A 111,424-nucleotide genomic window follows, 5' to 3' on the forward strand; every position below is an offset into this window, starting at 1 on the left:
GGGCGCGACACACCTCTAATGTGGGAGCTGTCGAGCCTTGGCGAGGCTGCGATGGGATCACCGCGGTGTGCCAGGGAGACTGAGTCGCCAGCATCGCGGGCAAGCCCGGCTCCCACAGAGGAGGCATTGCATCTCACAGGGAATGCATTTCAAATTCAGAGAGCCCTGAAGCTCACTCACTTCAAATAGCAAGCACTGATCCAGTCCGAAGGTTTGGGTGCGAGCTGTTCGGCCACCGGCAAATACCGCGCGTCCAGCTGCGCCGCCAGCCAGTACAGCGTATTGCTGCTTTTCGGGTTCCATTCGCCGCTGTAACCCGGTTCGCCGACGCGGGCGCGGTCCCTGTCGAACTGCACGTGGGTGTTCACGAATTCTTCGTGGCTGCGCTGGCCTTTGGCGTACGGGGCGAGCCAGTCCAGTGCTTCGCTCAGCGAGCCGCCGTGGGGCGCGGTGACGTCCAGCCAGTTGCCGCCAATGCCGTAGGGCTTGGCCGCCAGCGCCGCCTGAACCAGCGGCTCCAGGTCGTAGACTACGTAGTGCAGGGCGTCGCGGTCCTGGAAGTCGGTTACCGAGCCGTCGGGCAGCACGTTGTCGTTGATCTGTTGCCGGAACAGTTGGAAGGCCTGCTCCAGCATCTCGCGGTCGCCCAGCGCAGCGGCGGCCACCGTGACCAGTTTCACGCGATGGCTTTGCCAGTTATTGGTGTTGGTGGCTTTCTTCTCACCATGGAACTGCTTGACGCGCTCGATGTAGCCGTTGCCCAGGTTGGTCAGCAACGCACGGGTGGCGTCGCGGGTCTGGGGGCGCAGGTCATTGGCGGTGAGGGCATAGGCACTGATCAACATATCGAGGTTGGTTTCGTCGATCGGGTTGAAATCCGGCTGATAAGTGCTGGCCCAGGCGCTCAGGTAGTCGTCCACTTGCTTGAGGTAGCGCGTGTCACGGCTCAGGCGCCAGGCGAGGGCGGCCTGGCGCATCACGGGCCAATCTTTTTCGGCGGCGATGCTTTGTTCGCGGATGCCATGATTGGGCAGCGTGCCCTCGGTGTGCAGATGGGGCAGGGCGCCGGGCTGGTCGCCGAGGTGGCGTTGGGCGGCGGCCAGCAGCGACTTGGAAGTCGGGTTCGACGTAGCGGGCTGGCAGGCGCTCAGCATTTGGGGCGCGGCAAGGGCGGCTTGGGCGAACGAGGCGAGCAGCGCGGCCAGAACCACGGTTTTCAAAGGGCGTTGTAGCATGCGGTTTCTCAGGAATGGATTGACCGGATCGGAGCGCAACCACGCTACCATGGCCGTGATGAGTATTTGATGAAATACCCGCCGGCCCTCTATCCTGGCCGGCCTTGCCCGGTCGAGAACAGGACGCCCCATGACCTTGCAGTTCGTGAAGATGCACGCCCACGGCGATGACTTCATCGTGATCGACCGGCGCGGCCAGGCCGACCCGATCACCGCGCCAATCGCCCGCCGCCTGGGTGACCGCCATCGTGGCATCGGCTTCAATCAGCTGGCCGTGGTGCTCGATTGCGAGGATGCCGCCGCCCGCGTCAAATTCTGGAACCCCAATGGCACCCCGCTCAACACCTGCGGCAGCGCCACTCGCGGGGTGGCGGACATGTTGATGCGCGAAGCCGGCACCGCCTCTGTGCTGCTGCGCACCAACCGTGGCCTGCTGACCTGCGTGCGCGAATCGGGCCAGCGGGTTTCGGTGGACATGGGGCCGCCGTCATTGGGCTGGGATGCCATTCCGCTGGCGCAGGCCATCGACACCGAACGCTTGCCCCTGGAAGGCAACCCGGCGGCGTGCAGCATGGGCAACCCGCACTGCACGTTCTTCGTCGAGAATCTGGCGGCCATCGACATCGCAGCCATCGGCCCGGCGCTGGAAACCCACCCGCTGTTCCCCAGCAAGACCAACGTGCATTTTGTGCAGGTACTCGACCGCGGCCACATCCGCCTGCGCATCTGGGAACGTGGCGGCGGCATCCCCCAAGGCTCGGGTTCGTGCTGCTGTGGTGCGGTGGTCAACGGGATTCGTCGCGGGCTGCTGGATGACACGGTCGATGTGCAATGCGACGGCGGTACCGTAACGGTGCACTGGGACGGCAGTGGTGGTGTGGTGCTGACCGGCGCCGTGCAAACGATTCTTCATGGCACGATTGCCGATCATTTTTTCCAGGCGTGATGACAAACAGGGTGGTTATCAGGACATGCTGAAGTTTCCAAGACGACAATCGCTGGGCGCACTGCTGATCGTCCTGCTGGGATGGTTATGCCTCTCATCGGCCCATGCCGAAGACACCGCGCCCCCCGACCTGGTCAAGGTCCCCCTGGACCAGCGCGTGATCGACCTGACCAACACTCTCGACTCCGCCAGCAAGTCGCGCATCACCACGCAACTCGCCGGCCTGGAGCAACGCAAGGGCGCGCAAGTGGCGGTGATGCTGCTGCCAAGCACCGGCGGCGCGAGCATCGAGGAGTTCGCCAATCAACTGTTCCGGGCCTGGAAGCTGGGGCGCAAGGACGTCAACGACGGCATCCTGCTGCTGGTGGCCAAGGACGACCGCAAGGTGCGCATCGAAGTCGGCTACGGCCTGGAAGGTGTGGTCACCGACCTGCTGGCCCACCGCATCATTGAAGAACACATCACCCCGGCCTTTCGCCAGGGCGACTATGCGGGCGGCGTGCAGCAGGCGGTGGACGACCTGACGGTGCTTGTGGATGGCGGCGACTTGCCCGACGTCGCCGGCGCCGGGTTTCCCCCTGAAGCTTACGCCGTGCTCCTGGCGTTCATGTTTGGCGGGGTTGTGGGGGTGTTGATGGGGGCTGAAAAACTCCCTTGGCGCCGTGCGCTGCTGGCGGTGGTGGTTGTCACCGTGGTGCTGGTGGCGGTTGCGGGCGGAAAAAACTGGCCGGTGTATTTGCTGTTGCTGCCACTGTGCATGTTGATTGGCGGCGCCACGTTCGGCGCGTTGTGGCAGGCGAGGGCAGCGTTTTATGCCGTGCTGGGGCTGTTGAGTTATATCGCCGGAGTGCTGTTGGCGGACCACTTCTTGGTGCGCGACCTTTCCCTGATCCACTGGCTGGCGTATCCCATGGCCGGGTTGCTGGTCCTGGGCCTGTACGTCGGTTTGTTCCTGGTGATGAAGGGCATGTGGCAAGAGAGCCAGGGTGGATTTCTTGCGCGGCTGGTGGCGGTGCTGGTGGTGTATGGGGTCGCTGGGGCGTTGATCGACAACGGCACCACCGGATGGCTGCTGGCGTTTCCATTCGCTTCGTTCGCGGCGCTGTTCATCTTTGCCCACGGGATCAGCGACGGGTCGGGATCGGGGTCGGGCGGCTCGAGTTCCTCTGGTTCGAGTTCCAGTTCGAGTTCCAGCAGCAGCTCATCGGGTGGTGGCGGTTCCAGCGGCGGTGGTGGGGCGTCGGGGAGTTGGTAAGACTCCCTCGCAGGTTAAGCCGGCTTGTAAGCGATCCAGCCCTTGAAGCTGAAGCCCGCGTAGAACAGCTCCACACCTTCGAAGCCCGCCGCCCGCAGCAGTGCCTCATCGTCTTCGGGTGACAGCACCGGCAAGTGGCTGCTGATGGCTGTGATCGCCCGCTGGGCATCTTCAGCCGGTACGCCGGAATCCACCGCGTAGGCTGCATAGCGCTTCAACCAACGGGCTTTTTCCCCTGGCGAGGACTGCGGGAAGCTGTGATGCGCAGCAATCAGCGGTGCCCCGGGCAGTAATCGCCGCCACAGTTCTTTCAGGGTTTGCAGGCGTTCCTGCGCCGGGATGAAATGCAGGGTCAGCAGGCAAGTGGCGGCATCAAACGGGCCATCGGGTGCGGTATCGATATAGCCCTCATGCAACCGCACCCTTGCCATCAGCGGCCCGAGGGTGGCTTCAGCCAGCTTCAGCATCTCGGCAGACGGGTCCACGCCCACGAACTGCCACCCGGGCTGGCTGTCGGCAAACTTCTTCAACTCCAGCCCGCCGCCTGCGCCCAGCACCAGTACCTTGCCGGTCGCCGGGACGGATTCGCGCAGCAGCAGGGTGGTCATGCGTTGCAGCGACTCGAAACCCGGCACCAGCCTCACCGGGCCTTCGGCGTAACGGGCAACAGCGTTGGGGTCTGAAAACCAGGTCATGGTGGCTCCTGTTGGCGGGGGAAGCGATAACCCTACTGGGGCGAATTCAGGCTGGCAATTGCGCAGATGTGCAGTTGTGTTAAAACGTTGCCCATTCTGAATTCAAGAGCGCCTATCGAATGCTCCCCGACATCCTTATCCGCGAGGCACTGGCTGAAGATGCCCTATGTATTGGCGTGCTGGGCATGCAGGTGTTTCTCGACACCTACGCCACCGAAGGTATTCGCGACTCCATCGCCGCCGAGGCGTTGCAGGCGTTTTCGCCCCAGGCGATCTCCACGCTGATTGCCCAGCCGGGCACGGCCATTCTCGTGGCTGAATCCAACAGGCATCTGGTGGGGTTTGCCCAGGTGGCGATGGATGCCGGCCATGCGCTGATCTCCACGCCGAACGCCGCCGAGTTGCAGCGGCTCTACATCCAGGAACGGTTTACCGGATTGGGCCTCGGCTACCGTTTGCTGCAAGCGGCAGAGCAGTGCGCCGGGGAGTGCGGTGCGTCGTTATTGTGGGCGACGGTGTGGATTGGCAACGAGCGGGCGCTGGGGTTTTATCCGCGCCGTGGCTATGAGCTGTTGGGTGCGCCGACTTACACGTTTCAGAATGAAACCCATGAAAATCGCCTGTTTGGCAAAAAGCTTGGGGTTTAGCGGTCAGAGGGTCTTGCTCAGGAACACACGGCTGCTGCCTTGCGGGTCACAGGGGATTTCACCAAATCGCACCCAACCATTCTTCTCGTAAAACTCCGGGGCCTGGAAACTGATGGTGTACAGCACCGCCGAGCGGCAGCCTCGTTGACGGGCTTCGTCTTCGAACGCCTTCAGCAGCGTTGTACCCAGGCCTGAGCCACGCAGTGCGTCGGGCAGATGAAACAGGTCGAGGAACGCCATCCCTAGACTGGTTTTGCCGGTGATGCCGCCCAGCATTTCACCGGTGTCGGGATCCTTGATCAACACCGTCAGCGGGCGCCGATCATTGGAGCCGGTGATGTGTTCGTTGAAGGCGGCAAGGCCGCTGCCGAGCATGCGCTCAGCCTCGGCGTTCGGCTGGTCACCTACTTCAATCAGATGCGGTGTCATTAGGCTCTGTTTCCTATCACTTGGACATACCCGATTGACTCTGTCCCGGGGGGCAGACTTTATGCTTTTTCCTCAGCGAAGGAGGAGGGTTTTCTTCCCGTGAAAAGGAGAATCGGCATGTTATGCCTGGTGACTGGAGCGAATGGGCACCTTGGAAACAATCTGGTCAGGGCGCTGCTCGAACAAGGCCACACCGTGCGCGCCGGCGTGCGCGACACAAACAATCGCGCACCGTTCGCCGGTGGCGGTTGCCTGGTTTCAGGAACGCTGGGCGCAATGGACGGGAAGGCCGGCGCAGTTGCTGCTGAGCCAGGTTCGTAAGTTTTGGGGTATTCGCCAGGAGTACAGCATCCTCAAGGCAAAAGCCGAGTTGGGCTTCAACCCTCGGCCGGCTGAGGCAGCATTGCGGTCGGCGTTTGCTTACCTGCAACGTCGAGCGGATCAAACGCGAGGCGCCCGCTAGCGAATAACCTGTGGTGAGGGAGCTTGCTGTGGCAAAGGAGCTTGCTGTGATGAGGAGCTTGCTGTGGTGAGGGAGCTTGCTGTGATGGGGAGCTTGCTGTGGCGAGGGAGCTTGCTCCCGCTGGGCTGCGAAGCGGCCCCAATCACGACACCGCGGTTCTCCAGATGTAAACCGCCGCCAGGTTTTGGGGCCGCTACGCGACCCAGCGGGAGCAAGCTCCCTCGCCACTGCTACTGCGCGATCTTTTCCTGTCAGCTTGGCGAGTCGTCCGATGAACATCCTTGAAATCCTTTTGAAAAAGTGAGCGCTGGGCAAAGGCTCAAAGCCGTTCCCGCACCATCCGCATCAGCCGTTCACCTACCTGATCCACGCCTTTGTTTTGCGCAACCACCTGGGCACCTTCCATCAAAAACGTCAGCTCTTGGGCCAGCTCCTCGGGCTTGATCGCCTTGAGCTGCGTGCAAAGCAGCTTCACGCGCTCAAACTGACGTTTTTTATGCGCCTGGATCAACGCCCGCGCCGGGTGATCCACCTCGGGAATCTCGGCCAAGGTATTGGTAAATGGGCAACCGCGATAACCCGCGCGCTCCAGGTCTTCGACGATAAAACCGGTAAATCCCAACAGCTGTTCCCTGGGGGACTCGGGATATTGCTGCGCGAAGTCGTCCAGCACGTCGCTGTAGCTTTCCGTCAGCCGCTCCAGCCATTCCAGCACCAGCGCATCTTTATTCTCGAAATGCCGGTACACGGTCATCTTGGTCGATGCGGCCAGGGCAGCAATGGCATCCACGCTGACACGGGTGATGCCCTGTTCGACAAACAGCGTCTGCGCCGCATCGACAATCCGTTCGCGCGGCGGCAATTGAGGTGTCCGTTGCGCACGCATGCACATTCTCCACTTGACAGCGATACCTATTAGTATCGCATGATACTTATCGGTATCGTTCGATACCGGAGAGTATTCATCATACCCGTTTGGAGAGTTTCATGTACCTGTCTGAATACGCCGATCAGGACGCTACCGGCTTGGCACGCCTGATACACACCCACGCTGTCAGTGTCGACGAGGTGCGCGCGGTGGCCTTGCAAGCCATTGCAGCCATCAACCCGCAGATCAACGCCCTGGTGGAAACCTGGGATGACGAGCCGGTGGCGGCCCAAGGCCCGTTCCATGGGGTGCCGCTGCTGCTCAAGGATCTTGGCGTCAGCGCGGCAGGGCGCCGCAATGAACTGGGCAGCGCGCTCGCACAGGGCTGCACCGCGGATGCCGACTCAGAGCTGATGACCCGTTTGCGCCGCGCCGGCCTTATGCCGCTGGGCCGCACCACCACACCCGAGTTCGCCGCCAGCACCACCACCGAAAGCCGCGTGTCGGGCCCCACTCGCAACCCGTGGGACGTACAGCGCAGTGCCGGTGGCTCCAGCGGCGGCTCGGCAGCGGCGGTGGCGGCGGGGTTGGTGCCGGTGGCCCACGCGACGGATGGCGGCGGCTCAATCCGCGTGCCCGCGTCGATGTGTGGCCTGTTCGGGCTCAAGCCCAGCCGTGGTCGCGTGCCGATGGGTCCGGAGGTCGACGAGGTCTGGAGTGGTTTGGCGGTGCACGGTGTATTGACCCGTTCGGTACGCGACAGCGCCGCCATGCTCGACGCGATCCATGGCGCAGCACCCGGAGATCCGTTCCATATTGCACCGCCCGAAGGCAGCTTTTCGGCCCTTGCCCAGCGTGAGCCCGGCTCGTTGCGCATTGCGCTCCAGCGTCTGTCTTTAAACGGGCAAACGCTGCATCCGGCAGTGGAACAGGCGCTGTTCAATACCGCCAAACAGCTGGAAGCGCTGGGTCATCAGGTTGAGGAAGTCCAACCGGATATTGGCGTGAGCTGGGAGGCGTTTGTCGAACTCAATGCGCGCTTCTGGTCATCGAACACGGCGGCCTGGATAGAGGCGATTGCCGGCGCGACAGGCCGCTCGATCAGCGCGCAATACCTGGAACCAGCGACACTGGCGCTGTATCGCCTGGGCAAGTCATTGCAAGCGACAGACCTGTTGGGCGCCCTGTGGGAGCGCAACATCGTCGCACGCCATATGGGCAGCCTGTTCCAGCGTTATGACGTGCTGCTGTCCCCTACGTTGCCCGGGCTGGCACCGATGATCGGCGACTACAACCAGGGCCAGGCGCAATTGGACGGCCGAGGGTGGATGAATCGAGTGTTTGCGCATTCGCCGTTTACCGCGCTGGCCAACGTCATCGGCGCGCCCGCGATGTCGGTGCCGCTGGGTCATGATTCACAGAGCGGGCTGCCGATTGGCCTGCAGTTCATGGGCGCGTTTGGTCAGGAGGGAATGCTGCTTGGTCTGGCCACGCAACTGGAGCGGGCGACGCCCTGGGCGGCACGTCGCCCGGATGTGTGGGCCGGGGCCTGAGAGAACCGTTCTCCCTCGCCAACGCTAGGGCCTGTGCATCAGAAACGCTTGCCCGGTCACCTTGATCAGGGGGTGGGGCGTGACCTGGCACGTCTTCACGACGCTAAAACCCTGCCGTTCGTAAAACCGTCGAGCGCCGGTATTCGCCGCGTAATCAATCAAGCTCAGGCCGTTGAGCCCCAACTGATCGGCACGCGCCTGGGCATACGCGAGAAAACGCACCCCAAGCCCTTGGTTTCGCCGCTCTTCAATGAGCGCCAGGCTGGAAATATAGAGGGTGTCGGCAATCTCCATGTCCGCATAAGGTGCCAACACGGGGTCCGTCACCGGAGCGGCAGCAGGATCGTGGCGCATCACGTAGCTGTGCATCATGCCAACCACGCCTTCTTGCGCCTGCGCGATGAGACAGTTCTGGTAGGAGAAATCCACCCCGTCCCGGGCGTACCGGGCGGCGCCTACGTCGAGCGGGTCCTGTCCCGGTTCCGCTAATTGGCTCCAGATGTAATCGGATGCTCCCTCCGAGGTTATCTGAAAAAAACGGGCGATCTCGCGGGCATCCGAACGCTGGGCCGGGCGAAAGTCAACGGTCATGTCTGAACTCCAAAGCCAAGGGAAAAACCAAACGCGGCGGATTTTTCTGATCGACAAAGCCCGCCGCCTCAATCTCGCCCGCGACTTTTTCATTCAGGTCTTCAAAAAGATGCTGGATGAGTCCTGTTTTTATGTAAGAAGAATCTTGTTTTGTAGTCAGTCTTGAATGCGACGGCTAGATATCCATCACCATCTCATGCCACGCCATACCGCCATGGTCAGACGCTGACGGCTGCACATAGCGATAGCCCATGCGCGTGTACAACGCCACATGCTGGTCCTTGCACATCAGGTGAAGGGTCTTCTTGCCCATCGCCTGCATGCGCTGCACGAACTCCGTCATCAAACGCTTGGAGTAGCCCTTGCCTTGCTGGGCGGGGTCCACCACCACCGACATGATCACCCCATTCGGCGCGTCGGCTGAATGCCCCACCAACTCCTTGAAGGCCTCATCCGACATCACCACTTCATCGGCGCAACCGCAGTTGATGAAACCCACCACAACGCCATCCGCCTCCAGGATCAGAAAACCTTGCGGGTACAGCGCGATGCGCGTGGCGATCTTTTCCAGGGTGGCGGCTTCGTCGCCTTCGTAGGCCGAGATTTCGATCTCGTAGCAACGGTTGGCGTCTGCGGGGTTGGCGTTACGGAAGGTGAGGGCGGGCATTGGGTTACCATGGAAATTGAACGACAGCCCCCATGATAAAGAAAGAACACCCCGACAGCACCGCCGAACACAAACCCCACCAACCCCGCCGATCCCCTGTGGGAGCCGTCGAGCTTCAGCGAGGCCGCGATGGCGGCCGCATTAACAACACCAATACCCGCTACTCACCCACTTCGTAGCAGCTGTCGAGCCCCGGCGAGGCTGCGTCGGCCCCAACTTGGTCCGTCGTCCGGCTCGATAGTGGTGGTGCGCCCCACGTAGCCTCGCTGGCGCTCGACAACTGCTACGGCAGGCCTGTTTTCGTGCGGATACAAAAACCAGAAAACCCGCCAAGGCGGGTTTTCTCATAACCGGGCCAGGCTTTACTCAAACCCCACCCACCAACTTCCCCCCCTCCAACCGACGCTTATACGCACTGTCCCGACTCGCCAACCAGAAATACAACGGCGACGTCACCACCAACCCCACCAACCAGGACAAATCCGCCCCATTGATGTGTGCCGAAATCGGCCCGACATACAGCGGCGTATTCATAAACGGAATCTGCACCACAATCCCCACCGCGTACGCCAACAACGCCTGCGGGTTGTAGCGCCCGTAGATCCCGCCATCCACCCGAAAGATCGAACCAATGTCGTACTTGCCCTTATGGATCGCATAGAAGTCGATCAGGTTGATCGCCGTCCACGGCACCAGCACCACCAGCAGCACCAGCACCATGTCCACGAAGTGCCCGATAAAGTCTTTGGACGCAAACACCGCTGCAATCGAACACGCCGCCAACACCAGCACCGAGATCACCGCACGCGCCTTGGCGGTGGGGATCCAGCGGTAGGCAAACGTCTGTACCAAGGTGATCAACGACAGCACCGCGCCGTACAGGTTAAGTGCGTTGTGGCTGATCACGCTGAGCAGGAACAGCAACAGCATCAGCGGGCCAATGGAGCCGGTCGCGAGTTTGACGGCGTCCATGGTGTCCATGCCCACCGGCGTTGCGAGTACCGCCACCGCACCAAAGATGAACGACAGGCTGGAGCCCAGCACGGTGCCCAAATAGGTCGTCCAGAAGGTCGACGCCACCGGCACATCCGCCGGCAGGTAGCGCGAGTAGTCCGACACATACGGCGCAAACGCGATCTGCCACAGGGCTGCCAACGACACGGTCGCCAGCCAGCCGGAGATGTTGAAGTTGCCGCGGGTGAGGAAGTCAGCCGTCTGCACATGGGTAAAGATGTAGCCGAAGCCCAGCACGATGCCCGCGCCCAGCACCCAGGTGCCGATGCGGTTGAGCACGTGGATGAAGCGGTAGCCGATGATGCCGATGATCCCCGAGCCGATGGCGCCGATGACGATGCCCACCGGCACCGGGATCACGTCCACCACGCCGTGCAGGGATTTGCCCGCCAGCACGATGTTGGAGGCGAAGAAGCCGATGTACATCACGCCGGCGATCACCACCACCAGCAGCGCACCAAGGGAGCCGAACTGGGCGCGGCTCTGGATCATTTGCGGGATGCCCATTTGCGGGCCCTGGGCCGAGTGCAGCGCCATCAGCACGCCGCCGACAAGATGCCCGACGAGGATGGCGATGATGCCCCACACCAGGTTCAGGCCGAACAGTTGCACGGCCAGGGCGCCGGTGACGATGGGCAACGGCGCGATGTTGCCGCCGAACCACAGGGTGAACAGGTCTCTTACCTTTCCGTGGCGATCTTCCGGGGGCACGTATCCAATCGTGTGTTTTTCGATAAGCGGGGCGGAGGATGTTGCAGTGGTAACCATGACGAGCTCCAAGGCAAGGTGAGTACGTTGACGTACTTCGCTGGGCGGCGCGTGTGCGTCGCCTTTGTTGTTGGAGTGATCATGTGCAATGGTCACAGGGAGGTAAATTAGTAAGTTTGTTGCTATAGACCTTAAAAATAATATCTCGCGGTGGTTTTTGCTCCGGTATGTTGCATGTACTTGAATCAGTGTGAAAAAGCCGATTTCCACGCACTTGTTTGGGGCGAAGTCCCACGTTTCTGGAGGTCCCTATGGCTGCCTATAATCTGCGCCAGCTCAAATATTTTGTAACCACCGCCGAGTGCGGCAGCGTGGCAGAGGCCTCGCGCAAGCTCTATATCGCGCAACCGTCGGTGTCGACGGCCATCAAGCAGTTGGAAGACAGCTTTGGCGTGCAGCTGTTTATCCGCCATCACGCCCAAGGCGTGTCGCTGACCCCCAGTGGTGCAAGGTTTTACCGCAAGGCCCTGGAGCTGCTGCGGGTAGCCCATGAATTCGAGCAGAACGCCCTGGCAGACAACGACGTGGTGGCGGGGCAGATCGATATCGGGTGCTTCGAGACGGTGGCGCCGCTGTATTTGCCGCGTTTGATTGCTGGCTTCAAGCAGCGCTGGCCAGGGGTGGAAATCCGCCTGCGCGATGGCGAGCAGCAGGAGCTGGTGCAGGCGCTGACGGCCGGCAGTATTGATGTGGCGATGCTGTTCGAGCATGACCTGGGGAGCGCCATCGAGACCACGCCGTTGATGCCGCCGCAGCAGCCGTATGCGTTGTTGCCGGCGGATCACCGCTTTGCGCAGCAGGCCAAGGTGTCGCTGACAGATCTGGTGCTGGAGCCGATGATTTTGCTGGACGTGCTGCCGAGCCGGACGTACTTCGTGAGCATCTTTGAAGAGCGCGGGCTGACGCCGAATATTGTGTTCAGCTCGCCGTCGATCGAGATGGTGCGCGGGATGGTGGGGCGTGGGTTCGGGTTTTCGATTCTGGTGACCAAGCCGTTTTCCGAATACACCTATGACGGGCAGAAGCTGGCGTGCGTGCCGCTGGCGGAGACGGTGACGGGGTCGGGGTTGTCGGCGGTGTGGTTAAGGCGGGCGCCGTTAACCAAACCGGTGCAGTTGTTTGTGGAGTATTGCCGGGAAGAACTGGCGCAGTTGTTGGGGTAGATACAGAACCAAAAATGTGGGAGCCGGGCTTGCCCGCGATGGCGGTGCATCAGTTTGCAAATTTGCTGGCTGATACACCGCCATCGCGGGCAAGCCCGGCTCCCACAGTTGATTTGAGTTGTTTGGGGAATCAGGTACGGATCGAGAGCAACATCCGCTGCAGCATATCGTCGCAGCCGTTCAGTTGCTCCATGCTCACAAACTCATCCGGCTTATGCCCCTGATCCATGCTCCCAGGCCCGCACACCACGGTCGGAATCCCCGCCGCATCAAACAACCCACCCTCAGTCCCGAACGCCACGGTGCCAAATTCCCGTGAGCCCGAAAATGCGGCAATCAACTCCGCCGCCTGGCTACGCTGGTCAGTGGCCAACCCCGGATACGCGGACAATTCACTGAAACGAATCGAACTCTGCCGGCTCACCGCCTGCATCCGCGGCAACACCTGTTGCATCGCGTAGGCTTGCAGCTCCTCAGCCACTTCGCCCGGGTCCATGGAGGGCAGGGCGCGCACTTCAAAGTCGAAGCGGCAGTCCGCCGGGACGATATTCAGCGCCTTGCCCCCGGAAATTACCCCGGTTTGCACGGTGCTGAACGGCGGGTCAAAGCGCTCGTCCTGATGCACCTTGAGACGCTGGCCAATCCGTCCCAGCTCACCGATCAACTCAGCCGCATACTCGATCGCGTTCACGCCCTGAGGCGCGTACGCCGAGTGGCACGCCTCGCCATGCACATCACAGCGCATCGCCAGCTTGCCCTTGTGGCCCAGCACCGGCTTCAACTCGGTGGGCTCGCCGATAATGCACAGCAACGGTTTCACCGGCCATTGCTCCAGCACCTTGAGCAACGAACGCACCCCAAGGCAGCCGACTTCTTCGTCGTAGGACAGGGCGATATGCACCGGCATGCGCAAGTCGGCTTCGACCAGCGCCGGCACCAGTGCGAGTACGCAGGCGATATAGCCCTTCATGTCCGCCGTGCCCCGGCCATACAGCTTGCCGTCGCGCTCGGTGAGCGCAAACGCGGGCAGCGTCCACGGCTGGCCGTCCACCGGCACCACATCGGTGTGCCCCGACAGCACAATCCCGGGCACCTGCGCCGGGCCGATGGTGGCGAACAGATTGGCCTTGCTGCGCTCATCGTTGTAGATCAGTTCGCTGGCGACACCGAAACCCGCCAGGTAATCGCGCACAAACTCGATCAACATCAGGTTGGATTCGCGGCTGGTGGTATCAAACCCCACCAGCGTCTGCAGCAATTCGCGGCTGGTGCTCATCGGTCGTCTCCGGCCACGCCGTAGCCCGGCGAACGGTCCGGGGCGAGGGCGCGGTCGATGTAGTCCTGCACCTGTGGGCGGTAGGCGTCCCAAAGCTTTTGCAGCTCGGCGATCGGCTGCTCATCGGCCCAGTCCACCCGCAGGTTGATGATCGGCCAGGTCAGTTCGCCCACCACCACCAACGCGGCGGAATGCACCGGCCCGGCTTCGCCCCCGGCGGCGATGGCCGCATGCATCGCCGCCAGCAGTCGGTCTGCCAATTGGCCTTCGCCTTGTTCAAAGGCGTTGACCATCGCCTCGATCACCGCGCGGTCAGCGAGCATGTTGCCGGCGGCCACGCACTGTTCACCCGACACGGCGTTATGGGTGCCGAGGGTTTCACTGCCGCTGAAATGCACGGTGCGCCCCAGGTGATCAATCGCCGTCAGTTGTCGGTATTGGCTGTAGCCATTGCGGGTCAGGGCCTTGTCCACGGCGTCGGCCGGTGCGAGGCCTTGTTCCAGCAGGTCGAGCACCTCCGGGCCGAGGGCCGGCAGGGTGATGTTCTGGGTCGAGACCGCACCCACGCCGGGCCGCAGCCATGGGCAACGGGCGCCCACGGCAATGCTCGATGAACTGATGGCAATGCCCATCTGGCCGGTGTCCGCGCAACGGGCGACGATTGAAAAGGTCATGTGCGGCTCCTTATTCGGGGATGACGGCGATCACATCGATTTCCATCAGCCATTGTGGCTGGCCCAGTGCCGACACCACCAGCCCGGTGGAGATCGGGAACACGCCTTTGAGCCACTTGCCGACTTCCTGGTACACCGGCTCGCGGTAGCGCGGGTCGATCAGGTAGGTGGTGGTCTTGACGATGTGGCTCAGGTCGCTGCCGGCTTCTTCCAGCAGTTGCTTGACGTTTTTCATCGCCTGTTCGGCTTGCGCGCGCGGGTCGCCAAGGCCGATCAGGTTGCCGTCGAAATCGGTGCCCACCTGGCCACGTACATACACCGTGTTGCCGGCGCGGACGGCCTGGCACAGGTCGTTGTCCAGGCTCTGGTTAGGGTAGGTTTCCTTGGTGTTGAACATGCGGATACGTGTATGAGTAGGCATCAAAAAAACTCCGAAAATAAGTGATCAGGCGCTGACAGGCGAGGTGTGAACAACCGGTGCGGGTTCGCGGTACTCAAGGTATTGGCGCTGGATGGCGATATGGTCGGCCACGTACTTAGCGTCATGCCAAACGCCCCAGATAAACGACGAGCCCCGGCGCGACTGCCATGGCAAACCGAGGAAGTAGATGCCCGACTCGCTGGCCACGCCGCGCTGGTGCTGCGGCTTGCCGGCGGCGTCAAACGCATCGACTTTCAGCCAGCTGTAATCCACGGCAAACCCGGTGGCCCAGATGATTGACGTGATGCCGGCCTTGGCCAAGTCCAGTTCAAGGATCGGGTGCTTGATGCAGTCTGCATCGGGAAACACGCGGCGCGCTTCGGGCTCTACCGGCAAGTCCAGGCCGTTGCGCTCGATATAGGCATCCGCCGCATCCAGCAGGGCCAGGTAGTTCTCGTCGCCGCGGGCCAGGTTTTCCACCAGGTTGGGTTGGAAGCTCGCAACGCTGCCGTTGAAGGATTGGGTCAGGCCGACCAGGGTCATGCCTTGCTGGGCCAGCTCACGGAAGTCGATGGTCCTGCCGCCGTGAGCGCCGCTCACCGCAATGGTCACGTGCTCGCGGCCGGGTTTCATTGCGGCCTGGTCCCACTCACCCAGCACGCCCAGCCACCAGCAGAAATCGCGGTTGCGATAGGCACGCGGTGGGCGGTCGTGGGCGCCTACCGACAGGTACACCTGGCGACCGGAGCGTTGCAGCTCATCGGCAATCTGTACCCCGGAGGAACCGGCACCCACCACCAGCACGGCGCCGGTCGGCAGCTGCGCGGGGTTACGGTAGTCGGCGGAGTGGATCTGGTGCAGCGCGGTTTCTTTAGGTGCAATCGCCGGAATCACCGGCTTCTGGAACGGCCCGGTCGCCGCCACCACGCGGTTGGCTTCGATCACGCCTTCGCTGGTGTGGATGGTAAAGCCTGGGCGACCGACATTGCGCACCACGGAAGTCACCTCCACGCCGGTGCGAATCGGCGCATTGAACTTGCGTGCATAGGCTTCGAAGTAATCCGCCACCCGCTCTTTTGGCGCAAAGCCATCGGGGGCGACGTTATCGAAGGCCAGGCCAGGGAAACGGTCATGCCAGGCCGGGCCATTGGCGACCAGCGAATCCCAGCGCCCGGTGCGCCAGCGCTCGGCGATACGGCTGCGCTCCAGCACCAGGTGCGGCACGCCTTGCTTGCTCAGGTGCTCGCTCATGGCGACGCCAGCTTGACCTGCTCCCACCACCAGCGTGTCTGTTTTTGTTATTGCTTGAGTCATGTGTCTGTCCTTGCGTAATGCAGTTGGATTCAGCTTGGGCATGGCTTCAAGGCTAGGGGGAGGGCGGTTTTTAATAAAATATTATTAAGCTGGGAAGTGAGCATAAATAACTGATGCAGAGCGGTGCAGGATGGCCGGCGGTGCTGGTAGTCTGCCCCTCAGACCCACACACATCCTGGTTCAAACCCATGCATAACATCCGCACCATGACCCTCGACGACTACGATGCCGTCACCGACCTGATGCAAAACACCCCCGGCATCTCCCTGCGCGACGCCGATTCGCGCGAGGCCACCGAACGTTACCTGGAGCGCAATCCCGGCATGAGTTTCGTGGCCGAGGTAGAGGGGCGGCTGGTGGCGTGCGTGATGTGCGGGCACGATGGCCGGCGCGGCTATTTGCAGCACTTGCTGGTGCTGCCCGATTACCGGCGCCAGGGCATTGCGAATGCGCTGGTGGAGCGCTGCCTCAACAGCCTTGCACAGTTAGGCATTCGCAAATGCCACCTGGATGTGTTCAAGACCAACGACAGCGCCGCCCGCTATTGGCAGGGCCAGGGCTGGCAGTTGAGAACCGATATTGATCGCTATTCGTTTACCCGACCGGGTGACGAGAACGCCTGACGTCCATGGAGGGACCCATGCTCGAGATAAGACGCGCCACGCAGGACGATGCACAGGCTGCCTTTGATATTCGCCTGTTGGCCATACGTGGCCAATGCATTGGCGCCTACACGTCGGAGCAAATGATGCTGTGGACCCGGGGCTGCGCCGAGGATGGTTATGACACGCTGATGGACAAGCATTTTTACCTGGGATGTGTCGATGGTGAGCCGGTGGCTACCGGCATGCTGGATCTTACGAACCACGAAATCGGCGCGTTGTTTGTGCTGCCCGGATTTATCGGGCGTGGGTTTGGCCGGCAGATGTTGGTGTACCTGGAGGCGTTGGCGCGGGAATTGGAGATAGAGGAAGTGATCCTCGACGCGACGTTGAATGCGGCGGATTTTTATCGGCGGTTTGGGTATATGGGGACTGAGCAGGCGATCTACCATTCGCCGTCGGGGTTGCAGCTGGCCTGTATTCCTATGCGCAAATACCTGTGCTGACATCCCAAAAAAACTACGGCGAGGGAGCTTCCTGTGGCGAGGGAGCTTGCTCCCGCTGGGCTGCGAAGCGGCCCCAATAGGCCTGATGCAATCTGACTGAAAGAACTCGCTGACGTTCTTGGGGCTGCTGCGCAGCCCAGCGGGAGCAAGCTCCCTCGCCACAGGTCATGTGGTGTCTTACGGGTTGTGAGCAGCCAATAGTCGCTGCCCTGTATGCCGCAAATGCAGCGGATCTGTCTCTATCGTCCCGCGCACTTGATCGGTACGGTCTGCCCACACGTATTCGCAGGCGAGACCCTTATGGACCTGACCGCAATCCCCTTTGGCACCACCGACTGGTCAACCATTGAGCCGGTGCTGCACCCTGGCGAAACCGGCAGTGCGTATTGGCGCACCTGCCAGTTCGGTTCAACCCGCGTGCGCATGGTCGAATACAGCCCCGGCTACCTGGCCGATCACTGGTGTTGGCGGGGGCATATCCTGCTGTGTCTGGAAGGCGAGTTGCACACCGAACTGGAGGATGGCCGGCAATTCACGCTGACTGCCGGGATGAGTTACCAGGTGGGCAATGACATGGAAGGGCATCGGTCATCGACCACCCTGGGGGCGAAGTTGTTTGTGGTTGATTGAGGGTGTTCAACCCTTGCGATAAACCCCCGCCAACTCCCGCGCCAACCCAATAAAATTCTGCAACGGCGCCGACGGATTGAACGTGCGCCGCACCAGGGTGATCGGTGCCAGCAACCTTGGCCGCGCATCGCTGATCCGGCAGTACACCACGCTCTCGCGATGCACATCGCGCATCGACGCGGGCACCACGGAAATGCCTTCACCGGCGGCCACTAGGCTGACGTTGGTCAGCATGCGTTCCACTTCAAAGGCGATCTTCGGCTCGAAGCCGGCGTTCTGGCAGGCCTTGATCAGGTTGGCGTACATCCCCGGCGCGCCGGGGCGGCGGACCAGGATGAAGCGTTCGTCCTTGAGGTCGGCCATGGTGATCCTGGGCATGTCGCCCTTGAGCAGCGGGTGTCCGACGGGCAGGGTCAGCAGCATTTCTTCGTTGAGCAGGCGGTGGAAGGTCAGGCTCTGGTGGTCACCCACCGGGGCGCGCAGGATGCCGATGTCGATGCGTTTTTCGATAGTGTCTTCGGTGACTTCCCGGGCGCTGCCTTCGTTGATCGAGAGTTCCACACCCGGGTATTGCTCGCGGTAGGCGCGGATGATGCGCGGGATCAGCGGATGGGCGGCGGCGGAGCTGGTGAAGGCGATGACCAGGGTGCCTTCGATGCCCTGGGCGGCGCGAGAGGCTTTGAGGGAGCCTTGTTCGACACGGGCGAGGATGATCCGCGCCTCATCGAGAAACACCAGGCCGCCGGCGGTCAGGTCGACGCCCTTGGGGTGGCGCTTGAACAGGTCGAAACCGAGCTCTTGTTCCAGGGCACGAATCTGTTGGCTGAGGGGCGGTTGCTGCATGTTCAAGCGAGCGGCGGCGCGGGTGAAATGTCGCTCTTCGGCCACCATGATGAAATAACGTAAATGGCGAAGTTCCATGGTGGTATATCCCGTGACAAGACTTTATTATTTGTGGCCTGAATGCGCCTTGGCGACCAATATGCCGAAAGTGGCCTGATACGACAATAACAATAAATAAAAAGACCACGGAGCATTGATGCCAGCCCGACTTTCCAATAATGCGACCTTGCCTATTTTGATTGCCATTGCACTTGGCATGGTGTTAGGGCTGCTTTATCCGGGTGTGGCAGTAGAAATGAAACTGCTCAGTGACGCCTTTATAAAAGTGGTCGGGCTGCTGATGCCGTTTCTGTTGTTTGTGCTGGTCTCCACCGGTGTGGCGGGGATCAAGCGCGAGCCCCACCATCGGCATGTAGTAGGGCGGATTGTCTTCTATTTTCAGCTGATGTCCCTTGCCGCGTTGCTGCTGGGGATGGCGACGGGGTTGCTGTTCAACCTCGATCATACGGCGGTGGCCAACCTGGATTTTGATCACCTGACACCGCCCGTTGTGCCCGAAACGCTGTTGCACGAACTGTCGATGACCTCGATTTGGTCCAGTCTTTACAAGGTTTTCACCCAAAGCCTGGTGTTGCAGGTGATGCTGGTGGCGGTGCTGTGCGGGCTGGTACTGGGGCGTGGCGGCCAAGTCGGCAACCGCTGCCTCGGCTGGCTGGAAGCCGCGGTCGGCGGGTTGTTCTGGCTGCTGCGGTTTATCTTGAAGTTCGCACCGCTGGCCGCCTTTGGGGCGATGGCATTTGTGGTGGGGAAGTACGGTTTAAGTTCGGTGCTGCCGCTCTTGAAGTTCATTGTTGTTATTTATCTGGCTTGCGCGGTGTTCGTCATTCTAGTGTTCGCCACGATTACCCGCCTGCTCGGCGTTAAACTGACTCGGCTAATTATTTACTTGAAAGAAGAGTTGTTGTTGGTGACATTTACCGGCTCATCAGTGGCTGCACTTCCCGGTTGTGTCAGCAAGCTTGAGGCGCTGGGCTGTGATCGCCAATTAGTGCGCCTGGTGCTGACCACCGGCTACACCTTCAACTTGACCGGCACCAATATTTACCTGACCACCGCAATCATGTTCCTGGCGCATCTGGCCGGGGTGGAGATTGCCGTGCCCGAGTTGCTGGCGGTGCTGGTGATCTGCCTGTTTACCTCGCTCGGGTCCACCAGTGTCGCGGGCTCGGCGCTGTTTACCCTGATTGCCACCTTGAACATCCTGCAGTTGGTGCCGCTGGAAGGGGTGGGATTGTTGTTGGGGGTGGAGCGGTTGATGAAGTGTCGATCGTTGACCAATGTGCTGGGGAACTGTGTGGCGTGCCTGGCGATTTGCGGGTGGCAGAAGTCGATTGATCGCGAGGTGTTGAAGCGGGAACTGAGCCACTGAGCCGAACACAATCTCCAGACTGACACCGAGTAAATGTGGGAGCTGGCTTGCCTGCGATGGCGGTGTGTCAGTCGATAAATCTGTTGTCTGACACACCGCCATCGCGGGCAAGCCCGGCTCCCACATTTAAAACGCATTTCAGCCCTTGGCGTTCAGCAACTTGTCGAATGCCTTGTCCAGGTTGCCTTCCGCACCTTTCAATTTCTCACGACGTTCCTTCAACCAGCTCTGGTCTGCGTCGAGGTTCTTGCGCGCCTCCACCAACATGCGCTTGACCTCTTCCGGCTGCGGCCCACCCGTGCCTTTACGGGTCTTGACCATCGTCGTCGGCGACAGCGCCGCACGGAACCCCGCCTCATCCAGCGGCAAGGTATTCGGCGTCCATTTGTATTTGTCCGCCGCCTGGGTGTACAGCTTCTGCGCGTCCGCATACGGGAAGGTCTTCGGCGTGGTGCCGTTGCTGCGCGCCTCGGTGACGATCAACGAAGCGAAGCTGTGGCCAATGCGGAACGGCACCTTGAACTGGCGCTCCAGGGTGTCGGCCAACTCCATCGAAGTCGTCCATTCCGACTCCAGCTCATCCAGGGCACGCTGCGGGTTGATTTGCAGCGCATCCAGCACGGCGTCCATGCTTTTGAACATCTCGTCGGTGGACTGGAACAGCCCCAGGGAATCAAACGCGAACTTGTAGTCGGTCATGCCGGTGGTCACGTTATGCGCACGCAACGTCACGGTTTGCGCCAGGCCCACCACGTCCGAGGCCGATTCGCGGGTGCGCATCAACAAGCCCGGGTTGCGCTTCTGCGGCATCGCACTGCTGGTGTAGGTGGACTCTTCGTCCAGCAGCAGCCAAGGGCGGATCTGATGGTATTGGGTATGGATATCGCCAATCATCGCGCCAATGCGGATCGCCGAAGACGCCGCCAGGTTGGCCGCCTCGATCGGGATGTCGTAGGTCGATACCTGGCTCGAATCCAGGGAGTTTTCCCGCACGCCGTCAAAGCCCAGCAACTCGGCCAGGCGTTCGCGGTTCAGCGGGTAGGCGGAGTTCGCCAGCACCGCGGTGCCCATCGGGCTCTGGTTGAGGCGGGTGTAGAGTTCGCGGATGCGCTGGCCGTCGCGATCAAACGCGGCTTCGAACGCCAGCAGGTAATGCGCATAGCTGATGGGCATGGCCTGCACGCCGTTGGTGTAGGCGGGCACCAGGGTGTCGATGTTCTTGTCGGCGATGTTCAGGATGCGTTGGCGGGTGGCGTTCAGCGCGTCGCTGTAGGCCAGTACCTGTGAGCGCAGTTTGGCCAGGCGGTAGGTGGCAAGCATGTCCTGGCGGCTGCGGCCGGAGTGGATCAGCGAGGCTTCGGGACCGATCTTGTCGGTCATGATCTTTTCCAGCTGCAGCACGTCTTCCGGGCGCTTGCCGTCGGGCTGGTCGGCCTGGTCGATGGCAAAGCGCACACCGCCGGCGATCTTGTGGCCCATGTCCGGCTTGACGATGCCCTCTTCGGTGAGCATCACGATCGAGGCTTTGTTGATGCGGTTCAGCCAGGCGAACTGGGTTTGGGTCGGGTCGCCCTTGGCTTTGTGGGCCGTTTGCGAGGAACCCGGCGTGGCGCCGACTTTGGCCGCTTGGGCCGCGCACTCTTCGGTGGTCTTGCAGGGCAGCGCACCGGTGTCGGCGGCATAGGCGCCGTAACTGCTGAACAGGGCAAAGGCGACGGCCAGGTGGATCAGGCTTTTTCTGGTATTCATGTGCAACGCTCCGGGAAAAATCACAACAAGGGCAGGGTGTAGCTGACGATAAAGCGGTTCTGGTCGATATCGCTGCCGCTGCCATTGCTGCGATACGTGCCATTGCGCCATTTCACTTCAAGGTTCTTCAGGGCTCCGCTCTGGAAGACGTAGCCGATATCGGTGTTGCGCTCCCACTCGGTGCCTTCCAGGGTTCCAGTGCGCACGAAGTTGTCACCTTTGAGGTAGCGGGTCATGAAGGTCAGGCCGGGGATGCCGATGGCGGCGAAGTCGTAGTCGTAGCGGGCCTGCCAGGACTTTTCCTCGGGGTTGGCGAAGTCCGGCGAGATCATCACGTAGTTCACGAGGTAGGAGTCGGTACCGTCCAGGTGGGGGAAGCCAGTGGTGCCTTTCATGCGCTGGTAGGCGGCCCCGAGCGAGTGGCCGTGGAGGCTGTAGGTGAACTTGGCGCCGAAGGCCTGGTTGTCGATGTTGCTGTTGCCTTCCTTGCTGGAGTCGGCGTAACGCAGGTCGGTCTTGAACGACTGGGCGTCACCCAATGGCAGCGTGTGGACCAGGTTGAAGATGTGTTGCTTGTAGTTGTTCTCGAGGTTGGCGTAGTGGTAGCCGGTGACGAAGGTTTTGGTCCAGCTGTAGCTGGCACTGGCGAAGTCGAATTTATCGCTGGGCACGGCACCTTTGATGCCTTTGCCGTCGACTTCGATGTCGGCATGGCCGCTGTCGTTGCGCAGGGTGTTGCTGGTCAGGCGCCCGGCGTCGAAGGTCAGGCCGGCGATGTCCTGGCTGGTCAACTGGGTGCCGCGAAAAGTCTGTGGCAGCAGCCTGCCGTCGTTGGGCAACACAGTCGGTAGCTTGGGGATCAGCGTGCCGAATTTCAGCACGCTTTTGGAGATGCGCGCCTTGGCGGTGGCGCCCATTCGGCTGTAGCTGTCCGGGGCGCCATCTTCGCCCACCGGGAGCAGGCCGGTGTTTTGGCGGTCGGGGCTGGAGTCCAGTTTCAACCCCTGCAGGCCGATGGCATCGAGGCCAAAGCCCACCAGGCCTTCGGTGTAACCCGACTGGTAATTGAGGATCAGGCCTTGGGCCCACTCGTCGCGTTTGGACTGGGTGGCGTTGGGCTGGCGGTAATCGCTGTTGAAGTAGAAGTTGCGAAATTCGAGGTCGGCCTTGCTGTCTTTGAAAAAGTCAGCTTCGGCAAAGGTGGGGAAGGCGAGGGTCAAACCCAGGGTGGCCGAAGTCAGGCCCAGGGTAATGGGGGATGTGCTCATTGTTATTCCCGTTGTCTGCTGCTTGTTTTTAGAATTATTTGGCCGGACGTCGACAGGGAGACGCGTCCGGCTTGCGCAGGCTAACGAGTTGGTTTGCAGATTGAAAATATATAGAAAGTGTTGAAGCGAGATGTTTTCAGTATGGAGACTTGCCTGGCAGATGATGAGGGAGTTGCTCCCTCATCACAGGCGTTTGATCAATGCATCTTGCTGTGATCCATCGGCTCCATCGCATTCAACGCCCGGGCCTCGGCCTTGACCTCGATCGACTGCTTTTCACCCTTGGCATTTTCCACGGTGACGGTCAGCGGCACCTGGTCGCCTTCCTTGATCTGCGCAGTGAGGTCGATCAGCATCACGTGATAACCATCCGGGTCGAGCTTGACGGGCTTGCCGGCCGGCAACGCAACCGAATCCACCGGGCCCATGCGCATCACGTCATCTTTCATGGTCATCTCATGGATCTGCACGGTCTTGGCGACCGGCGACGCCACACTGAGCAGTTTGCTGTCGCTGTCGGCCGTCACGGTCATGAACGCCCCGCTGGACGGCTGGCCCGGTACCGAGGCGCGTACCCAGGCGTCGGTGACCACCGCCTGTGCACTGGCGTGTGCCGCGAGGCCCAGCAGGGAGAGACCGAGGGCGATGCGCTTGAAGTGTTGAACGGCAGTCATTAGCAGACCTCCATGACGGTGAGCAGGTCTTCTGCGCACTCTTTGGCGTTAAGCGAGGCGGACAGGCCCAGGCGCAGGGTGCCCCGGGTGTCGAACACAAAGCTGGTGGCGGTGTGGGAGAGGGTGTAGCTGTCACCGGCGGGGATCTTTTCATAAAAGATCCCGAATTCCTTGGCGGCCACGGCGATTTCTTCGGGGGTGCCATACAGCGCTTTGAAGCTCGGGTCGAAGGCCTTGACGTAGGCGTCGAGAATCTCGGGGGTGTCGCGTTCGGGGTCGAGGGTGATAAACACCACCTGCATGATCTTGCCGTCGCGGCCCATCAGTTTCTTCGCCTGGGCCATGCGCGCCAGGGTGGTCGGGCACACGGCCGGGCACTGGGTGAAGCCGAAGAACACCACCGGCATCAAGCCACGGAAGGAACTCAAGGTGACGGTTTCGCCGTCAGTGTTCTTGAGCTTGAAGGTGCGGCCCATGATCTTGTCGCTCAGATCCTTGCCGTACTTGAAGTTCAGTTTCGGGCTGTTGTCACAGCCGGCCAGCAGGCCCAGGCCCAGCAATCCCATGCCGGTGAGGACCTTGCGGCGGGTGAATAACGTACTCATCAACTGTGCATCCTGTGAAGCGCCTGGGTACCACGAAGCGTTAAATCAGGCGAGGAGAGCGTGGCATTCTAACAACCCCTGCCTGCGGGCGTAATCTGCGACGTTCTGTCACAGGCCCTGCCGGGCAAGACCAAACTCTGTAGGAGCTGTCGAGCTTCAGCGAGGCTGCGAAGGGATCGCCTCGGTCTCCCTGCAAGACCGCAGCGCCTGCATCGCGGGCAAGCCCGGCTCCCACATTTGACCGCAACCCCCTGTAGGAGCTGTCGAGCTTTAGCGAGGCTGCGATGGGATCGCCTCGGTGTTGCTGCAAGGCCATGGCGCCTGCATCGCAGCCTCGCTAAAGCTCGACAGCTCCTACAGGGGGAGTGGTAAAGTCGCCGCCATGAAACTCTCCCGCCCGGACCGTTCACTCATTGCCTGGACCCTGTATTTTTGCGTCCTGTTCAATGTGTTCGTCTGCGGTTTGGGCCATGGGCAGATGATGGGCCTGGAGCTCAACGGCTTGGGTGGGCAATTCTGTTCAAGCCTGGGCACCAAGGCGCCGGCCTCGGACTCAGGCCTCGGCAATCCGACGGCCAGCAGTTGGTCGAATTTCTTCGCGTGCCCGGTGTGCTCCGCCGTGACCCTGGGCATCGTCTTCCTGTTTTGCCTGGCCTGGCTGCTGGGGCTCGGGCAAAAGCCGCGCCCGGCCCATGAGCGGCGCAACAAGGCCCCTCCGCGTTACTCCTGGCCCTCGGCCAACCCTCGCGCATCCCCTGCATTCTGACGTGTGCCCCGGGCTTCCTGTTACCAGGAGGCGTTCTATCGTCACGAGTGTGAGTGCGTTCCATGAGCTCTATCCTGCCTTCCGGCGCTGCCCGTCTGGTCAGCAAGGCGTCGCGCCGTCCGTCCCGCGGCGAAGTATTGTTGCCGTCTGTCGAATACCCAAGTAACGCCCGTTGTTTCGTCCACCTGGATGCACGTTTGCTGCCGTATTGGCACACCTTGTTCGACATCTGCCCCGGTTTGCTCAAGCTCGACCCGCCAGAGGGCTTGAACCTGTTTCGCAGTTTCATGACCTGGGCGTATCGCAACCGTCCGTCGCTGAACTGGACCTATCACGTGAACGTGTGCCGTTGGTTGCTCGGTTCGGTGTATCGCACGCAGATCGATGAAGAGCCCATCGAAGCGTTCATGACGGCGGCGGCGGCCCGTTGGGTCAGCGATGACATCGGCCAGGCCCGGGGCGTGGTCCTGGCCTGGCAAGGTTCGCCCGTGCCGGTGCTGGACTGGAAGCCGGGCAGTGGCGGGCAACTGCCAATGTTGCCGCCACCGCCCGTTGATTTCGCCTGGTGCGCGCTGGATGGCCAGGGGCGGTTCAGCGGGTGGTTGCCGGTGCCTTGAGGTTCTGCTCAATCCACTGGGCAACGCTGGTCACGGCGATTTGCTGTTGCGCATTGCCACGACTTTCAGGAGGTGCCGCCCAAGGTCGAATACCAGTTGTCCGAGCTGGGCAAACAGCTGTTGGTGCACATGATTCCGCTGTGGACGTGGGTGGTGGAAAACGCCGACGGATTCAGGCGTTCCCGGGAACGGTTTGACGCTGATCAGGTGCTGTATTCAGAGCTTGGGCTGGCAGTGTCGAATGTGCATGAAGTTGCCAATTAAGAAAGTATTTGCTTGTGTAATTCAGACGGCTCTACGTATTATCCAAATGTATTCTTGGGTATAGGCCCAAGAGCGGGTTTTCGCTTTTAGTGAGCAAGGAGCTTTGGATGAGCGTGGAGGCGTTTTTGCCGGGCGGTTCAGCGGGTCTGTTCCTGGGGACGCAAGCCCTGGGCTTGAGCGTCTGGCTGACCCTCGCCGTGGTTAACAACGGGCAGGCTTTTCGCAGCTCGGTGGGGGCGGTGGGCGCGACCATGGCCATGGCGCCGCTGCACCAAAGTCCGCCTATCGACACGCCTTTGCTGAAGCGTGCGGTGCGCTCACCGCGCCTGCATCAGTTCGCCCTGCTGGTGGTGCTGGTCCTGCAAGTGGTCGCGGCAGTCGCGGCATGGGTTGGCAGCTACCAGCTTGTCCTAGGCGATGGCCTGGCGGTGGCGCGGCCATGGCTCAACCTGGCACTCAGCGGCTTTTCGGCATTCGTTTTCGCGATGCTGCTGGGTGGCTTGTGGTTTGGCTACTGGATTCGTCAGGAAGGCCTGCAACTGACGCACCTGGTGCTGTCGGCCTGGGCGCTGTTGGCGTTTGCGCTGTTCAACCTGCAATGGGCCTGATGTCGGCCTGAGGCTAAGGCTGCGATGGACTGCGCAGCAGGTGTGACACCTGAACCGTTGGTGTATCCGGGACACTGCGGTGATGGGGTTACGGTTGTTGCGCAGCCCATCGCAGCCTTTTTCTTACTTGCGGGGCTGAATGCTGTAGGCGCAGCGCCGGTCCCCGGAAATCAGGTGTTCGCACCGTTCTACGACGTTCTCATCCCCCAGTGCCGCCTGGAAAATCTGCAACTCCGAGCGGCAGAACCCCTGGCATTTGCGCGCGGCCACGCAGATGGGGCAGTGGTTTTCCACCAATAGCCAGCCTTCGTCCAGCGGCTCCATCTGCGCCATGTAGCCGGCGCGTTCGCGAATCTGTACCAGGATCTCGACTTTCTCCTGCAGGGTCGACGCGGCGGAGCAGGCCTGGATGTATTCGTGCTTGGCGGTTGCCTCCATGCTGGCGATGACCTTTTCCACGCCTTCGCTGCCAAAAATGCCTTCGATGGAGTCGATCAGGTGCAGCGTCAGCACGCTGTGGGAATCCGGGAATTTGCCCTGGGCGGTTTCGGTCAGCGCCCACTTCAGCGAGGGCCGGCCGGCACCCGAGATGGGGGCCGATACGCCGACGATCAATTCCGCGACCTGTAACTTCTGGATTTGCTGGCGAGCGGCTTCGGAGGTGATGTCCAACAGCGCAGCCAGGTCCGTGGTTTTCAGTGGGCCACGGGTCTTGAGCAGGAACAGGATGCGGTCCCCGGTGGATGCCTGGCTGTCGTCGGTGGGTGTGGCGTTCATAGATCGGAAATAACCATGGAAGTGACCGGTCCATTTGACCACAGCGGGCACGCCGGGGCACCTCTTGATCTGCATTAAGGCGCGCTGATGGAGGGTTCCAGCTGATTTGTATCGAAAGCATTCTGCTGGCCCATTCTGCATTTCCCCCTCGCTACCATCGGCCGCCTGCCAAACCCATGAGGGAAAAGGAATGAGTGAGACCTGCGAAAGCCTGACCACACCACCCGAGGGGTACAGCGACTGGCTGACCGACCTCAAGGGTCGGATCCACTGCGCCCAGCAACGCGCCACGTTGGCGGTAAACCGCGAGCTGGTGCTGCTGTACTGGCAAATCGGCCAGGATATCTTGACCCGGCAAGCACAGCAGGGCTGGGGGAGCAAGGTGATTGGGCGACTGGCGCAGGATCTGCGTTCAGCCTTTCCGGAGATGAAGGGGTTTTCGCCGCGCAACCTGAAGTACATGCGTGCATTTGCCGAGGCGTGGCCGGACAGGGAATTTGTGCAAGGGGTGCTTGCACAATTGCCGTGGTATCACCAGCTGGCGCTGCTGGATAAGCTGCCCGGGCCCGAAACCCGCCGTTGGTACGCTGCCCAGGCCATCGAACACAACTGGTCGCGCAACGTCCTGGTGATGCAAATCGAAGGTCGCCTGCTGGAGCGCAGCGGCAATGCCGTCAGCAACTTCGAGGGCCTGCTGCCCAAAGCCCAGTCCGACCTGGCGCGCGAATCGCTCAAGGATCCCTACCGTTTCGACTTTCTTGGGCTGACGCTCGATGCGCAGGAGCGTGAAATCGAAAATGCCCTGGTCAAACATGTCACCGATTTTTTGCTGGAACTGGGCGCAGGGTTTGCCTTCGTAGGCCGGCAGGTGCTGCTGGATGTGGGCGGCGAGGAGTTTTTCGTCGACCTGCTGTTTTATCACCTCAAGCTGAGGTGCTATGTGGTGATCGAACTCAAGGCCGGCAAGTTCAAACCCGACCATCTGGGCCAGTTGGGTTTTTACCTCGCGGCCGTAGACGCCCAACTGAAGCACCCGCAGGACAGCCCCACCATCGGCCTGCTGCTGTGCAAGAGCAAGAATGAGGTGGTGGCCGAATACGCCCTGCGTGACAGCTCGCGACCCATTGGGGTTGCCGAGTATCAACTGGTTGAGTCTCTGCCGGCAGAGTTGCAAACCAGCCTGCCCAGCATCGAACAGATTGAGCGTGAACTGGCGAGCAATTCGTAGCGCTGTGCCGCCAGGCTGGACATTGGCAATTGCCTCGGCACAATGGGCGCCTTGAAAGGAACTCATCCAAGGAATGCCATGGCCCGCCGTGTAAATACCGCCTGCTCACTGTTGTTGCTCACTGGACTGCTGATGGGTGCAGGCATGCCTGCCAGTGGCGCGTCCTTCGAGTGTAAAAAGGCCTCCACATCGGTGGAAAAGGCCATTTGCACCAGTCCCGAGTTGAGTGAACTCGACAGTACGCTGGGCGTTTACTACGGCCAGGCAATGGCCAAACTGGCACCCGACCAGCGGGACGAATTACGTCGCGGCCAGCGTGCCTGGCTGCAGACTCGCAACGCATGTGCGAGTGAGCCGCAAACACTGGCCGGCTGCCTGCAATCCCGACTGAGCCAGCGAGTGGTCGAGGTGGGGTCGATCAGCCACAAGGATACGGCGGCCCTCGACGCAATCATTGCCAGTATTCCTTATCACCCGGCACACGCAGCAGAAGGGCTCAGGCGCTTCCCGATGAACGACCTGGCGGCCGCCTGGCTGGTCTACCTGCAGCGCTTTGAACCCGACAGTGGTGTGACGGAGAGCGAGGCCGAGGAGAATCGCAAGCAGGTCCTAGTAGCGCTCAAGGAAGACAACTTTCCCTGGTCGATCTGGCAGGACCTGCAAAACGATCCCGCCGTCAGCCGTGATCGGGTGACGTTGACCTTGCTGCGCATGATGATTGAGCGCGAGCAATACGAGCTGTTTGCCGACCAGCGCCCCTATGTGCACTGCTTTGTTTTCAGCCGTCAGGGCGAGGTTGCGTATGAGTCGTTCGGGTCGCTGTACGGCTCCACCCGGGACAGCTTTGCGCCGATTTGCGCGCCGCAGGGTGACCTGTTTGCGCAGCCGGCGTGGAAGCGGTTGGACGATAGCCTGAGCGAGCCTTTGTCCACGGCAGGGCAGAACGAGGGCACCATCCGCTTTGCCAGCTATGCCGATTGGAGCACTCTTTCGCTCAAGGCCACCGCATCGCCTCGGCTGTTTCTCCAACCGGCCACTGCTGGGCAGAACCAGGACCCTGAACTAACCCTGCGCGACTGGGGTGTTGATAAGCAGTGGCCCGCCAGGCAACGCCAGCAGACGCTGGCGGCTGTTGAGCCGGCACGGCAAGTGACCAGTGAGTGGTTGCAGCGCGAGCGCGGCTTTTCTGCCGCTGATGCCCGCCAAGCGGCCCGGGAAATCGTCAGGCAGTGGTTGAATCTGCGCCTGGACTTTATCGGTGGCCCAAGCGAACTCTGAACACTCAACTTCCCGATTGGGGAACGGCTTTTTTACCGGTCTTGCTGGCGGGATGCTGGGTCGAGGAACCTTTGTGGCGCGTTCCTTTCACGGTTTTTGACGGAGCTGGCGCTTTTGTTTCGGCGGCCTTGCTGCCACTGCTGTCGCCACCGGACGGGCTGCTGGGGTAGGTGCCTGGCGGCAGAGCCGAACCCGGGGCGGTGTTGTCGCCGAAGGCTGCATAGGCGGGAGCATACAGTACGAGCGTCAGGCTGGCGGCAAGTACAATCCTTTGGGAAATGCTGGTCTTCATGACTCAATCCCTCTTGTTGCGGTGAGGACCGAAGCCCGGACCACATCCAGGCTTCGGCAACGCCTCAATCAAGACTTCCTGGAGCCTGGCGCGTGGCTTTGGGCCCCGCCTTTTTTGCCGGCTTCAGATGCCTTTGCGCGGTCATTGGCGACGTTGCCGCCGGAACCCTGGCCGCCGCTTTTACGGGGAGTGTCTTGCTGGTCTTTGTGACCAGCCCCTGGGGTGGTTTTTCCGCTGTTAGCCATTTTCAAAACCCTCAATGATGAGTGAATCAATGGTGTCGCCTAATTGGGAAGCCGCCAGCCAAATCAAAGTTTGAAAAAGTTTGGCCGCAGGCGACGAATGGGCATCAAGCAGCCATTGGCTTGGCGCCGAGCGCCTTCTTGTGCGCGGCTTTCATCGCTTCCATCTCTGCACCCAATTCTTCCAGCAAGGCCTTGCCCAGCAGCTTTTTCGCCTGCGGGAACATCTCGCTTTCTTCTTCCTCGATATGGTGCTCCAACAGTTCCTTGACCACTTTGACGCGCCCGGAAAACTCGGTGGTGGACGGGGAGGTCTGCTTCAGGTCCGGCAATACCAGGGAGTCGACCGTGCGATGTTCTTCCTTGGCTTCGTGGTACATGATTTCCTGGTCCTTGCCCCCCGCCTTGCGGAAAGCCGGGTAGAGGATTTCTTCCTCAAGCCGGGTGTGAAGGCTGATTTCCATCTCCAGTTTGGCCAGTAGCTCAGTGCGCTTCTTGACGCCGCGCTCAGTGGACTCACTCAGTTGGCTCAAGATGGCTTTGACGCGTTCGTGGTCGGCCTTGAGAAGATCAATGGCATTCATGGGTGACACCTCACGGGTAGCAGAAGGGCGGGTCGGAGTGCCCGCCTATCCAGAGCTCTGCAGCATGAGTTGTACCAAGTTGAACTGAATATTTATTTGTTTAAAAATCAATAGGTTGGTGATCGTAAGTGTCGGCTTTGGTCGTGCAGGTTGCACGGTCCCGTGGCCTCTGGCATGCATTAAACAATGCCTATCCTCCGCTGACTTTCCAGTGCTTGATGTCTTCTGCAAACACAATCTGCTCAACCTCATGGGCAATCCCGTAGGCCAGTGACTCGTGAGCGGCAATCACTTTTTCCTCGGCCGACAGGCACTTGAAAATATCCAGGTGCGTCTCTGCGGTGGCGGTTTCCAGTTCGTAGATTTTCACGTAGCGCGCCAGGTCGTTGTCCAGGCTCGACAGGTATTCGCGCAGGCGCTGGTGGTCGACGGAGTTCTGGTTGAAATACCAGTTCATGGGATGAATCAAAAATCGCGAGTGGGGCGTAGTGATCCGGCGATTGGCCGCCAGGAACATGATGATGCCCATGGACTCGATATTGCCCGCATTGATCGCACACAGCGGCACCGGCAGGGACTTGAGGAAGGTGTAGAGGGTAAAGCCGAAATTGGTGCTGCCGCCGGTGGTGGAGAGGTTAAGCAGCAACGAGCTGGCGCCTTGCTCGATCGCATCTAGACAACAATCACGAAAGCGCTCGGTGGTGCCCTGATCGATCTGGCAGTGAAAGTGGATGATGTGCTCGGTCATCCTGGGCCTCCGTGGGGTGGGAGTGACGTTGCATTGAGTCTAGAAGGTTCCGCCAGGCCTGCCGCAACCGTTGGGCGAGAGCCATCCGCTGCAATTTTAATGAACCCTCGGGCGTGTAGCTTGACCTAATGGATACGACCTCAGGAGGATGAATCATGCAAATCGAATATGTCTGGATTGGCTTGGCAGTGATTCTGGTACTGCTGGAACTGTGGGCGATCAACAGCGTGCTGCGCAGTGGCAGTGGCTGGGAAACCAAAGGGTTATGGCTGGTGGTGCTGATCTTCATGCCGCTGTTGGGGCTGATCCTCTGGGCGCTGTTTGGACCCAAGGGTGTGAACCGGGCGACCCATGCCACGGAGCATGGCAAAGGCTGATACGGAATTTACAAAAAACAGGCGCCCGAGGGCGCCTGTTTGCATTGGCTCGCGTCAAGCCGCCAGTGCTTTGGCAATCGCCTGGTTGAACGCCGGCAAGTCATCGGGCGTGCGGGAGGTGATCAATGTCCAGCCATTGGCCGGGCATTCCTTTACCTCTGTATCCACCCAGTTTTCCGCCCCGGCATTCACCAGGTCGGTGCGCACGCTTTTATAGGAAGTGAGGGTCTTGCCGCCGATCACCCCGGCATCGATCAGCGCCCATGGGCCATGGCAGATGGCAGCTACGGTTTTCCCGGCCTTGACGAAATCGTTGATCAGCCGCAAGGCGTCGCTGTCCTGGCGCAGAGTGTCGGCATTGACGGTACCGCCGGGGATGACCAGTGCATCGAAGTCGCTGCCCTTCAGCTCCGAGAGCTTGGCATCGGACTCCACGGTCCGGTCTTTCTCGGTGTCCTTGAGGAAGGTCTGAGTGCTGCCACCCTTGCTGGAACCGTGGGTCACCGTGGCGCCGAAACCGCGCAGGGTTTCCAGGGGGTTGAGCAACTCGTCGCGCTCGATACCGGTGTTGGAGGTGATGATCAGAATTTTCTTGCCGTGCAGTTGCGAACTCATGGTCGAGTGTCTCCTGAGTAGGGTGTGCGAATGCTGCTACCGGACTGTTGAGCGGGCGCCTGAGCAAAAGGTTTAAATTAATTTGCGCTTATTTCCCGGGGCTGCTCCCGGTTCAATTTCCTTGAACTATCGAAAAATCATGGGCTCTGCTGCATAACGGCTCCGCGCTGGAGCGTTAGCTTTTCAACAGGAGGAACACCCCATGGGCACCGCAAAAAACGCCGACAAAACTCCCGATGCAATCAGCTCCGAACAGGCGCAGAAAGGGCGCCAGGTTGATGAGCAGGACAGTGCCTTGCAGCGGCCCAACCCCACGACCGAAACCGTCGATAAGGTGATCACGCCGACGTCCATCAAGGACACACAACGGCAAACCGACCGCATCAATGAGCAGGCCGCCAAGGTCGAGCGCAAGCTGGGCCAGTGAGAGGCGGAGGCAGTCATGGGCCGATCCATCAGCGCCAGTGAATTGGGGATCGAACTGCGCCCCGGTGACGACAGCGCGCTGTTCAAGTGGTTTGTCGCCAGCTTCCTGATGGGCAAGCGCATCCAGGCGCAGATCGCCGCGCAGGCTTATCAGGTGATTGTGGTGAAGCATGGCCGGGACACGCCGCGCAAGCTGCAGCATTGCACTTCCCGCGAGTTGGTGGCGATGCTCGGCGAGGCGCATTACGTGCGTTACGACGAAACCACCGCGCAGCGGCTACTGGACCTCAGCAGCAAGTTGAACGCGGAGTACGCGGGCAAGATCAGCCATATCCACGACGCCAGCACCGACCGCCAGGCGTTCGAGAAGCGCTTGAACGAATTCGAGGGTGTCGGACCGAAGACCGTGGAGATTTTCATGAGGGATGCGGCGTCAGTGTTGTTCTGATGCCGATGCCCTTAACCTTCAAGCATTGTCTGTCGAAAGGCATGAATCTGCTCAACGATCTGCGTTGACGCCTGGATGATTGCCGTGCGTGTGTTGCCGGCAATATGCGGGGTGAGTATCGCGTTGGCGACGCCAGTCAACGGCGAGTCGAACTGATCTTTTTCCTTGGCAAAGGTATCGATGGCGACGCCCTTGATATGGCCGGGAAAGCGCTTCATGAACAGTGCCAACTGGCCCTCGTCGACGATGCCGCCACGAGCCGTGTTGATCAGGATCGACCCCGGTTTCATCCGGCTGAACGCGGTGCTGTCGAACAAGCCTTTGGTCAGCGCCGTGAGGGGTGTGTGAATGGACAGCACGTCGGCTTCGTCCAGCAACTCGCCAAGGGTGGCGCGCCATTGCAGGCCCAGGCTCGCAGCGACGGATGGGGTGAAGCGCTCGGAGCCGGTGACTATCACCTTCATGCCCAGGGCCTGGGCCTTATGGGCCACCGCCTGGGCGATTCTGCCCGCGCCCACCAGCCCCAGCGTCAACTCGGCGATTTGCAAAGCAGGTGCGAGCAGGCCTTTTGACCATTGGCCTTGCTGAGTCTTGGCGTTGTAGAGATTAAGGTCTCGGGACAGGAACAGTGTTTGTGCCAGCACATATTCGGCCACAGCCGTCGCGTTGGAGCCTGGGGTATTGAGGACGGTCACGCCACGCTCGGCGGCGGCGTGCAAATCGATATGGTTTACCCCAACTCCCGCCTGGGCGATGGCCTGCAAAGGGCTGCCCAAATCGGGCGAGGCAGCGGCGTTGATCAGCGCGGCGCCCAGGGGAATGTTCAAGCGGGTCTTGATGACGCTGTAGCCTGCGGCCGTTACCACGGCACTGATCAAGGCCGGTGTGTCGTGACCGTTGATGTCCACGAACCGAATGCGCCCGGCGTAGTGGATTTTGATGCTGTCTGGGTCGGCGAAGTAGTGCAGGTTGAGGGTGATGTCCAGCCCGTATGCCAGGCACTGCTCGATTTCTGTATGGAGCAAGGGCGGGTTGGGGGCATCCAGGATCAGCACGGGAAACACCATGGGTCTATTCCTCTGCAAAGGGCTACCGGGCCGACTGGTTACGCATCCACCTGCATCACCTCAAGCCCCAGGCACTCATAAGCCTCGACACTGCCCGGCGGCACATGCCATTCGGTAATCAGCGTGTGAATCCGACTGCACGGCGCCACCACAAACGGCTCCACCGCGCCCAGCTTGTCGGCCAGGGTGACGGCCACCACGTGGGAGGCGCTGTCGAGCATAGCCTGTTTCACCGCAACCTCTTCGAAGTGCAGCGAGCTAATGCCCACCTGTGGATGCAGTGCACACACGCCGGTAAACAACAGGTCCGCCTTGATACCCTGGATCAGCCGCAGCGCTTCATGCCCGCTGGCGGCCATGGTCACCGGGTTGAGCTGCCCGCCGGCAAGGATCACCGTCACATTGGGATGCTCGGACAGCGCGATGGCGATCATCGGTGAATGGGTGACGGCGGTCAGCCTGATGGCATGCGGCAAGGACTGGGCGATTTGCAGGGTGGTGGTGCCCGAGTCGAACAGCACGATCTGGCCGTCTTCCACGCGGTCGGCGGCGAGTTGCGCCAGGTGGCGTTTGGTCGCGGTGGTTTCGCCAAACCGGGTGAAGAAATCTTTGCCGGTGTCTTTGGGCCTCGGCAGTGCACCGCCATGCACCCGTTGCAGCAGACCGGCGGAGGCGAGCTCGCCAAGGTCGCGGCGGATGGTGTCCTGGGAGACGGCGAAATGCTCCACCAATTCCGAGGCGGTGACTTTGCCGTCGCGCTCCAGCAGCAACAGGATTTTCTGTTTGCGCAACGAAGGCAGGTCGATGGCGGCATGGGTGTTTTGCATGTTTATGCTCGTTATTGCGTGTTTATGCGAGATTAATCAGGCTGTGGACTAAACGCAATGGGTGGCCGCATTTTGACGGCATGGGTGCGTTTGGAGATGCAGGAGATTTGCTGCCCGGGACCGTTCCAGCAGGAAGTTATTGAGCAAAAAAATCGTAAAAAATTAAAAAGAGTTGTCCACGAAAACCGTGGGTATCTCTGTGGATAACTTCCCTTGAGCCCGGCGGGTATGGCGATTTAACCCGCGGTTAATATTTGATCAGTCGCTGTTTATAGCCAGTATGGGCAGGCTTTGCGCCTTGACAGGCACCGGAGAAACCGGTGCCGGAATGCAGATTTACGAGTTGTCCGGGTGCAGGTTGGAGGGCCCGGCGACCTGTGCTGGCCGCTTCGTTTGCATCAGGCTGTCCAGTGCCTGGCGATAGCGGCTGCCGGCCAGGCGCATGCTGTCGTTGTGAGTCGCCCCCGGCACCAGCAACAAGCGTTTGGGCTCTTGCGCGGCATCAAACAATTGCTGGCTGAAACGCGGTGGCACAAAGGCATCGGCAAGCCCGTGGACCACCAGCAACGGCATGTGGATGTCGGCGATCTTGTCGATGGAATCGAACTTCTGCGACAGCAGCCAGCGCACCGGCAGCGAGGTGTTAGCCACCGCAGTAGCCACGTCCGCCAATGAGGTAAACGTGGATTCGATCACCAGCCCGCGCACCGGCGGCGGCTCATGGTTATCCGCCGCCTGCTTGCCCAGTTCGGCCGCCAGGTCGATGGCCACCGCGCCACCCAGGGAGTGCCCGTAGATCAGGCGCTTGGCGGGGTCGGGTTGCAGCACCTGGAAGCGTTCCCAGGCTATGCGTGCGTCTTCGTACACGCTGGTTTCGGAAGGCAGGTCGCCCTGGCTTTGGCCGAAGCCGCGGTAGTCGATGGCCAGTACCGAGAAGCCCAGGGCCCGCAGCTGTTCAATGCGAAACAACTGGCCGGTGAGATTCCAGCGTACGCCGTGCAAATAGAGAATGGCGGGCGCATCTTTCCGGGCTGCCGGCCACCACCAGCCGTGAATGTTTTGCCCGGATTTGAAACTCGACGGTTTCAGGTCGAATTCCTGTACGTCACGGGGCAACCCGCTGTACCAACTGGCAGTGCCCGGTTCGACGCGAAACAGCAATTCGCGCTCCTTGTGCTGCAGCACGGCGCAACCCACCGGCAGGCCAATGATCACGGCGGCCATGCACAACAAGGGAAACCAGCGCAGGCCGAGGCGGGACAGAAAACGTGAAAACATGAAGGTTCCAGGACAGAGGCGAAGCACGGGTTTTAACAGATGCCCCGGCCGCGCAGGAAATATTTAGACCGCCGTCACCGGGCATTGCTTGCAAAGTATTACAGCGTGCTTTCCAGCAGTGAGAAGAACTGCCTGGCTAACGGCGAAGGATTGTCGGTGTTCCAGTTCAGGTAGAGCCCGATGCTGGAAGATTCGGCGGCAAGGGGACGAAACACTACCTTGTCGCTGTTCATCGAACGGGCAATCGACGCTGGCACCAGCGCCACGCCAAACCCGCAAGCTACCAGGCCGATCAGCGTGTGCAATTGATCGGCTTCCTGCACCACGCGCGGATAGAAACCCGCCGCCTCACACAAGCCGATCAACTGATGGTGATAGCCGCTGCCCAGTGCTTGTGGGGTGAACACAAAGTCGGCGTTGGCAAAAACCTTCAGCTCGATAACGGCATCACCGGCGTTGGGGTGGTCCATCGGCAGCGCCATCAGAATCGGCTCATCCAGCAACAGCCTGGATTCGATGTTATCCGCCTGGCCCGGCAGGTAGCGCAAAAAGGCGATATCGGCCTCTCCACTTGCCAGGGCCTTGGCCTGACTGGCCGAAGGCATTTCCTTGATCACCAACCGGACCTTGGGAAACGTCAGGCGAAACCGCCTGAGGGTATCGAGCAGCCACGGATAACCGGCAATCGACACCGAGGTGAGGGTGAGTGTGCCGGCGACGCCCTCGGACACTTGCCGGGTGTGTTCAACGCCTTGCTGCAATTGCCCGAGGACGGTGTACGCCGTCTCAAGAAATGCTGCCCCAGCGGGCAGCAGCTTCACCCCGCGCCGGTCACGCTCCAGCAGGGCAAACCCCAGCTTCTCTTCCAGCCGGTTGATCGCCTGGCTCAACGCGGGCTGCGCCATGTGCAGGCGCAGCGCGGCCTTGTGAAAGTGCAGCTCTTCGGCCACTGCAATGAATTGGCGCAGCAGGCGGGTTTCGATCATCTGGTCTGTTCCTTCAGATAGAGGAGCTGATATGGCGCAGGTATCAACATCGCTGTTTTTCAGTATTAAACAGGACGGTCAGCGGTTGTTAGGGTGGAGTGCCTATCAGGAGAACGCAACGATGGACTTTACAGGTAAAACCGCAATCGTGACCGGCGCCGCCCGGGGCCTGGGCTTCAGCTATGCGCGGGAGTTGGCGCGTCTGGGGGCGCAAGTGGTGATCAGTGATATCGGCGCCGACACGCTGGGCGAGGGGGCCGACCCACAGGTGGTGCAGGCCGCCGCGCTGGCGCTTCAGGGCGAGGGGCTGCAGGTGGTCGGCCACGCAACCGACCTGTCGGGTGAAGCGGGTTGTCGAGCATTGATCGAGTGCGCCATCAGCCATTTCGGGCAGCTCGACATCCTGATCCACAATGCCGGCTGGGTCGGTTATCAACCCATCGAGGCCGCCGACGCGGCGTTTATCCGTAGGGCCATGGACATCAATGTCTACGCGCCGATCTGGCTGGGCAAACACGCCTGGCCCTACCTCAGGCAATCCGCTGCCCCGCGCATCGTGCTCACCACCTCGGACCGCGCGATGTACACGCAATATGCCCAGCCGGGCCTGGTGGCCTACAGCGCCGGCAAGATGGCGCAACTGGGGATCATGAATGCGTTGAGCGGGGAAGGGGCCGAGGCGGGGATCCTGGTGAATGCCATCTCGCCCGTGGCCAAGACCCGCATGTGGGGCGTGACCGGCGAGCCGGGCAACCTCAAGCCGGAATCGGTAACCCCCGGCGTAGTCTTCCTGGCCTCGGCGCAGTGCCAGGACAGCGGTTACATCCTGCGGGCCAGTAACGGGCGGTTCACTGCCACGCGTTTTGTTGAAAACCCGGGTGTCAGTTACCCGGTTGATCTGGCGCGGCCCAAGGCCTCGACCGCCGAGCAAGTAGCAGCATCCTGGACCCGGATAAAGGCGCATCCAGATCCCGGCGCACAATGATTTGCGGGTGCCCTCACACTGGCTTGAACTTGACGATGCGCAAGGCAGGAGGACATGCTCGACACCCTTCCGATTAAAGGCTCGACCATGGACAACAGCCCCGTTCGCATCCACACCGAAGAACTGCTCTCGGACAACTGGTACGTGCTGAAAAAGTACACCTTCGACCTGCGCCGCCGCGACGGCAGTTGGCAGTCCCAGACCCGCGAGATCTATGACCGGGGCAATGGCGCGACCATCCTGCTGTACAGCCGCGAGCAGCGCACGGTGTTGCTGATTCGCCAGTTCCGCATGCCCACTTTCGTCAATGGCTACCACGGCTACCTGATCGAGTCCGCCGCCGGCCTGCTGGACAACGCCAGCCCCGAGGAACGCATTCGCCTGGAGGCCGAGGAAGAGACGGGCTACCGCGTGGGCCACGTGGAAAAAATCTACTCGGCCTTCATGAGCCCGGGCTCCGTCACCGAGCGCATTCACTTTTTCATCGGCGAATATCAGTCGGGCGACCGGGTCAGTGATGGCGGCGGGCTGGAAGAAGAAGGCGAGGATATCGAGGTGCTGGAGCTGGGGTTTGAGGCCGCGTTGTCCATGGTGCAAAGTGGCGAGATCGTCGACGGCAAGACCATCATGCTGTTGCAGTATCTTGAATTGCGGATGTTGAAAGAGGGCTGGTGATGTCGCGTCGGTTGTCGGTGGTGCTGGCGGTGTTGTTGGCCGGATGCGGTGGTGCGAGTGCTGCGCAAACGCCGGTCGGTGACGGTGGTGTTCCCGCGTTCTATACCTGGGCCGACAAGATGCCCGCATCGCCCGGGCAGATGCTGCGCAGCGAGCCGTTGACGGCCGCGCAAAGCCTGGCCGAGGCGGGGCAGAATATCCGGATCCTGTACACGTCCACCGATGGCATCGACCCCCGCAAACACGTGGTTGTCTCCGGTGCGCTGTTCCTGCCCAAGGGCACGCCGCCGTCGGGTGGCTGGCCGCTGATGGCGTGGGCCCATGGCACGGTGGGCAGCGCTGATGTTTGCGCGCCCTCGTTCACCCGCCGCAGCCCGCGGGACACGCGTTATCTCAATTATTGGCTGGGGCAAGGCTACGCCGTCGTTGCCACCGATTACCAAGGGCTCGGCACGCCGGGCCTGCATCCATATGGGCTGACCAGCCCGCTGGCGTATGGCGTGCTCGACAGCATCCGTGCGGTGATGGGCGGTGGTTTTGAGCTCTCCAAACGTGTCGTGGTGTTCGGCCAGTCCCAGGGTGGGCGTGCCGCCTTCGCCACGGCGGTCTATGCCAAGGACTATGCGCCGGAGTTGAACATCGTCGGCGTTGTCGCCACCGGTACGCCTTACGCTGCGACCCATAAAACCGGAGACAGTGCCGAGCTGGAAAAAGCCCGCAGCTCGGTGGTACCGACCTTCGCCTACAACCTGCTGCGCCTCGGCACGGCCACGTTGTTTGATCCTTCGTTCAATCCCGCCGACTATTTGAGCGCGCGCGCAATGCCGGCGTTCGGGATCAGCCAGCGTGATTGCTTGCATGCCATCGAGCAGCGGGTGGTCGCCGACGGGCTGACCTTCAATGACAGCTTCAAGCGCTCGCCGAAAGCGGCTCTCGACAAGGTCTACCGCGAGTCGGCGTATCCGACGCTGAAGACCGATATTCCGGTTTTCATCGGCACCGGGGGCAAGGACCAGGACGTGTTTGTGCCCGGGCAGAAGGCCCTGGTCAGGGACGCGTGCAAGGCGGGGGACCGGATCGAATGGCATTTCTACCCCGAGCTTGATCACTCGGCCACGGTCAATGGTTCGCTGGCGGATTCGACGCCGTTTGTGCGCAAGGCGTTTGCCGCAGAGCGGATTCCCGGCAACTGCGGGTTGTAAAAGCAGGAGCCGCCCGGCTCCTGCGACGGCCTTCAGGCCAGCTTTACGTCCATGGTGATTCGCGCGGTAAATACCAACTTCCCCTCCGCATCGAGCATGTCCACCGGCACTATCTTGTCGCCCGCCGTCTGCCAATCAATCCCCTCGCCATTGGCCGTTGCCGTAACGCTGCTTTTGGCCTTGGCCAGGTATTGCACCGTCATCCCCTTGGGAATCCAGCGCGCGCCAGTTGGCACGGACACATCCGTCATTGTCCCTGCCGCCAGTTCCGCAGCATTGCACATGGCGATCGCATGCACCGTCCCCAGGTGGTTGGTGACGGCCTTGCTGAACGGCACTTCCACCGCCGCCAACCCCGGGCGCAACTGGGTGATCAGTGGGTTGATGGTGCTGAAGTAGGGCGCCATCTGGCACGCCAGTTTGCTGAACGCTTCGGGGCCGACGCTGTTGAACATACTCAGGTACTGACTCATGGTGCTGCCTCGCTGATGATCCGAATTTACGGAATGTTGTTCCGTTACAGAATAATGTTCTGTAAGGGAACAGTATTCTGCCCATGGGAAATCTGTCAAGCTGCCCCGACGTATCCCTTTCAACGATTGAGTTCGTGTTCAGCATGCAAACCCCGGATCTGCTCCAGCGCTGCTTCCCTGGCCGAAGGGCCGAATTGAAGCGCGACATCTTCACGGCCGCCCTCGACCTGTTCAACGAACAAGGCCTTGAAGCCACCACCATCGAGATGATTCGCGCCCGATGCGACACCAGCGTCGGCGCCATCTACCACCACTTCGGCAACAAGGAAGGATTGGTCGCCGCGCTGTTCTTTACCGCGCTGGATGATCAGGCCGAATTGCGTGCGCGCTACCTGGAATCAGCAAGCACGGCGAAGGAGGGGGTTTACGCGCTGGTGCACAGCTATGTGGATTGGGTGGACAGCGAGCCGCAGTGGGCGCGTTTCCAATACCACGCGCGTTTCGCCGTGACCAAGGGCCCGTTCGCTGCCGAGCTGGAAAGCCGCAACCAGTCGCGCAATGGGTTGCTCAAGGAGTGGTTGGCGCTGCCCGGGCGTGGTGATCAGCTCAACCAACTGCCTGCAGAACTGTGGCCGTCACTGATCATCGGCCAGGCCGACAGCTATTGCCGCGCCTGGTTGGCCGGACGGGCGACCAGCAGCCCGCGGATTTACCGCGAGGTGCTGGCCGAGGCGGCGTGGCGTTCGGTGGGTGGCCGTTAGGCGAACCGGCGCAGCGAAAACGCCGACAAGTCGATGGCGCTTTTGCCGTCCACGCATTGCTGCGCCAATGCTTCGCCGATCGCGGCCGAGTGCTTGAAACCGTGCCCGGAGCAGGCGCTGACCACCGTCACGTTTTCCAGGTGCGGATGCTGGTCGATGATGAAACCGTAGTCCGGTGTCAGGGTGTAAGTGCAGACAGCCGTTTTCAGTACCTGAGAAGTCACACCGCCAACCTTGCCCGCGAGATGGGCGCTGAACATGGCGTCAGATTCGGCAGGGCTGACCTGTCGATTGACCGCCTCGGGCGTGGTCACGACAGCACGTTGCTCGCAGGCGACCTTCATACTGTGTTCCCCGGCAATCGGCGGGAAGCCGTAGCAGTTGTCGTCCTCGCCCGGCCCGTGGGCAAGAATGAAGGTGGGTGAGTTCGGGGGGAATACCGATGGCTCGGCCAGCTTGAACCAGTACAGGTTCTGGCGGCACACCGTCAGCAGCGTATCGAAGGGGGCGCCGAGCAACTCGGCGCTCCACATGCCGGCGCAGACGATCACCTTGCCGGCGCGCACTGTGTGCGTCTCTGTGCTGATGGTCACCTCGCCGTTGTCCGATTGCAGCTGGCTGACCACGGCGCCGGTCAGTGTCTCAGCCCCCAGTTGGCGGGCAAGGGTCAGTTGGGCCTCAATGCAGCGCTCAGGCTTGACGTAGCCGCCACCCGGTTCGAAATAGCCCACGGCATTGTCTTCAAGCCCGGCAAATTGCGCAAAGCGCCCGCGAATCTGTTCGGCGTTCAGCACCTCATGGGGAATGCCGTAGGCCTTGCCCAGCTCGATGGTCTGGCGGGTGAAGTCCGCGATACCGTGCTGTGGAGCGGCGGGTTCGCCACTGCTCATGACCAGCACGCCGCATTGCTCGAACAGGCTCACATCCAGCTCGGCTTCCAGCTCGCGCCAGATCTGTTGCGAGCGGATCACCAGCGGCACATAGGCCGCCCCTTCGCCGACGGCCTGGCGGGTGATGCGCGTGTCGCCATGGCTGGAACCCTGGTCATGGGGTGGCGCAAAGCGGTCGATGCCAATGGCGTGAACCCCGCGCCGGGCCAGTTGATAGAGCGTGGCAGCGCCCATGGCGCCGAGTCCGATCACGGCTACGTCGTAGTGCAGCGCTGGCATATCCTGACTCCTTCAGAAGGGGGAGCCGACCGTATCACGCACACGGCACCGGCGTCGTCGCCACTTGATAGCGTTGATCAAAATCATCCGCCAACTGCTCCAGCGTCACCTCGCCCAAACGCTGCAGCAATAACGCCTGGGCGTCATCAAAGGCCTGGTTCAGCGCGGCATTCACGGCCTGTTCCACCAGGCACTGCGGGTGATCGGTAGACAGGCCGACCGCAAAGATCGACGAGGTGCCCAGGGCGTTGTGGATGTCCAGCAAGGTGATTTCGCTCAGCGGCTTGCCCAGCATCCAGCCGCCCTGGTGGCCTTTCTCCGAGCGCACATAACCCTTTTCCTTGAGCAGGCCCAAAGTGCGGCGTACCACCACCGCGTTGGTACCGAGCATCTGCGCGATGGTCTCCGAGGTGGCGCGTTCTTCATGGCGGCCCATGTGGATCAGCACGTGGAGCATGCGTGATAGGCGGGTGTCGTTTCTCATCTGCAGGCCTCTGGATTTCCTGCCCGAAAGTATCGTTCGTAACGATTGGAGTTGCGAGACTCTTGACGAAGTATTTTTATGTAACTTATGGTGTGTCGTGAGTGCCCGGCAACCGCTGCAAGGGCCACCAGAGAGGTCATCTTCATGGTTTACGACGTGATTATCGTGGGCGGCAGCTACGCCGGAATGTCGGCCGGCCTGCAACTGGCACGGGCCCGGCGCAAGGTGCTGGTGATTGATGCCGGGCAGCGGCGCAACCGTTTTGCGGCCACCTCCCATGGTTTCCTCAGCCAGGATGGGCAGCCGCCGGAGCTGATCGCGGCTGAAGGGCGAGGGCAGTTGATGGAGTACCCGACGGTGACCTGGGTGCAAGACACGGCCGTCGAGGCGACTCGCAGCCAGGACGGTTTTTGGGTGCAAACCCGCTGTAATGGTGGGTTCAACGCTCGGCGCTTGATTCTCGCCACCGGCGTGGTGGATGAATTGCCCGAGGTCGACGGCCTGCAAGAGCGTTGGGGCAAACATGTATTCCACTGCCCCTATTGCCACGGTTATGAGCTGGATCAGGGCCGCATCGGCGTATTGGCGACTTCACCGTTGGCGATGCATCACGCGATGCTGCTGCCGGACTGGGGCACCACCACGCTGTTCACCAACGGCGTATTTGTGCCGGATGCCGAGCAGCAGGCGCAGTTGGATCGGCGCGCAGTTCGTGTTGAAAGCCAGTGGGTGCGGCGGATTGTCGGTGAGCGGGCGGATGTCGAATTGGCAGACGGCCGGGTGATCGCCCTGGACGGCATCTTCACGATGTCCCGTACCCGCATGGCCAGCCCGTTGGCCGAGCAGTTGGGGTGTGAATGTGTCGAAGGACCGACCGGGCCTTATCTCCTCACCAACGACACGCGCCAGACCACAGTGCCCGGCGTGTATGCCTGTGGAGATGCCAACCTGGCTGGTGGCTCGGTAGCGCTGGCGGTCGGCGAGGGTGTGCGCGCCGGGGTAGGCGCGCACTTTTCGATGATTTTCAGCTGAGGTTTCAGTGCTGGGTTGAGTCGGTGATATTGAATTTCCCATCGCCGATTTCTGCAGTTTGCTCATCGCCAAAACGATCAATCCATTCGAATTTGCAGTGGTTGAAGGTCCCTTCAATGTGTGGCGTGTGGGGCTTGAGTGTAAATTCGACGGTGCCTTGATGGGCTTTGACGATTACACCGCTGGTTTGGCGGATATAACGCAGTTCAACGTCGGTATTGCCTGGGCCCAAATGGTGTACGCCGTTCGGGGTGCCCTCGAGAATCCTGACAGCAATGATGACCTTGGGATCATTGATGGGAGGGTCGTATTCGTCTTGTATGCCATTGAAGACCCAATACGCAGGGAACTCGGGTGATGGGGATTCTTTCCAGAGGTTGACAATCTCTGCATCGAATTTTTTGTATGACGGAACTGAGGCGTTCACCTTGGCCGTGAGTGTTCCGCGCGCAGCAGGCGTGGCGGTGTTGATCCAAGGTTGGCTGAGCTTTTCAATCTCGGCCGTGGGCGTGGGGCGATTGGTTTTCTGAGTCATGGTTGTCGCTCCTGAGGGCGGGCTCACCCTTGATGGGGTGAGATCGCCCTGATCTTAGGCGCGACAGGTGTCGTCAGATACTGTCAACGTTGACAGGTATCAAAGGCGAGAAATGCATAGAAGCAGGCTATTCAGCGCACCAGGCACGGGCGCTTGTTATCGAACGTCCAGCCCGGAATCATGAACTGCATCGCCACGCTGTCATTGCGTGCACCCAGGCCCATGCCTTTGTACAGCTCATGGGCGTGGGCCACGGCATCCATGTCGATATCCACCCCCAGGCCCGGCTTGGCCGGAACCTTGATATGCCCGTCGACAATCTTCAGCGGCGCCTTGGTCAGGCGCTGGCCGTCCTGCCAGATCCAGTGGGTGTCGATGGCGGTGATTTCCCCCGGTGCGGCGGCGGCCACCTGGGTGAACATCGCCAGGGAAATGTCGAAGTGATTGTTCGAGTGCGAGCCCCAGGTCAGGCCCCATTCGTGGCACATCTGCGCCACTCGCACCGAGCCTTGCATGGTCCAGAAGTGCGGGTCGGCGAGGGGAATGTCCACCGACTGCAACTGGATCGCGTGGCCCATTTCCCGCCAGTCGGTGGCGATCATGTTGGTAGCGGTGGGCAGCCCGGTGGCACGGCGGAACTCGGCCATGACTTCGCGCCCGGAGTAACCGTTTTCTGCACCGCAAGGGTCTTCGGCGTAGGCCAGCACGTGATGCTGGTCGCGGCACAGGGCGATGGCTTCTTTCAGCGACCAGGCGCCGTTGGGGTCCAGGGTGATGCGCGCATCGGGGAAGCGTTCGGCCAGTGCGGTGACCGCCTCGATTTCCTCGGCGCCGCGCAGTACGCCGCCCTTGAGTTTGAAATCGTTGAAGCCGTATTGCGCCTTGGCCGCCTCTGCCAGGCGCACGATTGCGTCGGGGGTCATGGCTTGCTCATGTCGCAGGCGGAACCAGTCTTCGGCATTGTCTTCGCTGCGATACGCCAGGTCGGTTTGCTGGCGATCACCGATGTAGAACAGGTAGCCGAGCATCTTCACCGCGTCGCGCTGCTGGCCTTCACCGAGCAATGCCGCTACCGGCACTTCAAGGAACTGGCCGAGCAAATCCAGAAGTGCTGCTTCCATCGCCGTGACGGCATGGATGGTGATGCGCAGGTCAAAGGTCTGCAAACCCCGGCCCGCCGAATCCCGTGCGGCGAAGGTCTGGCGCATGGCATTGAGAATGCTCTGGTACTGGCCGATGGGCTTGCCGATCACCAGGCTGCGGGCGTCTTCCAGGGTCTCGCGGATGCGTTCGCCGCCGGGCACTTCACCGACGCCGGTACGGCCGGCGCTGTCGGTGAGGATCACGATATTGCGCGTAAAAAATGGCCCGTGGGCGCCGCTGAGGTTGAGCAGCATGCTGTCGTGGCCGGCCACCGGGATGACTTGCAGGCCGGTAACCACCGGGGCGCCGTTGGCGTGGTGCTGGTGTTCTGTGTTCATCGTGTAGTCCTTATTTGCTCAAGACGGGGGCGGGTTGCAGCACGCTGCTGGTGGTCGGGCCGGGCAGGGTCCTGGCGAAGAACACCAGGATCGCCGCAAGGATTGACGTGCCCGCCAGGCCATACAAACCGCCCTGGATCGAACCGGTGGTCTGTTCCAGAAAGCCGAAGGTGGTGGGCGCGACAAACCCGCCGAGGTTGCCGATGGAGTTGATCAGCGCGATCACTGCGGCGGCGATCCGTGCATCCAGGTAACCCTGGGGAATCGGCCAGAACAGCGAGGACGCCGATTTGAAGCCAATCGCTGCAAAGCAGATGGCGATAAACGCAAAGATCGGCCCGCCGGTGGTGGACAGGAACATGCCGATCGCGGCGATCACCAGTGCGGCAGCGACCCACGCCTGCTGGAACTTGAACTTGCCCGCCAGTGCGGCGAAGGCGTACATCGCGATGATCGAAATCAGCCACGGGATGGAGTTGTAGAAACCCACCTGGATGTCGCTCAGGTCGCCCATCTTCTTGATGATGCTCGGCAGCCAGAAGGTGGCGGCGTAGATCGTCAGCTGGATGCAGAAGTACAGGGCGCAGAACAGCATGATCTGGCGGTCCTTGAGCAGCTTGCCCAGGGTCGGCTTGATCGTGGTGGCGGCGTCTCGCTCGCGCTGTTCGCGGTCGATCTCGCCCACCAGTGCGTCCTTCTCTTCAAGGCTCAGCCACTTGGCGTCGTGGGGCTTGGAGTCGAGCCAGAACCACACGAAAAAGCACAGCAGCACCGAGGCCATGCCTTCGATGATGTACATCCATTGCCAGCCATGCAGGCCCAGCCCGGTGATTTGCAGCAGCACGCCAGACAGGGGGCCGGAGATCAGCGAGGCGAGGGCCGAGCCGCTGAGGAAGATCGCAATCGCCTTGCCGCGCTCGACGCCGGGCAGCCAGCGGGTGAAGTAGTAGATCACCCCGGGGAAGAAGCCGGCCTCGGCCACACCCAGCAGGAAGCGCAGGATGTAGAAGTGGGTTTCGTTCTGGATAAACGCCATCAGCGTGGCGGTGATGCCCCAGGTGAACATGATGCGGGTCAGCCAGATGCGCGCGCCGACTTTTTGCAGGAGCATGTTGGAGGGTACTTCGAACAGCGCGTAGCCGATGAAGAACAACCCGGCGCCGAAGCCGTAGGCGGCTGCACCAATGCCCAGGTCGTGTTCCATGTGGGTACGCACAAAGCCGATGTTGACGCGGTCGATGTAGTTGACGATGAACATGATCACGAACAGCGGGAGCACGTGGCTCTTCACTTTCTTGATCGCGCGGGCCAGGACCGGGTCGGTGGCAGGCGCAGCTGTCGCAGGGCTGGAAGGGGTCACGAGGTAAAACTCCCACTGATTATTGTTGTGCGGGGGATAGGCTCGGGTTGCCGGAGATGTCTGACAACTTGATAGACATCATACAACTGCAATTTCAGAGATGGCAACACTTTGTAGGAGCAAGCTTGCTCGCGATAAACGCCAACGATTACGCGGTTATGTTGGAGAATTACGGTGTGGTGGGTTTTTTCGCGAGCAAACTCGCTCCTACAGGTATTTGTTTGTTGTCATACAAGTAGGTGCGCATAAAAATGCTAGTATCGCCAGGCGCCCCTGAACGGAATTCCTGATGCAAACCCCAACCTCGGCACCTCAGCGCAAGCGCTCTCCGGGCCTTGCCCATGACATCGTCACCGCCTTGACCCAGCAGATTCTCCTGGGGCAAATGGCACCGGGCGAGAAGCTGCCGTCCGAGTCGGCCATCGTTGGCGAGTACGGCGTCAGTCGCACGGTGGTACGCGAAGCACTCTCCAAACTGCAGGCTGCCGGGCTGGTGGAAACCCGCCACGGTGTCGGCACCTTCGTATTGGAACGCGATGAGCGCCACGGCCTGCACCTGACCCACGACACCGCCGCCAGCGTGCGCGGTATTCTGGAGTTGCGCATGGGCCTGGAAACCCAGGCGGCCGCGCTGGCGGCCTTGCGTCGTACCGATGAACAACTGCAGCAGATGCGCCAGGCGCTGGATGATTACCAGGACTCACTGGCCAACAACGACAGCGCCGTTGAGCCCGACGTGCGCTTCCATCGGCTGATCGCCCAGGCCACCGGCAATACCTATTTCACCGATGTGATTTATCACCTGGGCAACTCGGTGATCCCGCGCACCCGGATCAACGCCGAAGAGCGCGGCGACGCGGATTTGATGGAGCTGGGGCGGCTGGCGAACCTGGAGCACGAAGCGATCCTGAAAGCCATCCGCCGCCAGGACCCGGACGCGGCCAGAGCCGCCATGCTGCTGCATTTGAGCAACAGCCTGGAGCGGATGACCGGGGAGTAGGCGAGCTTATTTGCTGTCCAGGAAGTCCAGCAATGCGGCGTTGAACAGGGCCGGGTCCTGCAGGAATGCGAAGTGGCTGGTGTTCGGCAGAATCAGCAGGCCCGCACCCGGAATGGTCGAGGCGATGTACTCGGTGTGTTCACGCTTGATCGCCTCATCGTGGTCGCCGTCGACAATCAGGATCGGGGTCTTGATGGCCGCCAGTTGCGCGTCTGTCCAGTTAGGCTGGCTGGCCCACATATGGCTGATCTGCTCGACGAAGGCGTCGTACTCTTTCGGCGTCGGCGAGAGTTTGGCGTACTCTTTGCCGGCGCGTTCGATGAAGGCAGCGAAGGTCGGATTCTTCTCTACGCCATCCTTGACCCCGGACGTCTGGGTGTTGGCGGCAAAGGCAAACACCTTGCCGATTCGGTCCGGGTGGCGCAGGGCAAGATCGATGCCGATGATGGCGCCGTCGCTCCAGCCGACGATATCGGCACGGGGGATTTTCAGGCTGTCGAGCACAGCGACCACATCATCGGCCATCAGGTCGTAACCGTAGGGTTTTTCGTCCCGGGAGCTGCGCCCGTGGCCACGACTGTCGAGGCTGATGACCGTGTGTTTGGCGGCCAGCGCCTTGACCTGGTTGCCCCAGTAGTCGGAATTGGACAGGCCGCCGTGCAGCAGGATTACCGGCGAGCCATGCCCGGTTTTGGTGTAGTAGACCTTGATGCCGTTGACGGCTGCATAGCCGGTTTCGGCACCCGCAATCGGTGCCGGGGTCGGCGGAAGGGCCTCCCACCGTTCTGCGGCATTAACCGCAGAGAAAGACAGCAAAAGGCAGGCGGTTGCCAATAAGCGAAGTGACATGGCGATTCCTTTTTCAGTGTGCAGCGAGAAGTCATCCCGACGGATGTGGGCTCGACTCTAGCACCCTGCGAGCTGTCGAAAACACGCATTTTTTCCTATCAAAATCCGCCGTTGAAAAGAAAAAAATAGCGTTATATCAATGGAATAAAATCGTCTTTTGCATTAGCGGAGCAAAGGTTTCAACTGGTGGTTTTGCGTCGTTTCTCTCCAGGGGCATTTTCTTCAATACCTGGATTCGTCCGCCCCTTAAGGTTCAGCTCATATCGCACAACAAAAAGGAACTGCAATGAGCTTGATCATTTCCATGGCCGCCTTCGCCCTGGCCACGTCCATCACCCCGGGACCGGTGAATGTGGTGGCCATCAGTTCAGGAGCGCGCTTCGGGTTTGCCGCCAGCCAAAAGCATGTGGCCGGTGCCGCGCTGGGATTTACCTTGCTGCTGGTATTGATTGGCCTGGGGCTGCATGAGGTGCTGGTGCGCTGGCCGCTGCTGACCCAATTGATTCAATGGGGCGGGGTGGCGTTCCTGTTGTACATGGCCTGGAAACTGGCGGTGGATGATGGGCGCCTGGAGGCAGACGGCACGGCCACGGCGCCATCGATGCTCTATGGGGCGATCATGCAGTGGCTCAATCCCAAGGCGTGGCTGGCGTGTGTGGCGGGGATGGGCTTGTTCGTGGCCGACGGCGATGCGCAACAGGTCTGGCTGTTTGCGACGATCTACCTGGTGATCTGCTACCTGTCGGTGGCGTGCTGGGCTTACGCCGGGACGTTCCTGCGACGCTACCTGAGCAACCCTCGGGGCATGCGCCTGTTCAATCGCTCGATGGCGGGGTTGCTGGTGGCCAGCGTGGGGTATCTGTTACTGGCCTGACTCAGCCGCGATATTGCCCCGGCGTTGCTGCGAGGTGCTGCTTGAACGTGCGCTGGAAGTGCGCCTGATCGGCAAACCCGGCGGCCAGTGCCACGTCGGCGATCAGCCCGCCATTGCGCAACTGGGTGCGCGCAAACTGGATGCGCCGGTTGACCAGGAACGCATGGGGCGTCATGCCGTAATACTGTTTGAACGCGCGGATCAGGTACGACGGTGACAACTCGGCCGCCTGGCAAATGTCCTCAAGCTTCAAGGCCTCGGTGCAATGCTCGCGTATGTAGTCGGCGGCCCGTTCCAGCTTGTGATTGACCTCGCGCACCGGTGTTGCCGACGGGTTGAGGCGTTGTTGCACTTCAGTGAAAAAACTCACCACCGCGCTCTGCTTGTGCAGGTGTTCGGCCTGCTCGTCCAGCAGCACTTCATACAGCTCGATCAGGCCGTCATACAGCACGACGTCACGGGTATGGGTGGCGGTAAAGGCGCGAAAGCCTTCGTCGGTGCTGAAGCCGAGCTGGTGCTGCAGGTCCGTCAGCCAGGCCGTGTCGATGTACAGCATGTGATACGACCAGGGCTGGTCGCAAATCGGATTGCAGGCGTGGACATCGCCAGGGTTCATCAGCACCACGGTGCCGGCGCTGATCTGGAAGGTGGACGCCCCGTGGATATACAGGCTCTGCCCGGCGGTGATCGCGCCGATCGAGAAATGCTCGTGGGAGTGGCGGGTGTAGCAGACCTTGCGCCCGTCGGCGATGGTGCGCGCCTCGATAAACGGCAACTGCTCGTCGCGCCAGAAGGCGGGGGCCGTGCTGTAGGGATTCAGGGACATGATCCACCGTTTACCGGGTAAGGCGCAGGGCGCGGTATCGCCGATGATTGCACAGAACGCCCCCGCGATCAGTCATTTGATCGGGGGAAGCGTCAAAAGCCAGCGTAAAGGTCTTCGAGGCGCCGTTGCCGCGTGTCCGGGTGTGCAGGGCACCGTGGCGCAGGGTCACACTGCTCGGTTCCAGGTTGTGGCTCGCCGCCCATTCAACGAAGGCAAGGCGATGCAGGGCCTTGCAGTAATTTTGTGACCACTGGCCCAGCATCGTGTAACAGGGAACCTGAATAGTGGGCGTGTCGGCGGATGTTGCCGTGTGTTGTGCGACAAGTGTCGACAAACCGGCGATCCGTACCTTCCTGAGGGCGTGTAGCGTCAATCAGCGGCCCGCGTAGGCGCCCCGGCCACCCAGGCGGTAGCCAGGTCGATAAACGCGCGCAGTTTCGGCTGGCTCTGGGTTCGGGCGGGAAAATACAGGTACAGCCCGCTGCTGGGCGGCACGAAGGATTGCAGCACTTGCACCAGTGCGCCTGAGGCCAGGTCCTCCATCACTTCAAAATCACTCACATAGGCCAGGCCTTGGCCGGCCCGCGCCGCGCTGATCATCAGGTTGCGGTCATTGACGATCAGCCCGCCCTGGACGCCGACCGTGAACTCCCGGCCCGCGCGTTCGAATTCCCAGCGGTGCGCCACGCCCGAGGTCAGGAAGCGATAGCCGATGGTTTGATGGGCGGTCAGTTCTTCCGGCGTTTGCGGCTGGCCAGCCTTGGCGAAGTAGCCGGGCGAGCCCACTACCGACCAGTTCAAGTCCGGTGTGAGGCGCACGGCCACCATGTCTTTGTCGATGGATTCTCCAAGCCGAATCCCGGCATCGAAGCCTTCGGTCACCAGGTCCACAGTGGCATCGTCGAGGGAAATATCCAGCACCACCTCTGGAAACGCCTCGCGAAAGCGTGGGATCAACGGCTCGATCAGCAACTTGCCCGACAGGCGCGGCACGGTCAGGCGCAGGGTGCCCATGGGCCGGTCGCGGTAGCCACTGAGGGCCGCGAGGGCTTCGTCGATTTCCCCGGCGGCGGGGCGCAAACGGCTATACAGCGTCATGCCGGCCTCGGTCAGCGCCACTCGCCGTGTGGTGCGCTGGAACAACACCACGCCCGTGCGCTTCTCCAGGGTTTTCACCGCGTGGCTGACGGCCGTCGGCGTGACGCCAAGGCGTGCGGCGGCCTGGGTGAAACTCTTCAGTTCGGCCACGGCGAGAAATTCGGTCAGGCCATTGAACGGATCAGGGTTCATCGGTGTTCCATTATGAAATTCAGTTTCATAGTGCTTGTAGCACGAGCGGGTTTTTCAGGCTAATGCGGCGGCGTACCTTTACCTCACTTTCACTCCAACAGGTACGGATCATGACAACGGCACATTCCTTCAAGCGTGTTTGGCTGGTAACCGGGGCTTCCCGGGGTATCGGCGCGAAAATCGTCGCGGCGGCGCTGGCCCATGGCGATGCGGTAGTGGCCACGGCCCGCAATGCTCAAACGGTCGTTGAGCGATTTGGCGAGCAGCCCGGCCTGCTGGCGGTGCAACTGGATGTGACCAACGAATCCCAGGCCGCTGACGTGGCCCGCGCCGCAGTCGAACACTTCGGGCGTATCGATGTGCTGGTCAATAACGCCGGTTTTGGCGTGTTGGGCGCGGTCGAGGAAGCGTCTGCCGACGAGGTTCGGCGCTTGTATGAAACCAACGTCTTTGGCCTGCTCAACGTCACGCGGGGTGTATTGCCGTTCATGCGCCAGGCGCGCAGCGGGCATGTGATCAATATCTCGTCGGTGGGCGGCTTCCGCTCCGGTGCGGGATTTGGCGCCTATTGCTCGACCAAGTTTGCCGTCGAGGGCTTGAGTGAGGCGCTGCACGCAGAACTTGCACCCTTGGGCGTCAAGGTCACCGTGGTGGAGCCGGGCTACTTCCGTACCGACTTCCTGGACAGCAACTCCCTGGTGGAGTCGCCGCGGGTCATTGACGATTACGCGGCCACCTCCGGCGAGGTGCGCAAGCTGGCCAAGGTCTACAACCAGCAGCAACCGGGTAACCCGGAGCTACTGGCAGTGGCCATGATCAAGCTGGTAGAAGCGCCGAATCCGCCGATGCGCCTGGCACTGGGCACCGACACTTTGCAGGCGATTGAAGCCAAGCTGGCTTACGTCAAGGAAGAGACCGACGCCTGGCGCGAGTTGTCGGCCTCAACCGATTTCTGACACCCAATGGCGTAGCAGCTGTCGAGCGCCAGCGAGGCTGCGTCAGGCGCACCTCGTTGCAATGCCTGGCTCGATCACAGCGGTGCGGCCAACGCAGCCTCGCTGGCGCTCGACAGCTGCTACGGTGAATCGGCTGAAGGCACCAGGAACGCCGCCTCCAGCAATTGCCGCGTGTAGGCATGCTGGGGGTTGGCGAAGATCGCCGGGGCATCGCCCTGTTCCACCACCTGCCCATGCTTGACCACCATCAACTGGTGACTCAAGGCCTTGACCACTGCCAGGTCATGGCTGATGAACAGGTAGGTCAGGTTGTATTTGGCCTGCAGGTTACGCAGCAATTCCACCACCTGGCGCTGCACCGTGCGGTCGAGGGCCGAGGTGGGTTCATCCAGCAAAATCAGGCGCGGCTTGAGCACCAGGGCTCGAGCAATGGCGATACGCTGGCGCTGGCCGCCGGAGAATTCGTGGGGGTAGCGGTTGCGGCTTTCCGGGTCCAGCCCCACTTCCTTGAGCGCGGCAATGATCGCCGCTTCCTGTTCGGCCGCAGTGCCCATCTTGTGGATGCGCAGGCCTTCGCCGACGATTTCGCTCACGCACATGCGCGGGCTCAGGCTGCCGAACGGGTCCTGGAACACCACCTGCATTTCCCGGCGCAGCGGGCGCACCTGTTGCTGGCTCAGTTTGTCCATCTGGTGGCCTTCGAAGCGGATGCCGCCTTTGCTGGCGATCAGTCGCAAAATCGCCAGGCCCAGGGTGGATTTGCCCGAGCCGCTTTCGCCGACGATGCCCAGGGTCTGACCCTGTGGAAGGCTGAAGTTGATGCCGTCCACTGCCTTGACGTAGTCGACGGTATTGCGCAGGAAGCCTTTCTTGATCGGAAACCAGACGCGCAGGTCCTCGACTTCCAGCAATGGCGGGCCGATTTCATTGGTGGCCGGGCCGCCGCTGGGTTCGGCTGCCAGCAGCTCCTGGGTGTAAGGGTGCTGCGGTGACTGGAACAGGGTTTCGCATTCTGCCTGCTCGACGATGCAGCCTTGTTGCATCACGCATACCCGGTGGGCGATGCGCCGCACCAGGTTCAAGTCGTGGCTGATCAACAGTAAAGCCATACCCAGGCGCGCCTGCAGTTCCTTGAGCAGCTCCAGGATCTTTAACTGTACGGTGACGTCGAGTGCCGTGGTCGGCTCGTCAGCAATCAACAGCTCCGGCTCGTTGGCCAGAGCCATGGCGATCATCACCCGCTGGCGCTGGCCGCCGGAGAGTTCGTGGGGCAGGGCCTTGAGGCGCTTGTGGGGTTCGGGGATGCCTACCAGCTCCAGCAATTCCAGGGTGCGCTGGGTGGCGACCTTGCCGGTCAATCCCTTGTGCAGGCCGAGCACTTCGTTGATCTGCTTCTCGATGGAGTGCAGCGGGTTCAACGAGGTCATTGGCTCCTGGAAAATCATCGCAATGCGGTTGCCGCGAATATGCCGGATGGTTTTTTCTTTCAGGGTCAGCAAGTCGTGGTTGGCGTACTGGATCGTCCCGGACGGGTGACGCGCCAGCGGGTAGGGCAGCAGGCGCAGAATCGAGTGCGCCGTCACCGATTTGCCCGAGCCGCTTTCGCCCACCAGCGCGAGGGTTTCGCCGCGCTTGATATCGAAGCTGACGTTGTTCACCACTCGCTGGTGGCTGTTGCCTACGACGAACTCGACGGAGAGGTCGCGGACTTCGATCAGATTGTCCTGATTCATCTCATTTCCTCGGGTCGAAGGCATCGCGAGCGGACTCGCCGATAAACACCAGCAAACTCAACATGATCGCCAGCACGGCAAAGGCACTCATGCCCAGCCACGGCGCTTGCAGGTTGGATTTGCCCTGGGCCACCAGTTCACCCAGGGATGGCGAGCCGGCGGGCAGGCCAAAGCCCAGGAAGTCCAGGGCGGTGAGGGTGCCGATGGCACCGGTCAGGATGAACGGCATGAAGGTCATGGTGGAGACCATGGCGTTGGGCAGGATATGACGGAACATGATCGCGCCGTTCTGCATCCCCAGCGCCCGGGCCGCCCTCACGTATTCCAGGTTGCGCCCGCGCAGGAACTCGGCGCGCACCACATCCACCAGGCTCATCCAGGAAAACAGCAGCATGATCCCCAGCAACCACCAGAAATTGGGCTGCACGAAACTGGCGAGGATGATCAGCAGGTACAGCACCGGCAAACCGGACCAGATTTCCAGGAACCGCTGGCCGGCCAGGTCGACCCAGCCGCCGTAGAAGCCCTGCAGGGCGCCGGCGATCACGCCGATGATCGAGCTGAGTACGGTGAGCGTCAGGGCAAACAGCACGGAAACCCTGAAGCCGTAGATCACCCGCGCCAGCACGTCGCGGCCCTGGTCATCGGTGCCCAGCAGGTTGTCCCGCGACGGCGGTGCCGGTGCCGGAACCTTCAGGTCGTAGTTGATGCTCTGGTAGCTGAACGGGATCGGCGCCCACAATGTCCAGGCATCCTTGGCCTTGAGCAGCTCCTGGATATACGGACTCTTGTAGTTGGCCTCCAGCGGGAATTCGCCGCCGAAGGTGGTCTCGGGGTAGCGCTTGAGGGCCGGGAAATACCAGTCGCCGTCGTAGTGCACCGCCAGCGGCTTGTCGTTGGCGATCAACTCGGCGCCCAGGCTCAGGCCGAACAGGATCAGGAACAGCCACAGCGACCACCAGCCACGCTTGTTGGCCTTGAAGCGCTCGAACCGGCGACGATTGAGGGGGGATAGATTCATCTCAATGCTCCCGGCTGGCGAAGTCGATACGCGGATCGACCAGGGTGTAGGTGAGGTCGCCGATCAGCTTCACCACCAGCCCCAGCAGGGTGAAGATAAACAGCGTGCCGAACACCACCGGGTAGTCGCGGTTGATCGCCGCTTCAAAGCTCATCAGGCCCAGGCCGTCGAGGGAGAAGATCACTTCCACCAGCAACGAGCCGGTAAAGAAGATGCCGATAAAGGCCGATGGGAAACCGGCAATCACCAGCAGCATCGCGTTGCGAAACACATGGCCGTACAGCACGCGGTGGTTGGTCAGGCCCTTGGCCTTGGCGGTAACCACGTATTGCTTGTTGATCTCGTCGAGGAAGCTGTTTTTAGTGAGCAGGGTCATGGTCGCGAAGTTGCCGATCACCAATGCCGTCACCGGCAATGCCAGGTGCCAGAAGTAATCGAGGATCTTGCCGCTCCAGCTCAGCTCGTCAAAGTTGTTGGAGGTGAGCCCCCGTAGCGGAAACCAGTCCAGATAACTGCCGCCGGCAAACACCACGATCAACAGGATCGCAAACAGGAACGCCGGGATCGCGTAGCCGACGATGATTGCCGAGCTGGTCCACACGTCGAAGTGGCTGCCGTGGCGCGTGGCCTTGGCGATCCCCAACGGGATCGACACCAGGTACATGATCAGGGTGCTCCATAACCCGAGGGAGATGGACACCGGCATCTTTTCCTTGATCAGGTCGATGACCTTGGCGTCGCGGAAGAAGCTGTCGCCAAAATCCAGCCGGGCGTAGTTCTTGACCATGATCCACAAGCGTTCCGGCGCCGACTTGTCAAAGCCGTACATTTTCTCGATTTCCTTCACCAGCGCCGGGTCCAGGCCCTGGGCGCCGCGGTAGCTGGAACCGGCCACCGAGACTTCGGCACCGCCCCCGGCGATCCGGCTGGTGGCGCCTTCAAAACCTTCCAGCTTGGCGATCATCTGCTCCACCGGGCCACCGGGGGCGGCCTGGATGATCACAAAGTTGATCAGCAAGATGCCGAACAGGGTCGGAATGATCAGCAGCAGTCGGCGAACAATATAGGCCAGCATCTCAGTCGCCCCCGCTCGCCGGATCGGCGCTCTGGTTGGTGTCCACGGTTATCGCCGGCTTGGCGTCGGGTTTGCTCCACCAGGTGGCGGTGCCCACGTCATACCGTGGCGAGACCTTCGGATGGCCGAGGTGGTCCCAATACGCCACGCGGAAGGTCTTGATGTGCCAGTTGGGGATCACGTAGTAGCCGAACTGCAGCACGCGGTCCAGGGCCTTGGCGTGGGCCACCAGGCTCTTGCGCGAATCGGAGTCGATGAGTTCTTCCACCAGTTGGTCGATGGCCGGATCCTTCAGGCCGATGTAGTTGCGGCTGCCAGGCTTGTCGGCGCTGGATGACTTCCAGTACTCACGCTGCTCGTTACCCGGCGAGGAGGACTGCGGGAAGCTGCCCACCACCATGTCGAAATCCCGGGAGCGGATGCGGTTGATGTACTGCGAGATGTCGACCCGGCGAATCACCAGGTCGATCCCCAGGTCCGCCAGGTTGCGCTTGAACGGCAGCAGGATGCGTTCGAACTCGGTCTGGGCCAGCAGGAACTCGATGGTCACCGGCTTGCCGGTGGTGTCGACCATCTTGTCGTCGACAATCTTCCAGCCGGCCTCTTGCAGCAACTGATAGGCCTCGCGCTGCTGGGTGCGGATCATGCCGCTGGCGTCGGTCTTCGAGGGCTCGAAGGCTTCGGTAAAGACCTGGGGCGCGATCTTGTCTCGCAGCGGCTCAAGAATCGCCAGCTCGGCCGGGCCGGGCAGGCCGGTGGCGGCCATCTCGGAGTTTTCGAAATAGCTGCGGCTGCGGGTGTAGGCGCCGTTGAACAGTTGCTTGTTGCTCCATTCGAAGTCCAGCAGCAGGCTGATGGCTTTGCGCACCCGAACGTCCTGGAACATCGGTTTACGGATGTTGAACACGAAACCCTGCATGCCAGTAGGGTTGCCGTTGGGAATTTCTTCCTTGATCAGGCGGCCCTGGGCAACGGCGGGGGTGTTGTAGGCATTGGCCCAGTTCTTCGCGCTGATTTCCAGCCAGTAATCGAACTGCCCGGCCTTGAGCGCCTCCAGGGCCACGGTGTTGTCGCGGTAGTAATCGGTGACCCGGTAATCGAAGTTGTAGAAGCCCTTGTTGATCGGCAGGTCCTTGGCCCAGTAGTCCTTGACCCGCTCATAGCGGATCGAACGCCCGGCCTTGACCTCGGTCACCTTGTACGGGCCGCTGCCTAACGGGATTTCCAGGTTGCCCTTGGAAAAGTCGCGAGTCTCCCAGTAATGCTTGGGCAATACCGTCAGTTGCCCGAGGATCAGCGGCAGTTCGCGGTTGTTGGTGCGCTTGAACTTGAACAGCACCCGCAGCGGGTCTTCTGCGACCACTTCATCGACGTCGGCGTAGTAGGTTTTGTAGATCGGCGAGCCGTCCTTCATCAGCGTCTGGAAGCTGAACACCACGTCTTCGGCGCGGATCGGGTGGCCGTCGTGGAAGCGCGCTTCGGGGCGGATGTAGAAGCGCACCCAACTGTTGTCCGGGGCCTTTTCGATCTTGCCGGCCACCAGGCCGTATTCGGTGATGGGTTCGTCCAGGCTTTGCTGGGCGAGGGTGTCGTAGATCAGGCCGATATTGTCCGCCGGCACGCCCTTGCTGATAAACGGGTTGAGGCTGTCGAAGCCGCCCATGCTGGACTCGCGAAAGGTGCCGCCCTTGGGGGCGTCGGGGTTGACGTAGTCGACGTGCTTGAAATCGGCGGGGTACTTGGGTGGTTCGTTGTAGAGGGTCAGGGCATGTTGCGGGGCCGCATTGGCCGCAGCGCAGAACATCAGGCTGCCAAGGATCGCAGTACGCAAAGGTATCATTGGGCTTTCTCCGAAGCTTTCAGCCACCATGCGCTCAGGCCCAGGCTGTAGGGCGGCGTGGTGACGAAGGCGAACCGGTTGCGGTACGCCAGGCGATGATAGTTGAGGTACCAGTTGGGAATACTGTAGTGCTGCCACAGCAGGACGCGGTCGAGCGCCCGGCCGGCGGCCAATTGTTGTTCACGGGTTTGCGCCGCCAATAGCTGGTCCAGCAGGTGGTCGACCACCGGGTTGGCGATGCCTGCGTAATTCTTGCTGCCCTTGATCCCCGCCTGGCTGGAGTGGAAGTACTGCCACTGCTCAAGGCCGGGGCTGAGGGTTTGGTTGAGGGTCATCAGAATCATGTCGAAGTCGAATTGATCGAGGCGTTGTTTGTACTGTGCGCGGTCTACCGTGCGCAAGCGGGCGTCGACGCCGATACTTGTCAGATTCTCGACATAGGGCTGCAGGATGCGCTCCAGGTTCGGGTTCACCAGCAGGATTTCCAGCCTTAGTGGCTGCCCGTCACTGTTAAGCAAGCGCTGCCCGGACAGCTTCCAGCCGGCCTCGGCCAACAGTGCGAGGGCGCGACGCATGGTGTCCCGGGGAATGCCCCTGCCGTCGGTCTGGGGCAGGCTGAACGGCTGGGTAAACAGGTTGGCCGGCAACTGGTCGCGATAGGGCGACAGCATCAGCCACTCATGGCCGGTGGGCACGCCGGTGGCGGAGAATTCGCTGTTGGGGTAGTAGCTGAGGGTGCGTTTATAGGCACCGCTGAACAGGGTGCGGTTGGTCCACTCGAAATCGAACATCAACCCCAGGGCTTCGCGGACCCTGGCCTGGCTGAAGGCCGGGCGCCGGCTGTTCATGAACAGGCCCTGGCTTTGGGTCGGGATCTGGTGGGCGATCTGCGCCTTGATCACTTCGCCACGGTTGACCGCCGGGAAGTTGTAGCCATTGGCCCAGTTCTTCGCCTGGTGTTCGATATAGATATCGAACTCGCCGGCCTTGAATGCTTCGAAAGCCACGTCGCTGTCGCGGTAGAACTCCACCTCGACCTTGTCGTAGTTATAGAAACCACGGTTGACCGCCAGGTCCTTGCCCCAGTAATCCTTGACCCGTTCGAACACCAGCTGGCGTCCCGGCGAGACCTTTGTGATGCGGTAAGGCCCACTGCCCAGCGGCGGCTCGAAGGTGGTGGCCTTGAAATCACGGTTTTTCCAGTAGTGCTGGGGCAATACCGGCAGCTCGCCAAGGCGCAGGATCAGCAGCGGATTGCCGGCGCGCTTGAACACAAAACGAATGCGATGACGGTTAAGAATATCGACCCGGGCCACTTCCTGCAGGTTGGTGCGGTACTGCGGGTGGCCTTCGGTGAGCAGCGTGCGATAGGAAAACGCCACGTCGTAGGCGGTAATCGGCTTGCCATCATGGAAGCGTGCTTCGGGGCGCAGGTTGAACACCACCCAGCTGCGGTCCTCGCTGTATTCCACCGATTGGGCAATCAGGCCGTAGCTGGACGTCGGTTCATCGCCGGAAGGGGCGTACTGGCCGGTGCCCACCATCAACGGCTCATTGAGCTCATTGACCCCGTATTGCAGGAAGTTGGCGGTGGAAACCGGGCTGGAACCCTTGAAGGTATAAGGGTTGAGGGTGTCGAACGTGCCAAATGCCATGACCCGCAGTGTGCCGCCTTTTGGCGCTGCGGGGTTTACCCAGTCGAAGTGGGTGAATCTGGCTGGATACTTGAGCAGGCCGAACTGCGCATAACCGTGGCTCTCGGTAATGGTCGCGTTCGCGGAAAAGCTCAAGGCCAGACTTATTAGTAGAAGGAGGGGACGCTTCAAGTCAGAGATCCGATCCAGGCGGCTTGGGCTTTATAACCCGTACAGTAACAGCTTGTTCCGATTGGAAAAAGGCTGGCGCCGTGGGATGGGCTGAGGATCGATTAAACCTGTAGGAGCGAGCTTGCTCGCGAAGGACGCCAACGATAACGCTGGCATTCTGAATTAACGCGGTGCCCTTGCGTTTTTCGCGAGCAAGCTCGCTCCTACAGGGTTTGCGGTGTTATCTAGGCCCGGAAACCACCAGCATCTGCCCCGGCTTCAGCGCCTGGCCAGTGCGTGGGTTCCAGCGCTTGAGATGTTGCATCTCGACGTTGAAGCGCTTGGCGACGATGTACAGCGAATCGCCTTTCTTGACCTTGTATTGCACCGGCTTCTTGCTGTCAGCCTTGGCCACCAGCTTGCGGGTGTCCTGCATCACCAGGGTCTGGCCGACCTTGAGCGCCTGGCCATTGAGCTTGTTCCAGCGCTGCAAGTCATGCACGTCGACCTTGTTGGCCTTGGCGATGAGGGTCAGGTTGTCACCGCTGCGCACCTTGTAGTTGCGGGTGCGACCGGCAATGGCCTTGTGCTCAACATCGTCGAAAACCGGCTTTTTCGGGCGCATGCTCAGCAATTCTTCCGGCTTCATCGCCGAAAGGCTGCTGGCCAGCAACTGCGCCTTGGAGGTGGGCACCAGTAAATGCTGCGGGCCGTCCAGGGTGGTGCGCTGCTTCAAGGCCGGGTTGAGCTGGAACAGTTCGTCTTCGTCAATCTCGGCGAGCGCGGCGACCCGTGACAGGTCCATGCTCGTTTTGATTTCTACCACTTCAAAGTACGGCGTGTTGGCAATCGGGTTCAGGTTGACACCGTATGCCTCGGGGGCCAGCACCACCTGCGACAGCGCCAGGAACTTGGGCACGTAGTCCTTGGTTTCCTGGGGCAGTGGCAGGTTCCAGTAGTCCGTCGGCAAGCCGAGCTTTTCGTTACGCTCAATGGCCCGGCTGACCGTGCCTTCACCGGCGTTGTAAGCCGCCAGTGCCAGCAACCAGTCGCCGTTGAACATGTCATGCAGGCGTGTCAGATAGTCCAGGGCCGCGGTGGTGGAGGCGGTGATGTCACGGCGGCCGTCGTAGGCGCGGGTCTGGCGCAGATTGAAGTAGCGCCCGGTGGCGGGAACAAACTGCCACAGGCCGACCGCATCGCTGCGGGAATAGGCCATTGGGTTGTAGGCGCTTTCAATCACTGGCAGCAGCGCCAGCTCCAGAGGCATGTTGCGTTCTTCAAGGCGTTCGACGATGTAATGAATGTAGAGGCTGCCGCGTTCGCCGGCGTTCTCAAGAAAGGAAGGGTTACTGGCAAACCACAATCGTTGCTGTTCAATGCGCGGGTTGACGCCTAACCCGTCCTGCAATTGAAAGCCCCGGCGCATGCGTTCCCAGACATCCTGGGGCACTTCCGGGCTTGGCTTCTCTGATAGCCAAAGGGGTTTTTGCTTGATCTTGGCGGTAAGGTTTGGCTTGGGTTGCACGGTGGATTGTGCGGCAAAATTGGTCGATTGGCAGCCCGCCAGAGTAGCGGACACAGCCACCGCCACGGCTTGAGCCAGGCGGGTCAATGCGTCTGAATGGTTGGTTTTACGAATAGATGACGACATTGGCTGGAAGTAAGTTCCGGGCAAAAATGTCGGGCGATTCTAGAAAGCGCTTGGGTCGCGGTCAACCATTCAGAAATTACGTACTAAATTCCGCGCCCTTAGAACGTATCTTTCCAAGACCTCAAGCTAGCAAACACCTCGCTCCCGGCCCGGTTATCCCGGCCATTCCGTTCGTCCGCTTTTTCTTTAACGGATGTTTCAGAGGTCCGTAAAAAAGGGTTAGTGAGTTTTTCCAGCGCCAGGGTCGAGGGCAGCGTGATCTCGCCATTGGCCCGCAGTTGCCGCACGTTCTCCACTCGTTCGGCGATATCCGCGTTGTGCGGTTCCACGGCCTGGGCGAATTTCAGGTTGCTTTGTGTGTATTCATGGGTGCAGTACACCAGCGTGTTCGCCGGCAATGCTGCCAGGCGTTCCAGGGAGGTGTGCATTTGTTGTGGAGTGCCTTCGAACAGGCGACCACAACCGGCGGCGAACAGGGTGTCGCCACAAAACAGCACGCCCTGGTGATAAAAGGCGATATGGCCGAGGGTGTGACCGGGGACGGCAAACACCTCGAAGTCCCAGCCCAGCACGGTGATGCGGTCGTTATCCTGGAGCGCGACATCCCGCGCCGGGATCTTTTCATTCGCCGGGCCGTAGACCGTGGCGCCGGAAACACTTTTAAGTTGCTCGACGCCGCCGACATGATCATGGTGATGGTGAGTCACCAGGATGTCGCTGAGGGTCCAGTCGGGGTGCTGCTGGAGCCAGGCCAGCACGGGCGCGGCGTCACCGGGGTCGACCACGGCACAGCGCTTGTTCGGCTGATCCTGTAACAACCAGATGTAGTTATCGGTGAAGGCGGGCAGGGCACTGATCTGTATCATTCTTTGATTCGCCAAGCTGAACACATTGGTGCATCTTAGAACTTCTTGGCGAGTTGGAGAATGCAATGACTGATAAAGCGTTCGCCCAGGCCGATCCCGAGTGGCTGGCACTGATCGGTGCCGCCCGTGAATGGCTGTCCGGGCCTATCGGGCAATTTTTGCTGGATGAAGAGCGGCGCATGCTCGAAGACGAGCTGGGTCGGTTCTTTGGTGGTTACCTGGTGCATTACGGCCCGTCGGCGCAAACCCCGCCGTCGGCGCCCCAGGTGCAACGCAATGTGCGCCTGGGGGCGCCGTTGCCGGGGGTTGAAATCGTCTGCGAGGAACAGGCCTGGCCGTTGAGCGAGCATGCCGCCGACGTGGTGGTGTTGCAGCATGGCCTGGATTTCTGCCTGTCGCCCCATGGTTTGCTGCGTGAAGCGGCCAGCAGCGTGCGCCCTGGTGGCCATTTGCTGATCATCGGCATCAACCCCTGGAGCAGTTGGGGCTTGCGCCATGTGTTCGCCCATGACGGGTTGCGCCAGGCGCGCTGCATCTCGCCGTCGCGGGTGGGCGACTGGTTGAACCTGCTGGGCTTTGCGCTGGAGAAACGCCGCTTCGGGTGCTATCGTCCGCCGCTTGCGTCTGCCAAGTGGCAGGGGCGATTGGCCGGTTGGGAGCGCAGGGCTGGTGCCTGGCAATTGTCCGGCGGTGGCTTCTACCTGTTGGTGGCGCGCAAGATCGTTGTTGGCCTGCGCCCGGTGCGCCAGGTACGCCGCGAACCGATGGGCAAGCTGGTGCCGATGCCGATGGCCAAGGTCAATCGCAAGCAGAGCGAGCAGTAAACAACCCTTTTTTGATTTCAGGTCGAGCTTCTCGACCTCGGGCCTTTGTCGGTCGATTATCGGCAACCCGCTTTGATGGATCCCGCTTTAATGGACAGTGAAATGACCGATACCGTAGAACTCTTCACCGATGGCGCCTGCAAGGGCAACCCCGGTCCCGGCGGATGGGGCGCGTTGCTGGTATGCAAGGGCGTGGAGAAGGAGCTGTGGGGCGGCGAAGCCAATACCACCAACAACCGTATGGAACTGATGGGCGCGATCCGCGGCCTTGAAGAGCTCAAGCGCCGTTGCGATGTGTTGCTGGTGACCGACTCCCAGTACGTGATGAAGGGCATCAACGAGTGGATGGTCAACTGGAAGAAGCGTGGCTGGAAGACCGCCGCCAAGGAGCCTGTGAAAAACGCCGACCTGTGGCAATTGCTCGATGAACAATGCAACCGCCACAACATCACCTGGAAATGGGTGCGCGGCCACATCGGCCATCCCGGCAACGAGCGGGCCGATCAGTTGGCCAATCGTGGCGTGGATGACGTGCGCGGCTACAAGCAGAGCTGATGCCGGTTGACGTGTTAAGATCCCGCCCCTTGAAATGTCCCAAACCGTTGAGAGCTGAACCCTGATGGCCATCCGATCTGTTGTACTCGATACCGAAACCACCGGCATGCCGGTGACCGACGGCCACCGGATCATCGAAATCGGCTGTGTCGAACTGATGGGCCGTCGCCTCACCGGCCGGCACTTCCACGTTTACCTGCAACCGGATCGGGAAAGTGACGAAGGCGCCATCGGCGTCCACGGCATCACCAACGAATTCCTGGTGGGCAAGCCGCGGTTCGCCGAAGTGGCCGATGAGTTCTTCGAGTTCATCAACGGCGCACAGCTGATCATCCATAACGCGGCGTTCGACGTTGGCTTCATCAACAACGAATTCGCGCTGATGGGTCAGACCGACCGGGCTGACATTACCCAGCACTGCTCGATCCTCGACACCCTGATGATGGCCCGTGAGCGTCACCCGGGCCAGCGCAACAGCCTCGATGCCTTGTGCAAACGCTATGGCGTCGACAACTCCGGCCGTGAACTCCACGGCGCCTTGCTCGACTCCGAGATTCTCGCCGATGTCTACCTGACCATGACCGGCGGCCAGACCAGCCTGTCCCTGGCCGGTAACGCCTCGGACGGCAACGGTTCGGCAGAAGGCTCGGGCAATCGCCCTTCGGAAATCCGTCGCTTGCCAGCGGATCGCCAGCCCACCACGATCATTCGCGCCAGCGAACAGGACATGGCCGAGCACGCGGCGCGCCTGGAGGCGATCGCCAAATCCGCTGGCGCACCGGCGCTGTGGACCCAATTGACCCAGCAATAATCGTCACCCCAGCGCCAGCCCCTGGCTGGCCCTGATCAAGTCATACGCCTTGCGTGCAATCGGGTTCGCCGTGTTCGGGCGGATCCACAGGTAGTACGTCACCTCCGGCATCCTCGGCAGCCCATCGTTCTCCCCCAATACCCGCATGTCCGGCCCGAGCATTTCCATGCTCCGTGGGGTCACGCCCAACCCTGCGCGCGTCGCCGCCTTGATCCCGATCAGGTTCGACGCCAGGTACGCCTGGCGCCAAGGGATGTTTGCGCGTTCCAGTGCCTCCAGGGCATAGCGCCGATAAATGCTCGGCTCATCCACCAGAATCAACGGCAACGGCTCGCTCGGCGAATGAATGTACTGCGCCGAACAGATCCACCACACCGGCGAAGTACGCAACGCAAAGCCTTCCAGGTTGGCATCGGCGCGGGTGGAAATCACCATGTCGACCTTGCCGCGGTGCAAGTCATCCATCAGGAACGGGCTGCGGCCCACATCGATTTCCAGGCGCAGGCGCGGCGCCGAGCGGGCGATATGGCTGAGGATCGGCGGCAGGATGGTGTCGGCGATGTCGTGGGGCGAACCGATGCGCAGCACGCCGCTGAGGCTGCTTTCCCGCAGGGAATTAAGCGCATCGTCGTTCAGTGACAGCATCTGCCGCGCATGCCGTAACAACTGCAAGCCGGGTTCCGTCAGCTGTTTTTGCCGGCCGCGTTTCTCAAACAGGCTGACCCCCACTTGCTGTTCCAGGCGCTGCATATGCTGGGTGACGGAGGATTGGGTGCGGGCCAGGTGGGTGCCGGCTTCGGCAAAGCTGTGGTGGTCGACCACGGCGATAAAGGTGCGGAGCAGTTCAAGATCGAGGGTCGACATGGCCATTCCAGGGCGTTTTTTATATCAAGGGTGCGAAGATAAACATTACAGATGTTTATGTGTTGTCGCGTCGAGTTTTTACGATGGCTAATGATTTCGAGTATATGGCCAAAAATCAGCGCGTCCATATACGGGAAGTTATAACGATATTAGATATTTGAATTTCCGTTACCCCGGCACTCTCCCTAGCATGCCCCCACATCAGGTCGGGGTACGCCGATCGCTAATGAGGGGAGTTCCATGGGTTTTGTGCGCGCGGCGGTAAAACGAAGGTTGCCTGTGGTCCTGGGCGCATTGATTGCCCTGGGCGGCAGCGCGGTGGCTCAGGCCGATGCGACCCTGGACAAGATCCAGCAGCGCCATGTGCTGGTGGTCGGCGTGCTGTTGTCCGGCGGGCCGTTTGGCGGCATCGACCCCACCACCCAGAAGCCCAAGGGCTTGAACGTCGACCTGGCCAACGAACTGGGCCGCCAGTTGGGCGCCGAAGTGCAACTGGTGCCGGTATTGCCAGCCAACCGCGTGCAGTTCCTGCAACAGGGCAAGGTCGACCTGCTGATCGCCAACATGGAATGGACCGCCGAGCGCGGCGAAATCCTTGGCTTCGTACCGACGCCGTTCTACAAGATCGGCGGCACCGCTGCGGTGCTCAAGGACAGCAAGATCACCCGCTGGGCAGACCTCAAGGACCAGCCGGTATGCACCTCCCAGGGCAGCAGCTACGTCAAGCCGCTGACCGAACTCGGCGCACAGATCAAAGCCTTCAAAAGCTCCTCCGAATCCCTGCTGGCCCTGCGCGGCAACAACTGCGTCGCGGCGGTGCATGACTCGACGCTGGTCAACCCGCTGATCAACGACAGCGCCGAATGGAAGGATTACCGCGCCCTCAGCCCCGAGCTGAATCCGGCGCCGTCGGTGATCTGGACCCGCCGTGGCGAGAGCGACACCCAGGCCAGACTGGACCCGATCATCAAGGAACTGCACCGCAGCGGCTGGCTGATCGATGCCCAGACCCGCAATCACATCACCCCGGCATCCCCGGCCTTGGTGGAATTGCAGAAACAGCTCAAGGGCGCCTGAGCATGAATTTCAGATCCCTGACCGCCCTCGGCCTGGTTTTGTGTGCCAGCCTGGCCCACGCCGATGCCACCCTCGACAAGATCCAGCAACGCCACGCCATCAGCGTCGGCGTGATTCTCAGCGGCCCGCCGTTTGGCACCATCGACCCCAAGACCGGCGAACACCTGGGCTACAACGTCGAATTGGCCAAGGGCCTCGGCCAGGCGCTGGGCGTGGAGACCAAGACCGTCTCGGTACTCGCCCCCAACCGCGTGCAGTTCCTGCAGCAAGGCAAGGTCGATGTGCTGATTGCCAACATGCAGTACACCGACGAGCGCGCCGAGATTCTCGACTACGTGCCCACGCCTTATGAAGAAGTCGGCGGTGCGGCGTTGATCCGCAAAGGCGCCGGCATCACCCAGTGGGCCGACCTCAAGGACAAGCCGGTGTGTGTGTCCCAGGGCAGCAACTTCATCAAGCCATTGCAGGAAACCTACGGCGCCCAGATCAAGGCGTTCCGCAGCCAGTCCGAATCCCTGCTGTCGTTGCGTGGCAATGGCTGTGTGGCGGCGGTGCACGTCAGCCCGACCATGCACGCACTGCTGGGCGATGCCGAATGGTCCGGCTACGAGATCCCGTTGCCGGGGGATTTGATCCCTTCCAAATCGGTGATCTGGATCCGCAAGGGCGAGCACGACACCCAGGCCAGGCTCGACGCCATCGTGCGCGACTGGCATCGCAGCGGCTGGCTGATCGCCCTCGGCGAGCGCACCGGCATGCCACCGTCCCAGGCCCTGCGGGATTTGCATGAGCAGTACAGCCATGAGTGAACCGCTATTCGCCACCCTGCAACAGTTGCTCGGCGCCGCCCATGTGCAGCGCAGTGAAGACGCCGCCCAGTACCTCACCGACAAACAAGGCCGCTACACCGGCCAGGTGATCGCGGTGGTACACCCGGCCAACACCGAAGAAGTCGCCGCCGTGGTGCGTGCCTGTGTGGCTCTGGAAGCGCCCATTGTCGTCCAGGGCGGCAACACCGGCCTGATGGCAGGCGCTACGCCGGACGCCAGCGGCCGCGCGGTATTGCTGTTGCTCGACCGCATGAACCGGGTGCGCGTGATCGACACCGACAACGACACCCTGACCGTCGAAGCCGGCTGCATCCTGCAAAACATCCAGGACGTGGCCCGTGAAGCCGGTCGCCTGTTTCCGCTGAGCCTGGGCGCCGAAGGCAGTTGCACCATTGGCGGCAACCTCGGCACCAATGCCGGCGGCACCGCCGTGCTGCGGTATGGCAACACCCGCGAGCTGACCCTGGGCCTGGAAGTGGTGACGGCCGAAGGCGAAATCTGGAATGGACTGCGGGGTTTGCGCAAGGACAACACCGGCTACGACCTGCGGGATTTGTACGTCGGCAGCGAAGGCACCCTCGGCATTATCACCGCCGCCACCCTGAAGTTGTTCCCGCTGCCCAAGGCCCAGGCCACCGCGTTGCTGGCCTTTGATGAGTTGGCCCAGGCGGTGGCGTTCCTGTCCCACGCCCGCGCCGGTTTTGGCGCCAATCTCACCGCATTCGAACTGCTCAGCGCCGATTGCCTGGCGTTGTTGCGCGAGCAGTTTCCCGAAGGCCCGCAACCATTCCTGAAAGCCAGTCAGCCATGGTTCGCCTTGCTGGAACTGTCGGATAACCACGGCGAAACCCACGCCCGCGAAGCCTTCGAAACGGTCCTGGGTGAAGCCTTCGAGCAGTCACTGCTGGCTGACGCCCTGATCGCCGAAAGCCTGGCGCAGAGCGAAGCGCTGTGGCTGCTGCGCGAAAACATGAGCGAGGCGCAGAAGCGCGCCGGGCGCAACATGAAGCACGACATCTCGGTGCCCATCTCGCAAATCGTCGCCTTCGTGGCCCATACCGATGCGCTGTTGCAGGTGCATTTTCCCGGCGTGCGCAACTTCACGTTCGGGCACCTGGGGGACGGCAACCTGCATTACAACGTGGCCCATCCGCTGGGTTCAACGGTGGATGAACACATGGCCAACTACGCCGACCTGAGCCTGCTGGTGCACGACAGCGCCCATGCCCACGGCGGCTCCATCAGTGCCGAGCACGGGATTGGCCAGCGCAAGGTCGGCATGCTTAGCCGCTACAAAAGCCCGGTGGAGCTGGACCTGATGCGCCGCATCAAACGCGCCCTCGACCCGAAAAACCTGCTCAACCCCGGCAAAGTCCTGGAGGTGCAGCCATGACCGTTCGCTTGTCCAAGCGCGTGCAGCGCGTGTCGCTGTCGGCCAATGCAGCGGCCAAATCCCGCGCCACGGAACTGCGTGACGCCGGCCGCGACATTCTGGACCTGACCACCGGCGAGCCGGATTTCGATACCCCGGAGCACATCAAGCAAGCGGCCTATGCCGCCATTGCAGCAGGCGCCACCAAGTACACGCCGACATCTGGCGTAAAGGCTCTGCGGGTTGCCGTGCAGCGAAAACTGGCCGAAGAAAACCACCTGGACTATGCGCTGCCGAACATCGTGATTGCCAACGGCGCGAAACAGATCATCTTCAACGCTTTTGCCGCCACCCTCGACGACGGTGATCAAGTACTGGTGCCGACGCCGTATTGGCCGTCATTCCCCGACAGCGTGCGCTTCAACGGTGGCGAGCCGGTATTTATCGAGTGCGGGCTGGAGCAGGGTTGCAAGCTGCTGCCGGCGCAACTGGAGCAGCACATCAACGAGCGCACCCGCTGGCTGATCCTCAATGGCCCGGGCAACCCGAGCGGCGCGGTGTATAGCGAGTCTGAACTGCACGCGCTGGCCGAGGTGCTGCGCCTTCATCCCCAGGTGCTGGTGCTGCTGGATGAACTCTACGAGCACATCCGCTTCGACGGTCGCCCGGCCCAGAGCCTGCTGAACGTCGCGCCGGATTTGCAGGACCGTTGCCTGTTGGTGGGCGGCGTGTCCAAGACCTATGCCATGACAGGCTGGCGCATCGGTTTCGGCGCCGGGCCGCAGACCCTGACCAACGCGATGGCGGTGGTGCAATCCCAATCCACCTCCGGTGCGTCTTCCGTCGGGCAGGCCGCCGCGTTGGCCGCCTTCACCGGCGGGCTGGGCTTTCTGGCCGAGCAGGTAGCGGCCTATCAACTGCGCCGCGACTTGCTGATGATGGCCCTCGGCACCGTCGACGGCCTGGAAGTGCTTGAGCCTCAAGGCGGGTTCTTTGTGTTTGTGCGCTGCGCCGGTTTGCTCGGCCGCTATCGCCCGGACGGTCAGCAGTTGAAGGATGACGGCGATGTCGTCGCTTACCTGTTGGAGGAGGGCGTCGCCGGTGTGGCGGGCAGTGCCTATGGCCTGTCGCCGTGGTTTCGCCTGTCCATCGCCACGGCGACCGACAGCGTGGCCGAGGCGGGGCGCCGTATTGCTGTTGCCTGCGGCAAGTTGCGGGGCGACGAATGAGTCATTGGCTGGAGATTTTTGTGCACTGGGCGGCCGGTATCGGCCTCAACTACAACTTCCTGCTGGATGCCTATCAGCGCGGCACCCTGGAGCAGGGCGCGCTGACCACCGTGCTGTTGTGCCTGTTCACCATCGTCGGCAGCCTGCTGGCCGGGATCAGCCTGGCGGCGTTGCTGACCTCGGGCAACCCGTGGCTGGCCCGGCCTGCGCGGGTGTTTATCGAAGTCACCCGCAATACCCCGACCCTGGTGCAGTTGTACTGCGCGTTCCTGGTGTTGAACATGCTGCTGACCCAGGCCGTCGGCGCAGCCAACCCGCTGACGCCGTTTGCCTGGGTGGTGATCGTGATCTCCCTGCACAAGGGCGCGTTCCACGCCGAAGCCCTGCGCGCCGGCATCGAGGCAGTGCCGGCCGTGACCCTGGAAGCCGCCAGTTCCCTGGCCTTCAGCAGCCGGCAATTGCTGTGGAATGTGCAGTTGCCACTGGCCCTGCGTTTCGCACTGCCGTCGCTGATCAACAACCTGATCGACCTGGTGAAAATGACTGCCGTGGCCTCGGCCATTGCCGTGGGCGATATCACCTACGCGTCGATCATGATCTGGACCCAGAGCGACAACGTGCTGGAGCTGATGATTTTGATCCTGAGCTTTTTCGGCTTGCTGAGCTTTACCGTCAACTGTGTGGGGCGCTGGCTGGAAGCGCGCCTGAGGATGCCCGGCTATGGCCATTGATTCATTCCCGGTGCTGTCGGCGTTGCTGCAATGGTCGCCGGCGCTGGTCAGCGGTTTTGGCCAGAACATCCTGATCAGCGTGGTGGCGATTGCCATTGGTTCGGTGCTCGGCCTGTTGATCGGAGCGTTGGCCCTGTCACCCGCAGGCATTGTCGCGCGAGTGTGGGTGCAGGTATTTCGCAACGCGCCGTGGCTGGTGCTGATCTATCTCACCACCTACGTGTTCCCGTTCGAGATCCACATCGGCAGCAGCTACGTGTCGTTCCCGGACTGGGTCAAGGTGACCATCGGCCTGGCGTTGCCCGCCAGTGCCAACGTGGCGGAGATCTTTCGCGGCGCCATCGGTTCGATCCCCAGCACCCAGTGGGAAGCCGCGCGTTCACTGGCGTTCACCCGTGGCCAGATCTTCCGTTCGATCATCCTGCCCCAGTGCTTCAAGCGCATGTTGCCGCCATGGATGAACCTTTACGCGGTGGTCACTATGGGCACCGCCCTGGCGTCGCTGGTGGGTGTGCATGACGTTATCGACACCGCACAGATCGCCAGCAACACCGTGAACATGACCGGCTTCACCGTGGTGATCTACCTCAGCCTGCTGGTGCTGTTCTTCGCCTATTGCTACCCGATTTCCCGTTTGACCCAACGCCTGGAGCGCCGTTATGCCTTCTATTGAACCCCTGGTCAGCCTGCGGGACTTGCAGCTGTCGTTCGGTGACAACCGGGTGCTCAAGGGCATCGACCTCGACGTGCACCGCGGCCAGGCGGTGTCGATCATCGGCCCGTCGGGCTCGGGCAAGTCGACCATCCTGCGCTGCATCACCGGCCTGTTGCAGCCCCAGCGCGGCACCATCCGCGTGGGTGAAACCCGGGTCGATACCCTGACCCAGGAAGCCCAGCGCATCGAGCTGCGCAAGCGCGTCGGGTTTGTGTTCCAGCAATACAACCTGTTCCCGCATTTGTCGGTGCTGGAAAACCTGGTGATCGCCCCGCGCAAGGTGCTCGGCCGCAACCGCAGTGATGCCGAGAAAGATGCGCGGGCGCTGCTGGCCAAGGTGCGCATGGAGCACAAGGCCGATGCCTATCCCGGCCAACTCTCCGGCGGGCAGCAGCAGCGGGTGGCGATTGCCCGGGCGTTGGCCATGCGCCCGGAACTGATCCTGTTCGATGAAGTGACCTCGGCCCTGGACCCGGAAACCGTCGGAGAAGTGCTGACGGTGATCCGCGAGCTGACCGAAGAGGGCATGACCTGCGTGCTGGTGACCCACGAAATGCGCTTCGCCGAAGAGATCAGCGACATCGTCTACTTCACTGAAAACGGCGTGATCGTCGAACACGGCAGCGCCGAGCAGATCTTCCAGCGCCCCACCAGTGAACGCACCCAGGAGTTCCTGCGCCATGCCTTGGGCGATCCGGGCCGCCGTCCGCCGATCGCCAATGATCCGTACCTGTTGACCAACCTGAGCCGCTACACCCTGTCTGTCTAACAAGAGGAACCTCGTCATGAGTACCGCAAACCGTGCCGCCGTTATCGAAGACTTCCTGCAGCAGATCCGCGTCATCAACCAGCGTGGCGTAGACCGCGCGGCCCTGGTGGAAATCGTCGGCCTGCTGGAAACCCTGGCCGAGCGCCGGGACCTGTTCAACTTCAGCGAATTCCCCGCGCCGGTACCGGGGCAGGGCAGCACCGCGTTCCGTTATCGCCTGAACGACGATGGCGACACGCCGACCCTGTACCTGAACTCGCTGCTGCCGGGCAAAAGCACCATCCCCCACAACCATGAAACCTGGGCGATCATCAGTGCCGTTGAAGGCCAGGAGATCAACTACGTGTATGGCCGCAACGATGAAGGGCGTGACGCTGGCTTCACCACCTTGACCCTCGAGAAAGAAGTCATCGTGCAGCCGGGTACTTCCATCTCGTTCCTTGGTGAAGACCTGCACGGGATTCGCGTCGAGGGTGAGCAGGCGACCTTGCACTTCCACCTGTACGGCTTGCCGCTGGAATCCCTGAATGGCCGTTATGGCGTTGAAGCGGACGGGCGGATTCTCAACTACAACGCCTCGCAGATGGCCCCTTCAATCCGGGCCTATGCCTGAAAACGCTGCTCATGTGCGGCGAAAGTCGCTTTATGTGGGAGCTGGCTTGCCTGCGATTGCATCGACGCGGGTTACCTGATTCACCGCATCGCCTGCGTCGCAGGCAAGCCAGCTCCCACACCAGGGGTTTTTATGATTGATCTGTATTACTGGCCTACGGGCAACGGCCTGAAAGTCGGCATCCTGCTTGAAGAACTGGAGGCGGAGTACCGCCTGATTCCGGTGAACATCCGCGAAGGCGCGCAGAAGCAGGAAAGCTTCCAGCGCATCAGCGCGAATGGGCGGATTCCGGCGATTGTCGACCACAGCCTTGAAGCACCACTGAGCCTGTTCGAATCCGGGGCGATCCTGAATTACCTGGCCGACCAGGCCGGGCGTTTCCTGCCGCCCGCCGGCACCGCCGAGCGTCAGAAAGTCCAGGAATGGCTGTTCTGGCAGGTGGGGCATATCACCCCGTACCTGAGCCAGTTGCAGCTGTTCAAGGAGAAGGCCCCGGAACCGATTCCCTTCGCCCTGGACCTGCTGAACGCCGAAGCCACGCGCCTGTATCGGGTGCTGGAGCAACGCTTGGCCGAGGTGCCGTACGTGGCGGGCGAGTACTCGGTGGCCGACATGGCGATCTTCCCGTGGATCCAGCCACTGCGCCAAGGCCAGGACCTGGCGGACTACCCCAACATCCAGGCCTGGCGCCTGCGGATCAAGGCGCGCCCGGCGGTCCAGCGGGCGTATGCCAAGGGGCGTGAAGTCGCCGCCGGCGAGCGCTCGTTGGCCTTGCAGTAATTCATCTCTTTTTTGCGGGATTTTCATGAGCCAGACCATCACACCCGGGCAATTGCAACAATGGCTGTTCGACGGCCAGGAAATCGCCCTGTTCGACGTACGCGAGCACGGCCAGTACGGCGAGGCCCATCTGTTCCACGGGGTGAACCTGCCCTATAGCCGCCTGGAGCTGGAAGTGCAGCGTCTGGCGCCGAATCCTCAGGTGCGCCTGGTGATCTACGACCAGGATGGCGGCGCTGTGGCTGCGCGCACGGCGTTGCGCTTGCAGGCGTTGGGCTACAGCCATGTGCATGTGCTGCAAGGCGGCGCGGACGGTTGGCAGGCAGCGGGCTTGCAACTGTTTGCCGGGGTGCATGTGCCGTCAAAAGCCTTTGGCGAGTTGGTGGAAGAGGCCAGCCATACGCCTCATGTCACTGCGCAGCAGCTGGCGGACTGGCAGGCCACGGGCGAGCCGCTGGTGGTCCTGGACGGCAGGCCGTTCGATGAATACCGCAAGATGACCATTCCGGGTTCCATCTGCTGCCCTAACGGTGAGCTGGGCTACCGCGTGCACGACCTGGTGCCGGATGAAACCACGCCGATCGTGGTCAACTGCGCCGGTCGTACCCGCAGCATTATCGGCGCCCAGACGTTGATCAACCTGGGCGTGAAGAACCCGGTGTATGCGTTGGAAAACGGTACCCAGGGTTGGTACCTGGCGGACTTCAAGCTGGAACATGGCAGCACCCGGCGTTATGCCGATCAGGTCTCCACTGATCTGGTGCAGCAGCGCGAGGCCGCCCGGCAATTGGCGGAGCGCGCCGGGGTGGTCAGCGTCGCGGCGGAGCAGGTTCGCCAATGGGCGGCGGATCCAGCTCGTAGCCTGTTCCTGTGCGATGTGCGCACCGCCGAAGAGTTTGCCGCCGGCAGTCTGCCGGGGGCGCAACATACCCCGGGCGGGCAGTTGATTCAGTCCACCGACCTGTACATCGGCGTGCGTCAGGCGCGGGTGGTACTGGTGGACAGCGACGGTGTGCGTGCGCCGATTGTCGCCAGTTGGCTGCGGCAGTTGGGGCATGAGGCGTATGTGCTGGAAGAGGGTGTCCAGAGTGGGCTGGCGCTGCCGGTCACGCAGGCGGTGCCGTTCAAGGCATTGCCATTGATCTCGGCACAGGCGCTGGCGGATGCCTTGAACGATAACGCGGTGGACCTGGTGGACCTGCGCCCGAGCATGACCCATCGCAAGGGCCGGATTGCTGGTTCGCGCTGGTCGATTCGTTCGCTGTTGACCGCCGGTGTGCGCCCGTTGGTGCTGCTGGCTGATGACCCTGCACTGGCGGCTTTTGCCGTGCTGGAGTTGGGCGAGGACGTGCGTTTGCTCGACGGCGGCTATGCCGCGTGGGTCGCTGCCGGGTTGCCGGTGATTGAGGACGCACAAACCCCACCGGATCATCAGTGCATCGACTTCCTGTTCTTCACCCACGACCGCCACAGTGGCAACAAGGACGCCGCCCGCCAATACCTGGCCTGGGAAATCGGCCTGCTGGCGCAGATGAGCGAGGCGGAAATCGCCAGTCTAAAACCGTTGGCCCCGGCGTCGCGGGTGCGGACCCGGCTGATCCATGCGGCGCGTACCGAAGGCGGCAATGGCGGTCGGGCGGTGAACATCCCCATCACCCGCCTGAGCACTGTGCTCTTCGACAACCTGGCCCAGATGCGCGATGCGCGTTCCCGGCGCGACAGCGAGCGCGTCCTGAGCTACGGCGCGCGGGGCAATCCCACCGCGTTTGCCCTGGAAGACCTGGTCACCGAGCTCGAAGGCGGCTACCGCACACGGTTGTATGGCACCGGCCTCGCTGCAGCGGCGCAGACGTTCCTGGCCTACTTGCGGCCCGGCGATCACGTGCTGATCACCGACGCGGTGTATTCGCCGGTGCGCAAGCTGGCTCGCGAGTTCCTCCAGCCGTTCGGTATCGAAGTCAGCTATTTCGCCCCGGACGGCAGCGACCTGGAAGCGCAGCTTCAGGCCAACACCAAAATGGTCTACGCCGAAACGCCCGGTTCACTGCTGTATGAACTGTGTGACCTGCCTGCGATTGCCGCCCTGTGCAAGCCGCGTGGGATTCTGCTGGCGGTGGACAACACCTGGGGCTCGGCCTACCTGTACCGCCCGCTGGCGTTGGGCGCCGACATCTCGATCATGGCCCTGACCAAATACCTCGGCGGCCACAGCGACGTGATGATGGGCAGCGTCTGCACCACGCAAGAGGCATGGCCGGCCCTGGCAAAAATGAGCGACACCTTTGGCAATGCGGTCAGCGCCGACGATGCTTACCTGATCCTGCGTGGCGCGCGCACCCTGGCTTCCCGGCTGGACGTGCACGAGCGTCAGGCGCTGGCGATTGCGCAATGGTTGCAGGTGCAGCCGCAGGTCAAGCGGGTGTTTCATCCGGCCTTGCCCGAGCACCCGGGGCATGCGCTGTGGAAGCGTGATTTCAGCGGCAGTAATGGTTTGCTGTCGTTTGAACTCAACAGCGCGGACGGCGGTTATGTCGAACGGTTTATCGACGGCTTGCAGTTGTTTGGCCTGGGTGCGTCCTGGGGCGGCTTTGAGAGCCTGGTGACCCTGGCCGACACCCAGGATCGCCAGAGCGCTGCCGATCGTGGACTGAACCCGGTGGTGCGTCTGCATGTGGGGCTGGAGGATGTGGAAGCGTTGGTTGAGGATTTGCAGCGGGGGTTCGTGGCGGCGGGGCGTTGAGCTGCGCTCCATGACAATTTGCGTCCGACCATAGGTGCCCATCGAACTTTGTGTTTAACTTCGGCACCTGAAATTCGTTTCACTACCACCACTAGAAGGATTCCGTTCATGGCTCAAGTTACCCTCCGAGGCAACCCTGTCCAGGTCGAAGGCGATTTGCCGAAAGTCGGCGCCAAGGCGCCAGACTTCACCCTGACTGCTGGCGATCTGTCTGACGCAACCCTGGCAACCTTTGCCGGCAAGCGCAAAGTGCTGAACATCTTCCCAAGCGTTGATACCCCGACCTGCGCCACTTCGGTTCGCAAGTTCAACGCTCAGGTCAACGACGTGAGCAACACCGTGGTGCTGTGCATCTCCACTGACCTGCCATTCGCCCAGGCGCGCTTCTGCGGTGCCGAAGGCCTGGAAAACGTGAAGAACCTGTCGGACTTCCGTGAGGCGGCATTTGCTGTCGACTACGGTGTTGCGCTTGCTGATGGCCCGCTGCGCGGCCTGACCGCCCGTGCCGTCGTGGTGCTGGACGAAAATGACAACGTGCTGCACAGCGAACTGGTCAGCGAAATCGGCCAAGAGCCGAACTACGAAGCAGCCCTGGCTGTTTTGAAGTAACTGTTGCTACGCATTACTGTCGTTTTGCAGTAACACGCGTGATGCAGTATTACGGCCTGGCCTAGTCCAGGCCGTTTTTATTTGTGCTTCAGACGCTTAGCCGGATAGCGAATGGACTAAGCAAAGAAGTTAAAAGTTGTAATCCAAGGTAAATAGCCGGTAAAGGCGCTTTTCTTAACGCGCCCCAGTGCTTATCTTTCAGCCTCCCAAAGAAGAAGCTCTCGCGCCCAATGGTTGATCACTCCATGCAATCCACCCCTCGTCACTCCCGTCGCTGGCTGTTCGGCCTGCTCGTGCTGCTGGTTATTGCCGGCCTGTGCTGGAAATTCTGGCCCGGCAGCCATAAAGACAGCGCCGAGAAGAAGCCCGCCGGGCATGCCGGCAAGTCGGGCATGATGCGCCCGGGCTTTGGTGGTGCTACCGGCCCGGTGCCGGTACGTGTGGCGCCTGCGGTGCTGGGTGAGTTCCCGGTTTACTACAAGGCGTTGGGCACGGTCACCGCATTGAACACCATCAATGTGCGCAGCCGGGTAGGGGGAGAGCTGGTCAAGATCGCCTTTGAAGAAGGGCAGATGGTCAAGGCCGGTGACCTGCTGGCGGAAATCGACCCGCGCAGTTACCAGAATGCCTTGCTCCAGGCCCAGGGCACGTTGCTGCAAAACCAGGCCCAGCTGAAAAACGCCCAGGTCGACGTGCAGCGTTATCGCGACCTGTATGCCCAGGACAGTATCGCCAAGCAAACCCTGGACACCGCCGAAGCGCTGGTGCTGCAGTACCAGGGCACAGTCAAGACCAACCAGGGCGCGGTGGATGACGCCAAGCTCAACCTCGAATTCACCAAGATCCGCGCCCCGATTACCGGGCGTGTCGGCCTGCGTCAGGTGGACGTGGGCAATCTCGTCGCCGCCAACGACACCACCTTCCTGGCCGTGATCACCCAGACCCAGCCCATCAGCGTGGTCTTCACGCTGCCGGAAAACACCCTGGAAACCGTACTGGCGCGTTATCACGCCGGCAACAAGTTGCCGGTGGAAGCCTGGGACCGTGGTGACGTGGCCCTCAAGGCCCGCGGCGTGTTGCAGAGCCTGGACAACCAGATCGACGTCACCACCGGCACCCTGAAATTCAAGGCACGCTTCGATAACAAGGACCAGGCGCTGTTCCCCAACCAGTTCGTGAATGTGCACCTGCTGGCCGACACCCTGCACAACGTGGTGCTGGCACCGTCGGCGGCGATCCAGTTCGGCAACACCGGCACCTTTGCCTACGTGCTCGATGGCGACAAGAAGGTCAAGGTGCGCCCGCTGGTGATCGGTGATTCCGACGGCGACAACACCGTGATCAAGGAAGGCCTGGCCGCCGGCGACCGCGTGGTACTCGAAGGCACCGATCGCTTGAAAGACGGCAGTGAAATCGAAGTGGTCAACGACAGCAGCGAGGTGCCGACCACTCCGACCGAACACCTCCAGGGCCAACCGGCAGCCAAGACGCAGCAAGGCCCGGCTGATGCCGGCAAGGCGCAAAAGGGCGGCGCATGAACCTCTCGCGGCTGTTCATCCTTCGCCCGGTAGCCACTACCCTGAGCATGCTGGCCATTATTTTGGCCGGCGTGATCGCCTACCGCCTGTTGCCGGTGTCGGCCTTGCCCCAGGTGGATTACCCGACCATCCGGGTGATGACCCTGTACCCCGGCGCCAGCCCGGACGTGATGACCAGCGCGGTGACGGCGCCCCTGGAGCGCCAGTTCGGGCAAATGCCCGGCCTGACCCAAATGGCGTCCACCAGCTCCGGCGGCGCCTCGGTGCTGACCCTGCGCTTCAACCTCGACATCAATATGGATGTCGCCGAGCAACAGGTGCAGGCTGCGATCAACGCCGCCACCAACCTGTTGCCCAAGGACTTGCCGGCGCCGCCGGTGTACAACAAGGTCAACCCGGCGGACACCCCGGTGCTGACCCTGGCCATCACCTCCAAGACCATGCTGTTGCCCAAGCTCAATGACCTGGTCGACACCCGCATGGCGCAGAAGATCGCGCAGATCAGCGGCGTCGGCATGGTCAGCATCGCCGGCGGCCAGCGCCAGGCGGTGCGGATCAAGGTCAACCCCGAGGCCCTCGCGGCCAACGGCTTGAACCTCTCGGACGTGCGCACCCTGATCGCCGCCTCCAACGTCAACCAGCCCAAGGGTAACTTCGACGGCCCCACGCGGGTCTCGATGCTTGACGCCAACGACCAGTTGGTCTCGCCCAAGGAATACGCCGAGCTGATCCTGGCCTACAACAACGGCGCGCCGTTGCGGCTCAAGGATGTGGCGCAGATCGTCGATGGCGCCGAGAACGAACGCCTCGCCGCCTGGGCCAATGAAAACCAGGCCGTGCTGCTGAACATCCAGCGCCAGCCCGGGGCCAACGTCATCGAGGTGGTGGACCGGATCAAGGCGCTGTTGCCGAGCATCACCGACAACCTGCCGGCCGGCCTGGACGTAACGGTGCTCACCGACCGTACCCAGACCATCCGGGCCTCGGTCACGGACGTGCAACACGAATTGCTGATCGCCATTGCCCTGGTGGTGATGGTGACGTTCCTGTTCCTGCGCCGTTTCAGCGCGACCATCATTCCGTCCATCGCCGTGCCACTGTCCCTGGTGGGCACTTTTGGGGTGATGTACCTGGCCGGCTTCTCCATCAACAACCTGACGCTGATGGCCCTGACCATCGCCACCGGCTTTGTGGTGGATGACGCCATCGTGATGCTGGAGAACATCTCCCGCTATATCGAGGAGGGCGAGACCCCGCTCAATGCAGCGCTCAAGGGCGCCAAGCAGATCGGCTTCACCCTGATTTCCCTGACCCTGTCGCTGATCGCGGTATTGATCCCGTTGCTGTTCATGGCCGATGTGGTGGGGCGCCTGTTCCGTGAATTCGCCATCACCCTGGCGGTGGCGATCCTGATTTCCCTGGTGGTGTCCCTGACCCTCACGCCGATGATGTGCGCGCGCTTGCTCAAGCGTGAACCCAAGGAAGAGGAACAGGGCCGTTTCTACAAGGCCAGCGGCGCCTGGATCGACTGGCTGATCGAAGCCTACGGGCGCAAGTTGCAGTGGGTGCTCAAGCACCAGCCGTTGACCCTGCTGGTGGCCATCGCCACCCTGGGCCTGACGGTGGTGCTGTACCTGGCGGTGCCCAAGGGCTTCTTCCCGGTGCAGGACACCGGCGTGATCCAGGGCATTTCCGAAGCGCCACAGTCGATTTCCTTTGCGGCCATGAGCCAGCGCCAGCAGGAGTTGGCGAAGATCATCCTCGAAGACCCGGCGGTGGAGAGCCTGTCCTCCTATATCGGGGTGGACGGTGACAACGCCACCCTTAACAGTGGCCGCTTGCTGATCAATCTCAAGCCCCACGGCCAACGGGACCTCAGCGCAGCGCAGATCATCACGCGCCTGCAGCCGCAGCTGGACAAGCTGGTGGGTATCCGCCTGTTCATGCAGCCGGTGCAGGACCTGACCATTGAAGACCGTGTGAGCCGCACCCAATACCAGTTCAGCATGTCCTCGCCGGACGCGGAGTTGCTGGCCCTGTGGAGCGACAAGCTGGTACACGCCCTCAGCCAGTTGCCGGAACTTTCCGATGTTGCCAGCGACCTGCAGGACAAAGGCCTGCAGGTGTACCTGGTGATCGACCGCGACGCCGCTTCGCGCCTTGGCGTGACGGTGTCGACCATCACCGATGCGCTGTACGACGCCTTCGGCCAGCGGCAGATTTCCACGATCTATACGCAGGCCAGCCAGTACCGCGTGGTGTTGCAGGCCCAGTCGGGTGAAACTCTCGGCCCGGCCGCCCTGAACCAGATCCATGTGAAAACCACCGACGGCGGCCAGGTACGGCTGTCGAGCCTGGCCCATGTGGAACAGCGCCAGGCCCAGTTGGCGATCGCGCATATCGGGCAGTTCCCGGCGGTGATGATGTCGTTCAACCTGGCCCCCGGCGTGGCGCTGGGCAAGGGCGTGGAACTGATCAACCAGACCCAGAAAGACATCGGCATGCCGGTGGGCGTGCAGACCCAGTTCCAGGGCGCGGCCCAGGCGTTCGAGGCGTCGCTGTCGAGCACCTTGCTGCTGATTCTGGCGGCGGTGGTGACCATGTACATCGTGCTGGGTGTGCTCTACGAGAGCTACATCCACCCGATCACCATTCTCTCGACCCTGCCGTCGGCAGCGGTAGGGGCCTTGCTGGCCTTGCTGCTCAGTGGCAACGACCTGGGGATGATCGCGATCATCGGCATCATCCTGCTGATCGGTATCGTGAAGAAGAACGCGATCATGATGATCGACTTCGCCCTCGACGCCGAGCGCAACCAGGGCCTGGACCCGCAAACCGCGATCTACCAGGCGGCGCTGCTGCGCTTCCGGCCGATCCTGATGACCACCCTGGCCGCGCTGTTCGGTGCCGTGCCGTTGATGCTCGCCACCGGCTCCGGTGCGGAGCTGCGCCAGCCCCTGGGCCTGGTGATGGTCGGCGGGCTGCTGGTGAGCCAGGTATTGACCCTGTTCACCACCCCGGTGATCTATCTGTATTTCGACCGCCTGGGGCGTCGCTGGCGCAAAGAACCGGTGCGTCTGGAGCCGGTTGAGTCATGAACCTGTCCGGACCTTTCATTCGCCGGCCCGTAGCTACCATGCTGTTGAGCCTGGCGATCATGTTGCTGGGCGGCGTGGCCTTCAACCTGTTGCCGGTGTCGCCGCTGCCGCAGATCAACTTCCCGGTGATCGTGGTATCCGCCAGCTTGCCCGGGGCCAGCCCCGAGGTCATGGCCTCCACGGTGGCGACGCCGCTGGAGCGCTCCTTTGGCGCCATTGCCGGCATCACCACCATGAGCAGTTCGTCGAGCCAGGGTTCGACCCGGGTGATCCTCGCGTTCGACTCCGACCGCGACATCAACGGCGCGGCCCGGGAAGTGCAGGCGGCCATCAACGCTTCGCGCAACCTGTTGCCCAGCGGCATGCGCAGCATGCCCACCTATAAGAAGGTCAACCCGTCCCAGGCGCCGATCATGGTGTTGTCCCTGACGTCGGACGTGTTGCCCAAGGGCCAGCTGTACGACCTCGCCTCGACCATCCTGTCCCAGAGCCTGTCCCAGGTGCCGGGCGTGGGTGAAGTGCAGATCGGCGGCAGCTCCTTGCCCGCCGTGCGGATCGAACTTGAACCCAAGGCCCTCGACCAGTACGGCGTGGCCCTGGACGATGTGCGCAACACCATTGCCAACGCCAACGTGCGCCGGCCCAAGGGCTCCCTCGAAGACAGCGAGCGCAACTGGCAGATCCAGGCCAACGACCAGTTGGAAAAGGCCAAGGACTACGAACCGCTGTTGATTCGCTACCAGAACGGCGCAGCCCTGCGCCTGGGCGACGTGGCCAAGATCAGCGACGGCGTGGAGGACCGCTACAACAGCGGCTTCTTCAATAACGATTCGGCGGTGCTGCTGGTGATCAACCGCCAGTCCGACGCCAACATCATCGAGACGGTCAAGCAGATCAAGGCCCAGTTGCCGGCGTTGCAGGCGGTATTGCCGTCCAGCGTCAAGCTGAACCTGGCCATGGACCGTTCGCCCGTGATCACCGCCACCCTGCATGAAGCCGAGATGACGCTGCTGATCGCCGTGGCGCTGGTGATCCTGGTGGTGTACCTGTTCCTCGGTAACTTCCGCGCCTCGTTGATTCCTACCCTGGCGGTGCCGGTGTCCCTGGTGGGCACCTTTGCCGTGATGTACCTGTTCGGCTTTTCCCTGAACAACCTGTCGCTGATGGCGTTGATCCTTGCCACCGGCCTGGTGGTGGACGATGCCATCGTGGTGCTGGAGAACATTTCCCGGCATATCGATGACGGCGTGCCACCGATGAAGGCGGCGTACCTGGGGGCCCAGGAAGTCGGGTTCACCCTGCTGTCGATGAACGTGTCGCTGGTGGCAGTATTCCTGTCGATCCTGTTCATGGGCGGGATCGTCACCAACCTGTTCCGCGAATTTTCCATCACCCTGGCGGCGGCGATCATGGTCTCGCTGGTGGTGTCGCTGACCCTGACCCCGATGCTCTGCGCCCGTTGGCTCAAGCCTCATGTCCCGGGGCAGGAAACCGGCTTGCAGCGCTGGAGCGAGAAGGCCCACACGCGCATGGTCGCCGGCTACGCCCGCAGCCTCGACTGGGTGCTGCGCCATCGGCGCCTGACCCTGCTCAGCCTGTTGATCACCATCGGTGTCAACGTGGCGCTGTACGTGGTGGTGCCGAAAACCTTCATGCCCCAGCAGGACACCGGCCAGTTGATCGGTTTTGTGCGCGGCGATGACGGGCTGTCGTTTGGCGTGATGCAGCCGAAGATGGAGATCTTCCGTCAGGCCGTGCTCAAGGATCCGGCGGTGCTCAGCGTGGCCGGTTTTATCGGCGGCAACAACGGCACCAATAATGCGGTGATGCTGGTGCGGCTCAAGCCCATCAGCGAGCGCAAGATTTCTGCCCAGGGTGTGATCGAGCGGCTGCGCAAGGATGTGCCGCTGGTACCGGGCGGGCGCTTGTTCCTGATGGCTGACCAGGACCTGCAGTTTGGCGGCAGCCGCGACCAGTCCAGTTCGCAATATTCCTACATCCTGCAAAGCGGTGACCTGGCGGCCTTGCGCCTGTGGTACCCGAAAGTGGTCGAGGCGTTACGCGGGTTGCCGGAACTGACTGCCATCGATGCCCGTGAAGGCCGTGGCGCCGCGCAGGTGACGCTGGTGGTCGACCGTGACCAGGCCAAGCGCCTGGGCATTGATATGAGCATGGTCACGGCGGTGTTGAACAACGCCTATAGCCAGCGGCAGATTTCCACCATCTATGACAGCCTCAACCAGTACCAGGTGGTGATGGAGGTCAATCCGAAATATGCCCAGGACCCGATCACCCTCAATCAGGTGCAGGTGATAACCGCCACGGGCGCCCGCGTCCCGTTGTCGACCATCGCGCATTACGAAAACAGCCTGGCCGATGACACGGTGCGGCATGAAGGGCAGTTCGCTTCGCAGAACATCGCGTTCGACATGGCCCCCGGTGTCACGGTGGAGCAGGGCACTGCGGCCATCGAGCGTGCCGTTGCCAAGGTCGGCTTGCCGGAGGAAGTGATTGCCAAGATGGCCGGCACCGCCGATGCCTTCGCCGCCACGCAAAAAGGCCAGCCGTTCATGATCCTCGGTGCGCTGGTGGCGGTGTACCTGGTGCTGGGGATCCTCTACGAGAGCTACATTCACCCGCTGACCATCCTCTCGACCTTGCCCTCGGCAGGTGTCGGCGCGCTGTTGTCGATCTACGTGCTGGGAGGCGAGTTCAGCCTGATTTCCCTGCTGGGGTTGTTCCTGTTGATCGGGGTGGTGAAGAAAAACGCGATCCTGATGATCGACCTGGCGCTGCAACTGGAACGCCACGACGGCATGAGCCCGCTGGAATCGATTCGCGCCGCCTGCCTTGTGCGGTTGCGGCCGATCCTGATGACCACCCTGGCGGCGATCCTTGGCGCCTTGCCGTTGCTGCTCAGCACTGCCGAAGGCGCGGAAATGCGCCAGCCGCTGGGCCTGACGATTATCGGCGGCCTGGTGGTCAGCCAGATCCTGACCCTTTACACCACGCCTGTGGTTTACCTTTATCTCGACCGCCTGCGCCACCGTTTCAACGGTTGGCGCGGAGTGCGTACCGATGCTGCCCTGGACACTGCGCTATGACCGATCCAACGTTTCCCTCCGTGCAACGTCTGGCCATGACTCGCGGCTCCAGGCTGCTGGGCCTGGCCCTGTGCGGCGCGATGCTCAGCGCCTGCGCCGTCGGCCCGGATTACAAGCGCCCCGAGCTGACCGAGCCTGCCCAGTACAAGGAGGCCGAGGGCTGGCGCCAGGCGGCGCCCAGCGACTCGTTGGCCCGGGGGGCCTGGTGGGAGCTGTATGGCGACAAGCAACTCAATGAGCTGGTAGAGAAACTCAACAGCTCCAACCAGACCGTGGCCCAGGCCGAGGCGCGTTATCGCCAGGCTGCATCGCAGGTGCGCAGTGCCCGTGGGGCGTTCTTCCCGACCGTCGACCTGAGTGCCGGGAAAACCCGCGCCAGTCAGGGCACCGGCAGCAGTAACGCCAGCCTGAGCAGTTCCAGCAGCGGCATCCGCGACACCCTGAACACCCAATTGGGCGTGAGCTGGGAAGCCGATATCTGGGGCAAACTGCGCCGGGGCCTGGAAGCCAATGAAGCCAGCGCCGAAGCGAGCGCAGCGGACCTGGCGGCAATGCGCCTGAGCCAGCAGTCCGAACTGGTGCAGGATTACCTGCAACTGCGGGTGATGGACGAGCAGACCCGTTTGCTGCAAGCCACGGTGGACACCTACCAGCGCTCCCTGCAAATGACCCAGAACCAATACCGCGCCGGTGTCTCGGGCAAGGACGCCATCGCCCAGGCCCAGACCCAACTGAAAAGCACCCAGGCCAGCATGATCGACCTGATCTGGCAGCGCGCGCAGCTGGAAAACGCGATTGCCGTGCTGATCGGTGTGCCGCCGGCCAACTTCAACCTGGCGGTGAGCAAGGACATCCCGGCCCTGCCGCAGATTCCGGTGAGCCTGCCGTCGCAACTGCTGGAGCGCCGCCCGGATATCTCCCAGGCCGAGCGCTCGGTGATCGCCGCCAACGCCAACATCGGCGTGGCCAAGACCGCCTATTACCCGGACCTGACCCTGAGCCTGGCCGGTGGCTATTCCAGCAGCACCTACGCCGACTGGATCAGCCTGCCGAACCGCTTCTGGTCGGTGGGGCCGAAACTCGCCATGACCCTGTTTGACGGCGGCCAGCGTTCGGCGGAAGTCGACCGCGCCGAAGCGTCCTACGATGAAACCGTGGCCAAGTACCGCCAGACCGTACTCGACGGTTTCCGCGAGGTGGAAAACTACATGGTCCAGCTCAAGGTCCTGGAAGACGAGGCGGTGGTCAGCAACGAAGCCCTCGATGCCGCCCGGGAATCCCTGCGCCTGACCCAGAACCAGTACAAGGCCGGTTTGATCGCGTATCTCGATGTGGTCACCGTGCAAGCCACGGCCCTTAGCAACGAGCGCACGGTGCTGACCCTGCTGCAAACCCGGCTGGTGGCCAGTGTGCAGCTGATCGCCGCATTGGGCGGTGGTTGGGACGGGCAGATGCAGTTGAGCGACAAGAAATAAGCACGTCACAATCCCTGTGGGAGCTGGCTTGCCTGCGATGGCATCACCTCGGTGTAACTGAAAAACCGAGTTGTCTGCATCGCAGGCAAGCCAGCTCCCACAGTTGATCCTGGTGTTTATTGAGTCAGGTGTTTGACGTCAAATTGCCAGTAATGGCTATACGACAATATTTCAGGTGTACAAGAATTATTCTCGCTACAATCCCTGACTTTTCAGCCCGGCACGGATGCCGTTCGGCCCATTGGTCACGAGAAGTCCCATGCTCACCGGTAGTTATTCCCCCGCCCTTGTCCTGATTTCCCTGTTTGTCGCGATCCTCGCGTCATATACCGCGCTGGACCTCACCGGGCGCATTGCCACGGCCAAGGGCCGCGCGGTGTACCTGTGGATGGGCGGCGGTGCGCTGGCGATGGGCGTGGGCATCTGGTCGATGCACTTTATCGGCATGCTCGCCTTTCGCCTGCCCATCAGCCTGGGCTATGACGTCGACATCACGGCGCTGTCATTGCTGATCGCAATCCTTTCCAGTGGTTTTGCCTTGTGGCTGGTGAGCCAGCCGCGCCTGCCGGCGTGGCAGCTGGCATTTGGCGCGTTGATCATGGGCGCCGGCATCAGCGCCATGCACTACACCGGCATGGCCGCCATGCGCATGACCCCGGGTATCGACTACGACCCCACGCTGTTCACCGCGTCCTTGCTGATTGCCGTCGGGGCGTCGGCGGCGGCCTTGTGGATTGCCTTCAACCTGCGGCGCAACACGCCATACGTGCGCTTGGCCCGGGGCGGGGCGGCGATGGTGATGGGCGTGGCAATCGTTGGCATGCACTACACCGGCATGGCCGCCGCGCGGTTCGCCGATGGCAGTTTTTGCGGTGCGGCCCTGAACGGCCTGAGTGGAAAAGGCCTGGACAACCTGGTGCTGGTGACCACCCTGGCGGTGCTGAGCATTGCACTGCTGACGTCTCTGCTGGACGCCCGCCTGGAGGCCCGCACTGCGGTGTTGGCCGATTCCCTGACCCAGGCCAACCAGGAACTCACCCACCTGGCCCTGCACGACATGCTCACTGGCTTGCCCAACCGCACCTTGCTCGCCGACCGGATTCAGCAAGCCATACAGCGGGTGAACGAAGAGGGCGGCTGCTTCGCATTGATGTTTATCGACCTGGACGGCTTCAAACCGGTGAACGACGCGTTCGGTCACCACATGGGCGACCAGCTGTTGCAGCAAGTCGGCCTGCGCCTGCGGGAAGACTTGCGCAGCCATGACACCCTGGCCCGTATCGGCGGTGACGAGTTCGTGTTGCTGGTGCAGTTGGGCCAGCCTGACGATGCGTTGCGTCTGGCCGAGCGCCAGGTGGGCCTGATCAACCAGGCTTTTCGCGTGGCCGAGCATGAGCTGAAAATCTCCGCGAGCATCGGAATCGCGCTGTTCCCCGGCAACGGCGGCACGCCCCAGGAATTGCTGATGAACGCCGACGCGGCTATGTATCACGCCAAGGGCATGGGCAAGAACGGCTACAGCTTTTTCGACATCTCCATGAACACCAACGCGCGCAAGCAACTGCAACTGCTGCAGGATTTGCGCAACGCCGTGGAGCACGAGCAGTTCCGGTTGTATTACCAGCCCAAGTTCGACGCCATCAGCGGTCGCCCGGTGGGCGCCGAGGCGTTGCTGCGCTGGGAGCACCCGCAACAGGGCCTGTTGTTGCCCGACAAGTTTATCGAGCTTGCGGAAAAGACCGGGTTGATCATTCCCATCGGCGACTGGGTGCTCAATGAAGCCTGCCGCCAGATGCAGGTGTGGTACGCCCAGGGCTATCGCGACTGGCGCATCGCGGTGAATCTTTCGGCGTTGCAGTTCTGCCATGCCGGCTTGGTGAAGAGCGTTGCCAATGCCCTGGAGCGCCACCGCTTGCCGGCCAACAGCCTGACCCTGGAAATCACCGAAACCACCGCCATGAGCGATGCCGATGCGAGCATGACGGTGTTGCAGAAGCTCTCGGACATGGGCGTCGACCTGTCCATCGACGACTTTGGCACCGGTTATTCGAGCCTGATGTACCTCAAGCGCCTGCCGGCCAACGAGCTGAAAATCGACCGGGGGTTTGTGCGCGACCTGGAGCACGACAGCGACGACGCCGCCATCGTCTCGGCCATCGTCGCCCTCGGCCAGGCCCTGGGCTTGCGCATTGTCGCCGAAGGGGTTGAGACCGACTCACAGCAAAGCTTCCTCACGCGCCTGGGCTGTGATTCGTTGCAGGGCTATCTGCTGGGGCACCCGTTGCCGGCCGAGGGGTTCATGGCCGATATCCAGCGCGCCGAGCAGGTGGTGAGTGCACATTCGGCGACGTGAGCCCATGCAAAACCTGCAGGGCGCAGGTAGTATTGGATCCATCAGCTCACGTTGAATCAGGAGACCTTACACATGGACAAAGTCGTCGTCATCACCGGTGGCAGTCGTGGGATCGGCGCCGCCACGGCGTTGCTGGCCGCTGCCCAGGGCTATCGCATCTGCATCAACTACCAGGCCGATGAAGAAGCTGCCCATCGCGTACTTGAGCAAGTGCGCGCCCTTGGCGCCCAAGCAATTGCGGTGCGGGCCGATGTCAGTATCGAAGATGAAGTGATCGCCCTGTTCCACCGGGTCGATACCGAATTGGGCCGGGTGACGGCGCTGGTCAACAATGCCGGGACCGTGGGGCACAAGTCGCGGGTGGATGAGATGTCCGAATTCCGCATCCTGAAGACTCTGCGGACCAACGTGTTGGGCCCCATCCTGTGTGCCAAGCACGCGCTGCTGCGCATGTCGCCCAAGCATGGCGGGCAGGGCGGCAGCATCGTCAACGTTTCGTCGGCCGCTGCGCGCCTGGGTTCACCGGGGGAATATGTGGATTATGCCGCGTCCAAGGGTGCCCTCGACACCTTCACCCTCGGGCTTTCCAAGGAAGTGGCAGGTGAGGGGATCCGGGTCAATGGCGTGCGTCCCGGCTTTATCTTCACCGACTTCCACGCCCTGAGCGGCGACCCTGATCGGGTCAGCAAGCTGGAGCCGGGGATTCCCATGGCCCGTGGCGGGCGTGCGGAAGAAGTGGCGGAAGGGATTATCTGGCTGCTGTCGGACAAGGCGTCCTATGCCACCGGGACCTTTATTGACCTGGCGGGTGGTCGATAAAGTTGTAGCGTCTGTCCGGGCCTCATCGCGGGCAAGCCCTGCTCCCACATTTGATCTGCATTGTCAGAAAGAATGCATTCCAATGTGGGAGCCGGGCTTGCCCGCGATGACGTCAGTGGCCTTCACACAGCTCCTCAGAACGAACGCACAATCCGCCCCAGCGTCTCCATCGCCTTTTCACACGACTCATCCCACGGGCTGCCGTAGTTCAACCGAATGCAGTTCCTGAAGCGCTGCGTGGGCGAAAAGATCGGCCCCGGCGCAATGCTGATGCCCTGGGCCAGCGCCATCTGGAACAATTTCAACGAGTCGGTCTGCTCCGGCAGCTCCAGCCACAGGAAGTAACCGCCAGCGGGCTGGCTGACACGGGTCTGCGCCGGGAAGTAGCGGGCGATGGCCGCAAGCATTGCGCTTTGTTGCTCCTCCAGCGCATACCGCAACTTGCGCAGGTGCCGGTCATAGCCACCGTGCTGCAGGTAATCGGCAATCGCCGCCTGGGCCGGCATCGAGGCGCACAGCGAGGTCATCAGCTTCAACCGTTCGATCTTCTGCGCATATCGCCCGGCCGCAACCCAGCCAATGCGGTAGCCGGGGGCCAGGCTCTTGGCGAAAGAGCCGCAATGCATCACCAGGCCTTCAGTGTCGAACGCCTTGGCCGGTTTGGGCGCCTGTTGGCCGTAGTACAACTCGGCGTACACGTCGTCTTCGATCAGCGGCACCTGATGGCTGCGCAGCAACTCCACCAGTTCCTGTTTCCTGGCCTCGGGCATGGTTGCGCCCATGGGGTTCTGGAAGCTCGTCATGCACCAGCAGGCCTTGATCGGATAGCGTTCCAGGCTTTGTGCGAGCACCTTGAGGTCGATGCCGTCGCGCGGGTGTACGGGGATCTCCACGGCCTTGAGTTTCAGGCGCTCGAGAATTTGCAGGCTGGCGTAGAACGCGGGCGCTTCAATGGCCACCAGGTCGCCCGGTTCGGTCACCGCTTGCAGGCACAGGTTCAGCGCTTCAAGGGCGCCGTTGGTGATCAGCAGTTCTTCCATCGGCAGCATCAGCCCGCCCACCATGTAGCGCAGGGCGATCTGCCGGCGCAGCTGCGGGTTGCCCGGCGACATGTCGGTAACCACCATGCGCGGGTCCATTTCCCGGCTGGCACTGGCCAGGGAGCGGGCCAGGCGTTGCAGCGGGAACAGGGTGGGGCTGGGGAAGGCCGAGCCGAAAGGCACGGTTTGCGGGTCCTTGATGGAGTCGAGCACCGAGAACACCAATTCGCTGACGTCCACTTCGGTGGACTCATGCACGTGGGCGCTCACCACCGGCTCGGAAAACGGGCTCGGCGCATGGGTGTTCACGAAGTAACCGGAACGCGGTCGGGCGCGGATCAGCCCGCGACGTTCCAGCAGGTAGTAGGCCTGGAACACCGTGGACGGGCTGACGCCGTAGGTCTGGCTGGCATAACGTACTGACGGCACACGCTGGCCGGGCCCGAGGACGCCGGAGCGGATCAGTTCTGCGATGTCGTCGGCGAATTTTTCGTAGCGTTTCATTGGGGCTCAGTGCGCTTGATACAGTTTTTGGAGTGAATACAGATCTAATGTGGGAGCTGGCTTGCCTGCGATAGCGGTCTTTCAGCTGGAAAAAGTGTGACTGATGCACCGCCATCGCAGGCAAGCCAGCTCCCACATAGAGTCCTCGTGATCTTCAATATCGGGTTTAACGATTCAACGGCGCCACAAACCGGCTATCCGCCGCGCTATAAATCCATGGCTCATCCACATCCGACACCTTGAAGCGAATCGTCTGGGAACTGCTGGCCGGTTTGTCTGCGGTCATCGCCACCGACACCGGTACATCGGTAATCTCCCCCGGTGCCAGGCTGATGTCGGTCTTGCCCTGCAACTGGAAGCCGTCGCCATCCACCAGCTCCAGGCGATAATCCTGACGCTGCTGGGTCTTGTTGATGACCTTGAGGCTGTAGATGTTCTCGATCAGGCCTTCGCTGTTCTCGCGAAACATCCCACGGTCCTTGGTCACGTCCAGCGACACCATCGGCCGCTCCACCAGCGCCACCACCAGCGCACCGATCATGACCAGCAACACGGCACTGTAGCCGATCAGCCGTGGCCTGAGCAGGTGGGTCTTGCCACCTTGCAGCTGATGCTCAGAGGTATAGCTGACGAGTCCACGGGCATAGCCCATTTTGTCCATGATCGAATCACAGGCATCGATACACGCCGCGCAGCCGATGCATTCCATTTGCAGGCCATCACGGATGTCGATGCCGGTAGGGCATACCTGGACGCACAGTTGGCAATCGATGCAGTCACCCAGGCCGACATCCGCCGGTTGCACCTCACGTTTACGCGGGCCGCGATGCTCGCCGCGGGCCACGTCGTAGGAAATGGTCAGGGTGTCCTTGTCGAACATCACGCTCTGGAACCGCGCATACGGACACATGTGCATGCACACCGCTTCCCGCAACCAGCCCGCGTTGATGTAGGTGGCACCGGTAAAAAACAGCACCCAGAACAAGCTCACGCCGCCCATTTGCCAGGTCAGCATTTCTTCGGCCAACGGCCGGATTGGCGTGAAGTAGCCGACAAACGTCAGCCCGGTCATTACGCTGATGCCCAGCCACAGGGTGTGTTTGGCCGAGCGCCTGGCCAGCTTGTTCAAGCCCCAGGGCGCGGCTTGCAGCTTGATGCGCTGGTTTCGCTCGCCTTCGGTGACCTTTTCGCACCACATGAACAGCCAGGTAAACGAGCTTTGCGGGCAGGTATAACCGCACCATACCCGGCCGGCGAACACGGTGATCGCGAACAGGCCGAACGCGCAGATGATCAGCAGGGCCGAGAGCAGGATGAAGTCCTGGGGCCAGAACGTTGCACCAAAGATATGGAATTTGCTTTCAGCCAGGTCCCATAACACCGCCTGCCTGCCGCCCCAGTTCAGCCACACGGTGCCGAAAAAGGCCAGGAACAGGAAGCCCGCGCCTGCCACACGCAAGGTACGGAACAGCCCAGTGAAACTGCGGGTGTGAATCAGGTTATCGCTGGATTTGGCCTTCATCTTCTTTGGATGCGCAGGCTCATACACTTCTACGGTTCGGACGGGGATTCTATCGCTCATGGTCTTTCGCTCATCAGCCTCCATCAGGCAGATGAACTATGACCGGCGCTCTGTTTGCATAACAGACTCAGGTATGGCGATAAAAAGCGGATCAGATGGGCCGCCAGTGCGCCCCTGCGACAATGTGCTGCACCCTGTGGCGCACGGGGTGCAGCGCTTTTCAGGCGAGGGTGACCCAGGTCAATCAAATCACCGAATCACCATCAGTAGCCTTCAGATGCTTACGACCGTCGGTGGCGCCTGCTACGGTCAATGCGTCCGCTTCTGCTTCGGTGATGTACACGCGCTCGCCGTTCAACTTGACGGCCGACATGGACTTGGCGCTGTCGGTAATCACAGTGACATCGGTGGCAGGCAGGCTTTTTTCGTCGCCGTGCTCATCGACCTTGAAGTAACAGGTTTGGTTTTCGATACGTACGGGCATGGTGCTGTCCTTTTCCAGGGGTACTGGGGGTTAGGCGTTGCCCGTGGCTGAATGGTTCTGCGCAACTGACTGACGGTCGGCGTTGTCCATCCCGTATCGACCTCTTGAAAGGACACGACCATGGACGCCTGGTGGCATGAAGTCTGGCAAACCCTGCAAGCGGAATTTGCGGACATCGGTGATGCCCGGCAACTGACACAAATCACCGTGCGGTTGCTGATTGCGGCCATTCTGGGCGGCATTCTCGGTTTTGAACGTGAACAGAAGGGCAAGGCCGCCGGGGTGCGCACCCATATGCTGGTGGCCATGGGGGCAGCGCTGTTTGTATTGGTGCCGAATTTGTCCGGCTCCCAGGCCGACGCCATGAGCCGCGTGTTGCAAGGCGTGATTGCGGGCATTGGTTTTCTCGGCGCCGGCACTATCCTCAAGGGCAAGGAAGACGAGGAGGGCCAGCACGTCAAAGGCCTGACCACCGCCGCCGGCCTTTGGATGACCGCCGCCATTGGCGTGGCGGCCGGGATGGGACGTGAGTCGACGGCGGTGTTGAGTACGGTGCTGGCACTGATGGTGTTCAGTGTGATGCCAAGGATTGTCAGGTTGCTGGAGAAGGATTAGCTGGAGCCCATCCCGGCATCGATGTTGCGCTTGCTGAGGCGCGCGCCCAGGTCTGTCAAGGTGTTAGCCATCGTCCCGGAGTGTCGAGCGCTCTGACGTGCCTGAGCCGCGGATTGGCGCCAGTTTGCCAAGGATTCCAGTATCGCGCTGTCGTCATCGGGGTCGGTTGCCATTTGAATGAGCATCTCGGTTTTTCGTTTTTGAGTGTCCTCATCGATCTTTTTTTCCATGGCTTGCGTGGCGGCGCTCAGTCCAGGGTTGATAGCGTCTTTATTCAACAACTCGCCGATATCCGTTAGCGTCCGGGCATTCTCCTGGGCATCGGGACCACGCAGCAGGGCGCTGATGTTAGCCGGGGTCAATAGATCACGGAGCCTGTTCAGGGTGTTGACGCTTCGTTGAGCGTCAGGATTGCGCAACAGCTGACCAATGTTGTCCTTGGTCAGTAGCGCTTTCAGGTCGTTAAGGGGTTGCCCGGTCGGGGGGCAGCTCGGGGGCAGCGCATTTTGCAGACAGAGATGGTAGGCACACGGCTGGCTATTGATCGTCGACATGATGTTTTCTCGCAGGATGATGAAATAAACGCTAAATCCCGAGGGTGCGCGTTTTCCCGAGACAAGTCTTATGGGGCGAATAGGCTCTGACTCTAAGAGCCATCTCTGTTTCCGGTAGGAAGTTTCGGTTTTGACGATCGGTCTGGATCGTCAAAACCTCAACTGTCACGTTCGCTTCAGACAATCACTGGCGGCATCGTCGTCGGTGGTTCCTCCACCGGTGGTGGCTGAGTGCCAGGCGGTTCTTGCTCGGGAATCGGGTCCGGTTCGGTGGGTGGCAGGGTGGGCTTGTCAATGTTCGGGTCTGGGGTTTCAGCCGGAATCGGGATATTCATCGGTGTGGCCTCCTTTGTGCTTTGCTCTATCGGTGGACAATCGCGCGGTGGATTTGATTCCCCGCCCGATGGCGGCATATCCACCTGAACTTTTCACCGGCCGGCATGCTCGGAACCTAGACGGCCCTGCTCAGGGAGAGCGGCGTCGTTTCAGAATTTGAATCAGGCACAAGAGCGTCCACTGGGCGTTAAGGGGAGATGCTCGATGACTGCTGAAACACTGACCCAAGACGATTCAACCTCCACATTACCGCTGTCCCAGGCGCTGTTGCTGCCCAGGATTGCGATTGAAGGCACCACCCCGGTGATCGATGGCGGCGAGTTTGCGGTCAAGGCTGTGGTGGGCCAACGCGTCCAGGTCGCCAGCAAGGTATTCGCCGACGGCCACGACAAGCTTGCGGTAATGATCCGCTGGCGCCCGCGCAGTGAAGAAAGCTGGCACAGCGTGGTGATGACCGATGTGGGCAACAATGGCTGGGAAGGTGCGTTCACCGTGGCCGCCCAGGGCCCCCATGAGTATTGCATCGAGGCCTGGATCGACACGTTCGCCAGCTTCCGCTACGAATTGAGCAAGAAGCACGAGGCGGGCGTGCCGGTCAGCCTGGAATTGCAGGAAGGCCGCAGCCAGGTGCTGCAAGCCGCCGAGCGCAGCGACAACGAACTGCGCGACCGCCTGATGCTGCTGCATCACGAACTTTCGGGCCTGCTGGAAACCGAGCAGGTGGCGCTGTTCCTGCACGAAGACAGTGCACACCTGATGACCCAGGCCGATCATCGCGCCTATTTGAGCATCAGCCCGGTATTCCCGATTGATGTCGAGCGCGAGGCTGCGCAGTTCGCCAGCTGGTACGAATTGTTTCCCCGCTCGATCACCGACGATCCAGCACGTCACGGCACTTTTAACGACGTGCACTCACGTCTGTCGATGATCCATGACATGGGCTTTGATGTGCTGTACTTCCCGCCGATCCATCCCATCGGCCGCAGCCATCGCAAGGGCAAGAACAATTCCCTGACCGCCGGGCCGGATGATCCGGGCAGCCCGTATGCCATCGGCAGCGAAGAGGGCGGCCACGAGGCGATCCACTCGCAACTGGGCACTCGCGAAGACTTCCGCAACCTGGTCAAGGCCGCCGCCGACCATGGCCTGGAAATCGCCCTGGACTTTGCCATTCAGTGTTCCCAGGACCACCCGTGGCTCAAGCAGCATCCGGGCTGGTTCAACTGGCGGCCCGACGGCACCATCAAATATGCCGAGAACCCGCCGAAGAAATACCAGGACATCGTCAACGTCGACTTTTACGCGGCAGACGCCATTCCTAGCCTGTGGGTGGAGTTGCGTGACGTCGTGGTCGGCTGGGTGGAAGAGGGCGTGAAGACCTTTCGCGTCGACAACCCCCACACCAAACCGCTGCCGTTCTGGCAATGGCTGATCAGCGATGTGCGCGCCAAATACCCTGAGGTGATCTTCCTCGCCGAAGCCTTCACCACCCCGGCAATGATGGCGCGACTGGGCAAGGTCGGTTACTCCCAGAGCTACACCTACTTCACCTGGCGCAACACCAAGGCTGAATTGAGCGAGTACCTGAGCGAGCTGAACGAGTCGCCGTGGCGCGAGTGTTTCCGGCCCAACTTCTTCGTCAATACGCCGGACATCAACCCGGGCTTCCTGCATGAATCCGGGCGCGCCGGGTTTTTGATCCGCGCTGCGCTGGCCACCATGGGCTCGGGCCTGTGGGGCATGTACTCCGGCTTTGAACTGTGCGAGGCGGCCCCGGTGCCGGGCAAGGAAGAATACCTGGACTCGGAGAAGTACGAGATCCGCCCGCGGGACTTCACGGCGCCGGGCAACATCATTGCCGAGATCGCCCAGCTCAACCGCATCCGCCGGCAAAACCCGGCCTTGCAGACGCACCTGGGCTTGAAGCTCTACAACGCGTGGAACGACAACATCCTGTATTTCGGCAAGCGTAGCGAGGACGGCAGCAACTTCATTCTGGTGGCCGTGAGCCTCGACCCGTTCAACGCCCAGGAGGCGAACTTCGAGTTGCCGCTGTGGGAGCTGGGCTTGCCGGATGACGCCCAGACCCAGGGCGAGGACCTGATGACCGGCCACCGCTGGACCTGGTACGGCAAGACCCAGTGGATGCGGATCGAACCCTGGCACCAGCCGTTCGGCATCTGGCGCATTACCGTTTCCTGAATCGAACACCGATCTCCAAGACACCGGAGATCAAATGTAGGAGCTGGCTTGCCTGCGATAGCGGTCTTTCAGCTGGAAAAAGTGTGATTGATGCACCGCCATCGCAGGCAAGCCAGCTCCTACATTGATCGAGTTCCTTCAGGCAGATTTCTTAGAATTCCCAGGAGTTTCCAATGGCGAAGAAACCCAAGGCTGCCACCTTTATCAAAGACCCGCTCTGGTACAAGGACGCGGTGATTTATCAGGTTCACGTCAAATCCTATTTCGACTCTAACAACGACGGCATCGGTGACTTTCCCGGGCTGATCGCCAAACTCGACTACATCGCCGACCTCGGCGTGAACACCATCTGGCTGCTGCCGTTCTACCCCTCGCCACGCCGTGACGACGGCTACGACATCGCCGAATACCGCGGTGTGCACAGCGACTACGGGACCATGGCCGACGCCAAGCGCTTTATCGCCGAGGCGCATAACCGTGGCCTGCGGGTCATCACCGAGCTGGTGATCAACCACACGTCCGATCAGCATCCGTGGTTCCAGCGCGCGCGCAAGGCCAAGCCAGGCTCGGCGGCACGGGACTTCTACGTGTGGTCCGATGACGACCAGAAATACGACGGCACCCGCATCATTTTCCTCGACACCGAAAAGTCCAACTGGACCTGGGACCCGGTTGCCGGCCAGTACTTCTGGCACCGCTTCTATTCCCACCAGCCTGACCTCAACTTCGACAACCCGCAGGTGATGAAAGCCGTGCTGTCGGTGATGCGCTACTGGCTCGACATGGGCATCGACGGCCTGCGCCTGGACGCGATCCCGTACCTGATCGAACGCGACGGCACCAACAACGAAAACCTCCCCGAAACCCACGACGTGCTCAAGCAGATCCGCGCGGAGATCGACGCCAACTACCCCGACCGCATGCTGCTGGCCGAAGCCAACCAGTGGCCGGAAGACACCCAGCTGTACTTCGGTGACAAGAAGGGCGATGACGGCGACGAATGCCACATGGCCTTCCACTTCCCGCTGATGCCGCGCATGTACATGGCGCTGGCCCAGGAAGACCGTTTCCCGATCACCGACATTTTGCGCCAGACCCCGGAAATCCCGGCTAATTGCCAATGGGCAATCTTCCTGCGCAACCACGATGAACTGACCCTGGAAATGGTCACCGACAAGGAACGTGACTACCTCTGGAACTACTACGCCGCCGACCGCCGCGCGCGGATCAACCTGGGGATTCGCCGCCGCCTGGCGCCATTGATGGAGCGTGACCGCCGCCGCATCGAACTGCTCAACAGCCTGCTGCTGTCGATGCCCGGCACGCCGACCCTGTACTACGGCGATGAAATCGGCATGGGCGACAACATCTACCTCGGTGACCGCGACGGCGTGCGCACCCCAATGCAATGGTCCATCGACCGCAACGGCGGCTTCTCCCGCGCCGACCCGGCCAGCCTGGTGCTGCCGCCGATCATGGACCCGCAATACGGCTACCAGTCGGTCAACGTTGAAACCCAGACCCAGGATCCGCACTCGCTGCTGAACTGGACCCGGCGCATGTTGGCCGTGCGTAAACAGTCGAAGGCTTTTGGTCGCGGCAGCCTGAAAATGCTCTCGCCCACCAACCGCCGCATCCTGGCTTATACGCGTGAATACGTGGGTGCCGACGGCAAGAATGAAATCATCCTGTGCGTGGCCAACGTGTCCCGCAGTGCCCAGGCGGCCGAGCTGGACCTTTCGGCATTTGCCGGCATGGTCCCGGTGGAGATGCTCGGCGGCAATGCGTTCCCGCCCATTGGCCAGCTGAATTTCCTGCTGACCCTGGCACCGTACGGCTTCTATTGGTTCGTGCTGGCGGCGGAAAACCAGATGCCGAGCTGGCACGTGGAACCGGCGCAAAGCATTCCGGACTTCACCACCCTGGTGCTGAAAAAACGCATGGAAGAACTCCTCGAAGCGCCATGCCGTACCACCCTGGAACAGAATGCCTTGCCGGCGTGGCTGCCCAAGCGCCGCTGGTTTGCCAGCAAGGACACGGCGATCGACGGCGTGCACATCGCCTACGGCGTGCGCTTTGGCGACCCGCAGCATCCGGTGTTGCTCAGCGAAATCGAAGTCACCAGCGCCGGGCAGGTCAGCCGCTATCAACTGCCGTTCGGCTTCCTCGGCGAAGACCAGTTCACCAGCGCGTTGCCGCAACAGCTGGCACTTGCCCGTGTGCGGCGGGTGCGCCAGGTCGGCCTGGTGACGGACGCCTTCAGCCTCGACACCTATATTCGTGCGGTGATCCAGGGCCTGCAGGCCAACACCGTGCTCAGCTCCACCGATGGCGAGATTCGCTTCGAACCCACGGCACAGTTGGCCAAACTGGAGTTGAACGACGAATCGGAAGTGCGTTACCTCGCGGCCGAACAGTCCAACAGTTCGGTGGTAGTGGGCGGCAGCCTGGTGCTCAAACTGATCCGCAAAGTCAGCGCCGGGGTGCACCCCGAGCTGGAAATGGGTGCCTACCTGACCGAAGCCGGCTATGAACATATCTCGCCGCTGCTGGGCTCAGTGATTCGCCACGATGCCGAGGGCCAGGACAACCTGTTGATGATTGCCCAGGGTTACCTGAACAACCAGGGCGATGCCTGGAGCTGGACCCAGAACAACCTGGAACGGGCGATTCGCGACGAACTGGCCGAAGCCATCTCCGAGCAGGAGCAGCACTACAACGCGCTCGGCGAACTGGCGGACTTCGCCGGCTTGCTCGGCCAGCGCCTCGGTGAAATGCACCAGGTGCTGGCAGCACCGACCACCGACAAAGCCTTCAAACCCGAGGTGACCTCGGTCAAGGACAGCCAGGCCTGGAGCAAGCAGGTGGGCGCGCAAATCGACCGCGCCTTGCAGTTGCTCAAACAGCATCAAACCCGGTTGAACCCTGCCGACCAGGCGTTGGTCAGTGCTTTACTGGATCAGAAAAAGGCCATCGCCAGTTACGTCCAGGACCTGGCGAAAGCCACGGTGGGCGGGTTGCGCATTCGCGTGCATGGCGACCTGCACCTGGGCCAGGTACTGGTGGTGAAGGGCGATGCCTACCTGATCGACTTCGAGGGCGAACCGGCGCGGCCGCTGCATGAGCGTCGCGGCAAACACAGCCCGTACAAGGATGTGAGCGGGGTGCTACGGTCGTTCGATTACGCGGCGGCCATGGCGGTGAATGTGCAGGGCGTGGACCAGTCACCCGAGGCCAATGCGTCACGGCAGCGGGTCGCGGATCGCTACTTGCAGGAGGCCAGGCAGGCATTTATCCAGGCTTATCACGGGGCTACGGCTACACTGGCCCATGACTGGCAGGATGCCAAGGGCCAGGACGCTGCGCTGGCGTTGTTCAGCCTGGAGAAGGCCGCGTACGAAGTGGCCTACGAAGCAGAGAATCGCCCGAGCTGGTTGCCGGTGCCGTTGCAAGGTTTGCACGGGCTGCTCAGTGGGTTGAAACCATTATCGAAAACTGCACGCGGTGGGGAGACGTCATGAGTTTTACAAGCAAAGAACCGCTGCAGCCAAAGTTGAGTGTGATGCCTGCTGCCAAGGACATCGAGGCGCTGGTGCGCGCTGAGCATCACGACCCGTTCTCGATCCTCGGGCCCCATGATGACGAGCAGGGCGGCCAGTTCATTCGCGCCTTCCTGCCTGAGGCCTTGAGCGTCCAGGTGTTGGCCCGCGACAGTGGCGAGCACATCGGCAGCCTTGACGCGACTCACGTGCCGGGCCTGTTTGTCGGGCATTTCGGCAGCCGCCAGGCGTACTTGCTGAAGATCCAGTGGGCCGGTGGCGAACAGATCACTGAAGACCCTTACAGCTTCAGCCAGCTGCTGCTGGGGGAGATGGACCTGTACCTGTTCGCCGAAGGCAATCACCGCGATCTGAGCAGTTGCCTCGGTGCACAGGTGACCAGCGTCGACGGCGTCCAGGGCGTGCGCTTTGCGGTATGGGCGCCGAATGCGCGCCGGGTATCGGTAGTGGGCGACTTCAATATCTGGGACGGCCGCCGTCACCCGATGCGCCTGCGGCACCCGTCCGGGGTCTGGGAAATCTTTATCCCGCGCCTGCAACCCGGCGCTGCCTACAAGTATGAAATTCTCGGGGCCCACGGGATTCTGCCGCTCAAGGCCGACCCGATGGCCCTGGCCACGCAGATGCCACCGGACACCGCCTCCAAAGTCGCTTCGCCGCTGCAGGTCGACTGGCAGGATGAAGCCTGGATGCAGTCGCGCAGTGAACGGCAAAAGCCCAGCGCACCGCTGTCGATCTACGAGCTGCATGCCGGCTCGTGGCAGTGTGAGCTGGATGAAGTCGGCGAAGTGGCCCGCCAGTACAGTTGGCGCGAGCTCACCGAGCGCTTGATTCCGTATGTGCAGCAACTGGGCTTCACCCATATCGAGCTGATGCCGATCATGGAGCACCCGTTCGGCGGCTCCTGGGGCTACCAGGCCCTGTCACAATTTGCCCCGACGGCGCGCTTCGGCTCGCCGGACGACTTCGCGTTTTTCGTCAATGCCTGCCACCAGGCGGATATCGGCGTGATCCTCGATTGGGTGCCGGCGCATTTCCCTACCGATACCCACGGCCTGGCGCAATTCGACGGCACCGCGCTGTACGAATACGCCAACCCGCTGGAAGGCTTCCATCAGGATTGGGACACCCTGATCTACAACCTCGGCCGCACCGAAGTCCATGGCTTCATGCTGGCGTCGGCGTTGCACTGGCTCAAGCACTTCCATATCGACGGCCTGCGGGTGGATGCCGTGGCCTCGATGCTGTATCGCGACTATTCGCGCAAGGCCGGTGAGTGGGTGCCGAACCGCCACGGCGGGCGCGAAAACCTTGAAGCCATCGACTTCCTGCGTCACCTCAACGACGTGGTGGCCCTTGAGGCCCCCGGTGCGCTGGTGATCGCCGAGGAGTCCACCGCCTGGCCGGGCGTGAGTCAGCCCACCCAACAAGGCGGGCTGGGGTTCAACTACAAGTGGAACATGGGCTGGATGCACGATTCGCTGCATTACATCCAGCAAGATCCGGTGTACCGCGCTCATCACCACAACGAGCTGAGTTTCGGCCTGGTGTATGCCTGGTCCGAGCGCTTTATCCTGCCGATTTCCCACGACGAAGTGGTGCACGGCAAACACTCGCTGATCGACAAGATGCCCGGTGACCGCTGGCAGAAATTTGCCAACCTGCGGGCCTACCTCAGCTTCATGTGGATGCACCCGGGCAAGAAGCTGTTGTTCATGGGCTGCGAGTTTGGCCAATGGCGCGAGTGGAACCACGACCAGCAACTGGACTGGTACCTGCTGCAATACCCGGAACACCGGGGCGTGCAGAAACTGGTAGGCGACCTCAACCGCCTGTACCGCGAAGAACCGGCGCTGCACGACCAGGACGACGCGCCTCAGGGCTTCCAATGGCTGATTGGGGATGACGCCATCAACAGCGTCTACGCCTGGCTGCGCTGGAGCAAGGACGGCCGGCCGGTACTGGTGGTGGCCAACTTCACGCCGGTGCCGAGGGAGGCCTACCAGGTAGGCGTACCGTTCGCCGGGCGCTGGAGCGAAGTGATCAACAGCGACGCCGATACCTATGCCGGTTCCAACTTCGGCAACGGTGGCGGGGCGTTTACGGTGGAAGAGCCCAAGCATGGGCAGCCGTTGTCGCTGTCGTTGAATTTGCCGCCGTTGGGCGTGCTGATCCTGCGCCCGGAAGGCTGATTTCCACAGCAGGGACGCGGGCTTGTCCGCGTCCTTGTCACTCCCTACAAAAACACAATCTCATAGGGCTCGCGCATGCGCTCGAGCAGCACTTGGGCCAAGATCGGCGCCAGGCCGATTTCCGGGTCACCGGCCAATTGGCTGGCATAGGCGTGGGCGGCATGCAGCTTGCGAGCGACGCTCCAGGTATCGAGCCGTACTTTGCGTGCACGTTGCCAAGGGATCGCAGCTGTATCGCGCAAGGGCCAGTGCCACGCCCAGATCGGCAACTCGTGCAGGTGTATGCCTTTGAGCGCACAGGCTTTGGCGGCAGCGCGGCCTACGGCCTCATGGTCGTCGTTACCGTCGTTGCGCCAGGTGGTGAACACCACGTCGCCGGGTTGCAGGTAGCGTGCGATGAATTGGCTCATCTGCTGCTCTCGCGCCGACAGGGCGTTGTCGGCAAACCCGCCGCGAATCCATTTCAGGCTGTGCAGGGGCACACCCAGGCGGCGCAGGGCCTCGACACTTTCCTGGGGCCGCACCACGCTCAGGCGTTTGGCCGGCCACACGCTGGAGCCCGGATGGCTGGCGCTGCCATCGGTGATGGAGATCAGTTGCAGGGCATACTCACGGGTGCTGAGCAATTGCAGCAGGCCGCCACAGGCGATCACTTCATCGCCGGGATGCGGCGCGATGACCACCACGCGGGCGCCTTCGGGCACCAGGGTTGCGGGGTTGATGGCAGGGATTTGCGCGAGTTGCGGGGCGCTGTTCCAGATTTGCGCGGGGCCCCGGCGGCTGTCAATTAACGGTGCTGGTTTCATGGGTGTCACGTCCTTGTTCATCGGTGGTGCAGGCCGTACCCCGTTGACGGGACGACTCTTGTTGGTCCGCGAGCGTCATGCAGCTCATGCTCGCGGCGCGACGGCGTTCCAACCCTGGATTGCCGCGCAAGGAGTACTGATCATAGTTATGAATCGTCGCTTTTACACAGTCGGATGTCCCTATTTTTTCAAGACGCCTGCATCAGGCTCTTCAGGTAATCGCCAAAGCCGCCCTGTGCCCGGCAATCCAGGCGGGCGCTGGTGATCACCTGGGGCGAATGGCTCCAGGCGATGGACGCACCGCAGCGTTCCAGCTGGCGCACCAGCTCCACATCTTCGTGGCACGGCAGGGGATCAAAACCGCCGGACCGCACGTAGGCACTGGCACTCACGCCCAGATTGGCGCCGTGGATATGCCGATGCCCGTCTCGGGCCGCATAGGCCTGGTGATAGCGAATCTGCGCCGCCGGGTCGAAGCCTTCGCTCCAGGCATCGACCGTCACCGTGCCGCACACCGCATCCGCGCCCAACGCCAACTGCGCCACCAGCCAATCCGGGGCGACGCGGCTGTCGGCGTCGGTGCAGGAAATCCAGCGCGCGCCGTTGTTGAGCAAGTGCCGCGCACCCACGCCGCGCACGTGCCCCACGTTACGCGCCTGCACTTCCAGGCTCTGCACCCGGTATTGGCGGGTGATCTCGGCGCTGCGATCGCTGCAGCTGTCGAGCACCGCCAGAATCTGCACCTCTTCACCCAGCAACCCCGGATGGCTGGCCGCGACCATCGCGGCTTTCAGGCAGTCGGGCAGCAGTGTTTCTTCGTTATGCACGGGTATCAGGATGCCGATCATCGCAGTCCCTCCAGGGTTGCAACGGTGGTGCCGTCGTGGCTCCACAAGTCCAGTAGAAAATCGCTTTCGTGATGCTGCACCAGGTGCGACATGCCCAGGCGTTGGTCGAGGCGCGCGTGTACTTGGTCGGCCGTCTGGGGGCAGCCTTCGATGGGCGGGCGCCAATGGCAGGCGAGGAGTTGTCCGTCAGGCGTCAGTGACGCGAGCGCGCGATCGATCAGCCCATCGAAATCCTTCGGGTCGAGGTAGTAGCACAGCTCGCTGAGCACAATCAGTTCAAAGGTCTCGGTGGGCCATTGCTCCGGCAGGCGGCTCTGCTGCACCTGGGCATGGCTGAAACCCCGCAGCCGCGCCTGTGCCAGGCTGACGGCGGCCTGCGCCGTGTCACAGCACAGCAGGCGGTCACAGCGCGGGGCCAGCTCGAAGCTCAGTTCACCGTTGGCGCAGCCGGGCTCGAAGATCGAGGCGTAGCGTGGTCGGGTCAGCAGCGCCAGGGTCAGCGCGCGCTTGCGCCGTTCGTACCAGCGTTGGCGGAAGGCCCAGGGGTCGTCGTTGCCGGCAAACAGCTCATCGAAGTAGGGCGTGGCGACGCTCATACAAACACCACTTCAAAGGGTTGCAGCAGGCGTTCCAGCGCATACGGGGCGAGCACCGGCGGCAGGCCGATCTGCGGGTCGCCTTCCAACTGGCTGGCGAACGCATGGATCGCATGGCGCTTGCGGGCCACGGCTTCAGGCGTGAGGAGGATTTTGCGCGCGCGGTGCCAGGGCACCTGGCTGTCTTCGGGGGTTGCCCAATGCCAGGTCCACACCGGCAGCTCCAGCAAGGTCGCGCCCACGGCCTGGGCCGCCCTGGCACTGGCGCGGCCTACGGCTTCGTGGTCGCAATGGCCGTCTTCGCGCCAGGTGGTGAAGACCACATCGCCGGGCTTGAGGTAGCGTTCAATAAATTGGCTGAGGTCTTCTTCGCCCGCTGCGACCTGGCTGTCGCTGAAGCCCGCTCGCAGCCATTTCAGGCTGTGCAACGGCAACCCCAGGCGATGCAGGGCCTGGGCCGACTCTTGTGGCCGGACCACGCTCAGGCGCTCCACCGGCCAGCGACGGGAGCCGGGATGGCTGGCGCTGCCGTCGGTGACGGAGATCAGCAGCATCGGCCGGTCCAACGCCGCCAAGCCTTGGAGCAGGCCGCCGCAGCCCAGCACTTCATCGTCCGGGTGAGGGGCGATGATCACGGCGCGGCTGCCATCGGGCACCAGGTCGGCGATGTCGACGCAGCCCAGCTCGGCCAGGCGCGAGGAGCTTTGCCACAAGTGCAACGGTGTGCCCTGGCCAACGATAGGGTTGGTTTTCATAATTCCCATCTCCCTGGGCGCTCATTGGCGACCTGTTGACCGAGGGCGGCCAGGTCGCGCTCGGCGTGGCTTTGCCGCAGGTACACCGGCAAGTCGGCCATCAACCGGGCAAAGTGCGGGTCCTTGCAATACGGGCCGGCCCCCAATGCTCGCCCGACGTGATGGATCACCTGGTCGACTGTTTCTTCGATACAGGCCCGTGCCTGCTGCGCCAGTAATTGGGCATTGGCCTTGGGGTGCCGGTCGATGTGGGTGGCGCTTTCCCGCAGTACGCAGGCCGCGCTATGCAAGGCACTGTCCACACTGCCCAGGTGAGCGAGGGCGTGTGGCTCCGCACGCTTGGCGCACTGTTCGCGCAAGGCCTCAGACAGGCGCTGTGCCGCGCCATACCAGCACGCGGCGATACCGATGCCGCCTTGCCAGAAGCCTGGGCGAGCCAGGTAATCCCCAGGCTCGCCAATGGCCAGGCCGCTGGCCTCGCTGAACAGCACTTCAACACTGCCGGTGGCCGCCATGCCCACGGCCTGCCAGCCTTCATCGGTGACGGTTACCCCGGGCTGATGCATTTCCACCGCAACCAACTGTTGGCGGTCTTCTTCATCCCACGCCGTGAGCAAGCCGTGGCTCACCACCGCAGCCCCCGAGCACCAGGCCTTGCGGCCCTGCAGCCACACGCGATGGCCGTCGCGACGGATTTTCACCCTGGCGGTGGGCGGCTCGGCTGCCCACATGCCCCAGGTGCTGCCAACCGGTGGCAAGGGGCTGCCGAGCTCGGCAATGATCGCCAGGGCGTCGGTGTGGCCTTCATACAGCTTGCACAAGCGCAGGTCATGGCCGGCCACTTGTGCCAGCCGGCTGAAGCGTTCCAGGGTTTGCCCGCTGCCCGGCAAGGGCAACTGATCCAGGCCTTCCTCCACCAGTGCCCTCAGTGCCGCACCGAGGGCCTGGGTGTCCGGGTATTCCCGGTAGCCGCGAAGAAATCCATGCAGGGCCATCTCACACCTCATCCTCATGTTGCAGTTCGAACAGCAACAGCGAACGCCCGGTGACTGCATATTCGTGGTCGAAATCGAAGCGTTCCTGGCCGCGCACCGACGGTTGGTTGGTGTCGAGCATGCAGGTCCAGAAGCCACCATCCGGCACCGGTGGCAGGCGGAAATTGACCATGTCGTGGTGGGCGTTGACCACCAGCAGCAGGGTGGCATCGGCCCCCGGGCGGCGAATCCCGGTTTCCTGGGCGCGGCCATCCATCAACATGCCCAGGCAGCGACCGTGGCTGTCTTGCCACTGCTCGATGGTCATTTCATCACCGCTCGGCGCCAGCCACGTCACGTCCTTGACGCCGATGTCTTCGTTGTAGTCGCCCACCAGGAAGCGTCCGCGACGCAGGATCGGGTACGCCAGGCGCAGCTTGATCAGGCGCTTGACGAACTTGAGCAGGGCCTTGCCGTCTTCATCCAGGTCCCAGTTGATCCAGCCGATCTCGCTGTCCTGGCAATAGGCGTTGTTGTTGCCGTGCTGGGTGCGGGCGAACTCGTCACCGGCCACCAGCATCGGCGTGCCCTGGGCCAGCAGCAGGGTGGCGAAGAAGTTGCGCATCTGGCGCAGGCGCAGTGCGTTGATTTCCGGGTCGTCGGTGGGGCCTTCGACACCGTGGTTCCACGACAGGTTGTTGTTGCTGCCGTCCTGGTTGTTCTCGTCGTTGGCTTCGTTGTGCTTGTCGTTGTAGGACACCAGGTCGTGCAGGGTGAACCCGTCGTGCGCGGTGATGAAGTTCACCGAGCTGTACGGGCGACGCCCGCGCTGGTTGAACATCTCGCCCGAGGCGGTCATGCGCCCGGCGAAGTCCGCCAATTGGCCGTCGTCGCCTTTCCAGAACGAGCGCACGGTGTCGCGGAAGCGGTCGTTCCATTCCACCCAGCCCGGCGGGAAGCCGCCGACCTGATAGCCGCCGGGGCCGCAGTCCCAGGGCTCGGCGATCATTTTCACCTGGCGCAGCACCGGGTCCTGGCGGCAGGCCACGAGGAAACTGTGGCGCTCGTCGAAACCGTCGCGGTAGCGGCCGAGAATGGTCGCCAGGTCGAAGCGGAAACCGTCGACGTGCATCTCGGTGGCCCAGTAGCGCAGCGAGTCAGTGACCATTTGCAGCACGCACGGGTGGCTCAGGTCGAGGGTGTTGCCGGTGCCGGAATCGTTGATGTAGAAACGCTTGTCATCGGGCATCAGGCGGTAGTACGAGGCGTTGTCGATGCCGCGCATGGACAGGGTCGGACCTTGCTCGTTGCCTTCGGCCGTGTGGTTGTAGACCACGTCCAGGATCACTTCCAGCTTGGCTTCATGCAGGTGCGCGACCATCTCCTTGAACTCGGCGATCTTGCCGCTGGCCAGGTAGCGCGGGTCCGGGGCGAAGAAGGCAATGCTGTTGTAGCCCCAATAGTTGGTCATGCCTTTTTGCAGCAGGTGCTGGTCGTTGACGAAGGCGTGTACCGGCAGCAGTTCCACCGAGGAGACGCCCAACTGGCGAATGTGCTTGAGCACATCGTCGACCATCAGCCCGGCGCAGGTGCCGCGCACTTCTTCAGGCACTGAAGGGTGGCGCATGGTGATGCCGCGCAGGTGGGTTTCGTAGATGATCGTGCGATCCCACGGCGTGCGCACTGGCTGGTCATTGCCCCAGGTGTGGGCCGGGTCGATGACTTTGCATTTAGGTACAAAGGGCGCGCTGTCGCGTTCGTCGAAACTCAGGTCGGCGTCGGGGTGGCCGATGGTGTAGCCAAACAGTGCTTCGGACCATTTGAGTTCGCCCACCAACTGTTTGGCGTAGGGGTCGATCAGCAATTTGTTGTGGTTGAAGCGATGACCGTTGGCGGGGTCATAGGGACCGTACACGCGATAGCCGTAGATCAGCCCTGGATGGGCGTCGGGCAGGTAGCCGTGGAAGGTCTCGTCGGTGTATTCCGGCAGCTCGATGCGTTCGAGTTCGACTTCGCCGCTGTCGTCGAAAATGCACAGCTCGACTTTGGTGGCGTTGGCCGAGAACAACGCAAAGTTGACCCCCAGGCCATCCCAGGTCGCGCCGAGGGGGAAGGGCAAACCTTCACGAATCCGCGACGGCTCGTTTTCCGGCGTCGAGTTGGGCTTGTTGGGTTTGCTCATTGAGGTGCTCCTGCAAAGGGTTTTTCCGGGCCGAACGGGGCCGTGCCGGCGTGAAGCCAGATGAAAATCTTGAATTGGATGCGGTTTCCCCTGTGGTTGCTGGCTTGCCTGCGATGGCGGAGTATCTGGCGACATCGATGCTGAATGTGCCGCCGCCATCGCGGGCAAGCCCGCTCCCACAAGGGGCCTTTGTCAGCTGGCGGGCTTGCGCGGCGCCTTGGGTTTTTTGTCGGCAACAGGCTTGGCCGGCGCTGCTGCGGCCTTGGGTTTCGGCGCGGCTTTGGGCTTGGCGGCAGCCTTTGGCTTGGAAGGCGTCAGTGCTTCGGCTTCCGCCAGTTTGCGCGCCATCTCCCAGTGTCGCGCGTCCTCGCCGTGGGGTTTGCCTTCAGACTCCCAGATCTGATGCGCTAATTCGCGTATGCGTTTGTCTTCAGTACTCATCACAATGCTCCTCGCAGAAAATTTTCAGCTTTCTTGACCATCAGGATTGATAAAGACATTGACCGGGAAATCCCCCAGGGCAGCGCTGATCATGAGCTCCTTGTCTGGTGTGACTGCGCCTGTTCGGAAAAGTCCCTTCCAATTTCGGGTTGGAGCGGCGAACGGTAATCGGACCCGGGTATCGCCCCAAATCTGCGCGTTGATCAGGGGGTACACACCGTTTTCAAGCAGGCGGTGCGGCCAGCGTGGCACCACCACCAGCAGCTGTTTGCCTTGGTATTCGCGGTAGAAGGCGACCACCCGTTCAGCGTGTTCGCCGACCACTTCCAGCGGCTCGTAGCTGCCCTGGCGAAACAGTTGCGCATGCGCCTTGCGCAACGTCAGGACCTGGCTGATCACCGCCTGTTTTATACGCCCGTCATGCCAGTTGAACAGCAACTCGCCGATGTCCGGCGGTGTGTGCAGCCCCTGTTGCCGTGCATGAAAATCCACCGGCCGGCGGTTATCCGGGTCTACCAGGGTGAAGTCCCAAAACTCATCGCCCTGATACAGATCCGGCACCCCCGGCACCGTGAGACGAAGCAAGGTTTGCGCCAGCCCGTTGAGCGCACCCGCCGGGGCGATGGCCTGAGCGGCTTCGCCGATGGCGTCACGCAGGGCCTTGCCGGAGTCCTCCAGCAGCAACCGTGACAGGAACGCTTCGACCCCTTGCTCATACAGCTCGTTGGGTGCGCTCCAACTGCTGTTCAACTTGGCTTCACGCAAGGCTTTCTGTTGCCACTGCCAGAGGCGCCGGTGATAGTCCGCCAGGCCCTCGGCATCGTCGCGGTGCAGGTCCAGGGGCCAACTGCCCAGCAGCACCTGGTAGAGGATCAGTTCGTCACCCGCCGAAGGCGTTTGCCCATCGCTGCGCAAGCGAGCGGCGAGGGTGCGCCATTGCTCGACCTGTTCGGCGTACCAATCGGCGCATTCGCTCAGTACCGCCAGACGCGCACGGGTGTCTTCGCCGCGCTTGTGGTCATGGGTGGCGGTGGCCAGCAGGTTGTCGGGGAAGGTGCGCAGGCGCTGCTGGTTGACGGCGTGGAAGGCTTCCAGCGGTGCGCTGAATTGTTCCGTACTGAAGCCCACGTCATTGCGCGAGAGCAACACGCCCGAGCGATAGAACGCGGTGTCTTCAACCGCCTTGGCCGCTGCCGGCGAGGTCAGTTGCTGGAAGCGCACGCAGGCATGCTTGAGCATCTTGCGTTC

The 111,424-nt window shown here is 61.8% G+C and carries 109 protein-coding genes (1 of these 109 cut by a window edge); 53 read left to right on the forward strand and 56 right to left on the reverse strand.

Annotation, left to right across the window (positions count from 1 at the left end):
• Positions 1 to 176: 176 nt before the first annotated feature.
• Positions 177 to 1,235: an alginate lyase family protein gene (locus HX875_RS03210; protein WP_177041594.1), complete on the reverse strand. Its 1,059-nt coding sequence runs from the start codon at positions 1,233 to 1,235 to the stop codon at positions 177 to 179.
• A 130-nt stretch (positions 1,236 to 1,365) separates the two neighbouring features.
• On the opposite strand from HX875_RS03210, the gene dapF reads away from it, so the two are divergent.
• Together dapF and HX875_RS03220 are read left to right on the forward strand one after the other, a co-directional pair.
• A complete protein-coding gene (dapF, locus tag HX875_RS03215; RefSeq protein WP_177041596.1) occupies positions 1,366 to 2,181 on the forward strand; it encodes a diaminopimelate epimerase in 816 nt (271 codons plus the stop codon).
• Positions 2,182 to 2,206: 25 nt separating this feature from the next.
• The gene (locus HX875_RS03220) at positions 2,207 to 3,436 is read left to right on the forward strand and encodes a TPM domain-containing protein (RefSeq protein WP_177041952.1); all 1,230 of its coding nucleotides are present in this window, start codon (positions 2,207 to 2,209) and stop codon (positions 3,434 to 3,436) included.
• Between the two features lie 14 nt (positions 3,437 to 3,450).
• Here HX875_RS03220 and HX875_RS03225 read toward each other — a convergent pair whose 3' ends face one another.
• Positions 3,451 to 4,131: a class I SAM-dependent methyltransferase gene (locus HX875_RS03225; RefSeq protein WP_177041598.1), complete on the reverse strand. Its 681-nt coding sequence runs from the start codon at positions 4,129 to 4,131 to the stop codon at positions 3,451 to 3,453.
• 119 nt (positions 4,132 to 4,250) lie between these two features.
• Between HX875_RS03225 and HX875_RS03230 the strand changes: the two genes are divergently transcribed.
• Positions 4,251 to 4,778, forward strand: coding sequence for a GNAT family N-acetyltransferase (locus HX875_RS03230; protein ID WP_177041600.1), 528 nt, complete (start codon positions 4,251 to 4,253; stop codon positions 4,776 to 4,778).
• 3 nt (positions 4,779 to 4,781) lie between these two features.
• Here HX875_RS03230 and HX875_RS03235 read toward each other — a convergent pair whose 3' ends face one another.
• On the reverse strand, positions 4,782 to 5,207 hold the full coding sequence (locus HX875_RS03235) for a GNAT family N-acetyltransferase (RefSeq protein WP_177041601.1): 426 nt from the start codon (positions 5,205 to 5,207) through the stop codon (positions 4,782 to 4,784).
• A gap of 117 nt (positions 5,208 to 5,324) precedes the next feature.
• Here HX875_RS03235 and HX875_RS03240 point away from each other — a divergent pair, with 117 nt between their 5' ends.
• Positions 5,325 to 5,528, forward strand: coding sequence for an NmrA family NAD(P)-binding protein (locus tag HX875_RS03240; RefSeq protein ID WP_177041603.1), 204 nt, complete (start codon positions 5,325 to 5,327; stop codon positions 5,526 to 5,528).
• 461 nt (positions 5,529 to 5,989) lie between these two features.
• On the opposite strand, the gene HX875_RS03245 is transcribed toward HX875_RS03240, so the two are convergent.
• Positions 5,990 to 6,556 (reverse strand): TetR/AcrR family transcriptional regulator, encoded by a 567-nt coding sequence (locus HX875_RS03245; RefSeq protein WP_177041604.1) that lies wholly within the window; start codon positions 6,554 to 6,556, stop codon positions 5,990 to 5,992.
• Between the two features lie 101 nt (positions 6,557 to 6,657).
• Here HX875_RS03245 and HX875_RS03250 point away from each other — a divergent pair, with 101 nt between their 5' ends.
• Positions 6,658 to 8,091, forward strand: coding sequence for an amidase (locus HX875_RS03250; protein WP_177041605.1), 1,434 nt, complete (start codon positions 6,658 to 6,660; stop codon positions 8,089 to 8,091).
• Between the two features lie 24 nt (positions 8,092 to 8,115).
• On the opposite strand, the gene HX875_RS03255 is transcribed toward HX875_RS03250, so the two are convergent.
• Entirely contained in the window at positions 8,116 to 8,682 is a 567-nt protein-coding gene (locus HX875_RS03255; protein WP_177041608.1) for a GNAT family N-acetyltransferase, read from the reverse strand.
• On the opposite strand from HX875_RS03255, the gene HX875_RS03260 reads away from it, so the two are divergent.
• Complete coding sequence (locus HX875_RS03260) at positions 8,681 to 8,848, forward strand: hypothetical protein (protein WP_177041609.1); 168 nt, start codon at positions 8,681 to 8,683, stop codon at positions 8,846 to 8,848. The genes HX875_RS03255 and HX875_RS03260 overlap by 2 nt on opposite strands.
• A gap of 9 nt (positions 8,849 to 8,857) precedes the next feature.
• On the opposite strand, the gene HX875_RS03265 is transcribed toward HX875_RS03260, so the two are convergent.
• Positions 8,858 to 9,349, reverse strand: a complete 492-nt coding sequence (locus HX875_RS03265) for a GNAT family N-acetyltransferase (RefSeq protein ID WP_177041611.1) — start codon at positions 9,347 to 9,349, stop codon at positions 8,858 to 8,860.
• 366 nt (positions 9,350 to 9,715) lie between these two features.
• On the reverse strand, positions 9,716 to 11,131 hold the full coding sequence (locus HX875_RS03270; protein ID WP_010171800.1) for a purine-cytosine permease family protein: 1,416 nt from the start codon (positions 11,129 to 11,131) through the stop codon (positions 9,716 to 9,718).
• 251 nt (positions 11,132 to 11,382) lie between these two features.
• Between HX875_RS03270 and HX875_RS03275 the strand changes: the two genes are divergently transcribed.
• Positions 11,383 to 12,294, forward strand: coding sequence for a LysR substrate-binding domain-containing protein (locus HX875_RS03275; protein ID WP_177041613.1), 912 nt, complete (start codon positions 11,383 to 11,385; stop codon positions 12,292 to 12,294).
• A 130-nt stretch (positions 12,295 to 12,424) separates the two neighbouring features.
• On the opposite strand, the gene argE is transcribed toward HX875_RS03275, so the two are convergent.
• The 4 genes from argE to HX875_RS03295 are packed head-to-tail and all read right to left on the reverse strand — an operon-like array spanning position 12,425 to position 16,021.
• On the reverse strand, positions 12,425 to 13,570 hold the full coding sequence (argE, locus tag HX875_RS03280; RefSeq protein ID WP_177041615.1) for an acetylornithine deacetylase: 1,146 nt from the start codon (positions 13,568 to 13,570) through the stop codon (positions 12,425 to 12,427).
• Positions 13,567 to 14,244 (reverse strand): DUF1028 domain-containing protein, encoded by a 678-nt coding sequence (locus tag HX875_RS03285; protein ID WP_177041617.1) that lies wholly within the window; start codon positions 14,242 to 14,244, stop codon positions 13,567 to 13,569. The genes argE and HX875_RS03285 overlap by 4 nt, the downstream gene beginning before the upstream one ends.
• A 10-nt stretch (positions 14,245 to 14,254) precedes the next feature.
• A complete protein-coding gene (locus HX875_RS03290; protein WP_003207327.1) occupies positions 14,255 to 14,665 on the reverse strand; it encodes a RidA family protein in 411 nt (136 codons plus the stop codon).
• 24 nt (positions 14,666 to 14,689) lie between these two features.
• Entirely contained in the window at positions 14,690 to 16,021 is a 1,332-nt protein-coding gene (locus HX875_RS03295) for a flavin-containing monooxygenase (protein ID WP_371321467.1), read from the reverse strand.
• Between the two features lie 146 nt (positions 16,022 to 16,167).
• Here HX875_RS03295 and HX875_RS03300 point away from each other — a divergent pair, with 146 nt between their 5' ends.
• The 3 genes from HX875_RS03300 (at position 16,168) to HX875_RS03310 (ending at position 17,717) form a co-directional block, all read left to right on the forward strand.
• Entirely contained in the window at positions 16,168 to 16,602 is a 435-nt protein-coding gene (locus tag HX875_RS03300) for a GNAT family N-acetyltransferase (protein WP_177041620.1), read from the forward strand.
• Positions 16,603 to 16,619: 17 nt separating this feature from the next.
• On the forward strand, positions 16,620 to 17,087 hold the full coding sequence (locus HX875_RS03305; protein WP_177041622.1) for a GNAT family N-acetyltransferase: 468 nt from the start codon (positions 16,620 to 16,622) through the stop codon (positions 17,085 to 17,087).
• A gap of 300 nt (positions 17,088 to 17,387) precedes the next feature.
• Positions 17,388 to 17,717 (forward strand): DHCW motif cupin fold protein, encoded by a 330-nt coding sequence (locus HX875_RS03310; protein ID WP_177041624.1) that lies wholly within the window; start codon positions 17,388 to 17,390, stop codon positions 17,715 to 17,717.
• 6 nt (positions 17,718 to 17,723) lie between these two features.
• Here HX875_RS03310 and HX875_RS03315 read toward each other — a convergent pair whose 3' ends face one another.
• The gene (locus HX875_RS03315; RefSeq protein WP_177041626.1) at positions 17,724 to 18,638 is read right to left on the reverse strand and encodes a LysR family transcriptional regulator; all 915 of its coding nucleotides are present in this window, start codon (positions 18,636 to 18,638) and stop codon (positions 17,724 to 17,726) included.
• Between the two features lie 118 nt (positions 18,639 to 18,756).
• Between HX875_RS03315 and HX875_RS03320 the strand changes: the two genes are divergently transcribed.
• Positions 18,757 to 19,989: a cation:dicarboxylate symporter family transporter gene (locus HX875_RS03320; protein ID WP_177041628.1), complete on the forward strand. Its 1,233-nt coding sequence runs from the start codon at positions 18,757 to 18,759 to the stop codon at positions 19,987 to 19,989.
• Positions 19,990 to 20,127: 138 nt separating this feature from the next.
• On the opposite strand, the gene HX875_RS03325 is transcribed toward HX875_RS03320, so the two are convergent.
• The 4 genes from HX875_RS03325 to HX875_RS03340 all read right to left on the reverse strand — a co-directional run bounded on the left by HX875_RS03325 (position 20,128) and on the right by HX875_RS03340 (position 24,285).
• On the reverse strand, positions 20,128 to 21,738 hold the full coding sequence (locus HX875_RS03325) for an argininosuccinate lyase (protein ID WP_177041630.1): 1,611 nt from the start codon (positions 21,736 to 21,738) through the stop codon (positions 20,128 to 20,130).
• A gap of 20 nt (positions 21,739 to 21,758) precedes the next feature.
• Positions 21,759 to 23,006 (reverse strand): OprD family porin, encoded by a 1,248-nt coding sequence (locus HX875_RS03330; RefSeq protein WP_177041631.1) that lies wholly within the window; start codon positions 23,004 to 23,006, stop codon positions 21,759 to 21,761.
• Between the two features lie 197 nt (positions 23,007 to 23,203).
• On the reverse strand, positions 23,204 to 23,680 hold the full coding sequence (locus tag HX875_RS03335; protein ID WP_177041633.1) for a copper chaperone PCu(A)C: 477 nt from the start codon (positions 23,678 to 23,680) through the stop codon (positions 23,204 to 23,206).
• A complete protein-coding gene (locus tag HX875_RS03340) occupies positions 23,680 to 24,285 on the reverse strand; it encodes an SCO family protein (RefSeq protein ID WP_010171770.1) in 606 nt (201 codons plus the stop codon). Before HX875_RS03340 ends, HX875_RS03335 begins: the two co-directional genes overlap by 1 nt.
• A gap of 382 nt (positions 24,286 to 24,667) precedes the next feature.
• Here HX875_RS03340 and HX875_RS03345 point away from each other — a divergent pair, with 382 nt between their 5' ends.
• From HX875_RS03345 to HX875_RS03360, 4 genes are all read left to right on the forward strand, one after another.
• Positions 24,668 to 25,051, forward strand: coding sequence for a DUF2946 domain-containing protein (locus HX875_RS03345; RefSeq protein ID WP_177041634.1), 384 nt, complete (start codon positions 24,668 to 24,670; stop codon positions 25,049 to 25,051).
• A gap of 62 nt (positions 25,052 to 25,113) precedes the next feature.
• Positions 25,114 to 25,668, forward strand: coding sequence for a putative natural product biosynthesis protein (locus HX875_RS03350; RefSeq protein ID WP_177041635.1), 555 nt, complete (start codon positions 25,114 to 25,116; stop codon positions 25,666 to 25,668).
• 72 nt (positions 25,669 to 25,740) lie between these two features.
• Positions 25,741 to 25,932, forward strand: a complete 192-nt coding sequence (locus HX875_RS03355; RefSeq protein ID WP_371321468.1) for a hypothetical protein — start codon at positions 25,741 to 25,743, stop codon at positions 25,930 to 25,932.
• 107 nt (positions 25,933 to 26,039) lie between these two features.
• Positions 26,040 to 26,540: a DUF2165 family protein gene (locus HX875_RS03360; RefSeq protein WP_177041636.1), complete on the forward strand. Its 501-nt coding sequence runs from the start codon at positions 26,040 to 26,042 to the stop codon at positions 26,538 to 26,540.
• Positions 26,541 to 26,663: 123 nt separating this feature from the next.
• Here the strand turns inward: HX875_RS03360 and HX875_RS03365 are convergent, their stop codons facing one another.
• On the reverse strand, positions 26,664 to 27,317 hold the full coding sequence (locus tag HX875_RS03365) for a helix-turn-helix transcriptional regulator (RefSeq protein WP_177041637.1): 654 nt from the start codon (positions 27,315 to 27,317) through the stop codon (positions 26,664 to 26,666).
• A 190-nt stretch (positions 27,318 to 27,507) separates the two neighbouring features.
• Between HX875_RS03365 and HX875_RS03370 the strand changes: the two genes are divergently transcribed.
• On the forward strand, positions 27,508 to 28,545 hold the full coding sequence (locus tag HX875_RS03370) for a PDDEXK nuclease domain-containing protein (RefSeq protein WP_177041638.1): 1,038 nt from the start codon (positions 27,508 to 27,510) through the stop codon (positions 28,543 to 28,545).
• Between the two features lie 78 nt (positions 28,546 to 28,623).
• Complete coding sequence (locus HX875_RS03375) at positions 28,624 to 29,823, forward strand: lysozyme inhibitor LprI family protein (protein WP_177041639.1); 1,200 nt, start codon at positions 28,624 to 28,626, stop codon at positions 29,821 to 29,823.
• A 4-nt stretch (positions 29,824 to 29,827) separates the two neighbouring features.
• On the opposite strand, the gene HX875_RS03380 is transcribed toward HX875_RS03375, so the two are convergent.
• The 4 genes from HX875_RS03380 to HX875_RS03390 form a co-directional block, all read right to left on the reverse strand.
• Positions 29,828 to 30,115: a hypothetical protein gene (locus HX875_RS03380; protein ID WP_177041640.1), complete on the reverse strand. Its 288-nt coding sequence runs from the start codon at positions 30,113 to 30,115 to the stop codon at positions 29,828 to 29,830.
• A 68-nt stretch (positions 30,116 to 30,183) separates the two neighbouring features.
• Positions 30,184 to 30,360, reverse strand: a complete 177-nt coding sequence (locus HX875_RS32700) for a general stress protein (protein ID WP_256348026.1) — start codon at positions 30,358 to 30,360, stop codon at positions 30,184 to 30,186.
• 104 nt (positions 30,361 to 30,464) lie between these two features.
• Complete coding sequence (locus HX875_RS03385; protein WP_177041641.1) at positions 30,465 to 30,941, reverse strand: hemerythrin domain-containing protein; 477 nt, start codon at positions 30,939 to 30,941, stop codon at positions 30,465 to 30,467.
• Positions 30,942 to 31,131: 190 nt separating this feature from the next.
• Positions 31,132 to 31,689: an ATP-dependent Clp protease proteolytic subunit gene (locus HX875_RS03390; RefSeq protein ID WP_177041643.1), complete on the reverse strand. Its 558-nt coding sequence runs from the start codon at positions 31,687 to 31,689 to the stop codon at positions 31,132 to 31,134.
• Positions 31,690 to 31,844: 155 nt separating this feature from the next.
• On the opposite strand from HX875_RS03390, the gene HX875_RS03395 reads away from it, so the two are divergent.
• Complete coding sequence (locus tag HX875_RS03395; protein WP_003207401.1) at positions 31,845 to 32,066, forward strand: PLD nuclease N-terminal domain-containing protein; 222 nt, start codon at positions 31,845 to 31,847, stop codon at positions 32,064 to 32,066.
• Between the two features lie 54 nt (positions 32,067 to 32,120).
• On the opposite strand, the gene HX875_RS03400 is transcribed toward HX875_RS03395, so the two are convergent.
• Positions 32,121 to 32,681 carry a type 1 glutamine amidotransferase domain-containing protein gene (locus HX875_RS03400; protein ID WP_177041645.1) on the reverse strand — a complete coding sequence of 187 codons (561 nt, stop codon included), beginning with the start codon at positions 32,679 to 32,681 and terminating at the stop codon, positions 32,121 to 32,123.
• 202 nt (positions 32,682 to 32,883) lie between these two features.
• Between HX875_RS03400 and HX875_RS03405 the strand changes: the two genes are divergently transcribed.
• Both HX875_RS03405 and HX875_RS03410 read left to right on the forward strand, forming a co-directional pair.
• Positions 32,884 to 33,108 (forward strand): hypothetical protein, encoded by a 225-nt coding sequence (locus HX875_RS03405; RefSeq protein ID WP_177041647.1) that lies wholly within the window; start codon positions 32,884 to 32,886, stop codon positions 33,106 to 33,108.
• Between the two features lie 15 nt (positions 33,109 to 33,123).
• The gene (locus HX875_RS03410; RefSeq protein WP_177041649.1) at positions 33,124 to 33,555 is read left to right on the forward strand and encodes a DNA methylase; all 432 of its coding nucleotides are present in this window, start codon (positions 33,124 to 33,126) and stop codon (positions 33,553 to 33,555) included.
• An 11-nt stretch (positions 33,556 to 33,566) separates the two neighbouring features.
• On the opposite strand, the gene HX875_RS03415 is transcribed toward HX875_RS03410, so the two are convergent.
• From HX875_RS03415 to HX875_RS03430, 4 genes are all read right to left on the reverse strand, one after another.
• Positions 33,567 to 34,622: an NAD(P)-dependent oxidoreductase gene (locus HX875_RS03415; RefSeq protein WP_177041651.1), complete on the reverse strand. Its 1,056-nt coding sequence runs from the start codon at positions 34,620 to 34,622 to the stop codon at positions 33,567 to 33,569.
• Between the two features lie 38 nt (positions 34,623 to 34,660).
• Positions 34,661 to 35,449, reverse strand: a complete 789-nt coding sequence (locus HX875_RS03420; RefSeq protein WP_177041653.1) for a DeoR/GlpR family DNA-binding transcription regulator — start codon at positions 35,447 to 35,449, stop codon at positions 34,661 to 34,663.
• 336 nt (positions 35,450 to 35,785) lie between these two features.
• Entirely contained in the window at positions 35,786 to 36,727 is a 942-nt protein-coding gene (locus tag HX875_RS03425) for an alpha/beta hydrolase (RefSeq protein WP_177041655.1), read from the reverse strand.
• A 98-nt stretch (positions 36,728 to 36,825) separates the two neighbouring features.
• Positions 36,826 to 37,713: a LysR family transcriptional regulator gene (locus HX875_RS03430; protein ID WP_177041657.1), complete on the reverse strand. Its 888-nt coding sequence runs from the start codon at positions 37,711 to 37,713 to the stop codon at positions 36,826 to 36,828.
• Positions 37,714 to 37,834: 121 nt separating this feature from the next.
• Here HX875_RS03430 and HX875_RS03435 point away from each other — a divergent pair, with 121 nt between their 5' ends.
• From HX875_RS03435 to HX875_RS03445, 3 genes are all read left to right on the forward strand, one after another.
• Entirely contained in the window at positions 37,835 to 38,698 is an 864-nt protein-coding gene (locus HX875_RS03435) for an SDR family NAD(P)-dependent oxidoreductase (RefSeq protein ID WP_177041659.1), read from the forward strand.
• An 87-nt stretch (positions 38,699 to 38,785) separates the two neighbouring features.
• Positions 38,786 to 39,373 (forward strand): GDP-mannose pyrophosphatase NudK, encoded by a 588-nt coding sequence (nudK, locus tag HX875_RS03440; RefSeq protein WP_177041954.1) that lies wholly within the window; start codon positions 38,786 to 38,788, stop codon positions 39,371 to 39,373.
• Complete coding sequence (locus HX875_RS03445) at positions 39,373 to 40,575, forward strand: alpha/beta hydrolase (RefSeq protein ID WP_177041661.1); 1,203 nt, start codon at positions 39,373 to 39,375, stop codon at positions 40,573 to 40,575. Before nudK ends, HX875_RS03445 begins: the two co-directional genes overlap by 1 nt.
• A gap of 32 nt (positions 40,576 to 40,607) precedes the next feature.
• On the opposite strand, the gene HX875_RS03450 is transcribed toward HX875_RS03445, so the two are convergent.
• The gene (locus HX875_RS03450; RefSeq protein WP_177041663.1) at positions 40,608 to 41,048 is read right to left on the reverse strand and encodes a hotdog fold domain-containing protein; all 441 of its coding nucleotides are present in this window, start codon (positions 41,046 to 41,048) and stop codon (positions 40,608 to 40,610) included.
• A 143-nt stretch (positions 41,049 to 41,191) separates the two neighbouring features.
• Between HX875_RS03450 and HX875_RS03455 the strand changes: the two genes are divergently transcribed.
• The gene (locus HX875_RS03455; protein WP_177041956.1) at positions 41,192 to 41,809 is read left to right on the forward strand and encodes a TetR/AcrR family transcriptional regulator; all 618 of its coding nucleotides are present in this window, start codon (positions 41,192 to 41,194) and stop codon (positions 41,807 to 41,809) included.
• On the opposite strand, the gene solA is transcribed toward HX875_RS03455, so the two are convergent.
• Positions 41,806 to 42,978 (reverse strand): N-methyl-L-tryptophan oxidase, encoded by a 1,173-nt coding sequence (gene solA / locus HX875_RS03460; RefSeq protein WP_177041665.1) that lies wholly within the window; start codon positions 42,976 to 42,978, stop codon positions 41,806 to 41,808. The genes HX875_RS03455 and solA overlap by 4 nt on opposite strands.
• A 34-nt stretch (positions 42,979 to 43,012) precedes the next feature.
• On the reverse strand, positions 43,013 to 43,462 hold the full coding sequence (locus HX875_RS03465; RefSeq protein WP_177041666.1) for an Rrf2 family transcriptional regulator: 450 nt from the start codon (positions 43,460 to 43,462) through the stop codon (positions 43,013 to 43,015).
• A gap of 144 nt (positions 43,463 to 43,606) precedes the next feature.
• On the opposite strand from HX875_RS03465, the gene HX875_RS03470 reads away from it, so the two are divergent.
• Positions 43,607 to 44,494, forward strand: coding sequence for an NAD(P)/FAD-dependent oxidoreductase (locus HX875_RS03470; protein WP_177041667.1), 888 nt, complete (start codon positions 43,607 to 43,609; stop codon positions 44,492 to 44,494).
• Between the two features lie 4 nt (positions 44,495 to 44,498).
• Here the strand turns inward: HX875_RS03470 and HX875_RS03475 are convergent, their stop codons facing one another.
• The 3 genes from HX875_RS03475 to HX875_RS03485 form a co-directional block, all read right to left on the reverse strand.
• The gene (locus HX875_RS03475; RefSeq protein ID WP_177041668.1) at positions 44,499 to 45,029 is read right to left on the reverse strand and encodes a hypothetical protein; all 531 of its coding nucleotides are present in this window, start codon (positions 45,027 to 45,029) and stop codon (positions 44,499 to 44,501) included.
• Between the two features lie 131 nt (positions 45,030 to 45,160).
• Complete coding sequence (gene gudD / locus HX875_RS03480) at positions 45,161 to 46,510, reverse strand: glucarate dehydratase (protein WP_177041669.1); 1,350 nt, start codon at positions 46,508 to 46,510, stop codon at positions 45,161 to 45,163.
• Between the two features lie 10 nt (positions 46,511 to 46,520).
• Positions 46,521 to 47,870 (reverse strand): MFS transporter, encoded by a 1,350-nt coding sequence (locus HX875_RS03485; RefSeq protein ID WP_177041670.1) that lies wholly within the window; start codon positions 47,868 to 47,870, stop codon positions 46,521 to 46,523.
• Between the two features lie 289 nt (positions 47,871 to 48,159).
• Between HX875_RS03485 and HX875_RS03490 the strand changes: the two genes are divergently transcribed.
• Positions 48,160 to 48,870 carry a FadR/GntR family transcriptional regulator gene (locus HX875_RS03490; protein ID WP_177041671.1) on the forward strand — a complete coding sequence of 237 codons (711 nt, stop codon included), beginning with the start codon at positions 48,160 to 48,162 and terminating at the stop codon, positions 48,868 to 48,870.
• A 6-nt stretch (positions 48,871 to 48,876) separates the two neighbouring features.
• Here the strand turns inward: HX875_RS03490 and HX875_RS03495 are convergent, their stop codons facing one another.
• Entirely contained in the window at positions 48,877 to 49,719 is an 843-nt protein-coding gene (locus tag HX875_RS03495) for an alpha/beta fold hydrolase (protein WP_177041673.1), read from the reverse strand.
• A gap of 286 nt (positions 49,720 to 50,005) precedes the next feature.
• On the opposite strand from HX875_RS03495, the gene HX875_RS03500 reads away from it, so the two are divergent.
• Positions 50,006 to 50,593 carry a LysE family translocator gene (locus HX875_RS03500; RefSeq protein ID WP_177041675.1) on the forward strand — a complete coding sequence of 196 codons (588 nt, stop codon included), beginning with the start codon at positions 50,006 to 50,008 and terminating at the stop codon, positions 50,591 to 50,593.
• Position 50,594: 1 nt separating this feature from the next.
• Here HX875_RS03500 and HX875_RS03505 read toward each other — a convergent pair whose 3' ends face one another.
• Positions 50,595 to 51,419 carry an AraC family transcriptional regulator gene (locus HX875_RS03505; protein WP_177041677.1) on the reverse strand — a complete coding sequence of 275 codons (825 nt, stop codon included), beginning with the start codon at positions 51,417 to 51,419 and terminating at the stop codon, positions 50,595 to 50,597.
• On the opposite strand from HX875_RS03505, the gene HX875_RS03510 reads away from it, so the two are divergent.
• Positions 51,418 to 51,666 (forward strand): hypothetical protein, encoded by a 249-nt coding sequence (locus HX875_RS03510; RefSeq protein ID WP_177041679.1) that lies wholly within the window; start codon positions 51,418 to 51,420, stop codon positions 51,664 to 51,666. The genes HX875_RS03505 and HX875_RS03510 overlap by 2 nt on opposite strands.
• Before the next feature lie 122 nt (positions 51,667 to 51,788).
• On the opposite strand, the gene HX875_RS03515 is transcribed toward HX875_RS03510, so the two are convergent.
• Complete coding sequence (locus HX875_RS03515; RefSeq protein ID WP_177041681.1) at positions 51,789 to 52,709, reverse strand: LysR family transcriptional regulator; 921 nt, start codon at positions 52,707 to 52,709, stop codon at positions 51,789 to 51,791.
• A 110-nt stretch (positions 52,710 to 52,819) separates the two neighbouring features.
• Here HX875_RS03515 and HX875_RS03520 point away from each other — a divergent pair, with 110 nt between their 5' ends.
• Positions 52,820 to 53,665 carry an oxidoreductase gene (locus HX875_RS03520; RefSeq protein ID WP_177041682.1) on the forward strand — a complete coding sequence of 282 codons (846 nt, stop codon included), beginning with the start codon at positions 52,820 to 52,822 and terminating at the stop codon, positions 53,663 to 53,665.
• A gap of 119 nt (positions 53,666 to 53,784) precedes the next feature.
• Here the strand turns inward: HX875_RS03520 and HX875_RS03525 are convergent, their stop codons facing one another.
• The 7 genes from HX875_RS03525 to gloB form a co-directional block, all read right to left on the reverse strand.
• Complete coding sequence (locus HX875_RS03525; RefSeq protein ID WP_177041683.1) at positions 53,785 to 55,398, reverse strand: ABC transporter ATP-binding protein; 1,614 nt, start codon at positions 55,396 to 55,398, stop codon at positions 53,785 to 53,787.
• A 1-nt stretch (position 55,399) separates the two neighbouring features.
• Positions 55,400 to 56,419, reverse strand: a complete 1,020-nt coding sequence (locus tag HX875_RS03530) for an ABC transporter permease (protein ID WP_177041684.1) — start codon at positions 56,417 to 56,419, stop codon at positions 55,400 to 55,402.
• A gap of 1 nt (position 56,420) precedes the next feature.
• On the reverse strand, positions 56,421 to 57,494 hold the full coding sequence (locus HX875_RS03535; protein ID WP_177041685.1) for a microcin C ABC transporter permease YejB: 1,074 nt from the start codon (positions 57,492 to 57,494) through the stop codon (positions 56,421 to 56,423).
• 1 nt (position 57,495) lies between these two features.
• Positions 57,496 to 59,334 (reverse strand): extracellular solute-binding protein, encoded by a 1,839-nt coding sequence (locus HX875_RS03540; protein ID WP_177041686.1) that lies wholly within the window; start codon positions 59,332 to 59,334, stop codon positions 57,496 to 57,498.
• A complete protein-coding gene (locus tag HX875_RS03545) occupies positions 59,331 to 61,160 on the reverse strand; it encodes an extracellular solute-binding protein (protein WP_177041687.1) in 1,830 nt (609 codons plus the stop codon). Before HX875_RS03545 ends, HX875_RS03540 begins: the two co-directional genes overlap by 4 nt.
• Positions 61,161 to 61,380: 220 nt before the next feature.
• Positions 61,381 to 62,793 carry a lytic transglycosylase domain-containing protein gene (locus tag HX875_RS03550; RefSeq protein WP_010171672.1) on the reverse strand — a complete coding sequence of 471 codons (1,413 nt, stop codon included), beginning with the start codon at positions 62,791 to 62,793 and terminating at the stop codon, positions 61,381 to 61,383.
• A 98-nt stretch (positions 62,794 to 62,891) separates the two neighbouring features.
• Positions 62,892 to 63,659: a hydroxyacylglutathione hydrolase gene (gene gloB / locus HX875_RS03555; RefSeq protein ID WP_177041688.1), complete on the reverse strand. Its 768-nt coding sequence runs from the start codon at positions 63,657 to 63,659 to the stop codon at positions 62,892 to 62,894.
• A 65-nt stretch (positions 63,660 to 63,724) separates the two neighbouring features.
• Here gloB and HX875_RS03560 point away from each other — a divergent pair, with 65 nt between their 5' ends.
• The 3 genes from HX875_RS03560 (at position 63,725) to dnaQ (ending at position 65,849) form a co-directional block, all read left to right on the forward strand.
• Positions 63,725 to 64,483 carry a class I SAM-dependent methyltransferase gene (locus HX875_RS03560; protein WP_010171669.1) on the forward strand — a complete coding sequence of 253 codons (759 nt, stop codon included), beginning with the start codon at positions 63,725 to 63,727 and terminating at the stop codon, positions 64,481 to 64,483.
• Positions 64,484 to 64,585: 102 nt separating this feature from the next.
• On the forward strand, positions 64,586 to 65,038 hold the full coding sequence (gene rnhA / locus HX875_RS03565; RefSeq protein ID WP_053255695.1) for a ribonuclease HI: 453 nt from the start codon (positions 64,586 to 64,588) through the stop codon (positions 65,036 to 65,038).
• Positions 65,039 to 65,108: 70 nt separating this feature from the next.
• Positions 65,109 to 65,849, forward strand: a complete 741-nt coding sequence (dnaQ, locus tag HX875_RS03570) for a DNA polymerase III subunit epsilon (RefSeq protein ID WP_169389386.1) — start codon at positions 65,109 to 65,111, stop codon at positions 65,847 to 65,849.
• A 3-nt stretch (positions 65,850 to 65,852) separates the two neighbouring features.
• Here dnaQ and HX875_RS03575 read toward each other — a convergent pair whose 3' ends face one another.
• Complete coding sequence (locus tag HX875_RS03575) at positions 65,853 to 66,713, reverse strand: LysR substrate-binding domain-containing protein (protein WP_371132002.1); 861 nt, start codon at positions 66,711 to 66,713, stop codon at positions 65,853 to 65,855.
• 240 nt (positions 66,714 to 66,953) lie between these two features.
• Between HX875_RS03575 and HX875_RS03580 the strand changes: the two genes are divergently transcribed.
• From HX875_RS03580 to HX875_RS03660, 17 genes are all read left to right on the forward strand, one after another.
• Complete coding sequence (locus HX875_RS03580; protein ID WP_177041689.1) at positions 66,954 to 67,790, forward strand: transporter substrate-binding domain-containing protein; 837 nt, start codon at positions 66,954 to 66,956, stop codon at positions 67,788 to 67,790.
• Positions 67,791 to 67,792: 2 nt separating this feature from the next.
• Complete coding sequence (locus tag HX875_RS03585; RefSeq protein ID WP_177041691.1) at positions 67,793 to 68,599, forward strand: transporter substrate-binding domain-containing protein; 807 nt, start codon at positions 67,793 to 67,795, stop codon at positions 68,597 to 68,599.
• Positions 68,592 to 70,013 (forward strand): FAD-binding oxidoreductase, encoded by a 1,422-nt coding sequence (locus tag HX875_RS03590; protein ID WP_177041693.1) that lies wholly within the window; start codon positions 68,592 to 68,594, stop codon positions 70,011 to 70,013. Before HX875_RS03585 ends, HX875_RS03590 begins: the two co-directional genes overlap by 8 nt.
• Positions 70,010 to 71,221, forward strand: a complete 1,212-nt coding sequence (locus HX875_RS03595) for an aminotransferase class I/II-fold pyridoxal phosphate-dependent enzyme (RefSeq protein ID WP_177041695.1) — start codon at positions 70,010 to 70,012, stop codon at positions 71,219 to 71,221. Before HX875_RS03590 ends, HX875_RS03595 begins: the two co-directional genes overlap by 4 nt.
• Positions 71,218 to 71,952: an amino acid ABC transporter permease gene (locus tag HX875_RS03600; protein WP_177041697.1), complete on the forward strand. Its 735-nt coding sequence runs from the start codon at positions 71,218 to 71,220 to the stop codon at positions 71,950 to 71,952. Before HX875_RS03595 ends, HX875_RS03600 begins: the two co-directional genes overlap by 4 nt.
• The gene (locus HX875_RS03605) at positions 71,942 to 72,625 is read left to right on the forward strand and encodes an amino acid ABC transporter permease (protein ID WP_177041699.1); all 684 of its coding nucleotides are present in this window, start codon (positions 71,942 to 71,944) and stop codon (positions 72,623 to 72,625) included. Before HX875_RS03600 ends, HX875_RS03605 begins: the two co-directional genes overlap by 11 nt.
• On the forward strand, positions 72,612 to 73,436 hold the full coding sequence (locus tag HX875_RS03610) for an amino acid ABC transporter ATP-binding protein (RefSeq protein WP_177041701.1): 825 nt from the start codon (positions 72,612 to 72,614) through the stop codon (positions 73,434 to 73,436). The genes HX875_RS03605 and HX875_RS03610 overlap by 14 nt, the downstream gene beginning before the upstream one ends.
• A 16-nt stretch (positions 73,437 to 73,452) precedes the next feature.
• A complete protein-coding gene (locus tag HX875_RS03615; protein WP_177041702.1) occupies positions 73,453 to 74,049 on the forward strand; it encodes a cysteine dioxygenase in 597 nt (198 codons plus the stop codon).
• 132 nt (positions 74,050 to 74,181) lie between these two features.
• Positions 74,182 to 74,829 carry a glutathione S-transferase family protein gene (locus HX875_RS03620; protein WP_177041704.1) on the forward strand — a complete coding sequence of 216 codons (648 nt, stop codon included), beginning with the start codon at positions 74,182 to 74,184 and terminating at the stop codon, positions 74,827 to 74,829.
• Positions 74,830 to 74,854: 25 nt separating this feature from the next.
• Positions 74,855 to 77,569, forward strand: coding sequence for a cystathionine beta-lyase (gene metC, locus HX875_RS03625; RefSeq protein WP_177041706.1), 2,715 nt, complete (start codon positions 74,855 to 74,857; stop codon positions 77,567 to 77,569).
• Positions 77,570 to 77,677: 108 nt separating this feature from the next.
• Positions 77,678 to 78,178, forward strand: coding sequence for a thiol peroxidase (gene tpx, locus HX875_RS03630; RefSeq protein WP_177041708.1), 501 nt, complete (start codon positions 77,678 to 77,680; stop codon positions 78,176 to 78,178).
• A gap of 230 nt (positions 78,179 to 78,408) precedes the next feature.
• A complete protein-coding gene (locus HX875_RS03635) occupies positions 78,409 to 79,716 on the forward strand; it encodes an MdtA/MuxA family multidrug efflux RND transporter periplasmic adaptor subunit (RefSeq protein ID WP_177041710.1) in 1,308 nt (435 codons plus the stop codon).
• Positions 79,713 to 82,814 (forward strand): MdtB/MuxB family multidrug efflux RND transporter permease subunit, encoded by a 3,102-nt coding sequence (locus HX875_RS03640; protein WP_177041712.1) that lies wholly within the window; start codon positions 79,713 to 79,715, stop codon positions 82,812 to 82,814. The genes HX875_RS03635 and HX875_RS03640 overlap by 4 nt, the downstream gene beginning before the upstream one ends.
• A complete protein-coding gene (locus tag HX875_RS03645; protein ID WP_177041714.1) occupies positions 82,811 to 85,918 on the forward strand; it encodes an efflux RND transporter permease subunit in 3,108 nt (1,035 codons plus the stop codon). Before HX875_RS03640 ends, HX875_RS03645 begins: the two co-directional genes overlap by 4 nt.
• The gene (locus HX875_RS03650; protein WP_177041716.1) at positions 85,915 to 87,393 is read left to right on the forward strand and encodes an efflux transporter outer membrane subunit; all 1,479 of its coding nucleotides are present in this window, start codon (positions 85,915 to 85,917) and stop codon (positions 87,391 to 87,393) included. The genes HX875_RS03645 and HX875_RS03650 overlap by 4 nt, the downstream gene beginning before the upstream one ends.
• Positions 87,394 to 87,652: 259 nt before the next feature.
• Positions 87,653 to 89,746: a putative bifunctional diguanylate cyclase/phosphodiesterase gene (locus tag HX875_RS03655; RefSeq protein ID WP_177041718.1), complete on the forward strand. Its 2,094-nt coding sequence runs from the start codon at positions 87,653 to 87,655 to the stop codon at positions 89,744 to 89,746.
• A 72-nt stretch (positions 89,747 to 89,818) separates the two neighbouring features.
• Complete coding sequence (locus HX875_RS03660; RefSeq protein ID WP_177041720.1) at positions 89,819 to 90,565, forward strand: SDR family oxidoreductase; 747 nt, start codon at positions 89,819 to 89,821, stop codon at positions 90,563 to 90,565.
• A gap of 134 nt (positions 90,566 to 90,699) precedes the next feature.
• Here HX875_RS03660 and mapR read toward each other — a convergent pair whose 3' ends face one another.
• From mapR to HX875_RS03675, 3 genes are all read right to left on the reverse strand, one after another.
• Positions 90,700 to 92,109 (reverse strand): GntR family transcriptional regulator MpaR, encoded by a 1,410-nt coding sequence (mapR, locus tag HX875_RS03665; RefSeq protein ID WP_177041721.1) that lies wholly within the window; start codon positions 92,107 to 92,109, stop codon positions 90,700 to 90,702.
• A gap of 166 nt (positions 92,110 to 92,275) precedes the next feature.
• Entirely contained in the window at positions 92,276 to 93,691 is a 1,416-nt protein-coding gene (gene ccoG / locus HX875_RS03670) for a cytochrome c oxidase accessory protein CcoG (RefSeq protein ID WP_177041723.1), read from the reverse strand.
• A gap of 184 nt (positions 93,692 to 93,875) precedes the next feature.
• Positions 93,876 to 94,115 carry a DUF3203 family protein gene (locus HX875_RS03675; RefSeq protein WP_177041725.1) on the reverse strand — a complete coding sequence of 80 codons (240 nt, stop codon included), beginning with the start codon at positions 94,113 to 94,115 and terminating at the stop codon, positions 93,876 to 93,878.
• Positions 94,116 to 94,235: 120 nt separating this feature from the next.
• Here HX875_RS03675 and HX875_RS03680 point away from each other — a divergent pair, with 120 nt between their 5' ends.
• Positions 94,236 to 94,730, forward strand: a complete 495-nt coding sequence (locus HX875_RS03680; protein WP_010171626.1) for an MgtC/SapB family protein — start codon at positions 94,236 to 94,238, stop codon at positions 94,728 to 94,730.
• Here the strand turns inward: HX875_RS03680 and HX875_RS03685 are convergent.
• Positions 94,727 to 95,284, reverse strand: a complete 558-nt coding sequence (locus tag HX875_RS03685) for a hypothetical protein (RefSeq protein WP_177041727.1) — start codon at positions 95,282 to 95,284, stop codon at positions 94,727 to 94,729. The genes HX875_RS03680 and HX875_RS03685 overlap by 4 nt on opposite strands.
• 176 nt (positions 95,285 to 95,460) lie before the next feature.
• Complete coding sequence (locus tag HX875_RS03690) at positions 95,461 to 95,619, reverse strand: hypothetical protein (protein ID WP_167664995.1); 159 nt, start codon at positions 95,617 to 95,619, stop codon at positions 95,461 to 95,463.
• Between the two features lie 205 nt (positions 95,620 to 95,824).
• Between HX875_RS03690 and HX875_RS03695 the strand changes: the two genes are divergently transcribed.
• From HX875_RS03695 to glgB, 3 genes are all read left to right on the forward strand, one after another.
• Positions 95,825 to 97,822 (forward strand): alpha-1,4-glucan--maltose-1-phosphate maltosyltransferase, encoded by a 1,998-nt coding sequence (locus tag HX875_RS03695; RefSeq protein WP_177041729.1) that lies wholly within the window; start codon positions 95,825 to 95,827, stop codon positions 97,820 to 97,822.
• Between the two features lie 173 nt (positions 97,823 to 97,995).
• Entirely contained in the window at positions 97,996 to 101,343 is a 3,348-nt protein-coding gene (treS, locus tag HX875_RS03700; protein ID WP_177041731.1) for a maltose alpha-D-glucosyltransferase, read from the forward strand.
• Positions 101,340 to 103,574, forward strand: coding sequence for a 1,4-alpha-glucan branching protein GlgB (gene glgB / locus HX875_RS03705; RefSeq protein ID WP_177041733.1), 2,235 nt, complete (start codon positions 101,340 to 101,342; stop codon positions 103,572 to 103,574). Before treS ends, glgB begins: the two co-directional genes overlap by 4 nt.
• Positions 103,575 to 103,618: 44 nt before the next feature.
• Here glgB and HX875_RS03710 read toward each other — a convergent pair whose 3' ends face one another.
• From HX875_RS03710 to HX875_RS03745, 8 genes are all read right to left on the reverse strand, one after another.
• A complete protein-coding gene (locus HX875_RS03710; protein WP_177041736.1) occupies positions 103,619 to 104,380 on the reverse strand; it encodes a PIG-L deacetylase family protein in 762 nt (253 codons plus the stop codon).
• Positions 104,381 to 104,568: 188 nt separating this feature from the next.
• Entirely contained in the window at positions 104,569 to 105,228 is a 660-nt protein-coding gene (locus HX875_RS03715; RefSeq protein ID WP_177041738.1) for a glycosyltransferase, read from the reverse strand.
• On the reverse strand, positions 105,225 to 105,824 hold the full coding sequence (locus HX875_RS03720) for an SAM-dependent methyltransferase (RefSeq protein WP_177041740.1): 600 nt from the start codon (positions 105,822 to 105,824) through the stop codon (positions 105,225 to 105,227). The genes HX875_RS03715 and HX875_RS03720 overlap by 4 nt, the downstream gene beginning before the upstream one ends.
• Positions 105,821 to 106,579: a PIG-L deacetylase family protein gene (locus HX875_RS03725; protein WP_177041742.1), complete on the reverse strand. Its 759-nt coding sequence runs from the start codon at positions 106,577 to 106,579 to the stop codon at positions 105,821 to 105,823. Before HX875_RS03725 ends, HX875_RS03720 begins: the two co-directional genes overlap by 4 nt.
• Positions 106,576 to 107,574 (reverse strand): acyl-CoA dehydrogenase family protein, encoded by a 999-nt coding sequence (locus tag HX875_RS03730; RefSeq protein WP_177041744.1) that lies wholly within the window; start codon positions 107,572 to 107,574, stop codon positions 106,576 to 106,578. The genes HX875_RS03725 and HX875_RS03730 overlap by 4 nt, the downstream gene beginning before the upstream one ends.
• 1 nt (position 107,575) lies before the next feature.
• Entirely contained in the window at positions 107,576 to 109,735 is a 2,160-nt protein-coding gene (gene glgX, locus HX875_RS03735) for a glycogen debranching protein GlgX (RefSeq protein WP_177041745.1), read from the reverse strand.
• A 192-nt stretch (positions 109,736 to 109,927) separates the two neighbouring features.
• Positions 109,928 to 110,176: a DUF2934 domain-containing protein gene (locus HX875_RS03740; protein WP_177041747.1), complete on the reverse strand. Its 249-nt coding sequence runs from the start codon at positions 110,174 to 110,176 to the stop codon at positions 109,928 to 109,930.
• Between the two features lie 24 nt (positions 110,177 to 110,200).
• Positions 110,201 to 111,424 carry the end of a malto-oligosyltrehalose synthase gene (locus HX875_RS03745; protein ID WP_177041750.1) on the reverse strand. Its footprint extends 1,533 nt past the window's final position, so the window shows 1,224 of its 2,757 coding nt (coding positions 1,534-2,757); its start codon lies off the right edge, out of view; the stop codon is at positions 110,201 to 110,203.

The organism is Pseudomonas yamanorum (genome assembly GCF_013386765.1).
In the GTDB taxonomy this organism is placed as follows: Bacteria; Pseudomonadota; Gammaproteobacteria; order Pseudomonadales; family Pseudomonadaceae; genus Aquipseudomonas; species Aquipseudomonas yamanorum_A.

Bases quoted from the DNA above. Each gene is read 5' to 3' on its own strand.
- HX875_RS03210 (WP_177041594.1), bottom strand. From the start codon at position 1,235: ATGCTACAACGCCCTTTGAAAACCGTGGTTCTGGCCGCGCTGCTCGCC.
- dapF (WP_177041596.1), top strand. From the start codon at position 1,366: ATGACCTTGCAGTTCGTGAAGATGCACGCCCACGGCGATGACTTCATC.
- HX875_RS03220 (WP_177041952.1), top strand. From the start codon at position 2,207: ATGCTGAAGTTTCCAAGACGACAATCGCTGGGCGCACTGCTGATCGTC.
- HX875_RS03225 (WP_177041598.1), bottom strand. From the start codon at position 4,131: ATGACCTGGTTTTCAGACCCCAACGCTGTTGCCCGTTACGCCGAAGGC.
- HX875_RS03230 (WP_177041600.1), top strand. From the start codon at position 4,251: ATGCTCCCCGACATCCTTATCCGCGAGGCACTGGCTGAAGATGCCCTA.
- HX875_RS03235 (WP_177041601.1), bottom strand. From the start codon at position 5,207: ATGACACCGCATCTGATTGAAGTAGGTGACCAGCCGAACGCCGAGGCT.
- HX875_RS03240 (WP_177041603.1), top strand. From the start codon at position 5,325: ATGTTATGCCTGGTGACTGGAGCGAATGGGCACCTTGGAAACAATCTG.
- HX875_RS03245 (WP_177041604.1), bottom strand. From the start codon at position 6,556: ATGCGTGCGCAACGGACACCTCAATTGCCGCCGCGCGAACGGATTGTC.
- HX875_RS03250 (WP_177041605.1), top strand. From the start codon at position 6,658: ATGTACCTGTCTGAATACGCCGATCAGGACGCTACCGGCTTGGCACGC.
- HX875_RS03260 (WP_177041609.1), top strand. From the start codon at position 8,681: ATGTCTGAACTCCAAAGCCAAGGGAAAAACCAAACGCGGCGGATTTTT.
- HX875_RS03255 (WP_177041608.1), bottom strand. From the start codon at position 8,682: ATGACCGTTGACTTTCGCCCGGCCCAGCGTTCGGATGCCCGCGAGATC.
- HX875_RS03265 (WP_177041611.1), bottom strand. From the start codon at position 9,349: ATGCCCGCCCTCACCTTCCGTAACGCCAACCCCGCAGACGCCAACCGT.
- HX875_RS03270 (WP_010171800.1), bottom strand. From the start codon at position 11,131: ATGGTTACCACTGCAACATCCTCCGCCCCGCTTATCGAAAAACACACG.
- HX875_RS03275 (WP_177041613.1), top strand. From the start codon at position 11,383: ATGGCTGCCTATAATCTGCGCCAGCTCAAATATTTTGTAACCACCGCC.
- argE (WP_177041615.1), bottom strand. From the start codon at position 13,570: ATGAGCACCAGCCGCGAATTGCTGCAGACGCTGGTGGGGTTTGATACC.
- HX875_RS03285 (WP_177041617.1), bottom strand. From the start codon at position 14,244: ATGACCTTTTCAATCGTCGCCCGTTGCGCGGACACCGGCCAGATGGGC.
- HX875_RS03290 (WP_003207327.1), bottom strand. From the start codon at position 14,665: ATGCCTACTCATACACGTATCCGCATGTTCAACACCAAGGAAACCTAC.
- HX875_RS03295 (WP_371321467.1), bottom strand. From the start codon at position 16,021: ATGCCCAAGCTGAATCCAACTGCATTACGCAAGGACAGACACATGACT.
- HX875_RS03300 (WP_177041620.1), top strand. From the start codon at position 16,168: ATGCATAACATCCGCACCATGACCCTCGACGACTACGATGCCGTCACC.
- HX875_RS03305 (WP_177041622.1), top strand. From the start codon at position 16,620: ATGCTCGAGATAAGACGCGCCACGCAGGACGATGCACAGGCTGCCTTT.
- HX875_RS03310 (WP_177041624.1), top strand. From the start codon at position 17,388: ATGGACCTGACCGCAATCCCCTTTGGCACCACCGACTGGTCAACCATT.
- HX875_RS03315 (WP_177041626.1), bottom strand. From the start codon at position 18,638: ATGGAACTTCGCCATTTACGTTATTTCATCATGGTGGCCGAAGAGCGA.
- HX875_RS03320 (WP_177041628.1), top strand. From the start codon at position 18,757: ATGCCAGCCCGACTTTCCAATAATGCGACCTTGCCTATTTTGATTGCC.
- HX875_RS03325 (WP_177041630.1), bottom strand. From the start codon at position 21,738: ATGAATACCAGAAAAAGCCTGATCCACCTGGCCGTCGCCTTTGCCCTG.
- HX875_RS03330 (WP_177041631.1), bottom strand. From the start codon at position 23,006: ATGAGCACATCCCCCATTACCCTGGGCCTGACTTCGGCCACCCTGGGT.
- HX875_RS03335 (WP_177041633.1), bottom strand. From the start codon at position 23,680: ATGACTGCCGTTCAACACTTCAAGCGCATCGCCCTCGGTCTCTCCCTG.
- HX875_RS03340 (WP_010171770.1), bottom strand. From the start codon at position 24,285: ATGAGTACGTTATTCACCCGCCGCAAGGTCCTCACCGGCATGGGATTG.
- HX875_RS03345 (WP_177041634.1), top strand. From the start codon at position 24,668: ATGAAACTCTCCCGCCCGGACCGTTCACTCATTGCCTGGACCCTGTAT.
- HX875_RS03350 (WP_177041635.1), top strand. From the start codon at position 25,114: ATGAGCTCTATCCTGCCTTCCGGCGCTGCCCGTCTGGTCAGCAAGGCG.
- HX875_RS03360 (WP_177041636.1), top strand. From the start codon at position 26,040: ATGAGCGTGGAGGCGTTTTTGCCGGGCGGTTCAGCGGGTCTGTTCCTG.
- HX875_RS03365 (WP_177041637.1), bottom strand. From the start codon at position 27,317: ATGAACGCCACACCCACCGACGACAGCCAGGCATCCACCGGGGACCGC.
- HX875_RS03370 (WP_177041638.1), top strand. From the start codon at position 27,508: ATGAGTGAGACCTGCGAAAGCCTGACCACACCACCCGAGGGGTACAGC.
- HX875_RS03375 (WP_177041639.1), top strand. From the start codon at position 28,624: ATGGCCCGCCGTGTAAATACCGCCTGCTCACTGTTGTTGCTCACTGGA.
- HX875_RS03380 (WP_177041640.1), bottom strand. From the start codon at position 30,115: ATGAAGACCAGCATTTCCCAAAGGATTGTACTTGCCGCCAGCCTGACG.
- HX875_RS32700 (WP_256348026.1), bottom strand. From the start codon at position 30,360: ATGGCTAACAGCGGAAAAACCACCCCAGGGGCTGGTCACAAAGACCAG.
- HX875_RS03385 (WP_177041641.1), bottom strand. From the start codon at position 30,941: ATGAATGCCATTGATCTTCTCAAGGCCGACCACGAACGCGTCAAAGCC.
- HX875_RS03390 (WP_177041643.1), bottom strand. From the start codon at position 31,689: ATGACCGAGCACATCATCCACTTTCACTGCCAGATCGATCAGGGCACC.
- HX875_RS03395 (WP_003207401.1), top strand. From the start codon at position 31,845: ATGCAAATCGAATATGTCTGGATTGGCTTGGCAGTGATTCTGGTACTG.
- HX875_RS03400 (WP_177041645.1), bottom strand. From the start codon at position 32,681: ATGAGTTCGCAACTGCACGGCAAGAAAATTCTGATCATCACCTCCAAC.
- HX875_RS03405 (WP_177041647.1), top strand. From the start codon at position 32,884: ATGGGCACCGCAAAAAACGCCGACAAAACTCCCGATGCAATCAGCTCC.
- HX875_RS03410 (WP_177041649.1), top strand. From the start codon at position 33,124: ATGGGCCGATCCATCAGCGCCAGTGAATTGGGGATCGAACTGCGCCCC.
- HX875_RS03415 (WP_177041651.1), bottom strand. From the start codon at position 34,622: ATGGTGTTTCCCGTGCTGATCCTGGATGCCCCCAACCCGCCCTTGCTC.
- HX875_RS03420 (WP_177041653.1), bottom strand. From the start codon at position 35,449: ATGCAAAACACCCATGCCGCCATCGACCTGCCTTCGTTGCGCAAACAG.
- HX875_RS03425 (WP_177041655.1), bottom strand. From the start codon at position 36,727: ATGTTTTCACGTTTTCTGTCCCGCCTCGGCCTGCGCTGGTTTCCCTTG.
- HX875_RS03430 (WP_177041657.1), bottom strand. From the start codon at position 37,713: ATGATCGAAACCCGCCTGCTGCGCCAATTCATTGCAGTGGCCGAAGAG.
- HX875_RS03435 (WP_177041659.1), top strand. From the start codon at position 37,835: ATGGACTTTACAGGTAAAACCGCAATCGTGACCGGCGCCGCCCGGGGC.
- nudK (WP_177041954.1), top strand. From the start codon at position 38,786: ATGGACAACAGCCCCGTTCGCATCCACACCGAAGAACTGCTCTCGGAC.
- HX875_RS03445 (WP_177041661.1), top strand. From the start codon at position 39,373: ATGTCGCGTCGGTTGTCGGTGGTGCTGGCGGTGTTGTTGGCCGGATGC.
- HX875_RS03450 (WP_177041663.1), bottom strand. From the start codon at position 41,048: ATGAGTCAGTACCTGAGTATGTTCAACAGCGTCGGCCCCGAAGCGTTC.
- HX875_RS03455 (WP_177041956.1), top strand. From the start codon at position 41,192: ATGCAAACCCCGGATCTGCTCCAGCGCTGCTTCCCTGGCCGAAGGGCC.
- solA (WP_177041665.1), bottom strand. From the start codon at position 42,978: ATGCCAGCGCTGCACTACGACGTAGCCGTGATCGGACTCGGCGCCATG.
- HX875_RS03465 (WP_177041666.1), bottom strand. From the start codon at position 43,462: ATGAGAAACGACACCCGCCTATCACGCATGCTCCACGTGCTGATCCAC.
- HX875_RS03470 (WP_177041667.1), top strand. From the start codon at position 43,607: ATGGTTTACGACGTGATTATCGTGGGCGGCAGCTACGCCGGAATGTCG.
- HX875_RS03475 (WP_177041668.1), bottom strand. From the start codon at position 45,029: ATGACTCAGAAAACCAATCGCCCCACGCCCACGGCCGAGATTGAAAAG.
- gudD (WP_177041669.1), bottom strand. From the start codon at position 46,510: ATGAACACAGAACACCAGCACCACGCCAACGGCGCCCCGGTGGTTACC.
- HX875_RS03490 (WP_177041671.1), top strand. From the start codon at position 48,160: ATGCAAACCCCAACCTCGGCACCTCAGCGCAAGCGCTCTCCGGGCCTT.
- HX875_RS03495 (WP_177041673.1), bottom strand. From the start codon at position 49,719: ATGTCACTTCGCTTATTGGCAACCGCCTGCCTTTTGCTGTCTTTCTCT.
- HX875_RS03500 (WP_177041675.1), top strand. From the start codon at position 50,006: ATGAGCTTGATCATTTCCATGGCCGCCTTCGCCCTGGCCACGTCCATC.
- HX875_RS03510 (WP_177041679.1), top strand. From the start codon at position 51,418: ATGATCCACCGTTTACCGGGTAAGGCGCAGGGCGCGGTATCGCCGATG.
- HX875_RS03505 (WP_177041677.1), bottom strand. From the start codon at position 51,419: ATGTCCCTGAATCCCTACAGCACGGCCCCCGCCTTCTGGCGCGACGAG.
- HX875_RS03515 (WP_177041681.1), bottom strand. From the start codon at position 52,709: ATGAACCCTGATCCGTTCAATGGCCTGACCGAATTTCTCGCCGTGGCC.
- HX875_RS03520 (WP_177041682.1), top strand. From the start codon at position 52,820: ATGACAACGGCACATTCCTTCAAGCGTGTTTGGCTGGTAACCGGGGCT.
- HX875_RS03525 (WP_177041683.1), bottom strand. From the start codon at position 55,398: ATGAATCAGGACAATCTGATCGAAGTCCGCGACCTCTCCGTCGAGTTC.
- HX875_RS03530 (WP_177041684.1), bottom strand. From the start codon at position 56,419: ATGAATCTATCCCCCCTCAATCGTCGCCGGTTCGAGCGCTTCAAGGCC.
- HX875_RS03535 (WP_177041685.1), bottom strand. From the start codon at position 57,494: ATGCTGGCCTATATTGTTCGCCGACTGCTGCTGATCATTCCGACCCTG.
- HX875_RS03540 (WP_177041686.1), bottom strand. From the start codon at position 59,334: ATGATACCTTTGCGTACTGCGATCCTTGGCAGCCTGATGTTCTGCGCT.
- HX875_RS03550 (WP_010171672.1), bottom strand. From the start codon at position 62,793: ATGTCGTCATCTATTCGTAAAACCAACCATTCAGACGCATTGACCCGC.
- gloB (WP_177041688.1), bottom strand. From the start codon at position 63,659: ATGATACAGATCAGTGCCCTGCCCGCCTTCACCGATAACTACATCTGG.
- HX875_RS03560 (WP_010171669.1), top strand. From the start codon at position 63,725: ATGACTGATAAAGCGTTCGCCCAGGCCGATCCCGAGTGGCTGGCACTG.
- rnhA (WP_053255695.1), top strand. From the start codon at position 64,586: ATGACCGATACCGTAGAACTCTTCACCGATGGCGCCTGCAAGGGCAAC.
- HX875_RS03575 (WP_371132002.1), bottom strand. From the start codon at position 66,713: ATGTCGACCCTCGATCTTGAACTGCTCCGCACCTTTATCGCCGTGGTC.
- HX875_RS03580 (WP_177041689.1), top strand. From the start codon at position 66,954: ATGGGTTTTGTGCGCGCGGCGGTAAAACGAAGGTTGCCTGTGGTCCTG.
- HX875_RS03585 (WP_177041691.1), top strand. From the start codon at position 67,793: ATGAATTTCAGATCCCTGACCGCCCTCGGCCTGGTTTTGTGTGCCAGC.
- HX875_RS03590 (WP_177041693.1), top strand. From the start codon at position 68,592: ATGAGTGAACCGCTATTCGCCACCCTGCAACAGTTGCTCGGCGCCGCC.
- HX875_RS03595 (WP_177041695.1), top strand. From the start codon at position 70,010: ATGACCGTTCGCTTGTCCAAGCGCGTGCAGCGCGTGTCGCTGTCGGCC.
- HX875_RS03600 (WP_177041697.1), top strand. From the start codon at position 71,218: ATGAGTCATTGGCTGGAGATTTTTGTGCACTGGGCGGCCGGTATCGGC.
- HX875_RS03605 (WP_177041699.1), top strand. From the start codon at position 71,942: ATGGCCATTGATTCATTCCCGGTGCTGTCGGCGTTGCTGCAATGGTCG.
- HX875_RS03610 (WP_177041701.1), top strand. From the start codon at position 72,612: ATGCCTTCTATTGAACCCCTGGTCAGCCTGCGGGACTTGCAGCTGTCG.
- HX875_RS03615 (WP_177041702.1), top strand. From the start codon at position 73,453: ATGAGTACCGCAAACCGTGCCGCCGTTATCGAAGACTTCCTGCAGCAG.
- HX875_RS03620 (WP_177041704.1), top strand. From the start codon at position 74,182: ATGATTGATCTGTATTACTGGCCTACGGGCAACGGCCTGAAAGTCGGC.
- metC (WP_177041706.1), top strand. From the start codon at position 74,855: ATGAGCCAGACCATCACACCCGGGCAATTGCAACAATGGCTGTTCGAC.
- tpx (WP_177041708.1), top strand. From the start codon at position 77,678: ATGGCTCAAGTTACCCTCCGAGGCAACCCTGTCCAGGTCGAAGGCGAT.
- HX875_RS03635 (WP_177041710.1), top strand. From the start codon at position 78,409: ATGGTTGATCACTCCATGCAATCCACCCCTCGTCACTCCCGTCGCTGG.
- HX875_RS03640 (WP_177041712.1), top strand. From the start codon at position 79,713: ATGAACCTCTCGCGGCTGTTCATCCTTCGCCCGGTAGCCACTACCCTG.
- HX875_RS03645 (WP_177041714.1), top strand. From the start codon at position 82,811: ATGAACCTGTCCGGACCTTTCATTCGCCGGCCCGTAGCTACCATGCTG.
- HX875_RS03650 (WP_177041716.1), top strand. From the start codon at position 85,915: ATGACCGATCCAACGTTTCCCTCCGTGCAACGTCTGGCCATGACTCGC.
- HX875_RS03655 (WP_177041718.1), top strand. From the start codon at position 87,653: ATGCTCACCGGTAGTTATTCCCCCGCCCTTGTCCTGATTTCCCTGTTT.
- HX875_RS03660 (WP_177041720.1), top strand. From the start codon at position 89,819: ATGGACAAAGTCGTCGTCATCACCGGTGGCAGTCGTGGGATCGGCGCC.
- mapR (WP_177041721.1), bottom strand. From the start codon at position 92,109: ATGAAACGCTACGAAAAATTCGCCGACGACATCGCAGAACTGATCCGC.
- ccoG (WP_177041723.1), bottom strand. From the start codon at position 93,691: ATGAGCGATAGAATCCCCGTCCGAACCGTAGAAGTGTATGAGCCTGCG.
- HX875_RS03675 (WP_177041725.1), bottom strand. From the start codon at position 94,115: ATGCCCGTACGTATCGAAAACCAAACCTGTTACTTCAAGGTCGATGAG.
- HX875_RS03680 (WP_010171626.1), top strand. From the start codon at position 94,236: ATGGACGCCTGGTGGCATGAAGTCTGGCAAACCCTGCAAGCGGAATTT.
- HX875_RS03685 (WP_177041727.1), bottom strand. From the start codon at position 95,284: ATGTCGACGATCAATAGCCAGCCGTGTGCCTACCATCTCTGTCTGCAA.
- HX875_RS03690 (WP_167664995.1), bottom strand. From the start codon at position 95,619: ATGAATATCCCGATTCCGGCTGAAACCCCAGACCCGAACATTGACAAG.
- HX875_RS03695 (WP_177041729.1), top strand. From the start codon at position 95,825: ATGACTGCTGAAACACTGACCCAAGACGATTCAACCTCCACATTACCG.
- treS (WP_177041731.1), top strand. From the start codon at position 97,996: ATGGCGAAGAAACCCAAGGCTGCCACCTTTATCAAAGACCCGCTCTGG.
- glgB (WP_177041733.1), top strand. From the start codon at position 101,340: ATGAGTTTTACAAGCAAAGAACCGCTGCAGCCAAAGTTGAGTGTGATG.
- HX875_RS03710 (WP_177041736.1), bottom strand. From the start codon at position 104,380: ATGAAACCAGCACCGTTAATTGACAGCCGCCGGGGCCCCGCGCAAATC.
- HX875_RS03715 (WP_177041738.1), bottom strand. From the start codon at position 105,228: ATGATCGGCATCCTGATACCCGTGCATAACGAAGAAACACTGCTGCCC.
- HX875_RS03720 (WP_177041740.1), bottom strand. From the start codon at position 105,824: ATGAGCGTCGCCACGCCCTACTTCGATGAGCTGTTTGCCGGCAACGAC.
- HX875_RS03725 (WP_177041742.1), bottom strand. From the start codon at position 106,579: ATGAAAACCAACCCTATCGTTGGCCAGGGCACACCGTTGCACTTGTGG.
- HX875_RS03730 (WP_177041744.1), bottom strand. From the start codon at position 107,574: ATGGCCCTGCATGGATTTCTTCGCGGCTACCGGGAATACCCGGACACC.
- glgX (WP_177041745.1), bottom strand. From the start codon at position 109,735: ATGAGCAAACCCAACAAGCCCAACTCGACGCCGGAAAACGAGCCGTCG.
- HX875_RS03740 (WP_177041747.1), bottom strand. From the start codon at position 110,176: ATGAGTACTGAAGACAAACGCATACGCGAATTAGCGCATCAGATCTGG.